Genomic DNA, 110091 nt, shown 5'->3' with positions numbered 1-110091 from the left:
CGCGCAGCCGTTCCGGGCTGATGTTGCGGACCCCCGCCTCGATGTTCGAGATCTTGCCCCGGTCGACGCCGATCAACTCGGCGACCCGTTCGGCGGTCATGCCCGCGACCATGCGCAACTTCTTGATCTCGGCGCCGAGTCGCTTCTGCCGCTGCGTGGGCGTGGTCCGTGGGGGCATGGAGATCCTTCCTGTCCGATGCTCAGTCTGGCGGGCATCACGATACGGGGCTACTGGTGATGCACTATCCGAGCGTTGGGGTGGCGCATGATGCACTCGATACCCTACCTTCAGTAGTGCGACGCTCACGCAAAGCAAGCATGGAGAGCGTTGCGCAAGCGTGCCACCTGTGTCCACCGGCACGAACAACCACCCCACCGCCGAGCGGAGTTGTCATGCCCGAAAACGGAACCGCCCCCGCCGCGAACCCCGTCCCGCGCTTCACCCAGTGCCCTCCGCCGCCGCAGGACCCCGAGGAGCCCGCGCCCGGGAATCTCGCGTACGGTCTCGCCCTGCCCTCCGCCGTCGCCACGCCCGCCATCGCTCGGGAGGCCGCCGAGGTCATCCTCGATGTCCACTGCGTGGCGGACCTGCTGATCGACCCCGCCCTGCGCCTCGTACGCGAACTCGTCGCCTACGCCTGCGCTTTCACCGCGTCCGGGGAGCAGATCCACCTCGCCCTCCATCACGACCTGGAGGGCGCCCTGCGGGTCACCGTGCACGACACCCACGCCGCCCATACCCACCCCCGTCTCGCCGCCGCGTGCGACGAACGCCGCCTGGACGCGCTCGAAGGCGTGCCCGAACTGGTGGAGACCCACCACGGAAGCTGGGGGTTCGGGGCCGCGCACCACTTCGGTGCGGGCGCTGGTACCGGTACCGGAACTCGTACCTGGGCCACCCTTGTCCACACTCCGCGCCGCTGGGCCGCCTGACCGCGGATCAGAGGCCAAGGGGCCAGGGGGCAGGGGCCGGGCTTACGGCTCCAGGACCACCTTGCCCATCGTTCCGCGCATCTCCTGCGCGGTATGCGCCCACGCCGCGTCCGCCAGGGGGAAGCGTTGTACGGCCGGGCGGAGCCGGCCGCCCGGGACCGTCCATGACGGGCTCCCTGGGGCGGTAGGACGGTGTGGGCGCCAGCCTCCGGCCTTCAAGTTCCCTTGAGGTCAAGCGCCGCCCGCGGACACCCCCGCGAGCGCCTTGAGCGCCAGCGACGCCGCCGTGATCCCGCTGGTGAACGCCACCTCCGAGAGCACCCCGGGCGCCGCCACCTGGTCCCCGGCGAGGAAGACCCCGGACCCGCCGCGGTCGATGCGGGGCCGGTCCCGCCAGGTGGTGCCGGGCGGGTCGACCGCGCCCGTACGGCCGTTCGCCAGGGCCTCGCGCCGCCAGACGGTCCGCTCGCGCCAGCCGGGGAAGCCCAGGTCGAGCAGGTGCTCGGCGCGCGCGAGCGCTTCGGCGCGGGGTGCGTCGGGGCCGATCGGGATCTGTCCCTGGATGAGCTGTTCGCCGGCCGGGGCGAGGGACGGGTCCTGCGCGGTGAACCGTTCGAGCCACCCCGGGGCGTCCAGGTCCGAGACGACGAACGGGTCGCCCCGGCGCGTACGGAGCGCCAGGTCGAGCAGGAGCGTACGGCCGCTGGGCCAGTGCAGCCCGTCGTCCTTGAGGAGGTTGCGGGCCGCGTCCAAGGAGGTCGCCACGATGACGGGTCCGTCCGGCAGCGTGTCGATCCGGGTGGACGTCTCGATCCGTACCCCCAGGTTCCAGGCGTGCCCGGCCATGCGCTCGGTGAGCCTGCCCCAGCCGCCCGCCGGGTACCGGGCCTCCGGCGGCAGCGCTGCGGCGCGCCGCAGCCGCTCCTGTACGAAGGCGGCGGAGAGCGAGCCCGGGTCGTGGTGGAAGAGGGCCACGGCGACGTAGTGCGCGGCGGCCCGCGCGGTCGCTTCCCCGGCCCGCTCCGTCGCCCAGGTGAGGAAGTCGACGTCGGCCGGGGCCTGTTCGGCGCTGCGGCGGGCGAGGGCGAACAGCCCGACGGGCGGGATACGGCGCAGCGCGCCGCCGTGGTGGAAGCGGAAACGCGCGGCCTCGCGCAGGGGCAGGTTCGCCAGGGGGCCGAGGAGCCCGCGCTGCCGGAGCCAGTCCCAGTGGGGCCCGCGCCGGTAGAGGGCGTGCGGGCCCTCGTTGACCGCGTACGGGCCTTCGGCGGTCCTGGCCCGGCCGCCGAGGGTGTGATGGGCCTCGTGCAGGGTGACACGGGCGCCCGCCTCGGCGGCGGTGATGGCGGCGGTGAGTCCGGCGAGTCCGCCGCCGATGACGGTGATACCGGTGCTGGGGCTGGGGCTGCGACCCATGGTGACCTCTCTCCCTCGTTGACGTGCTCACCGAGGTGACGTGCGGCGGCATGTCGGATGTGACATCGGGGCGTTGTCAGTGCCGTAGGCCACCATGGGGGTATGGCGAGGAAGACGGCGAAGAACGGGACGGCTGCGGCGCGTCGGGCGGAGGTGCGGCTCCCGCCGCTGAGCCCGTACGGCGGCGATCTGGAGCCGGACGGGGACTACGACGGCCTGGAGTTCCAGGGTCTGGACCTGGGCGGCCAGGAAGGGCCGGGCGCGCGGTTCATCGACTGTGCGCTGCGGGAGTGCGGGCTGGACGGGACGGCGCTGGGGCGGGCGCGGTTCATCGACTCCGTCCTGACCGGCGTCCGGGGTGTGGGCACGGACCTCGCGGGGGCGTCCCTGCGGGATGTGGAGGTGGTGGACGCGCGGCTGGGCGGGCTCCAGTTGCACGGGGCGGTGCTGGAGCGCGTGCTGATCAAGGGCGGGAAGATCGACTACCTGAATCTGCGCAAGGCACGGCTGAAGGACGTGGTGTTCGAGGGGTGCGTGCTGGCCGAGCCGGACTTCGCGGGAGCGGAGCTGGAGCGGGTGGAGTTCCGGGACTGTGTGCTCCGGCGGATCGATCTGAGCGGGGTCCGGATGAAGGACGTCGATCTGCGGACGGTCGCCGAGCTGGACATCGCGCGCGGTCTGGACCGGCTGGCGGGAGCGGTGATCAGCTCGGCGCAACTGCTGCATCTCGCACCGGCGTTCGCGGCGCAGATCGGCGTACGGGTGGAGGACTGACCGGCCCGGTCGTCAGGGGGTACGCCGTGGGCCCCGGCCCGGGGGGATAGGCCGAGGCCCACGCGGTACTCCAGAGGCACGCCGTTTCGGTGGGGGGAGGAAGCGGTCGCCCGCGTCCCCGGCAGTGCCCCGGCAGACTGCATCTGCCCGGGGACGCGCGATGTACGCCTGCGGACGCCCGGATCCGTGAGTGGGCTGTGTGACGACTGTGCGACGACTCTGTGGTGGCTGTGGGACGCGACGGGCCTCACGGGGTCCCAGGAGGGTTCCGGGAGGGCTCGGGAGGGCTCCGGGAGGGCTCCGGGAGGTCCCCCGGGAGGGGGTGGTGCCGCCCGCGCCTCAGCAGCGGGGGAAACGGCTCTGGAGGTCCCAGACGGCCGGGTTGTCGGCCAGTCCGTCGTGCAGGTCGGTGAGGTCCGCGATCAGATCGTGCAGGAAGTCACGCGACTCCCGGCGCAGCAGCCGGTGGCTGAACGTGAGCGGCGGCTCGTCGCCGTGCATCCAGTCGGCCTCGATGTCGACCCACCCGAAGCGCCGCTGGAAGAACATCCGGTCCGCCGACTCCGTGAAGTCCAGCTCGGCGTACTGCGGCGTGGCCGCCCTGCTCCCCCGGGGGTCCTGGTCGATCCGCTCGACGATGTCGCACAGGGCCCACGCGAAGTCGAGCACGGGCACCCATCCCCACGCGGTGGACACCTCACGGTCGGCGGAGGCGTCGGCGAGATAGACGTCCCCGCAGAACAGATCGTGCCGCAGCTCCTTGACCTCCGCGCGGCGGTAGTCGGTCTGCGGGGGATCGGGAAAGCGCCGGGAGAGGGAGTAGCCGATGTCGAGCACGACCCGATGGTGTCACGTTCGAGTGAATCGCCGCGTTTCCCTGTCCGGGGGCCCCTGCCCGGGGCGCGGCCCGGTCGTGCGGAACGCGGAACCACGCAGGGCCCCGGCCGGAGCCGGGGCCCTGCGTGGTTGCGTCGTCGGACGCCGGTGATCAGCGATCAGGAGCGACCGGTGATCAGAGGTTGACGCCGAAGTCCGTCGCGATGCCCACCAGGCCCGAGGCGTAGCCCTGGCCGACCGCGCGGAACTTCCACTCCGCGCCGTTGCGGTACAGCTCGCCGAAGACCATGGCCGTCTCCGTGGCCGCGTCCTCGCTCAGGTCGTAGCGGGCGATCTCCGCGCCGCCCGCCTGGTTCAGGATGCGGATGTACGCGTTGCGGACCTGGCCGAAGTTCTGGCTGCGGGTCTCGGCGTCGTAGATCGAGACCGGGAATACGATCTTGGTGATGTCCGCCGGCAGGCCCGCCAGGTTGACGTTGATGGCCTCGTCGTCGCCGTCGCCCTCGCCCGTCCGGTTGTCACCGGTGTGGACGATGGTCTGGTCCGGCGTCGCCTTGTTGTTGAAGAAGACGAAGTGACCGTCCGAGAAGACCTTCCCGGCCTCGTTCACCGCGATCGCCGAGGCGTCGAGGTCGAAGTCCGTACCGGTGGTCGTGCGGACGTCCCAGCCGAGGCCGACCGTGACGGCGGTGAGGCCGGGCGCCTCCTTGGTGAGTGAGACGTTGCCGCCCTTGGACAGGCTTACAGCCATGGGATGTCCCTTTCGTAGTCGTGTGCGGGCTTCGGGTGGACCCGAAGCTACCGTCATCCGACATAACGCGGGCAGAGGCCCCGGAGGTTCCACACCCCTTTACTTTCTTTACCCGGGCGGCCCAGGGGCCCGCCGCTCGGAGCGGTCCCGCCAGGGGCCCGCTGATTAAAGAGGTGACGTGAGGGGCGCGGACACGCGACCATGGGTCCATGTCCGGGCCTCCTCATGTCATCCGCGGTTCGGTCTCCCTGCCGGAGGCCGAGCTGATGTGGCGTTTCTCGCGCTCGTCGGGGCCCGGCGGCCAGCACGTCAACACCAGCGACTCCCAGGTGGAGCTGCGCTTCGACCTGGCGAGGACCGAGGCCCTGCCGCCCGTCTGGAAGGAGCGCGCGCTGGACCGGCTCGCGAGCCGGCTGGTGGGCGGCGTGGTCACCGTACGGGCGTCGGAGCACCGCTCCCAGTGGCGCAACCGCGAGACGGCCTCGGTACGGCTCGCCGCCCTGCTGGCCGAGGCGACGGCCCCGCCGCCGCGTCCCCGCCGCAAGACGAAGATCCCGCGCGGGATCAACGAGCGCAGGCTGCGCGAGAAGAAGGCGCGCGCGCAGACGAAGCGCGGCCGTACCGGGCGCGACTGGTAGACGTCGTTACGGGGGCTCTCTCGCGCCCCCCCGCGCCTCAGCCCTGGCCCAACTGGCGGTAGCGGCCCTTGAAGTACGTCAGCGGCCCGGCCTCCCCGCCCGGCAGGTCCGCCGTCAGCACCCGCCCGATCACCAGCGTGTGGTCGCCCGCCTCGACCCGCTGCTCCGTACGGCACTCCAGCGTCGCCAGCGCCCCCTCCACCAGCGGTGCGCCGCTCACCTCGCCGCGCCGGTACGGGAGGTCCTGGAACAGCAGCCGGTCGCTGATCCGTCCCTTCATCGCGAACCGGCCCGCGATGTGCCGCTGGTTCTCCGAGAGCAAGGACGCGGCCCACACGGGCTGTTCGGCGAGCAGGTCGTCCATCCGGGAGCCGTTGCGGACGCTGACCAGGACCAGTGGCGGGTCCAGGGAGACGGACAGGAAGGCCGTCGCCGTCATGCCCGCGTCCTCGCCGCGCGGTCCGTCCGCGCTCAGGGCGGGTTCGTGCGCCGTCACCAGCACCACACCCGCGGCCAGCCGGGCGAGGGCTGCGCGGAACTCGTCGTCGCTCACCCCCTCAGCATGCGGGACGGCTTGGGCACGGGGGGCGGGACTCGTCTGGGACACGGGGGAGACGCTAGTCTCGGCGGTCCCGCGCCCGCATCGGACCAGGGGACCAGCCAGGTCCTAGGACCACGCTCCGATCGGTCCCCCACGGCCGGGAATTGCGTTCCGCAAAGCCGCGGGAGCGCTTCCACCAGGCATTCCTTCCCTCCCTGGGCGTGTGACTTGAGACACAGAGCGAGGTAATTGTTGACCCTGTGTACCTGGCGAACAGCTCGCTGTGATTCAGTTGCGAGGACAGTGCCACACAAGCGCCGATGAGAATCCTGGAGTTGCTGTCGAGGTCTCGGGGAGAGCGAGCAATGGAGACCGAGTCGGAGCCGTATGTCCGTCTTGCGACCCTGCGGCAGTTGCACGAGGCCGTCGCAGAGCTCAACACCGCCCGCAGTCTGGCGGACACCCTCCAGACCGTCGCCGACGGCGTCGTCACAGGGCTCGGCTATGAACTCGCGTGCGTGAACGTCGTCCAGGCCGACGGCGACCTCGTCGTCGCCGCCTTCGCGGGGAGCGCCGCCGCCGAGGCGCTGATCACCGGACGGGTCGGCTCCCGCACCTCCTGGGAGCGCCGGCTCGCCATGGGCGAGACCTGGGGTGACCTGCGGTTCATACCGCACACCGAGGGCTGGGTGCTGCTGGAGGACGACGTACCGCAGTGGTACACCGAAGGCCCCGAACCCCGCTTCGAGGACGAGTGGCACCCCGCCGACCGCCTCTACGCCCCGATGTACTCCACCGCCCGCAAGGACCCGCCGGCGCACGCCGCGGGGCGCGGGGGCGAGCTGCTCGGCGTGATATCCGTCGACCGGCCGCGCGGCGGGCGCCGCCCCGGCCCCTGGGGGCAGGAAGCGCTCCAGATGTACGCGTCCCAGGCGGCCATTGCGATCAGTAACGCCCGCCTCAGGGCAAACATGCAGCGCGCCCTCGTCCGTCTGGAGCGCGACAAGCAGGCGCTCCGGGCCAGTGAGGAATCCTTCCGTCAGGCATTCGAGTACGCGCCCAGCGGCATGGCCGTCGCCGAGATGGGCGGCGATCAGCACGGCAAACTGCTCCGCACCAACGACGCCCTCTGCCGCCTCCTGGGCCGCCCCGCCGCCGTGATGCGCCGCCACTCCTTCTCCGACCTCGTCCACCCCGAGGACATCGGCACCCTGCTGCGCACCTCCGCCGAGGGGGGCCGCGCCGAGCTGCGCCTCGCGCGCCGGGACGGCTCGTACGTCTGGGTCTCGCTGCGCAACTCCGTCGTCGCGGACACGGCGGACGGCCCCCGCTTCCTCCTCACGCACGTGGAGGACATCGAGGAGCGCAAGGGCCGCGAACTCCAGCTCGCCCACCGCGCCTCGCACGACTCCCTCACCGGCCTGCCCAACAGCGCGGAGCTGCGCTCCCGCCTCAGCGCCCGGCTCTGCTCGCGCCCGTTCGCCACGCGGGAGAAGACCCCCGTCGAGGCCCTGGACGCGGCGTACGGGGGGTACGAGGGCACGGTCCTGTACGAGCCCGGCTACGACACGTACGCCGGATACGGCGCAGGCAACGTCAACGGCAATGTCAACGGTTACGGCAACGGCAACGGCAACGGCTGCGACGGCGTCAACGGCTACGACGGCGGCAGCAGCGACGGGTACACGGCCACCCACAGCCCCAGCGGCCCCGGCGACGGCTACTCCGGCCACGACGGCTACGAGGAGCGCGCGGGCGGCCGTGGCGGCGTACGCGACGGCGGTGGCCTGCTCCCGCCGTCCGGCGCCGGCCCCTTCGACCACCACGTCCACCTGGTCGCGCCCGCCGAGGGCGGGGCGGACGACGGCACGAAGGGGCTCGCGGTCCTCTTCTGCGACCTCGACGGGTTCAAGTCCATCAACGACCGCTTCGGCCACAACACCGGCGACGAGGTGCTGATCGAGGTCGCGCGCCGGCTCACCACCGGCGTACGCGACGGCGACACCGTGGCCCGGCTCGGCGGCGACGAGTTCGTCGTCCTCGCCGACGGCCTCGGCTCGGCGGACGCCGCCGACCTCGCCGTACGGCTGCGGAACGCGATCATCCCGCCGATCAGGGTGGACGGCAGGGCGGTCCGGGTCGGCGCCAGCTTCGGCATCAGTTGGGCGGCCTGCGGCATGTCGGTCGAGGAGGTCCTGCAATCCGCCGACCAGCGGATGTACGTCGAGAAGCGCTCGCGCAAGCAGGTGCAGCGGCGGGCGGGATAACGCGCCGAGGGGCCGGGGGCCCCACCCCTCCGGTCCCCGGGACCGTGCCGGACGCGCTTCTCGGGATACACGGCAGGACAGGGCGACAACAGGGCGACAACCGGGGACCAACGGGCGGTGGCCGTTCGGGACAGGGCTGGGACATGTCCGCGATCGGTTGTTCACCCAAGGGCCCCAGACTGGCAGCCACCCGTCAAGACCCGTCCGTAGGCTTGCCCGCACGAGGTAGGCTCGGCCGGTCGGCGACGCTGGCGAGATGGTAAGGAGTGACCACCGATGACGGCCGGGAACAACGGCGCGAACAAGCCCGAGGACGACGACCCGTTCGGCTACCTGTACGAAGACGGACAGGCAGCGGCGGGCGCCGGTCAGCGGCGCCAGGGCGGTTACGGCTACCCGGGTCCGGCCACACAGCCGGGCGTCCCCAGGACGTCGTACAACCAGGTCAGGACGGTCGGCGAGCGCCAGTACGGGCAGCAGGCGGTGCCGCCGCAGCAGGCGGCGTACGGCCAGCAGCAGGCGTACGGCCAGGCTCCTCACCACGGCCAGCAGGCGCCCCCGCAGCAGTACGGCGCCACCACAGCCCAGGTCCCCGCCCAGCGCGGCGGCGGACGCGGCAACGGCGGCGGCCCGAACACCAGGGGCCTGCTGATCGGTGCGATCGCGGTGGTCGCGGTCGTGGTGATCGGCATCACAGCGGCGCTGCTCTCCAGCAACGACGACAACGACAACAACGACGCACAGCCGTCGGACCCCGGGGCGTCGGTCGAGCAGTCGGCGGACCCGAGCGCGTCCGCGTCCGGCAAGGACGAGGCGGACGGCGGCGAGAAGGCCGCGGACGGCATCGAGCTGCCCAAGCAGGACGCGGCGACCCTCAAGCTGGGGCCGCCCGCCGCGCTCGCCACGGACATAGACGGAGCCGAGGGCACCAACGGCTCGTACGTGACCGGGTTCAACGCGGTCGGCGCCTCCGTGACCTGGACCGCCGACATCAAGGAAGCGGGCAACTACGCGCTGTCCGTGCGCTACGCCATCCCGGCCAAGGACGCGAACGCCACGCTGACCGTCAACGGCAAGGCGAACAACTCACCCCTCGGGCTGAAGAACTTCATCAAGTCCGACGACCCGGACCTGTCGAAGAACTGGCAGACCACCTGGGCGCCGGTCGAGCTCCAGGCGGGCAAGAACACGCTCAAGATCTCCTGCGAGCAGGGCAACCAGTGCGACGCCATCCTCGACTGGCTTGAGGTCACGCCCCCGAAGACCTGACCTGACTGGCCTGACCTGACCGAAGACCTGACTGTCACGGCCTGACCGTCACGAGCTGACGACCCGCAGGAAACCCGCCACCGTCCCGGCCATCGCCTCGCGAGCCGGGACGAGGTATTTCCGGGGGTCGACCGTCGCCGGATGCCCGGCCAGGTGGGTCCGTACCGCTTCCGTGTAGGCCGTGTTGAGCGCCGTACCGACGTTGATCTTGACCATGCCCGCGGCGACCGCCCGGCGGATCTCCTCGTCCGGGACGCCCGAGGAGCCGTGCAGGACCAGCGGAACGGGGACGGACCCGCGCAGGGCGGCGATCAGGGTGTGGTCGAGGGCGGCCGTGCGCCGGGTCATCGCGTGGGACGAGCCGACGGCGACCGCCAGCGCGTCGACGCCCGTCTCGGCCACGAAGAGCACCGCCTCGGCCGGGTCCGTCCGTACACCGGGCGCGTGCGCGTCCAGCGCGGGCCCCGCGCCGCCCTCCGGGCCGCCGTCGCCCTCGTCGCCGCTCTCCTTGCCGCCCACCGCGCCCAGTTCGGCCTCGACCCAGACACCGTGGTCATGGCCCCACCGCACGGCCTCGGCGGTCGCCTTCAGGTTCTCCGCGTACGGCAGCTTCGACGCGTCGAACATCACCGAGCTGAAGCCCTCGGCCGGTGCGGCGCGCAGCAGTTCGGCGGATTCGACGTGGTCGAGGTGGAGCGCGAGCGGTACGGCGGCGGCGCGGGCCACCGCGGCGGTGGCGGCGGCCACGGCGGTGAGCCGGCCGCCGTGGAACCGCACCGCGTTCTCCGATATCTGCAGGATCGCCGGCACCCCGGCCCGCTCGGCGCCCTCCGCGATCGCCTCGGCGTGCTCCAGGGTGATCACGTTGAACGCGGCGATGCCGCGGCCCCGGGCGGCGGCGTCCGAGACGAGTTCAGCGGTGGTGACGAGTGGCATGTGCTCCCCAGTTCTCCATCAGGTTCGGGATCCGGTTCATTCGGGCCCTGGCCGCCCGGTCTCCGTGACCCTGACGCGCGGCAGCAGCTCCTCGTACACCCGCGCGTCGAACTCGCCCGCCGCCGGGGCCAGTACCGTCGCCGCCGACAGCGCGACCGCGCGGCTGAGCCTGGCCGGCCACGGCAGGCGCTCGACGAGCCCCGAGAGCAGCCCGGCCACCGCCGAGTCGCCCGCGCCCGTCGGATTGCCCCGGACGGTGTCCGGCGGCGCCGCGCGCCAGCCGCCGTCCGGGGTGAGCGCGAGGAGCCCGTCCGGGCCGAGCGAGGCGACGACCGCGTGGGCGCCGCGCCGCCGGGCGTCCTGAGTGGCGCGCAGCGGCTCGCGGGAGCCGGTGAGGCGGGCGAGTTCGTCCGCGTTCGGCTTGACGAGGTCGGGGCGGGCGGCGACGCCCCGGCGCAGCGGTTCGCCGCTGGTGTCGAGGAGCACGGGGACCCCGGCGGCGCGGGCGCGGCGGATCAGCTCGGCGTACGCGCCGACGTGGATACCGGGCGGCAGGCTGCCGCAGAGCGCCACGGCCCCGGCGCCGGTGCGCAGCAGCCGGTCGTAGTGGGAGAGGAAGCCGGTCCACTCGGCGGCGGAGACGACCGGGCCCGGCTCGTTGAGCTGGGTGGTGTCGCCGGTCGAGGCGTCCACGACGGCGATGGTGCGGCGGGTGGCCCCGGAGATCGGCAGCAGCGCGTCGACCGGACGGGCCGCGCGGGTCCGGCCGCTCCAGGCGGCGGGCCGGCCGCTGCCGCCCAGCAACTCCCGCAGTACGTCGCCGGTCCGGCCGCCGGCGAACCCCGTCACCACGGTCTCGTGCCCCAGCGCGGAGAGCACCCGCGCGACGTTCACGCCCTTGCCGCCGGGGCGCTCGGCGACCTCGCTGACGCGGTGGGTGGTGTGCGGGACGAGCGCGGGCGTGCGGTACGTGATGTCCAGCGCGGCGTTGAGCGTCACCGTGAGGATCATCCATCCCCCTGCCTGGGTACGCGGTGCTGGGTACGCGGTCGCGTGGCGGAGCGCCTGGGCACCGGAGCGCCGGGACGATCATGCCAAAAAGAAAGCGGTTGGCCCAGCCCCCGGACCGACCGCCTCCGTATCCGCTCCCGTCACCTCTCTTGTCACCGCTCCCGTCACCACTCCCGTCACCGCTTCCGCGTCCGTACGGGGTCAGCCGACGCGCGGGTCGATCACCCATTCCCCCTTGTGCAGCACGCCCTTGAGCCGGAAGTCCGCGTCCAGCACCACCGCGTCGGCGTCCTTGCCCGGCTCCAGCGAGCCGACCCTGTCGTACGCGCCGAGCAGCTTCGCCGGGTTCGACGAGATGGCCCGGACGATGTCCTCCACCGGCAGCCGGTCCACCGTGGCCGCCCGCCGGAACGCGGTGTCCTGGGTCAGGGTCGAACCCGCGATCGAGCCGCCGTCCACCAGCCGGGCGACCCCGTCCGTCACGTCGACGGCGAGGGGGCCGAGTTCGTACCGTCCGTCGCCGAAGCCCGCCGCGTCCATCGCGTCCGTCACGAACGCGACGCGGTCCGCGCCCGCGCGGTGGAACGCCAACTCCAGGGCGGCCGGGTGCAGATGCGTACCGTCGTTGATCAGCTCGACGGTGACCCGCTCGTCCTCCAGCAGCGCGGCGATCGGTCCGGGCGCCCGGTGGCCGAGCGGCGGCATCGCGTTGAAGAGGTGCGTGGCGACGGTCGCGCCCGCGCCGATGGCCTCGGCGGTCTGCTCGTACGTCGCGTCCGTGTGCCCGATCGCGGCGATCACGCCGTGCTCCGCCAGCAGCCGTACGGAGTCGATGCCGCCGGGGAGTTCGGTGGCGAGCGTGACCATCCTGGCCGTGCCGCGCGCCGCGTCGATCAGCTTGCGCACCTCGGCCGGGTCGGGGTCGCGCAGCAGCTCCTCGCTGTGGGCGCCCTTGCGGCAGGGGGAGATGAAGGGGCCCTCGAAGTGGATCCCGGCGAGGTCGCCCTGTTCGACCAGTTCGGAGAGGAGCCCGGCGCGCTGGGCGAGGAAGTCCATCTCGCCGGTGACGGCGGAGGCGACGAGCGTGGTGGTGCCGTGCTCGCGGTGCGTACGGATGCCCTTGAGTACGTCGTCCACGGAACCGGAGGTGAAGGAGGCGCCCCCGCCGCCGTGGTTGTGGAGGTCGACGAAGCCGGGGACGAGCCAGTGGCCCGTCAGATCGAGCGTGGCGGCGTCCGCCGGGGCGTGGCCCGCGATCCGGCCGCCCTGGACGATCACCCGCCCGCCGTCCACGGTCCCGGTGGGCAGCACCACCCGGGCGCCGGTGAGGACGGTGGGTTCGGCGCGTACGGCGGATGTGACGCGAGCGGCCATCAGGCGGTTACCTCCGGGGCGAGTGACGGGGTGTGGGTGTGGGTGTCGGACGGTCCTTCGTGCGGGGCGGGGGATGGCGATGAGGGCGGGGTGGCTTTCGCGTCCACCAGGTCCCAGGCGAGCAGGCCCGCCCCCAGACAGCCCGCCGTGTCCCCGAGCGCCGCCGGGACGATCTCGGGGAGCGTCTGGAACGTGACCCGCTCCGCCACCGCCGCGCGCAGCGGTGTGAACAGGGTGTCCCCGGCCTCGGCGAGCCCGCCGCCGATGATCAGGGTGCGCGGGTCCAGCAGGGTGAGCGCGGTGACCAGGCCGGCGGCCAGCGCGTCGATCGCGTCGTGCCACACCCGTACGGCCGCCGGGTCGCCGGAGTCGACGGCCTTCGCGCAGTCCGCCGCGTCCGCCTCCGGGTCGCCGCTCGCCGCCTGCCACGCGCGGGTCACCGCGGCGGCGGACGCCAGGGTCTCCAGACAGCCGCGCTGCCCGCAGCCGCACGCGGGGCCGTCGGGGCGCACCACGACATGGCCGATCTCGCCCGCCGAGCCGTGCGCGCCCGCCTCTATGGCGCCGCCGATGCCGATGGCCCCGGCGATCCCCGTGCCCAGCGGTACGAACAGGAAGCGGTCCGTGCCCCGGCCCGCGCCGAGCCGCCCCTCCGCGAGGCCGCCGGTGCGTACGTCGTGCCCCAGCGCCACCGGTACGCCGCCCAGCCGGGCCGCGAGCAGATCCCGTAGGGGCAGGTCGCGCCAGCCCAGGTTGGCGGCGTACCGGGCGATCCCGCGCTCGGCGTCCACGATGCCGGGCACGGCGACCCCGGCGGCCACCGCGCCCCGCCCGAAGTGCTCGGCACCGTACGCGCGCAGCTCCGCCGCGAAGGCGAGGACGGTCTCGACGACGGCCTCGGGGCCGCGCTCCCTCCCCGTCGCGCGCCGCGCCTCGTACAGCAGCGCGCCGTCCGCGCCGACGAGGGCGGCTTTCATGCCGGTGCCGCCCACATCCAGGGCGATGACGTGTCTGGCGTGCCTGTCGGATCTCACGGGGACAGTCTCGCGTGTGAACCCGTGAAAGGTCTAGTCCACTACACCTGATGCCTCCTGATGGCCCCGGTGATGGCTTCGGCGATGACTTCGGATTGTTGTCAGTCCATACAAAAGAACAGAACATTCACGCCGCGCACACGCGGGAAATCGGGCGTTGCGGAAGCGAAACCGCCACCCGGTAGACCCCAAACCTCCGTATGAGGGAAAATCACTTGTTCGACAGTGCGTCACGGGGGGCCGGTCGGTGGCCTTACGCGCAACGGCGAGAACGACAAAGGCAACCACAAAGGCGGGGAACAGACCTGTGCGACCTGTACGAGAGCGCCACCGGGGATACCGCGGTCACCACCGGACCGCAGCGGCGGCAGTGGCCGCATTCGGCATGACGGCGTCGCTGGCGGGCTGCGGCGGTCCCTCAAGCAGCGGAGATGTCACGCTCAAGGTGGTCGCCGCGGAGTACGGCACCAACTCCGAGGACAGTTCCCGGAATTACTGGGAATCCGTGGCGAGCTCGTTCCAGGAGGACAATCCCGGAATCAAGATCGACATATACATCCGGCCGTGGAAGACGATCGACGCCGACGTCGCGCGGATGGTCGAGGAGGGCAAGGCCCCCGACATCGCGCAGATCGGCTCGTACTCCAACTTCGCCAAGGACGACAAGCTCTACGCGGCCGACGAACTTCTCTCCGTACCCACCCAGGCGAACTTCCTCGACCAGCTCTCCGAGGCCGGCGAGGTCAACCGTATTCAGTACGGGATGCCGTTCGTCGCCTCCACGCGGCTGCTCTTCTACAACAAGGACCTCTTCGAGTCGGCCGGGGTGAGCGCCCCGAAGGACTGGGACGACATCAAGTCCGACGCCGAGGCGCTCAAGGCCGACGGCGTGACGACCCCCTTCGCCCTGCCGCTCGGCACCGAGGAGGCGCAGGGCGAGGCCCTGATGTGGTTGCTGAGCGGCGGGGGCGGCGTCACGGACACCGCCGACGGCTCGTACAGCATCGACTCGCCCGTGAACGTCAGCACCTTCACCTGGCTCCAGAAGAACCTCGTCAAGCCGGGACTGACCGGCCCGGTCGCGCCCGGGAAGCTGGACCGCGCCACCGCCTTCAAGGCGTTCACCAGCGGCGAGGTCGGCATGCTCAACGGGCACCCGACGCTGATGAAGGACGCGGTGAAGCGGGGCGTCAAGGTCGGCATGGTGCCGATGCCCGGCGAGAGCGGCAAGCCGAAGTCGTCGGTCGCCGTCTCGGACTGGATCATGGCCTTCAAGCAGAACGGCCACCGCCAGGAGATCGGCAAGTTCCTGGACTTCGCGTACGAGGACAAGAACGTGCTCGGCTTCGCCGGCCAGTACGACCTGCTGCCGGTCACCTACAGCGCGAACGCGGGGATGCTCGCCGACCCGGAGCACCAGGACCTGAAGACGTTCCTGACGGCGCTGCCCGAGTCGGAGCTGTTCCCGTACGGCAAGAACTCGTGGTCGCAGGTGAGCGAGAGCTTCAAGAAGAACATCGGCAGGGCGGTCGAGCCCGGCGCGAGCCCGGGGGCGGTGCTGGGGCAGATCGCCAGGGACGCGTCGGCGGCGGAGGCGTCCGAGTAGCGTGGCATTGATATGACCTCGCCTGACCCTGATCCCGATCCCGATCCTGCCGCTGAGCCGGATCCGGAGCCCGCCGCTGACCCCGCCGCCGGGCCGGAGCCCGCACCGGAGCCCGCCGCTGACCCCGCCGCCGGGCCGGAGCCCGCACCGGAGCCCCGGCCCACCCCGGCCCTGTCCGGGCGGGACCGTGCCGTACTCGCCATGGAAGGGCGCGGCTGGCCGGGCCCCGGCGCCAAGGAGCGGGAGATCCGCGAGCGCCTGGGCCTCTCGCCGACGCGCTACTACCAGCTCCTGAACGCGCTGCTCGACGACCCGAGGGCGGCGGAGCACGACCCGGTGACGGTGAACCGGCTCCGCAGGGTCCGGGCGGCCCGCCGCGACCTGCGCTGACGGAGGCGCGGGCCACATTTCTGTCCGTACGCCGGTGGACGTGGATAAGGTCGGGGGCATGGGCAGCCACTCGTACTCCCTGCCGGAACCGACCACCCCCGCCGGCGTCGACGGCCTGGCCGCGCTTCTCGCCCGGCCCGGCGCCGCCGTCGTCGCGCTCGACTTCGACGGCACCCTCGCCGAGATCGTCCCGGACCCCGAACAGGCCCGCGCCCACGAGCGCGCGGTCCCCGCCCTCGCCGCCCTCGCACCACGCGTCGCCTCCGTCGCGGTGATCACGGGCCGCCCCGCCGGAGTGGCGGTACGGTACGGCGGCTTCGCCGGGGTGCCGGGGCTGGAACACCTGGTCGTCCTCGGCCACTACGGCGCCGAGCGCTGGGACGCCGTCTCCGGTACGGTCCACGCCCCCGCCCCGCACGAGGGCGTCGCGGCCGTACGCGCCGAACTCCCCGGATTCCTCGAACAGTTCGGCGCCTGGCGCGGCACCTGGATCGAGGAGAAGGGCCGCGCGGTCGCCGTCCACACCCGCCGCGCCACCGACCCGCAGGCCGCCTTCGAGGCGCTGCGCGAACCGCTGGCCGGACTCGCCGCACGCCACGGCCTGATCGTCGAACCGGGCCGCATGGTCCTGGAGCTGCGCCCGCCGGGCGTCGACAAGGGCGTGGCGCTGCTGGAGTACGTCCGCGAGACGGGCGCCGAGACGGTCCTGTACGCGGGCGACGACCTGGGCGATCTGCCGGCCTACGCGGCGGTCGAGAAACTCCGCTCGGACGGCCACCCGGGCCTGCTGGTGTGCAGCGGCACCGAAGTCCCCGAACTGGCCGAACGGGCCGACCTCGTCCTCCCGGGCCCGGCGGCCCTGGCGGACTTCCTGGCGGAACTGGCGCGTACGGCGGCCCCGTAGCGCCGTAGCCCCGTAGCCCCGTAAGTCCTGTGGGGGCCTCAGGCCCGCAGCGCCTCCAACTGGTCGAGGAACCAGCGCTGCGGCGGCAGGGCCGTCGCCGCGGCGGCCAGGCGCTTGGCGCGGTCCGTGCGCTCCGCCGTCGGCATCGTCAGGGCCTCGTGGAGGGCGGCGGCCGTCGCGCTGATGTCGTACGGGTTCACCACCAGGGCGTCCTCGCCCAGCTCCGCGTAGGCGCCCGCCTCCCGCGACAGCACCAGCGCGCAGGCGCGCTCGGAGAGGACGGGGATCTCCTTCGCGACCAGGTTCATGCCGTCGCGGATGGGGTTGACCAGCGCCACATCGGCCAGCCGGTACGCGGCCAGGGAGCGTGCGAAGTCGTCCTGGACATGCAGGACGACCGGGGTCCAGCCGTCCGTGCCCAGCTCCGCGTTGATCCCGTCGGCGACCCGCTGGACCTCCTCCGTGTAGGAGCGGTAGATCGCCAGGTCCTGCCGGGAGGGGTAGGCGAAGGCCACGTGGACGACGCGCTCGCGCCATTCGGGGTGGTCGAGCAGGAACTGCCGGTAGGAGAACAGGCCCCGGACGATGTTCTTGGACAGCTCCGTACGGTCCACCCGGACGATCGTCCTCCGGTCGGCCCCGTCCGGGGTGGAGCCGATCTGCTCGCGCAGGGTCACCATCCGCTCGGCCACGTCCGGACGGTGCGCGCGCTCGCGCAGGAAGTCGCCGTCGGCGCCCAGGCCGTGGACCGCGAGATACGTCCGGCCGCCGGAGGGTCCTGGGGTGCTCCCGCGCGGGAAGGTGAGGTGGCGCCCGCCGTCCCCGCTTCCGTCCCCGCTTCCGTCCCCGTCCCCGGCTCCGTCCTCCGGCCAGTGCGCCGTCAGGCCGCGCGCCGCCAGCACCGAGCGGGCGCACTCCGCGAACGCCCCCGCCCACCGCCAGGTCAGGAAGCCCAGCCGGTCGGCGCCGAGCATGCCCAGCAGGAGGCGCTCCGCGATGTCGTCGGGCAGCAGCCGGAAGTACTCCGCGGGCGCCCACGGCGTGTGCGAGAAGTGCCCGATCCTGAGGTCGGGGCGGAGCGCGCGCAGCATCCCGGGGACGAGCGCCAGGTGGTAGTCCTGCACCAGGACCGCCGCACCCTCGGCCGCCTCCTGCGCCAGCGCCTCGGCGAAGGCGCGGTTGTACGTCTCGTACGCGGCCCACTGGGCGCGGAACCCCGGGCCGAAGGACGGCTCCAGCGGGGTCTGGTAGAGCATGTGGTGGACGAACCAGAGGGTCGAGTTGGCCACGTCGTTGTACGCGGCCGTGTACACCTCGGGCTCGATGCCCAGCATCCGTACCCGCTGCCCGCCCGTGTCGGCCGGGTCCAGGCGGCCCCCCGTACGCCGTACGGCCTCCCGGTCGCCCTCGCCGAGCGCCGCGCACACCCAGACGGCGTCGTCGTCCGCCCCGATGGCCGACAGGCCCGACACCAGTCCGCCGCCGCCTCGCTTGGCCGCCAGCGTGCCGTCGTCGCGCCGCGTGTACGAGACGGGGCCGCGGTTGGACGCCACGAGGACGCGGGCGGGCGCGGGGGTGCCGGACTGCTCGGTAACCATGTCGCGAAACCTAGCCCGTCACGGAAACGCTCAAACGTACGGTGCGTGTGACGTCCCCGCCGGGTCGGCCGCGCCGCCCGCTCGATCGCGCGGCCCGCTCGGTCGGCGCCGTCCCGCTCAGTCGCGCCGCCCGCGCGCCGCAGCCAGCGCGACCACCCCGGCGCCGGTCAGCGCGAACGCCATGCCGCCCAGCAGCCACAGCCGCTCGGCCGTGGACCCGGCCTGCGCCAGCACCCGCGTGAACTCCGAAGCTCCCGACAACGCAAGATTCATGCCCATGAGGGAGGAATGTAGGCAAGTAGTGCGATGATCCGACGTTACGCCGCGCGTCCGGCCGTGTACTCCGCGATCTCCCGCACCGGCGGACGCTCCTCCGTGTCCACCGCGTGCGTCCGCGGCGTGAAACCGTCCTCGCCCCGCTCGAACTGCGTGAGCCGCGGCCGTACCAGATGGCCCCGCTGGAGCCGGAGCTGCGCCGTACGGTAGATCGCCGCGGCCATCCGCCCCAGCGCCCGGTCGTCCTGGTGACGGTGGAGCCGTACACCCACGTCCACCTGGGCCAGCGCGTCCAGCCCCACCGTGTGCAGCGCGTCCACCAGCAGGCCCAGCTCCACGCCGTACCCCACCGGGAACGGCAGCCGCTCCAGCAGCGAGCGGCGCGCCGCGTACTCCCCGCCCAGCGGCTGGACGAAACCGGCCAGCCGCGGCCAGTGCAGATTGAGCAGCGGGCGTGCCACCAGCTCCGTCACCCGCCCGCCCTGGACGGCCCCGCCCTCCGTGCCGCCGCCCGTACCGCCGCCAGTGCCGCCGCCCAGCGGGCGGTCGTACATCGCCTTCACGAACTGCACCTGCGGCTCGGTGAGCAGCGGGCCCACGATCCCGGAGACGAAGTCCGGCGAGAACTCCCGCAGGTCGGCGTCGACGAAGCACACGATGTCGCCGCTCGTCACCAGCAGCGACCGCCACAGCACCTCGCCCTTGCCGGGCAGTGCGGGCAGCCGCGGCAGGATCGCGTCCCGGTGCACCACCCGCGCGCCCGCCGCCGCGGCGACCTCGGCCGTACGGTCGGTGGAGCCGGAGTCGATCACCACCAGCTCGTCCACGAGCCGGACCCGCTCCATCAGCTCACGCCGGATGACGGCGACGATCGCGCCGACGGTCTCCTCCTCGTCGAGCGCCGGCAGGACCACACTGACCGTGCTGCCGCGTGCCGCTTTCGCCGCCAGGAGCCGGTCGAGCGTACGGTCCCCCGCCGACCAGGAACGCCTGGTCAGCCAGTGCTCCACCTCTTCCAGCACGTTCGGTACTCCCTGCGCGATCCTTGATGAGGTGCGATATGTGCCACGACATGTGCCCCGACGTGATCCATCTCGCGGTGCGGACGACTATCTCAACCCTCCACCCCTTCGGTTACAGTCTTGAACAACACGAATGACCACCGCATGCCGGGGTCATCACGTGAACAAACGCACCGGACCCAGGCTCCGGCGCCATAGCGCTCATCCAGAGGGACTGAGGGAACGGCCCGTTGAAGTCCCGGCAACCCTCCCGCCGACCGCGAGGTCACGGTGGGGAAGGTGCCAATTCCGTCTTGCGGCGAAGTACGTCGCGAGGAAGATGAGGAGAAAGGGCCTCGCCATCATGGCTGTGCAGACCGTCCCGACCGGTACGAACGAGACCGGTGCCAACGAGACCGTCGACCTCGGACCCGCCGCCGCACTCTCGTGCCGCGAATGCGGAGAGCGCTTCGACCTCGGCCCCATCTTCGCCTGCGTGAGCTGTTTCGGGCCGCTCGAAGTCGCGTACGACCTGCCGAGCGGCACCCCCGAAGAGCTGAAGAAGCGCATCGCCGAGGGCCCGGACAACATCTGGCGGTACGCGCCGCTGCTGCCCGTCCCCGCCGACGTCGCCTCGAAGCCCAACATCAACCCCGGTTTCACGAAGCTGGTCAAGGCCGACAACCTCGCCCGTGAGCTGGGCGTCACCGGCTCGCTCCACATCAAGGACGACTCCGGCAACCCGACGCACTCCTTCAAGGACCGTGTCGTCGCCATCGCCGTCGAGGCCGCCCGCGCCTTCGGCTTCACCACCCTCTCCTGCTCCTCCACCGGCAACCTCGCCGGCGCCGTCGGCGCCGCGGCGGCCCGCGCCGGCTTCCGCTCCTGCGTGTTCATCCCGCACGACCTGGAGCAGGGCAAGGTCGTCATGGCCGCGGTGTACGGCGGGGACCTGGTCGGCATCGAGGGCAACTACGACGACGTCAACCGCTTCTGCTCCGAGCTCATCGGCGACCCGCTGGGCGAGGGCTGGGGCTTCGTCAACGTCAACCTGCGGCCGTACTACGGAGAGGGCTCCAAGACCCTCGCGTACGAGATCTGCGAACAGCTCGGCTGGCGGCTGCCGGATCAGATCGTCATCCCGATCGCCTCGGGGTCGCAGCTCACGAAGATCGACAAGGGGCTCCAGGAGCTGATCAAGCTCGGCCTCGTCGAGGACCGGCCGTACAAGATCTTCGGCGCCCAGGCCGAGGGCTGCTCGCCGGTCTCCACCGCCTTCAAGGCCGGGCACGACGTCGTACGGCCGCAGAAGCCGGACACCATCGCCAAGTCCCTGGCGATCGGCAACCCGGCCGACGGCCCGTACGTCCTGGACATCGCCCGGCGCACCGGCGGCGCGGTGGAGGACGTCAACGACGAGCAGATCGTCGACGCGATCAAGCTGCTGGCGCGCACCGAGGGCATCTTCGCGGAGACCGCGGGCGGCGTGACCGTCGGCGTGACGAAGAAGCTCATCGAGGCGGGCGTGCTCGACCCGGCCCTCACCACCGTCGTCCTCAACACCGGTGACGGGCTCAAGACGCTGGACGCCGTGGCCCCGACGACCGGCCCGACGGCGACGATCCGCCCGAGCCTCGACGCGTTCCGCGACGCGGGCCTCGCCGCGAGCTGACCACGTCGTGAGCTGACACGTCGTGAGCTGACCACCGACACCGAGAAAGGCTTCCCACCATGAGCGTCAAGGTCCGTATCCCCACCATCCTGCGCACCTACACCGGTGGCCAGGCCGAGGTTCCCGCGGAGGGCGCCACCCTCTCCGAGGTCATCCAGTCGCTGGAGACGAACCACCCGGGCATCGCCGGGCGCGTCCTGGACGACCAGGGCAAGCTGCGCCGCTTCGTCAACGTGTACGTGAACGACGACGACGTCCGCTTCGAACAGGGCCTGGAGACCGCCACGCCGGCGGGCGCGGGCATCTCGATCATCCCGGCGGTCGCCGGAGGCTGACGCCGCCGAACGCAACGCAGAACGGCCCTCTCCGCAGCAGAAGCGGAGGGGGCCGTTCTACATGGTTGAGCACGGTAGAGTGTGGGAACGCCCCGCTGTCGCCCGCTCCGTACGCGAGCGAGAACGCGACAACATGAGGGCAAAGTCCTGGAGCCTTTTGCGGCGTACGTACGCTTTGCCCGGCCCGACTTGTCCCGGAACGCAGTGGATTCAGCACTATGCGTGTTCGGCCACGCCCAGAATTCTCGTCCGATTGACCTGTTGCAGAGGGCAGTTGGGCAGATACATTCAGCCGCGGTCGACGCGTTCCGGCGCGAAGTGTGGCCCCGTGCAAGGGCCAGTAATAGGGGAGTTGGCATGGCTCAGGGCACCGTCAAGTGGTTCAACGCGGAGAAGGGCTACGGCTTCATCGCGGTCGACGGTGGTGCGGATGTATTCGTCCACTACAGCGCGATCCAGATGGACGGTTACCGCACCCTTGAAGAAGGTCAGCGAGTGGAGTTCGAGATCTCGCAGGGCCAGAAGGGTCCGCAGGCGGACATGGTCAAGCTCGCCGTCTGATCCCGGCGCGATCGGCCACCGACGCACTCACGTACTCGGTACAGACTCCGCATCGCACTCACGCATGAGGGGCCCGCATCCCGCACCAGGGATGCGGGCCCCTCATGCGTGACCCTCCAACGAGGTCCTGTAGGCGCTTGCACTCTCGGGGGTCGAGTGCTAATTATTGGCGTTAGCACTCTGCAAGTGAGAGTGACAACTTAGGACCGGGTCGGTGAGGCCCGAAGAGCCGGTGGGGCAAGGAACCGCCGACTCTCAGGCCGTCCGTCGCGGGCGCCAGCGCGGTCCGGAGAAATCCACCCCAGTCCGGGAGGACCACTTCACATGGCCAAGATCATCGCGTTCGACGAGGAGGCACGGCGCGGTCTCGAGCGCGGGATGAACCAGCTCGCCGACGCCGTCAAGGTCACCCTTGGTCCCAAGGGCCGCAACGTCGTCCTCGAGAAGAAGTGGGGCGCCCCCACGATCACCAACGATGGTGTGTCCATCGCCAAGGAGATCGAGCTCGAGGACCCGTACGAGAAGATCGGCGCCGAGCTGGTCAAGGAAGTCGCCAAGAAGACGGACGACGTCGCCGGTGACGGTACGACCACCGCGACCGTCCTCGCCCAGGCGCTCGTCCGCGAGGGCCTGCGCAACGTGGCGGCCGGCGCCAACCCGATGGCCCTCAAGCGCGGCATCGAGAAGGCCGTCGAGGCCGTCTCCGGCGCCCTGCTGGAGCAGGCCAAGGACGTGGAGACCAAGGAGCAGATCGCTTCGACGGCCTCCATCTCCGCCGCCGACACCCAGATCGGCGAGCTCATCGCCGAGGCGATGGACAAGGTCGGCAAGGAAGGCGTCATCACCGTCGAGGAGTCGCAGACCTTCGGCCTTGAGCTTGAGCTCACCGAGGGCATGCGCTTCGACAAGGGCTACATCTCGGCGTACTTCGCCACGGACATGGAGCGTATGGAGGCGTCGCTCGACGACCCGTACATCCTGATCGCCAACTCCAAGATCGGCAGCGTGAAGGACCTCCTTCCCCTGCTGGAGAAGGTCATCCAGTCCGGCAAGCCCCTGCTGATCATCGCCGAGGACGTCGAGGGCGAGGCCCTGTCGACCCTGGTCGTCAACAAGCTCAAGGGCACCTTCAAGTCCGTCGCCGTCAAGGCCCCGGGCTTCGGTGACCGCCGCAAGGCGATGCTGAACGACATCGCCATCCTCACCGGCGGCACGGTCATCTCCGAGGAGGTCGGCCTCAAGCTGGAGAACGCCGGTCTCGACCTGCTCGGCCGCGCCCGCAACGTCGTCATCACCAAGGACGAGACGACCATCGTCGACGGTGGCGGCGACAGCGACCAGGTCGCGGGCCGCGTCAGCCAGATCCGTGCCGAGATCGAGAACAGCGACTCGGACTACGACCGCGAGAAGCTCCAGGAGCGCCTGGCGAAGCTGGCCGGCGGCGTGGCCGTCATCAAGGCCGGCGCCGCGACCGAGGTCGAGCTCAAGGAGCGCAAGCACCGCATCGAGGACGCGGTGCGCAACGCCAAGGCCGCCGTCGAGGAGGGCATCGTCGCCGGTGGTGGCGTGGCTCTGCTCCAGGCTGCCTCGGTCTTCGAGAAGCTTGAGCTGACGGGCGACGAGGCGACCGGCGCGAACGCGGTCAAGCTCGCGCTGGAGGCTCCGCTCAAGCAGATCGCCGTCAACGGTGGTCTTGAGGGCGGCGTCGTCGTGGAGAAGGTCCGCAACCTGACGGTCGGTCACGGCCTGAACGCCGCGACCGGCGAGTACGTCGACATGATCGCCGAGGGCATCATCGACCCGGCGAAGGTCACGCGCTCCGCTCTCCAGAACGCCGCGTCCATCGCCGCGCTGTTCCTCACCACCGAGGCCGTCATCGCCGACAAGCCGGAGAAGGCCGGCGCGGCCCCGGCCGGCGGCGGCATGCCGGGCGGTGACATGGACTTCTGATCGGCCTGAGGCCGCCCGGACGCCCGCCGCGTCCGGTCGGCCGGTCGATCGACCGTCCTGACCGAGGGCGGCACCCCTTCTTCGAGCTTTCGGCTTTCGAGCCTCGGCTTTCGAAGGGGTGCCGCCCTCGGGCTTTTTCCCCGGTTCTTCTGCTTCGGGATGTAAGGATGCGCCCGGTCCATGACATCTATGGGGTGTGGAGACCTTGAAGACCGGGAGTGAGCGGGACCGCGCCGCGCGGTTCACCGCCTTGTACGTCCGTGACCACCCACGGGTGTCCGCCTTCGTGCAGCGGAGGTCGGGGGACCGGGCGGCGGCCGAGGAGCTGACCGCCGAGGTCTTCCGTACGGCCTGGGAGCGCATGACGGACGGCCAGGAGGTCGGTACGGGCTGGCTGTTCGTCACCGCGCGGAATCTGCTGAGCAACCACTACCGCTCGATGGAGCGGCTGACGGAGCTGCACCGGCGGATCGGCGACGAGCTGGACCGCGGTCCTGCCTCAGGACCGGACGAAGCCGTCCTCGACGCGCTCGACCGGCTGCCGTCCCACCACCGCGAGGTGCTGCTGCTGAGCTACTGGGACGGGCTGAGCGCCGCCGAGGCCGGTCAGGCGCTGGGCTGTTCGGCGCCCGCGGTGTGGGTGCGGCTGCACCGGGCCCGTAAAGCGTTCCGTGATGTGTTCGACCTGCCCGAGGAGTCAGTGTGATGCGCGTGAAGTCGATGATCCGGAACGCCAATCCGGTACCGGTCCCGGAGCCCGGGGAGCTGTCGCCGCGCGCGGCGGCCGAACTCGCCGCTCTGGTGGGGCCCGTGGACGAGGGGGCACGCCCGGTCCGTACGGTGGCCGTCCGCCGCCCGCCCCGGCGCGGCTTCATGACGGCCGTCGTCGCGTGCGGGGCCGCCGCCGTCATCGGCGGTGCCACCTTCTTCCTGCTCCCCGGCGATCCGGCGGCCCCCGGCGAGGGGCCGGGCGCCGGACCGGGCGGCGGAGCCGTCGCCGACGAGCCGTACTTCGGGACCACGGCCCAGTTGGAGGGCGTCGCGACCGTGATCGTACGGGCGAGGCTCGGCGCCGGCCGGGAGGAGGACGCCGACGACATCAGGACGACCGTCGCGACGGCGGACGTGGTCGCGACCGCCAAGGGGAAGACCCCGGGCGACTCGATCGAGGTCGCGTACACCACCCCGGGCTCCGGGCCCGAGACGGCCGGGCTCACGGCGGGCAAGGAGTACGTCCTGCTGCTGGAGGAGAGCGGCGACGGGGGGTACGTCCTGGTGAACACCACGCAGGGCTGGTACGGCGTGGGCGGCGACGGCCGGCGCGCGGTCGCCGGGAACGACAACGACGTGGCCCTGAGCCCCGGGGTCCTCAAGGCGCTCCGGCTCGCGGAGTAGAGCGGTGCGGAGCGGGGCGGGGAGCGGCCCGGAGAACGGGGCGGAGAACGGGGCGGTGAGCGGGGCGGTGGGGAGTGGCACGGGGAGACGAGGGCGGGGCGGCACGGAGGGCGATGTCCTCCGTGCCGCCCCGCCGCCCGGGTGCGGCTCCGGTGCGGTGGGCGCGCGCCGCCTACTTGGCGCTGATCCGCTGCGTCCGGTCGGCGAGCTGGCTGATCCTGCCCGCGTTGTCGAAGCCGCCGCCCGACACGGCCTTGACCGCGCCGCCGGACCCGACGGTGTAGAGCGCCTGCTCCGGGTTGAGCAGGTCGTACGGGTTGGCGCCGCCGTTGTCGGCGAGCATCAGCACGTACTCGGTGCCGCCCCTGGCGAGCGTCGTGGTGTCCCGCTCCTTGTACGTGACGCCCTTGTACGTACCGCCGAGCTGGCTGACCTCGACGGTGTCCCCGACGGCGGCGTCCCCGGCGAGCACCTGGGAGACCTTCACCGTGGAGACGGTGACGACCACCGGGTCGGCCTCCGCCTCGGCCTCGGCCTGGGCGAGCTCCTTCGGGGAGAGACCCGCCTGCGGGTTGGTGGCCGGGTCGCCGCCGGCCGAGGTCTCGGGCAGCAGGGGCTCGACCCGGGAGCCGACCACGGTGCCCCGGACGACGAGGTCGGACTCCCCGATGACCGCGTCGAGCGAGTCGTAGGCGGGGTAGTCCGCGTGGTACGCCACGACGTCCGCCGAGGATCCGGCCCCGGACCCGGAGCCGTTCGCGGCTCCGCCGTCCGAGGAGCAGCCGACGACGCCGAACGCGGCGAGGGCCGCGGCGCCGGTGACGAGAATGTTCCGGGTCGCCATCACGAGTAGATCCTCTTCACCTCGGACTTGTCGTACGCCAGCGGCTTCTGCACCGTCGTGCGATTACGGCTGTGCTTCATGAGCGACGCTTTGCTGGTATTCGGGTTGTCGTCGAGACTCAGCGCGTGCCCGAGTTCGTGCGTGGTGGTGCTGCGGACCCACTGGTCGTACTTCGAACCGGCATCCCGGTCGAGAGTCCTCGCATTCACCTGGATCTTGAAGACCCGATTGGCGCGAGAACCGGACGGCGCGTAAACCCCGTACCAACTCGCGCTGTAGCGACCGGCCGTGAACGATGCCTTTGCGGTGGACTTCCGGCCTATCTTGGCCTTTACCCCGGCGTCGTTCCAGTTCTTGCGGCCGGTGTCGAAGTACTTGACCCACTCATTGTTGATGCCGACGGTCTTGACGTTGAACGACCGCTTCGGCATGCCGCCGCTGTAGTACGTGGCCTGCGCGGATGTCGATCCGGCCAGGGTGCCGGCGACGGCCAGCGCGGTGCAGGAAGTGAGCACGAGCGATGCGCGTGCGAATCTCCGATTCAATTTTTTCCCCGTGAATTGGGCATGCGGCAGCGCGATGCCGCGCGCATGCACGATCGAGAATGAGGACGCGGATATACGGCACGCATCCCTGAAGAGCTGAACTTCCCCTTTCGATCCCCCCGGCTGGTCCCCCGTCGGTCAGCTCACCCGACGCATCCGACCCTATGGTCCGTCAGGTCCCGTCGTCAAAGGATATCCATCGTCAAATTCACGTAATAAACAGGTGAGTTGGCTCCGCATGTAAAGAACTCTCGGTAGCACGAGGCGGTTCCGAGGTGCCCGTATGATCACATCCGTTCGGTATTCCGGCGGCCTCTCCCGGGGGCCGCCACCGGGAACCTGGGGGGTTCTGATGCGCGCAAGAGCGCTCACCACCGCGGCCGTCTGCGCGGTCACACTGCTCGGCGCCGGCGGTGTGACACCGGCCGCCGCGGCGGCCGACCGTACGGGCCCGGTGCGGGGAGCCGGGGTGGACTCCGGAGCCGGCTCCGGAGCCGACTTCAACGGCGACGGCTATCCGGACCTCGCCATCGGCGCGCACACCACGACCGTCGACGGCGTGAAGCGGGCGGGCGTCGTCACCGTCGCGTACGGCTCCGCCACCGGCCTGAGGCACGACACGGCCGCGATCATCAGCCAGGCCACACCCGGCGTCCCCGGCGACCTCACCGAGGACGGCAGGTGGCGCGCGGTCAGCGCCCACGGCGACCTCGACGGCGACGGCTACGACGACCTGGTGGTCACCTGGGCGGAGCGGCACACGGTGCTCTGGGGGAGCGCCGACGGTCTCACCGGCGCGGGCACCACCGTCGCGCCCGGCATCTACCGGCCCCACGACCCGAAGGTCCTCGGCGGCACCGTCGGTGTGGGCGACGTCAACGGCGACGGGGTCGACGACTTCATCACCCGCGGCAACAACGGCGCCTCGTACGGCCTCTCCGTACGGCTCGGCCCGCTCGACCGTACGACGGGCGCGTCGGCCGGTGTCTGGTTCCGCAACACCGGTTCCCTGGACAAACTCCTGACCTCCGTCGTCCACGTGGGCGACCTGACCGGCGACGGCATCGACGACATCGTGGTCAGCGGCGGGGTCGTCCTCGGGAACGGCACACTCGGGGGCGTGGTGCTGAAGGGCTCGGCCACCGGACTCGTCAAGGGCAGCGGCTTCGGCGGGCCGCAGAAGTACAGCACCTTCTACCCCTCGGCCCTCGGCGACCTGAACAAGGACGGCCACCAGGACCTGGTGACGGGCCATCCGGAGGACAACAAGATCTACGTGGCGTACGGCGGCCCCCACGGCATCGGCGCCACCCCGAAGGCCCGCTCCTACACCCAGGCCGGCACCGGCGTCCCCGGCCTGGACGAGGAGGGCGACCGCTTCGGCTCCGCGCTGGCCATCGGCGACACCGACCGGGACGGCTACGACGACGTGATCATCGGCGCCTCGTACGAGACCGGCGCCGACCCGGCGACCACCACCGCGTCGGGCGCGATCACCGTGCTGCGCGGCAGCGCCTCCGGGATCACCACCACCGGCGCGACGTCCTTCACCCAGAACAGCAAGGGCGTCCCCAGCACCTCGGAGAACAACGACCACTTCGGCTCCGCGGTGTCGGTGCTCGACACGGACCGGGACGGGAACCCGGAGGTCTACGCCGGCGGCAACGGCGAGGACGGCTACAAGGGCCGCGTCTGGACCCTCCCGACGGACACGTCGACCGGAGTCACCGGTACGGGGGCCACCAGCTTCCACCTGGGCACCCTCGGAGGCCCCGCCACCGGCGGAAACTTCGGGTACCGCATGGGGGGCTGACCGGGCTGACCGGGCTGGTCGGGCTGGTCGGGCTGAGCGGTTAGTTCTTGTAACCCGCCTCGGACAGCACCGTGTTGACCCTGGTGGTGACCTTCTCGGCGCTCTTTCCGGCCGCGATCAGTTCACCCAGCGAGGTGGCGAAGAGATCGTAGTCCCGCTCCCTCAGGGCACGTTCGCAGTTCACGCTGCCGTTCCACGCCTGGGTGCCGAGGGCCTGCCAGGCCGACTGGGCCTCGGGGTCCGGTACCCGGAAGTAGGCGCCGTTCACCCAGCCGGCGATTCTGCCGAAGTCGGCGCAGGTGGGCCGGAGCCGGGCCAGATAGGTCAGATTGGCGTTCTTGGTGTCCGCGGCCGTACGCAGCACGGTTCCGAGGTACGTGTAGTCGGCCGCGGCGTGCTCCAGCAGATACCGGCCGCCGAGGCGGTGCCAGGCGTGGACCTGCCGGGCCCTGGTGGCGGTGGACACCGGCACTGCGGTCACATTCGACCACTGGCGGGTCGTCGACTGGGCGGTGGCGGCGTCGGGGACCAGGGTGTGGAACCGGGCCAGGGAGAGCGGCATCACCACGGCGATCCCCACCGCCGCCGCGGCGAGCCCGCCCGCGCCCAGGCGTACGCCGAGGCCCCGGGCCCCGGGCGCCTGCCCGGCGGACCGGGGGCGCGGGCCGCCCGCCCCGCCCGCCGGGCGCGCCCACCGTCGCCGCGCGCGTCCGACCGTCGATCCGGCCGCGGCCACCAGGAAGGCGATGATCGCCGCGAGGGCGAGGGGCCCGTTGATCAGATACGGCAGCGTCCACTGGAGCGACTGCCAGGCGGGCTGCCAGGAACAACTGGTCCGCAGGGTGTTCAGCGGCTCGACGCAGCCGTCGGCGGAGACGAGCAGGATCATTCCCGCGATCCCCAGCAGCGCCGCCGACTCCGCCGCGATCAGGGTGCCGGCCAGGCGGTGCGCGCGGCCGGTCCGTACCCCCGCGACCGCCGCCGCGACCGCCGCCGCCCCCACCAGGACCACGAACAGCCAGACCAGATAGCGGACTTCGTACACACTGTCGCGCTGTTGTGGACCGGGCTGCGAGGTGTGCAGATATGCCTGCACCCCCACCAGGGCGAGCCAGCACACCGCCCCGCCCAGCAGTCCGGGCCGCAGAGCCCGGCGCAGCGGCGGCACCGGCTCTCCGGCCGGCACGGTCCGGCCGCCGCCGGGCAGCGCGCCGGCCACCCAGCGGGGAGTGCCCGGGGCCCGGCCGATCGCCCAGGCGGCCAGCGGCGTCAGCCACAGCGCCGCGATCGCGGCGGGGATCAGCGGTGAGGCGACCGACCCGTTCAGCACCGGACGCGCGGTGACGACCGCCGAGACCATGGCCGACCGCGCCGCGTCGGCGCCCTGCCGCGCCACGTCAGCGCCGGGCACCATCCGCAGGGCCGTCTGGCGCATACCGGTGCTGTTGTACGACGCCCCGGCCGCCCAGGACCACCCGTCCATGGTCCACCAGGCGAACCACGCGGCCAGTACCAGCGTCGAGGACACCAGGCCGATCAGCAGCGGCGGACGGAGCGAACGCCCGCGCCAGGTACTGGCCCAGAGGTGGGCGCACCGCGTGACCCACCAGGCGAACGCGACCCCGGCGCCGAGGACCAGGAGCAGCACCGCGGGCCGCTGCGGCAGCCATTCGGAGCCGCCCATGCCGTATCCGGTGAACAGCCCGCCGGCCCCCAGACCGGCGCCCAGCCACAGCCCCGTCCGTACCCCTGAGGGCACCGGGTCACCGGTGAGGACGGCGTACGCCACCGTCCGCCACAGTGCGGTCCCGATCACCCCGGCGACCAGCGCGGCGGGGGCCAACGCGACCAGTTGGACCCGCCACAGGCTGTACATGTTGTACGTCGACAGGTAGGTCAGCAGATGGAAGTTGACCATCGAGGCGGCGGCCCCGGTCAGGAACACCGGCAGGGCCCGCGCCCCGAACAGCGGCGCCGGGTCCGCCAGCGCGTCACGGCGCTCCTCCCAGCGCGGATGCGTGCCCCAGTGTTCCCGCAGCGCACCGAGCGCGCGCCGGAGCCGGCCGCCCTCCGGGGCCCGGGTGGTGGCGTCCCAGCCCCGGGGGTTCGCACCCCAGCGCACCGCTGCCAGGTCCGCGTAGACCTCCCGGCTGCGCAGCACGTCCGACCGGGCGAGGTGGACGAGCGCGACGGTGAGGACGGGGAGCAGCAGTCCTCGGGTCAGTGCCGGTGCGTCGGTGGACCACGTCCCCCACCTCAGGACACCGCGGACCTGGGTGCTCTCCCACACCAGGTAGGGCACGAGCACCAGGGCGAGGAACACCCGCCACAGGGCGACCGTGCCGTACGTGACGGTGATGTCCCGGTTGGCGATGTGGGCGAACTCGTGCAGCAGCACGGCCCGGAAGCGCTCCGGGTCGGTGGCCCGGCAGGCGAGCAGGCCGCCGTACAGACACACGACCGGTCGCCGGTTGCGGCCGAAGACCACGGCGCCGGTGGTGACGGAGGCCCGGTCCACGACCACGCGCGGCAGCCGGGCGAGACCGGCGGTCTCCGCCAACTCGGCCAGCACGAGCTTGAGTTCACCGTCCTTGTCGACCGACTCCAGTGGTACGGCGCGGCGTCGCCGGGCTTTCAGTACGGGCAGAAGGGTGAACAGCAGCACGGCCGCGGCGGAGAGCAGCACCGGCCAGCCGAAGATCTGCCACTGCGCGGGCGGCGGCGCGTACCTGGCCATGCACGCCTCGTACGGGACCGCCTGGCTCAGGGCGTTGACCGCCGAGGCCATGTCCCCGGACCGGTCCGGGTCGATCCCCAGGGCGAGTTGGCAGCCCACGCGGTCCGAGCTGTGGAGGGAGTTGACGGCGGGCAGCATCATGGCTCCGCCGGCGGCCAGCAGCAGGGCCACCAGCAGCGCGAAGCGCACGGTGGTACCCGCGCCCATCGCCCGTTCGTCGATCCGGGACCGGGCGGCGGGCGTGCCCACGGCGGGCTCAGTCCTCTTGGGCGGTACCGGTGACGGCGGGGGTGTCCGGTCTGCCCTCGGCCGATGCCGAGCCCGCTCCCGATGGCGATGCCGAGTCCGGGCCTGGGGTCGAGTCGGGGGCCGAGTCCGGGCCCGACTCGCCCGGTTCGGCGAGGACCAGCCTGGCCACCACCGAGTCGGCGACCTCCGAGGCGCGCTGGGCGGGGAGCCCGCGCTGCGCGGCGGACTCCAGCACCAACCGCCGTACCTCGGCGAGCTGTTCGCGGGTCAGCGCGGGCACCGTGACCGGCGGCCGGCTCCTGCGGAACAGCCGGCGCAGCAGCGCGGTCGACTGCCGCGACGTCACGTCCACGGCGGAGTCGGCGAAGCGTCTGGCCGCCTGGTCCAGCGTCAGCCAGACCACCGGGGTGATCAGCACCGCGATCTCGCCCATGCCGAATCCCAGGGGCTCCCGCCGCTGCCCCTGACCGCTCAGGCGCCGGACGGCCGTCGTGTCATCGAGGTCGAACAGCCCTTCCAGCATCGGCAGTTCACCCGGCGAGAGGTCGGCGACCACTTCGCGGACCAGGTCGCGTACCGGGCGGTCCCCGGACGGGAGCGCTTCGGAACCCATGTCATCCCCCAAAGATCACTGGACAAGATCACTTCACGTTCGGCGCGGACGGGGCGGTCTTGAGCTCGGTGACGAAGGCGGTCCAGGCCCCCGCCTGGAAGACGAGGCCCCGGGCGTGCGGGGTCTTGGAGTCACGGACGGGGACTATGCCGGCCAGGCCGTCCGCCACCTCCAGGCAGTTGCCGCCGGTACCCCCGCTGTACGTGGACTTCCGCCAGGCCGCGGATCCCGGGAACTCCCGGGCGACTTCGAGGCAGTTGCCACCGTCCCCGCCGCTGTAACTGGCCTTGTGCCAGGTCGCCGCGCTCAGGTCGTACTCACGGCTGCTGCTCTTCATGCGCGTATTCCTCCGCCACTGATTCGATCAGGGCCAAGGATGCTCTCGGTGACAGTGCGGTGGCCCCCAGTAGATCGTAGGTCAGTTCGTACCGGGCGACGGTGGCCGGATCGTCCAGCAATTGCCCCGATCCCAGGCTTTCGAGGTAGGCGAGCGGGGGCGCGTCCTCGAACCCCATCAGCTTGAGCGCGCCGTTCATCGCGGCATGCGCGCCCGCGGTGAACGGCAGTACCTGTACGAGGATCCGGTGCCGCCGGGCCATGGCCGCCACATGGCGCAGCGCCTGGGCCATCATGGCCGGACTGTCCACGGGCCGCCGCAGCACCGCCTCGTCGAGCACGGTCCAAACCATCGGTTTTGTTGGGTCCTTCAACAATGCGGCCCGCTCCATGCGCGCCGCCAGCAGCTCCTCGATGGCCTCCTCCGGAGCCGTCGGGTGGTACGCGCGGAACACCGCGGTGGCGTACGGCCCCGTCTGCAGCAGGCCGGGGATCAGCAGCGGCGCGTACTCCCGGATCATCGTGGCGACCGCCTCGGCCTCCGCCGCCTCGGCGAAGTGGTCCGGGTACTTCGACTTCTTCAGCGCCTCGCAGTTCCGGAAGAAGAAGCCGTCCGTCTTGAAGGTCTGGTCGAAGTACGTCGCGTACTCGGGCTGCATCCTGCGCGTACCGGCCTCCAACTGGCCGATGAACGAGCCGCTGACGAAGAGTGCCGCACCCAACTCGTCCTGGGACAGGTCCGCTTCGCTCCGCTGGTGTCTGAGTTCCGCGCCGAGCATGGCGCGGGGCGACGAGGAGGGGTCGAGGGGTTTCGGTCCAGGCATGGGGATCTCCCGGTTCGGACAGGGGGCGGTGTTGGGCCGCCGTCTCTTTTCAGGCTAACCACACTCGGACACTCTGTGTGCACGCAATCGATACAGAGCGTGGGAGCACACAATGAACGCGACGCGGGACACAAAGGATGCGGATGTGACGTCCCGAACAGGCGAGATCCTGCACCGATTCCGGCTGATCCACTGCCAGGCCGAGGGCACCCCGGACTTCTACGCGCCCCGCTACGAGATGCTCAGGGCCCGGCCGCCGCAGGGGTGTTCGGTCGAGCGCTTCGGTGACTACTTCTGCCTGCGCTGCGAGCGCCCCGGCACCACCCTGCTCGCCGCCGTGGCCCCGCTGTGCGCCGAGATCCGGGAGGAGTACGGGGTCCTCATGAACGACCTGGGGATCGAAGGGCTCTGGGACTGGACCGGCGACGGTGTGGACGGCCACGGCGCGGAGATCGTGGGCCAGTTGCTGCTGATGGCCGCCGAGCGGGGACCGCTGCTCGGGTACGGGGTGGACGACCTGGTGGCGTTCCTGCGTACGGCCGCCGCGGGGTGAGCGCGCGGTGGGTTGAGCGCGCGGTCGTCAGGGTGTGCAGGGCGTGCGGGACCTCAGGGCGTTGACGGTGCCGGTTCCGTGTCCGGCCGCGGGGGTGTGGTCGGGGCGGTCGCGGGCGGCGGTGTGTTGAGTTCGGCCAGCATCGTGTGCGTGAAGCCGAAGCAGTAGGTGGCGACGAACCCCGCGACGTATCCGGTCAGCAGCCCGCCCCCGTACACCGCGAGCGCCTCGCCCAGGCCCCCGTCGCCGGCCAGGAGCGGGAACAGCGCCCAGCCCGACGGACCGATCGCCGTCGAGCCGACCGCCGAGCCGAGCTGGTGGAACAGGCCGACGAAGGCGCCGCCGGCCGCACCGCCCACGCACGCGGTGACGAAGGGGCGGCCCAGGGGGAGCGAGACGCCGTAGATCAGCGGTTCGCCCACGCCGAGGAGGCCCGCGGGGAGGGCGGAGCGGATGGTGCGGCGGAGGGAGGTGTTACGGGGGAGGCGTACATAGACCGCCGCCGCGGCGCCGACCTGGCCCGCCCCGGCCATCGCGAGGATCGGGAGCAGCACCGTGTGGCCCTGCTGTTCGATGAGCGTCGTGTGGAGGGGGATGAGCGCCTGGTGCAGGCCCAGCATCACCAGCGGCAGGAACAGCCCGCCCAGCACCAGGCCCGCGCCCGCACCGCCGTACCTGAGCAGCCAGGTGGCAAAGTCGCCGATGGCGCCGGCGACCGCCCCGGCCGCGTACATCAGGCCGTACAGCGTGACCAGGCCGGGGACGAGGACGGTCAGGGTCGGGGTGACCAGGACGTCCAGCGCCTCCGGCACCCGTCTGCGGCACCACTTCTCGACCCGCACCGCGAGGGCCGCCGCGGCGAGCGCGCCCAGTACCCCGCCCTGGCCCGGGGCGAGATGGCGGCCGAACGCGTCGACCTGCGCGACGCCCGGGAAGACGATGACCGCGGCGACGGCGCCGCCCAGGACGGGGGTGCCGCCGAACTCCTTCGCCGTGTTGCAGCCGACGAACACGGCGATCAGCGACAGGAATCCGGAGGCGAGCGCGGCGAGCGCGGGGGCGAGGGAGGGCAGTTGGTGGAGGTTGGTGAGCAGGCCGCCCAGGCCCGCGATGATGCCGCAGCCGATGAGGGCGGGGATCAGCGGGACGAAGATGTTGGCGATCCTGCGGAGCAGGAGTTTGACCGGTGTGGCGTTCCTGGCCTTCCGCGACGATCTCATCGCCTCGCCCTTCGCCGCCAGGCCGTCAGCGGTGGGCGCGGAAGGGGGCGGGCTCGGACTTGGGGAAGGGGACGGCGTACGGGACCGCGTCAGCAGGGACTCGAACTCCGGGGTCACCCGTGCCACCGTCCCCGGGCCCAGCACGATCTGGTACGTCTCGTCCTCCACCACCCCGAGCACGGCGGGCAGCGCCCGCAGCTCCGCCTCCCGTACCAAGGAGCGGTCGTGCAGACCGAGGCGGAGCCGTGTCATGCAGTGGGCCACGGAGGAGACGTTCGCGGCGCCTCCGACGAGCGGGAGGATCGCTTCCGCCGTGGCGCGGTTCTTGTCCATGGGGCGCTGCCTTGCTTGGGAGGGACCCGGAGGTCAGGGGGCGGGGGACGGGTGGGTCCGCAGGAGCGCCGCGCGCAGATGGCCGTCGTGCTCCGTCAGCAGCCGCGCGGCCGTCGGTCCGTCGACCGCGCCGAGGATGAGCAGGATGGCGTTCTTGACCTCGCCGTCGGTGGCGGCGAGCGCCGACTCGATCTCGTCGTCGGTCGCGCCCGTGGCGAGAGAAACGATCCGGCGGGAGCGGGCGCGCAGCTTCTCGTTGGAGGCGCGGACGTCGACCATGAGGTTTCCGTATGTCTTGCCGCGCCGGATCATCGTGATCGTCGAGAGCATGTTGAGGACGAGCTTCTGCGCCGTACCGGCCTTGAGACGGGTGGAGCCCGTGAGCAGTTCGGGCCCGACGACGACCTCGATGCCGTGTTCGGCCGCCGCCGCGAGCGCGCTGCCCTCGTTGCAGGAGAGGCCGATGGTGAGCGCGCCCAGGGAGCGGGCGTGCTCGACGGCGCCGACCGCGTACGGGGTGCGGCCGGAGGCGGAGACGCCGACGACCGTGTCCGCCGAGGTCAGCTTTATCGCCGTCAGGTCGGCCGCCGCCAGCTCCCTGGAGTCCTCGGCGCCCTCGACCGAGGTGACCAGTGCGCCGGGGCCGCCCGCGATCAGGCCGACGACCTCGCCCGGGTCGGTGTTGAACGTCGGCGGGCACTCGCTGGCGTCCAGCACACCGAGCCGCCCCGCCGTACCGGCGCCCGCGTAGATCAGCCGTCCCCCGTGGGCCACGCGCTCGGCCGTGGCGTCGATGGCGGCGGCGATACGGGGGAGCTGGGTGGCGACGGCGGCCGGGACGGTGGCGTCCTCACCGTTCATGATCCGGGCGATGTCGAGCGTGGGGAGCTGGTCGATCTCGGCCAGTTCGGGGCGGAACGCCTCGGTGGTGAGCGTGTCGAGCTGGGCGCGGAGGTCGCCGTACGCTCCGGTCTCGCCGTTGTGCGTGTGGTGCGTGTGCTGCGTGTGGTTGGTGCGGCGCGTTGAGGACATGGGGAAGCGGCTCTTTCTTTCCGGGGGTGCGGGCGCCGGTTTCCGGGGGTGCGGGTGCCGGTGTGAAGGAGATACGCGGCGGAGCCAGTCGTGGAGCCGGTGGTGGAGCCGCGCCGTGGTGAAGGTGAAGCCGTGCGTCAGCGGGCGCTGCTGCGCGGGCTGTGGCGGTGCGCGAGCGCTTCGTACGAGGCGGAGAGCGCGGGCGCCGCCGTCTCGTACGTACGCTGCGCCACGCCTATGAACAGGCAGTCGACGACGAGGAGCTGGCTCGTACGGCTGGACATGGCGGCCGGGCGCAGCTCGCTCTCGCGGGCGGTGGAGGTCGTCAGCACATGGTCGGCGTACTGGGAGACCGGGCTGTCCGGGCGGCCGGTGATCGCGACCGTCGTCGCGCCCCGGTCGAAGGCGGCGCGGAGCGGTTCGATGACATCGCCGGTGGAGCCCGAGTGGGTGATCGCGATGGCCACGTCGCCTGGCTGGAGCTGGACGGCGTTGGTGACGGCGAGGTGCGGGTCGCTGTGGGAGTGCGCGATGAGTCCGATACGGAGCAGTTTCTGCGCGAGGTCCATGCCGACGAGGGAGGACGCGCCGACGCCGTAGATGTCGATCCTGCGGGCGGCGACGGACGCGGCGACGACGGCGCCGAGCTGGACGGTGTCGAGCCCGGCGGCGGTGTCGGCGAGGGTCTGCTGTTCGTCGTAGGCGAGCTTCGCGACGACGTCCCCGATCGGGTCGTCCACGGCTATGTCGGCGGTGACGGAGGGCGCGCGGCCGGACTGCTGCTGGGCGGCGAGACCGGCGAGGGCGAGGCGGAGATCGCGGTAGCCGGGGTAGCCGAGGAGCCGGGCGGTGCGGACGACGGTGGCCTCGCTGGTGCCGGTCAGCTCGGCGAGGCCGGTGACGGTCAGGGCGGCGCAGCCGGCCGGGTCACCGGCGACGGCTTCCGCGACGAGCTGCATGGAGCGCGTCATGGTCGGTGCGAGGGTCCGCACCTTGGCGGCGAGGGCGGCGGGGGCGGGGGGAGCGTCACCGCTGAAACTTTCCTTCACGTCTTGGGTCACTCTTGAAAGATATTTTCGACCCTGGGGGTCGTCAACCCCCTCGGGCGGCGTGGGGCGGCACCCGGGGGACAATTGCGGGATGGACGACGAGAACCCTGGTCCGGACCCGGACGCGACCCCCGACGCGACCCGGGGTCCGAGCCCGGACGCGACCCCGAGTCCCGACCCGCTGGAGTCGGCGCTGCACGCCGCCCGCGCGCTGGTCCTCGCCGACCTGGCGGCCGGGGACGTGGCGCGCCCCGAGGTCGTGTCCCTGGTCGAGGAGTCGGTCTCGCACCGCCGCTGGTGGGTCGGGCAGTGGCCGGAGGGGGTGGCGTTCGTGGCGGGGCTGGTCGCCCAGGACGTCCAGGACGCGCTGATGGAACGGTACGGGCGCTGGCCGCTCTGCCCGGTCTGCGCGGAGGCCGAGCCGCACGCGCTGGAGGTCGAGCCGGAGCTGGGACCCGATCCGCACTGGGTGTGCGGGAAGGCGGGGGTGGTGGTCGCGGCGGTCGGCGCGCTGGGCGGAGCTGGCGGACCTGGCGGAGCGGGCGGAGTTGACGGACCGGGCCGGGCGGGATCCGTATGACGGTGTACATCGACCCGCCCACCTGGCCCGGCCACGGCCGCCTGTGGTCGCACCTGGTCAGCGATGTCTCCTTCGGTGAGCTGCACGCCTTCGCCGCGTCGATCGGCTGCCCGCCGCGCGCCTTCGAGCGGGACCACTACGACATACCGTCGGACCGTTATGGCGACGCGGTGCGGGCGGGTGCGGTGGAGATCGGCCCGAAGGAGCTCGTCCGCCGGCTCACGGGGGCGGGCCTGCGCCGTCCGAAGGGCCGCCCGGCGTGCACCGATCCCGGGATCGATTCCGGCACCGACGCCGGCACCGATCCCCGCATCGCCCCCGGCGCCGACCTCGGCACCGACGCCGGCACCGATCCCCGCATCGCCCCCGGCGCCGACCTCGGCACCGACCCCGGCGCCGATCTCCGTGATAACCTCTAATTATATCTTGATGGTATAGCGCTCGGAAAGGTGACTGGCCATGGCGGAGACCGGCACGAAGACCCCCCGCGAGCGCTACCGCGCCCAGGTGCGCACGGAGATCAAGGACCGCGCCTGGGAGCAGATCGCCACGGCGGGCGCGTCCGCGCTCTCGCTCAACGCGATCGCCAAGCTGATGGGCATGAGCGGCCCCGCGCTCTACCGCTACTTCGCCGGCCGCGACGAGCTGATCACGGAGCTGATCAGGGACGCGTACCGCAGCCTCGCCGACAGCTTCCACGCGGTCGCGGCCTCCGGCGGCGATGTGACCGCGCTCGCGTACGACCTGCGCCGATGGGCGCTGGAGGACCCCCACCGGTACCTCCTCATCTACGGCACCCCCGTCCCCGGCTACCACGCACCCGACGACATCACCGCGATCTCCGGCGAGATCATGACGACGCTGCTCGACGCGTGCGGCGCACTGCCCGAGGACGGTCCGGAGACCCCGTTCGAGGCGAACCTCGCGGACCACCGGCAGTGGGCGGGCGGTCACCCCGCCCCGCCCGCCACCCTCCGCCGGGCCCTGACCCTCTGGACCCGGCTGCACGGCGTGCTGTCCCTGGAGCTCGCGGGCCACTTCACCGGGATGGCGTTCGATCCCGCCCTGCTGTTCAGGGCCGAGCTGACAGACCTCGTCGGTCCGCCGCCCGCTCGCTGACCGGCGGTACGGTCCCGGGCGCCGCGCCGGCGTCCGGGTCCGGGACGGAGGCGGCGGCGGAGGCGGCCGCGTCGACAGCCGCGCACGCCGCCGAACCGGTCACCACCCGGCTGGCCGTCGCGCGGTGGAGGCGGAGCGACAGCGCCGCCAGGCCGATCGCGACCACGGTCATCGCCGCGCCCGCCCACGCCGTCGAGGCGAAACCGAGGTCCGCGTCGATCACCGTGCCGCCGAGCCAGGGCCCGCCCGTGTTGCCGAGGTTGAACGCGGCCGTCGCGGTGGCGCCCGCCAGGGTCGGGGCCGCGGCGGCGATGTTGAACATCCGGGCGTTGAGCGCGGGCGCCGTGTAGAACGCCGAGACGCCGAGCAGGAACGTCAGGACGATGACGGCGACCGGGTTCGAGGCGGTCAGCGCCAGCAGCGCGAGCAGCACCGTCGACGCGGTGACGCCGCTGATCAGGACACCGAAAAGGTGCGCGTCCGCGTACCGGCCGCCCAGCGCCGTACCGACCAGCGCGCCGATGCCGAAGAGGCCGAGCACCGTCGGGACCCAGCCGCTGTCCAGGCCCGCCACGTCCGTGAGCAGCGGGGCGAGATACGAGAAGGCACAGAAGACCCCGCCCGCCGCGAGCGCGGTGACGGCGATGGAGAGCCAGACCTGACGGTCCCGGTAGATGGCCAGCTCCCGCTTGAGGCGCGGCTTCTCGGCGGGCAGCGGGATGCGCGGGATCAGGGTCGCCACACCGGCCAGGGCGACCGCGGAGGCCGCGCCGACCGCCCAGAACGCCGAGCGCCAGCCCAGGTGCTCACCGAGGAACGCACCGGCGGGAACGCCGAGGACGTTGGCGATGGAGAGCCCGCCGATCATGACGGCCATCGCGCGGGCCCGCGCGGTCGGCGCGACCATGGCGATGGCGACGGCCGCGCCGACCGCCCAGAACCCGGCGCACGCGAACGCGCTGACCACCCGGGACGCGAACAGCACCTCGTACGACGGGGCGAGCGCGCCCGCGACCTGACCGAGGCCGAAGACCGAGATCAGGGCGATGAGCGTGGTGCGGCGGGGGAGGCGCAGGGTGGCCACGGCGAGCAGCGGGGCGCCGATGACCATGCCGATCGCGAACGCGGAGATGAGCAGTCCCGCGGTCGGGATGGACACGTCCATGTCGGCGGCGAGCGGCGGCAGCAGGCCGGAGAGCATGAACTCGCTCGTGCCGAGCGCGAAGACCGAGAGGCCGAGGATGTAGACGGCCAGCGGCATACGGGCCGCCGGGGGAGCGGCCTCGAAGGGCGTGGCGGAAGGCGCGGCGGAGCGCGCCGCGGAGGGTGGCGCGGAAGGCGGGTCGGACACCGGAGCCGCTGCGGAAGCGGGGTCGGGGACGCTGGTCGGGGCCGGGGAGCCGGGATCGGCGGAGTCGGGCATGACAGGTGCAACCCCTGCCGTCGGCCGTGACATTCCGGCCCGGATCATCTGTTCGGATGGTGAGATCGGACGAGGGGATCAGGACGCGGGGATCGGAGGGTGACGAGGGGATCAGAGGGTGAGGCCGCGGAGCTCCGACGCCATGTTCGCGCGGGCCCGCGCCTCCCACTCCCGCACGCCGTACGGGGTACGGAACAGGCCGGGCAGTGCGAGCAGTTGCTCCAGTACGGCCGCCCGGCCCGTGCGGAAGTCCGGGTCGGGGACGAAGCCGTACTCCTCCCGTACGGCCGCCGTGTACGCGGCGTACGCGTCCGGCGCCGAGGCCAGGATCGCGAGGTCGGCGTCGCACAGGACGGCGCCGTTCCGGTCGCCGGGGCCGGTGGCGTGCCCGGCGGTGAGCCGGACGAGCCGGGCGACCTCGGCCGTACCGTCCGCGCTCAACCCGGCCTCGGGCAGGGCGCGTTCGGCGAGCCGGGCGGAGCGCTCCTCGTTCTCGGAGCGGTCCGGGCGGTAGACCGCGTCGTGGAACCAGGCGGCGAGGCGTACGAGCGCCGGGTCCTCCGCGTACTCCGCGAGCGTGTCGACCCGGTCCAGGACGGCGGTCAGGTGGTCGGTGGTGTGGTACCGGCGCTGCGGCTCGGCCCAGCGGGCGAGCAGGTCGTCGGCGTACGCGTAGGGATCGGGGGCCGCGTCGCCCGGCGCCGGGAGCAGGGACCGGAGGGTGATCGCGAAGCGGTCGCGGAGCGCGGCGGAATCAGGCATGCCGAAAGCCTAGGCCAGTCACGGCCCAGGCCCCCGGCAGCCGGTGGGGGTGCGGTCAGGATGCCTTGAAGCGCCTCAGCCGCTGGCTGTTGCCGACGACGAAGACCGACGAGAACGCCATCGCCGCGCCCGCGATCATCGGGTTGAGGAGTCCGGCGGCGGCCAGCGGCAGCGCCGCCACGTTGTACGCGAAGGCCCAGAACAGGTTCCCCCGGATCGTGCCCAGGGTTCTGCGCGCCAGGCGGATCGCGTCGGCCGCCACGCGCAGGTCGCCCCGTACGAGCGTGAGGTCGCCGGCCTCGATCGCGGCGTCCGTGCCGGTGCCCATCGCGAGGCCCAGATCGGCCTGGGCGAGGGCGGCGGCGTCGTTGACGCCGTCACCGACCATCGCCACCGACCGGCCCTCCGCCTGGAGCTTCCTGACCGCCTCGACCTTGTCCTCGGGCATGACCTCAGCGATCACCCGGTCGGCGTCGATCCCGACCTCGGCGGCCACGGACGCGGCGACGGCCCGGTGGTCACCGGTGAGCAGGACCGGTGTCAGACCCAGCGCGCGCAGCCGCCGTACGGCTTCCGCGCTGGTCTCCTTCACCGCGTCCGCGACGTCGAGGACGGCCCGCGCCTCGCCGTCCCAGGCCACCGCGATGGCCGTACGGCCCGCCGCCTCGGCCTCCGCCTTGCGCCGCGCCAGCTCCTCGGGCAGGTGGATCTCCCACTCCGCGAGGAGCTTCGTCCGGCCGACGAGGACCGCGTGGCCCTCGACCACACCCTGCACACCGAGGCCGGGCACGTTCGCGAACTCCTCGGGCGCGGGGAGCGTACCGACGCGTTCGGCGGCGCCCTCCGCGACGGCGCGGGCGACGGGGTGCTCGGAGGAGTGCTCCAGGGCGCCCGCCAGCCGCAGCACCTCCTCGTCGGTGGTGGAGTCCGCGCTGTGCGTGGCCAGGAGGGTCATCCTCCCGGTGGTGACGGTGCCGGTCTTGTCCAGGACGATGGTGTCCACGCGCCGCGTCTGCTCCAGCACCTCGGGCCCCTTGATGAGGATGCCGAGCTGCGCGCCGCGCCCCGTACCGACCATGAGGGCGGTGGGCGTGGCCAGCCCGAGGGCGCACGGGCAGGCGATGATCAGTACGGCGACGGCGGCCGTCAACGCGGCCGTCAGACCGCCGCCCGCCGCCAGCCAGCCGCCGAGCGTGGCCAGCGCGAGCACGATCACGACCGGCACGAAGACGGCGGAGATCCGGTCGGCGAGGCGCTGTACGGACGCCTTGCCGTTCTGGGCGTCCTCCACCATGCGCGTCATGCGGGCGAGCTGGGTGTCGGAGCCGATACGGGTGGCCTCCACGACGAGCCGGCCGCCCGCGTTGAGCGTCGCCCCGGTGACGCCGTCGCCCACCGCCACCTCGACCGGGACGGACTCGCCGGTCAGCATCGACGCGTCGACGGCGGAGGAGCCCTCGACGACGGTGCCGTCGGTGGCGATCTTCTCGCCGGGCCGTACCAGGAAACGGTCGCCGACCTGGAGTTCCGCCGTGGGCACGGTGGTCTCCCGGCCGTCGTGCAGGACGGTGACCTCCTTGGCGCCGAGGTCGAGCAGCGCGCGCAGGGCGGCGCCGGCCGTGCGCTTGGAGCGGACCTCGAAGTAGCGGCCGGCGAGGATGAAGGCGGTGACCCCGGCGGCGGCTTCGAGGTAGATGTTCCCGGAGGCGTCGCCGCGGCTGATCGTCAGCTCGAAGGGGTGGGTCATGCCGTGCATACCCGCCGTACCGAAGAAGAGCGCCCACAGCGACCAGAGGAACGCGGCCGAGGTGCCGACCGAGATGAGCGTGTCCATCGTCGCGGCGCCGTGCCGGGCGTTGGTCCAGGCGGCGCGGTGGAAGGGCCAGCCCGCGTAGGTGACGACGGGGGCGGCGAGGGTGAGCGACAGCCACTGCCAGTTGTCGAACTGCAGCGGCGGGATCATGGCCATCGCGATGACCGGGACGGAGAGGACGACGGCGGTGATCAGCCGCTCGCGCAGGGTCCGCAGCTCGGCGTCGTCCTCGTGCTCTTCTTCCTTCCCTGATTCCTCCCCTGATTCCCTCCCTGACCCGTCTCCCGTCGGCGCGGGGCGGGCGGGGCGTGCGGCCGGGGGCTGGTGCGCCGTGTAGCCGGTGGCCTCGACGGTGGCGATCAGATCGTCCACGGAGAGCCCGTCGGCGTAACTGACCTTGGCCTTCTCGGTCGCGTAGTTGACGGTGGCCTCGACGCCGTCCATGCGGTTGAGCTTCTTCTCGACCCGCGCGGCGCAGGAGGCGCAGGTCATGCCGCCGATCATGAGCTCGACTTCGGCGGTGGAGCCTGCTGCGGCGCCGGTCGGTGTGCCGGTGGTCCGGGTGGTGCTCATGGGCGGCGGCTCCTTCTCTTCGACCTCTTCGACCGATACTTCATCGTACCCCCTAGGGGTATAAACTCCTTCCTGTATACCCCCCTCCCGTATGTAATTCAAGAGGTGGTGGTGACCCGTGCGGCCCTTTAGGCTTGAATATTGGACTAGACCTGTCTCCCCGTCCCCTCCCCGACGAATGAGGTCCCCTCTCATGACCAAGCGCGCAGTCCTGGAGGTGATCGCCCTCGACGCGGAGGACGCGATCGCCGCACGGAACGGAGGTGCGGACCGCCTCGAACTGGTCACCGACATGGCGGCGGACGGGCTGACCCCGGCCACCGCGACCTTCGCGAAGATCCGCGCGGCCGTCCCGCTCCCCCTGCGGGTGATGCTCCGGCTGACGGACGGATTCGCGGCGGGCGGCCCCGACGGCGCCCGGGCGCTGGTCGAAGCGGCGCGGGCGCTGCGGGCCGAGGGCGCGGACGAGTTCGTCCTCGGCTTCCTCGACCCGGACGGCACCCCGGACCTGGTGACCGTCGAGCGGCTGACCGCCGAACTGGACGGCTGCCACTGGACCTTCCACCGGGCGATCGACCACGCGGCCGACCGCGACGCGCTGCGCACGAGCCTCGCGGACCTGCCCGGCCTGGACACCTACCTCACCGCGGGCTCCCCGGCCGGCGTCACCGATGGCCTGCCCACCCTCCTGGCGGAGGCGGCGGCCGGCGCCCGCGGCGAACCGGGGTACGGGGCACGCCTCATGGCCGGCGGCGGCCTGTCGCTGCCCCACGTGCCGGTCCTGCGCGCGGCGGGCGTGACGGCGTTCCACATCGGCGGCGCGGCCCGCCCGGCGGGCTGGGGCGCGCCGGTCTCGGCGGCGGCGGTACGGGAGTGGCGCGCGGCGCTCGACACGGTGACCGCCGACAGGTGACGGGCGGGCGGGGTGAGGTGCGGCAGGGGCGCCCCCGCCGCACCTCACCCCCTCAAGCCCCCCTCAAGAAGCCCCTCAAGAAGCCCCTCAAGCGGCGGTGAGCTGCTCCGGGAGCGCCGCCGCGTGGACCACCACCAGCCCCGACACCGCTCGCGTCAGCGCCACGTACAGCCGCCGCAGCCCCGTCCGTTCGTCCGGTTCGCCGTCGACCACCGCCGACGGCTCGTCCAGCACCACGTAGTCGTACTCCAGCCCCTTCGCCAGCGACGCCGGTACGAGCGTGAGCCGCGCCTCGGCGTTCGTCTCCTCGCCCGGCGCGAGATACCCGAGCCCCGCCGCCGTCAGCGCCTGGGCCAGCGCCGGGATCCGGGCGTCCGCCGCGATCAGGCCGATCGACCCCTCGTGCGCCAGCGACTCCCGGCACGCGGCGACCGTCGCCGCGTCCAGCTCGGCGGCCTCCGCCACCGCCCGTACCGCGAGCGATCCCGGCGACTCCCGTACGGAGGCCACGGGCGCCAGCCCCGGCGAGATCGCGGGCAGCAGCCGGGACGCGTACGCGATCACCTCGCGGGGTACGCGGAAGCCCGCCGTCAACTCCTCCACCAGCGCCTCCGGTTTGCCGAGGTGGTGCAGCGCGTCCGCCCAACTCGACGTCGCCCACGGCGTCGTGCCCTGCGCCAGGTCGCCCAGCACCGTCGCGGAACCGGTCGAGCAGCGCCGGCCCACCGCGCGGTACTGCATGGGGGAGAGGTCCTGCGCCTCGTCGAGCACCACATGGCCGAGCGAGTGCGTACGGGCGATCAGATCGCCCGCCTCGTCGATCAGCACGGCGTCCGCCGGGGACCACTTCGCCGCCCGTACGCTCCGTGCCGGCTTCGCCCACAGGATCGTCTTCTGCTCGTCGGCGCTCAGCACGCCGTCCGCGTGGACGGCCAGGAACTCCGCGTCGCCGAGCAGCCGCAGCACCAGCTTCGCCGGATCCACCTGCGGCCACACGGACTTGACCGCCGCCTTCACCGCGGGGTTGCGCGCCACCGCGTTCTGCACCCGGTCGTCGGGCGCCTCGCCCGCCTCCTCCATCCGTACCAGCACGGCGTGCGCGATGCGCTGCGGCAGGGCCTCGTGCGCCGCGCCGTACCGCATGTCGCGGGCGAGCAACTGCTCGACCATCTCGGTGAGTTCGTGCACCGGCACCCGCCAGCGCCGCGAGCCGCGCACCACCACGACCGGCTCCGTCGGCAGCGTGACGTGGGACCGTACGGCCCGCCGCAGCACCTCCGCCATCCGGGCGTCGCCCTTGATGACGGCGGCGTCGGCCGGATCCGTGCCGCGCACCTCCGTGCCCCCGGCCGCGACCAGATCCGCGACCGTCGCCTGCTTCACCTCCAACTCGCCCAGCGTGGGCAGCACCTGCTCGATGTAGTGGAGGAAGGAGGCGTTCGGCCCGATGACCAGGGTTCCCGTACGGGCCAGGCGCTCGCGGTGCGCGTACAGCAGATACGCGACCCGGTGCAGCCCCACGGCCGTCTTCCCGGTGCCGGGCCCGCCCTGCACGCACACCGTGCCGCCCAGATCGCTGCGGACGATCTCGTCCTGCTCGGGCTGGATCGTCGCGACGATGTCCCGCATGGGGCCGACGCGCGGGCGCTCGATCTCGGCCTGGAGCAGCTTGCTGGAGGTGTCGGCCTCCGTCGGGTCGGAGAGGTGCTCGTCCTCGTACGCGGTCAGCTCACCGGCCGTGTAGCCGAAGCGGCGGCGCAGCGCCACGTCCAGCGGCTTCCCCCGGGACGCCTGGTAGAAGGGCTGCGAGACGGGGGCGCGCCAGTCGATCACCATGGGGTCGCCGTCGGCGTCGTGGACGTGCCGCCGCCCGATGTAGAACGACTCCCCCTCGGCGCCCTCGGCCTCCGCCGCGCCGACGGCGTGCAGATAGTCGAGCCGGCCGAAGAAGAGCGGGGTGTGGGCGAGATCGGCGAGCGCCTTGACGCGTTCGTCGATCTGGGACTGGAGGACGGCGGCGTTGACCCAGTTCGCGGTGACGTCGCGGATGTCGAGCGCCTGCACGTCCTCGCGCATGGCGCGCAGGGCGGAGCGGGAGGCGCTGAGGTGGGCGCGTTCGCGCGCGAGGGGGCCAGGGGGGTCGAGTGGCGCGGGCACGGTGTTGCCTCCGGGGCTGTACGCACGCCGACGGGCCGCGCTCCGTCCGTCCGGTGCCGTACGGGTTCCGTACGTGCGGGACGGCCGGGCGGCGGGTTTCCGTTCCGGCGTGGATCACGTCATGGCGGTCGGCCGTCCGGTTTCCGTCCGGACGACGGCGCTCCCAGAGGAGGGAGGCGGGCAAGGTGCAGGAGTGTAGCCAGCGGACGGCGTCCGGGCGAATGCTTTTCGCCGCGCGGGAGCCGTCACCCCCTGGTACAGCACGAGGTCCCTCCCGCAGGGGACCCCGCCCGGCCGAAAGTCGTACAGGGGCTCACATGAGGTTCAAACCAAGGGCCGATGTACTCCACAGGCCCCGGAGCGACCATGGATACATGAGCACAGCAACTTTCACCCCGGTCCACGCCCCGCAGAGCGCGCCGCTTCCCGGTGCGACCGCGACGGGCTCCGTCCCCCACCCGGGTCACCCGGTCGGCAACACGCTGCGCGCGGCCAAGGTCTTCCTGACCACGGCGTTCAACGTGGCCGTGATGGGGGAGTACGCGGAGGAGGCGGGCATCAGGCGCCGTCGCTGATCCACTAGGGTCGCGGCCGTGACCTACCGGACCGTGACCTCTCGCTCACTCATCGCAGTGGGCGCGCTCGTCCTCTCCCTCGCCGTGTTCGCCACCGTCTGCGTCACCCGGCCCGTCCCGCTGGCCGACACCCGGGTCTACCGTGCGGAAGGCGCCGCCGTCCTCGGCGGGGACGACCCCTACGGGATCGAGCTGTACGGCCCCGCCCCCGGCGGATCCGGCCTCTACGGACCGGGCCCCGACGGCTCCGGCCCCGAAGGATCCGGCCCCGACGGCACCGGCCTCGACGGCACCGCGTACCCGCCCTTCGCCGCGATCCTCTTCGTACCGACCACCTGGCTCTCCGCCGGCGCCCTCAAGGTGGCCTTCGTCCTCGGCAACATCGCGCTGCTGGCGCTGCTCGTACGGCTGTCCCTCCGGCTGGTGGGCCGTTCCCCCACCGCCCCCGTGGCCACCCGGTACGCGGCCGCCGCGACCCTGGCCGTGGCCGCCGGACTCTGGCTCGAACCCGTCGCCCGGACCATTCTCCTCGGCGAGATCACCCTCGCCGTCGCCTGCCTCGTCCTGTGGGACCTGTCGCGCCCCGACCACGCCCTCGGCAAGGGCTTCGCCCTCGGCATCGCGGCGGGCATCACCCTCACCCCGGCCCTCTTCATCGCCTACCTGCTGCTCACGTCCCGGGTACGGCAGGGGCTGACCGCCCTCGCCGCGCTGACCGGCACCGTGCTGCTCGGGATGCTCGTACTCCCGTACGCCAGCGGCGAGTTCTGGACGAACCAGATCTTCCGCACCGACCGGGCCGGCGCCGCGTGGGCCGCCGGCAACCAGTCCCTGCACGGCCTGCTGGCCCGCCTCCTGCACACCCCCGAGCCCGGCGCGCCCTGGGTGGTCGCGGCCCTCCTCACGGCCGCCGCCGGGCTGTGGACCGCCCGCCGCGCCGTCGTACGGGCGGGATCCGAGAGCTGGGGCATTCTGCTCACCGCCCTGACCGCGCTGCTCGTCACCCCGGTGAGCTGGTCGCACGAATGGGTCTGGTGCGTACCGCTGCTGGCCGCCCTGCTCGCCGAACACCGCCTCCGCACGGCCGCGCTCGCCGGGGCGGTCTGGACGGCCCGGAGCTTCTGGGCCGTACCGTACGAGGGCGAGCCGGCCCTGCGGCTCCCGTGGTGGCAGCAGCCCCTGATCTCCCCGTACGCGCTCTGCGCCCTGGCCCTCCTGGCCCACACGACCTGGCGGCACACCCGGACCCGCGCCGGCACCGGGCCCCTGTCCACCCTGCCGGGGCCCCGGTCCCCCCGGGGACGCCCCCTCACCCCTCGGTGAGGAGTTCGTCCGCGTCGACGATCCGGTACGCGTACCCCTGCTCCGCCAGGAAGCGCTGCCGGTGCGCCGCGAAGTCCTGGTCGATCGTGTCGCGCGCGACCACCGAGTAGAAGCGCGCCTCGTGGCCGTCCGCCTTGGGCCGCAGCACCCGGCCGAGCCGCTGGGCCTCCTCCTGGCGGGAGCCGAACGTACCGGAGACCTGGATCGCGACCGTCGCCTCCGGCAGGTCGATGGAGAAGTTCGCGACCTTCGACACCACCAGCACCGAGATCTCGCCCTGCCGGAACGACTCGAAGAGCTTCTCGCGCTGCGCGTTGCTCGTCTCGCCCTTGATGACCGGCGCGTCCAGATGCTCGCCCAACTCGTCGAGCTGGTCGATGTACTGGCCGATGACGAGCGTCTGCTCCCCCTGATGCTTGCGCACCAGCGCCTCCGTCACCTTCCGCTTCGTCGCCGTCGTCGCGCAGAAGCGGTACTTCTCCTCCGTCTCGGCGGTCGCGTACGCGAGGCGCTCGCTGTCCGTGAGGTTGACCCGTACCTCGACACAGTCCGCCGGAGCGATGTACCCCTGCGCCTCGATCTCCTTCCACGGCGCGTCGAAACGCTTCGGCCCGATGAGCGAGAAGACGTCCGACTCGCGGCCGTCCTCCCGTACGAGCGTCGCCGTCAGCCCGAGCCGCCGCCTGGCCTGGAGATCGGCCGTGAACTTGAAGACGGGCGCGGGCAGCAGATGCACCTCGTCGTAGACGATCAGGCCCCAGTCGCGCGAGTCGAACAGCTCCAGGTGCGGGTAGATGCCCTTACGGCGCGTCGTCAGCACCTGGTACGTGGCGATCGTGACCGGCCGGATCTCCTTGCGCGTACCGCTGTACTCGCCGATCTCCTCCTCGGTCAGCGATGTGCGCTTCACCAGCTCGTGCTTCCACTGGCGGGCCGAGACGGTATTGGTCACCAGGATCAGCGTCGTCGCCTTGGCCTGCGCCATCGCACCCGCCCCGACCAGCGTCTTCCCGGCCCCGCACGGCAGCACGACCACACCGGAACCGCCGTGCCAGAACCCCTCGACGGCCTGCTTCTGATACGGCCGCAGTGCCCACCCCGACTCGTCCAGCTCGATCGCGTGCGCCTCACCGTCCACGTAACCGGCGAGGTCCTCGGCCGGCCAGCCCAGCTTGAGCAGCGTCTGCTTGATCTGGCCGCGCTCGGAGGGGTGCACGGCGACGGTGTCCGGGTCGATCCGGTTGCCGACCAGCGGCTGGACCTTCTTGGACCGGAGGATCTCCTCCAGCACGGGCCGGTCGGTGGAGGTCAGGACCAGGCCGTGGGTGGGGTGCTTGGAGAGGGTGAGCCGCCCGTAGCGGGCCATCGTCTCGGCGACGTCCACGAGCAGGGCGTGCGGCACGGGGTAGCGGGAGAACTCCACCAGCGCGTCGACCACCTGCTCGGCGTCGTGCCCGGCGGCCCGGGCGTTCCACAGGCCCAGCGGGGTCAGCCGGTAGGTGTGGATGTGCTCGGGGGCGCGCTCCAGTTCGGCGAAGGGCGCGATGGCACGACGGCAGGCGTCGGCCTGGTCGTGATCGACTTCGAGCAGCAACGTCTTGTCGCTCTGGACGATGAGCGGTCCGTTCACGGTTGCGCCCTTTCCGTACGTTCGCTAGGGCATCCGGATGCCAAACGACCAGTGTCGCGCATCGCGCGCCGATCCGGCACCCGCGCCGACCGGCCGCCCGCGCCGATCCGGCACCCGGGCGTATCAGGCACCCGCCCGGGGGCCGCGTATCCCGGCGGGGCCGGGGCATCAGGTGGCTATGACCGCTGAGACGGAACGGACCGGGCCGGCGCAGGCCGCTCCCGGGGACACTTCACGTGGCGCGCAGGGGTGGCGGAAGGCACGGGTCCCCCGGCGCTCCTGGGGCCGGAGCGCGCTCCGGGCCCTGATCATGGCGGTCGCCTTCGTCGCCCTGGTGGGGTTCGCCGCCGTGCTGGCCGAGATGACGCTGACACCGTCCCCGGTCTCCGCCGACATCGCCGGGTCCAACCTCCGGCCCGGACACTCGCTGATGCAGTACGCCGAGGACTACACGTTCCTCGCCGCGTGCAAGCAGATCGGCGGAAACCTGCTGATGGGGGCGCCCTTCGGGGTGATCCTTCCGCTGCTCATGCCGCGCAGGCTGCGGATGCTGCGGGTGCTGGTGGTGACCGCCGTGGTGATGGCGCTGGTGGAGCTGGCGCAGGGCGCGATGGTCGAGGGGCGCGCCTTCGACATCGACGATGTGATCCTGAACACCAGCGGCGCGCTGATCGCGTATCTGCTGCTGGGACGGTGGGTCTCGCGGCGGTTCCACATGCTGAACGAGCCGGAGGCGGAGCCGCAGCCGGAGCCGGGGTCCGGCCCGGGGGCCGGGAAGCCGAAGGTGTCCGTGGCGAAGCCCGCCGTACCCCTGTCCGCCCGGCTCCGGCGGCTCAGGCCGGGTCGTCGGCCAGCTCCGCCACGCCCGTGATGCGGTGCAGCGGGTACGTACGGACCTCGTCGGCCGTGTGGTCGTACGCCGTCACGTAACCGCCCTCCACCCGTACCGGCGCGATGACGCGCTGGCTGGCCGCGCCGTCCGCGTTGACGTAGCCGATCCAGACCGCCGAGCCCGTCATGGCGGCGGCCTGGACGGTCGCCAGCGTCTCGGCGGACGTCGTACGGGGGAGCGCCCCGTTCGCGTCGGCCGCGGAGAGACCGGCGGACATCGCCGCCGCGGCCGACAGCGTGGCCGATCCGGACGCCGTCGGCTCGGGCACCGGCCTGCGGACCACCGTCGCGGCCATGTCCCCGGCCCTGATCGCCCGGACCGCCGCGCTCAGCAGCGTCCGGTCCGGCGTGGGCGGCCCGTCCGGGACCGGTGCCGGCGCCGCGCGGGGCGGGGTGCGGTGCGCGTGGGCGCGGGTGATCATCACATCGCCGTCGGCGGACTCGGCGGCGGGCGCGAACCCCATGGTGCGCAGCCCTTCGAGCAGCGCCCCCGCGTCCGCGTGCGCCGCGAGCACGGTCGGGGCGAGGCGGCGCAGCCGCAAACCCTGCGAGCGCTTGTCGGCCAGGATCTCGTCGAGCACGGCCTCGTCGTCGCACCGTACGTACGCGGAGGCCACGCCGACCCGCAGATGGCCGTGCTTCCGCGCCACGTCGTCGATGAGATAGGCGAGCGGCTGCGGTACGGGCGTACGGCTGTGGTTCTTGAGGAATTCGTGCAGGTCGGAGGCGGATTGCCCGGCGTCCAGGGCACGCCGTACGGACCCGGGCGTGAAGCGGTAGACGGTCGCGCCGCCCTTGGACTCGACCTCGGCGGCGACGGACAGCAGCTCGGCCAGGGGGCGCAGCAGCGGGCCGGGGGCCACGGCGGTCAGGTCGGCCTGGAGGAGTACGTGGTCCAGGGCCTCGGGCAGGAGCGGCGCGAGGGCGCGGGCGGCGCGCAGGCCGGCGGGGGAGAGGCGGCCGGCCGGATGGGCGGTCGGGTGGGCGGGGCTCCGGTCCGTGCCCGTATCCGTATCCGTGACCGGGCCGTCGCCGTCCAGGAGCGCGCGGGCGTGGGACGACAGCGCGCCCCGGCCCGTGATCCCCAGCATCTCCGCCTCGTTCAGCGTCCACGCCGCGAGGCGCCCGCGCAGGTCGTCCGAGCGGCCGGCGGCGGACGCGCCGCGCAGGGGGCGTTCCCAGCGCAGCCGGGCGAGCAGCGACTCGGGGTCGGGGGCGGTGCCCGCGGGGAGGGTGGCGAGGAGTTCGAGGATCCGCCGCCGTACCTCCGGCGCGGGGCCCCGGTCCAGGTCCGTGCCGAGCGCCGCGAGCGTACGGCCCTTGGAGTCCTGGCTGCCGACCAGGCCCGCGGTGCGGGTCGCCGTCAGCCAGGCGGTGGCCAGGTGGGCCCAGCGCTCGGGGGCGGGCCGCTCCTGCCAGTCGTCGTAGGCGGGGGTCGGCGCGTACCGTTCGTCCGTCTCGCCGTCCGACGCCAACAGCCCTGCCGCGTAGGCCAGTTCGACCCAGAAGGCGGCGACGGGCTCGGTGACGTCGAGGGCGGTGGCGGTGCGCTTGAGGTCGCGTACGGAGAGCCCGCCGGCCCGCAGGACGTTCGGGCCGCCCTCGTTCCAGTCCTTGGCCAGCTCCTCGACGGTGGCGAGCGCGGTGAACGCCTGGCCCGCGGCCGTACTGTCCACCACCTGCGGGCGGGCGGCCTCCGCGCGGGCGGCCGGCGGCAGGAACCGGCCGGCCTGGGCGCGCGCCGCGGCCGATCCGGAAGCCGCCCCCTCGGTACGCGGCGCGACCGCGGGCGCAGCGGGCTCCGGCTTGCGGTGCGCGCGCCCGGCGCGCAGATGGAGCGCGGCCTCGCGCGGCAGGACGACCGTCCGCGTCGTCGCGGGCAGCAGCAGCCCCCGGTCACGCAGCCAGCGCACGGGCGGGGTCGGGCTGGACGTCACCTCGCCGTACGGCGGCCCCCACACCAGCCGGTCCAGCACCGACAGCGCCTCCATGGGCGCGGTGTCGAGCAGTGCCGCCATACGCGTCCGGTCGGTGAAGAGCGCGGTGAGCGAGGCGACGGCGGAGACCGGGTCGTGGGTGGAGGGCAGCCCCGTCGCGGTCAGGATCTCCTGGAGCCGGCCCGGCGACATCCCGGCCGTGGCCTCGGCGACGGTCGGGCCCAGCCCGGTCGGCGAGGGATGGGTGGCGGACGGCGCCAGCAGCTCGCGGGCGGTACGGACGAGGCGCAGCCGGTCGTCAGCGCCCCAGATCAGCGCCTGGTCCCGCAGGGTCGCCACGGCGGTCGGCAGCGCCGCCTCGATCCGCTCGTCGCCCTCGTCGCCGGTCAGCAGCGCGCGCAGCGTGTCGTACGGGGCGGGCTCGGGCGCCACGGCGAGCGCCTCCGCGGTCTGGAGCGTGAACCGGTCGAGCCGTTCCAGCGCCCGTACGACGGACGCGCGGGTTCCGGCGCGGGTCGCGAGCTGGGACAGGTCGCCCGGCACGGGGTTGAGCAGATCGGGCCTGGCACGCAGCAGGGCGGCGAGCGAGTCGTCCCCCTGGGTGCGCAGGGCCTCCGCGAGTGTGCGCGGTGGCGTACCGCCGGTTCCTTCGGACACGTGCGCCTCCTGCTCAGCCTTCGCGGGTCCCCATCCGTTCCACGTTAGCCCGTGAAGGCCCCACCGCTCGTGTCCCTGGGGTGGGGCGGGCCGCGGGTTTTCCGGGGTGCGGTGGATTTCCGGCGTTCTCCGGCCTTCTCCGCCGTTCTCCGCCGTTCTCCGTCGTTCTTCGTACTGGATGTACGGGGTGGACGCACGGGGGAGGAGTTCGACACCATCGCGCTGTGGCCGCCGTGGTGGCGGCGGTCACGCCTGCCCGGGGTGTGCGGTGCGTGTGTGCGGAGGACAGTGTGGGGATCGAGAGCGATCAGCTCGTCTACGACTACCTGAGTCGCGTCGGGGACGCGGCCCAGCAGCAGCACCTGCCCTCGGGGGACCGGATGCGGCTGGTCTCGACGCTGCGCAACGAGATCGACAAGCAGCGCGGGAAGTTCGGCACCGACAGCCCCGCGGCCGTCCGCCGGATCCTGGGACGGCTGGGCGAACCGCATGTGGTGGTACGGGAGGCCGCCCGGCGGGACGGCGATACGGCGGCGGCGCGCGCCCCGGACGCGCCGGAGGTCGCCGTACCGGTGCAGCGGTCGGGGCTGGCGAAGGGGCTCGGTCTGCTGGGACCGAAGGGATCCAGGGAGCCGAGGAGGGCCAGGGACGCGAAGGGGGCGAAGGCGCCTGCGGCGCCGAAGGAGTCCACGGAGCCGAGGCCGTCGGAGCCGCCGGAGCCGTCGGAATCGCCGGAAGCGCCGGAGCCGTCGAGGCCGCCGGAAGCCCCGCCCACCGCGCCCCCGCCTGTCGCCCCGCCTCCCGTGGCACCTTCTGCGGCGCCCGAGGACGTCGCCGACACCGCTCCGGCGGCCGGTCCGGGGCCCAGGATTCCCGCGCAGGCGTCGGATTCCCCCGCCACCCCGGCGGCCTCCGTGCCCGCCCCGCCGAGGACACCGCCCCGCACGCCCCGGCAGCCCGACTGGTGGCGGATCGAGCAGGGCCCCCCGGGGCCGGCGGGCATGGCGGACCTGTCGATGGAGTCGACGCACGGCTTCGTGGGCGGGGTCGAGATCCCCGCCATGCTCAAGCCGCCGCCGAAGAAAACGGCGAAGCCTGCGGAGGCCACGGATCCGGAGTCGGCGGCGGACGGCGCGGACGGCGCCGGTACGGAGGCCGCCGAGGCCCCGGAGGAGACGGAGAGCGGCACACCCCGCCGCCGGAGGCTCCGGCTCCGCCCCAGGCCCCGGCCGGCCAAGGCCAAGGGCAACGGCCTGTCCAACCCGTTCCTGCTGCTGGCGGCGGCCCTGCTGGTCGCGGGCGCGTTCCTCGGCTCCTGGCTGGCGCTCGGCGGCGGCTGGCTCCTCGCGTACGCCTCCCGGACCCTCTCCCGCGCCGAGGCGAAGTGGGCGGTCTTCGGCCTCCCCGGCGTGTCGGCGGCCGGCGGTCTGATCTGGATCTGGGGCCGGACGGACGGCCGCTGGGGCGAGGTGATCCCGAAGGACGGGATGGCGGAGGCGCTGACCGGGGTCTGGCCGGTGGTGCTCCGTACGGCGGCGGTGTCCTCGGCGCTGTACCTGGTGTGGCGCGCGCGGCGGAAGACCGCGCGCTAGGCCCGCGTCCGTACACGCGCGTCGGGGCGCTACCGCAGGGTGATGGCCTGGACGGGGCAGGTCGCCACGGCCTCGCGGACCGCTTCCGTGGCGTCCCCGTGGTGCGGGTCCGCCGGCAGCAGCGCGGCCACGCCGTCGTCGTTCTGGGTGAACACGGCGGGCGCGTGCAGGACGCACATCGCCGCGCCGATGCACCGTTCAGTGTCGATGTCGATGTCGATGTCGGGGTCGGGGTCGGGGTCGCCGGGAATGCCGCTGGTCATGGCGTCGGCCCTACCAGGCGATCGGAAGCTCGGCCACGCCGCCCAGCAGCGCGTGCGGGACGCTGCCCCGTACCTGCTCCGGAGGGACGGCCAGCCGGAGGGACGGAACGCGGCGCAGCAGGGTGTTGAGGGCGATCTCCATCTCGGCGCGGGCCAGGTTCTGTCCGACGCACTGGTGGATGCCGTAGCCGAAGGCGACATGGCGGCCCGCCTTCCGGCGGATGTCGAGGAGGTGCGGATCCTCCCAGGCGCTCGGGTCCCGGTTCATCAGCATCGTCGAGATGATCACGCCGTCGCCCTCCTTGATGGTCCGTCCGGCGATCTCGATGTCCGCCGTCGCCACCCGCTGGAGCCCGTCCGTGACGGAGATGAGCCGGGTCAACTCCTCGACCGCGCCCGCGGTCAGCGACGCGTCGTTCCGCAACGCGGCGAGCTGGTCCGGGTGTTCGAGCAGGGCCAGGACGGAGGTGGCGATCGTGCTGGACGTGCTCTCGTTGCCGCCGACCATCAGGACCGAGCAGATCGTCACCAGCCCCTCCAGATCGGCGCCGCCGTGGTCCCGGGCGCTCGCGATCATGTCGTCGATCAGCCCGTCGCCGGGCACCCGCGCCCGCCGCGCGATCAAGTCGCGGAGATAGCCCAGGATTTCCTGGAACGCCAGCGCGGGCGAGTCCGCGTCGTCCCCGTCGGCCGGGAAGAGCGCGCGCCGGGAGTGCGCGTCGAGACAGGGGCGGTCCTCCTCCGGTACGCCCAGCAGCGCGAAGGTCGAGTCGGAGGCGAGCGGCAAGGTGTAGGCGGGGACCAGGTCCGCCCGGTCGCCCTCGGCGAGCATCCGGTCGAGCAGCGCCTCGGCGGTCCGCTCGATGTGCGGGCGCAGGGCGGCGATCCGGCGGATACCGAAGCCCGAGGTCAACAGCTTGCGCTGGCGGGCGTGTTCGGGGTCGTCCGTACCGATCAGGGGGAGGGCGGCGAATCGATGGGAGCCGAGACGCTCCGTCAGGAAGGGGAAGTCGGGGTGGTCGGTGTTGGAGGAGAGCCTCGGGTCGGGCAGCAGCGCGCGCCCCTCGGCGTTCCCGGCGACCAGCCAGACCTGCCGGCCGTCGTACAGGCTCACCTGTGACAGCGGCCCGGCCGCGCGCAACAGCTCGTAGCCCGTGGGCATTTGGTACGGGCAGGTGCGTTCCATCGGATAGCCGGGGCCCTGGTCCGCATGGTCCGCCTGTTCGGCGGTCGATGTCGAAGGGGTGTCGGCCGGGGTGTCGGCGGTAGCTGTCACGGTCTTCCTCGCCATCTTCGGGTTCCGTGGTCGCCCGTGAACACCCTGCCGACCGGCGGCGGTCGGCGCCTCAGGAAGAGCGCGGGTTCATCCGTAAGGGGCTGCGGGTGTTCACATGTGCGTGGGTCGTCCGGCGCGTCGGGGCCGTTTCTCCCGGCCGCTCCGCCTCGTTGTTCCGGGCGCCCTGCGGACGGCCGAGAGGCCCTAGGTGAAGGCGGCGTGCCTGTGAGCGACGGACGGATCGACCACGAGGAAGCCCCGGGGGACGCCAGGCGTCTCATGGAGATCGCGGCGGGCGGCTGCGCCTCGCGCGTACTGGCGGTGGCGGCCAGGCTGCGTATCGCCGATGTGCTGGACGGCGGCTTCCTGCCGGCCGACGAGATCGCCGAACGCACCGGGGCCGACCGCGACGTACTGCCCCTCCTCCTCCAGGTGCTCGTCACGTGCGGGATCTTCGAGCGCGACCGCCACGGGGCCTTCGGACTGGCGCCGGGCTCCGCCGCGCTGAGGAGCGATCACCCGGGATCCCTGCGGAACTTCGTCATCCTGCTGGCCGAGACGTACGACGACGCCTTCGGCGGGCTGCTGGAGACCGCCCGTACCGGACGGTCCGGGTTCGAGCGGGTCTTCGGCGTCCCGCTCTACGAGTACCTGGGACGCACCCCGGAGGCGGAAGGCGTCTTCGACGCGGCGATGGCGGAGCTGGCGGTTCCGGCGGCCGCCGCGCTCGTGGAGCGGTTCGACTTCTCCGGGGTGCGGCGGGTGGTCGACGTCGGCGGCGGCGACGGCACGATGATCATGTCGATCCTGGCGGGGAACCCACACCTGGAAGGCGTCTGCGTCGACCGGCCGAGCGTCTGCGAACGGGCGGACGCCAGGCTGGCCGCGACCGCCGGACACCCCCTCGCGGGCCGGCTCAGCTTCCACCCCTCGGACATCTTCCAGGAGGTGTCCGAGGGCGGTGACCTCTATCTGCTCAAGAACGTCCTGCACGACTGGTCCCACGAGGGCGGCGTACGCATCCTCACCGCGGTACGCCGGGCGATGACCCGTACCGCGCGGACGCACGCCCCGGGGGTGCCGCGGCCCCGGCTGATCGTGATGGAACCGCTCCTGGAGACGGAGACCGACGCGGCCCACTCCCTCTTCCAGACGGTGATCTGCGGAAAGGAGACCCGCAGCTTCGGGCACCACGACGATCTGCGCGCGCTGCTGAGCGCGGCGGACTTCGGCGTGCTCTCCGTCGAGCGGCTGGCCAGCGGGCACCACGCCTTCGAGTGCGCGGCCGGCTGAACGGCGTCACCCGGCTGATCCAACCCCGGCTGATCCGCCCCCGGCCGCCACGGCGTTCCCGTCCGCCGCTCCGGCTTCCCCGGCCACCACGGCGTTCCCGTCCGCCGTCGTGCCGGTCCCCTCCGGGCTGTACGGCGCCCCCGGCACCACCAGCGGTGACCCCGTCACCGGGTCGGGGACCACCACCGACTCCAGCCCGAAGACGTCCCGTACCAGCTCCGCCGTGACGATCTCCCCCGGCGTGCCCTCCGCCACGATGCGGCCCGCCTTCATGGCGACCAGGTGATCCGCGTACCGGGCCGCCTGGTTGAGGTCGTGGAGCACGATCACGACCGTACGGCCCTGCTCGTGGTTGAGGCGGCGTACCAGGTCCAGGACCTCCACCTGGTGCGCGATGTCCAGGAAGGTCGTCGGCTCGTCCAGGAGGAGCAGCTCCGTCTCCTGGGCCAGCGCCATCGCGATCCAGACCCGTTGGCGCTGCCCGCCCGACAGCTCGTCCACCGACCGGTCGGCGAGCGCGGTCACATCCGTACGGGCCATCGCGTCGGTCACCGCGCGCTCGTCCTCGTCCGACCACTGCTGCCACCAGTGCTGGTGCGGCTGCCGGCCCCGCGCGACCAGGTCAGCGACCGTGATCGCCTCCGGCGCCACCGGCGACTGCGGCAGCAGGCCGATCGACTGCGCGATCCGCCGGGTCGGGATGCGCGCCAGCTCCGTACCGTCGAGCAGGACGGAACCGCCCTTCGGCCGCAGCAGCCGGCCCAGCGCGCGCAGCGTGGTCGACTTGCCGCAGGCGTTCGGGCCGACGATGACGGTCACCCGCCCGTCGGGTACGGCCAGGTCCAGTTCCTGGACGACCGTACGGTCCTCGTAGGCGAGCGTCAGCTCACGCGCGACGAGCTTGCTCATCCCTTGCCTCCCGTGCCGGTTCCCGCGGTGCGTCCGCGGATGATCAGCCAGATCAGATACGGGGCGCCCACCGCCGCCGTCAGTACCCCCACCGGCAGTTCGGTCGGCGAGAACAGCCTGCGCGCCAGGAGATCCGCCAGGACGACGATCACCGCGCCCATCAGCGCCGAGCACACCAGCGGGATCTGCGCCGTACGCGTCATGCGCCGGGCGATCTGCGGCGCCAGCAGCGCCACGAAGTCCACCGGTCCCGCCGCGCCCGTCGCCACCGACGCCAGCACCACACCGAGCAGCACCAGACCGAGCCGGACGCGCCCGAGCCGTACACCGAGCGCGGTGGCGGTGTCGTCGTCCATCGAGACCGTGCGCTGCGCGTACGCCGCCCACGCCACCGCGGGCAGCGCCGCCAGCAGCACCCAGCCGAGCGGCGTGGCCACGTCCCAGCCGCGCCCGTTGAGCGAGCCCGTCATCCAGACCTGGGCCTGCTGGGCGACCAGGTAGTCGCCCTTGGTCAGGAAGAGCGTGGTGATCGAGCGCAGCGCGATCGCGAAGCCGATCCCGATGAGCACGAAGCGCGTGGCGTGCAGCCCGCCGCGCCACGCGAAGACGTACACCAGCGCCGCCGCCAGAATGCCGCCGGTGACGGAGAGATAGGGGAGTACGGAGAAGGACGTCACCCCGTAGGTCATCGCGCCGACCGTGAGCGCGCTCGCGCCCTGGCTGACGCCGATGATGTCGGGGCTGGCGAGCGGGTTGCGGGCGACGGTCTGGATCAGCGCGCCCGCGACGCCGAACGCCAGCCCGACGAGCAGCCCGACCACCATGCGCGGCAGCCGCAGCGTCCCGACGACCAACTCCTGCGCGGACGGCTGCCCGGTGAGGACCTTCAGGACCTCGGCGGGGGGTACGAAGCTCTCGCCCACGCTCAGATACGCGACGCAGACGGCGGCGAGGAGGACGGCGAGCCCGGCGGCGGCGACGGCCGAGCGCCGGTGCAGCAGGAACGACGCCCGCGCGGCCCGTACCCGCGTGTACCCGGCGGGCCGTATCCCGGACCGGGGCGGAGCCGGAGCGTCGTCCACGAGGGCCTTCGCCGTGGTCGTCACGCGGGCACCGCCTTCCGACGTACGAGCGTGACCAGGAACGGCACCCCGATCAGCGCCGTCATCACCCCCGCGGGAACCTCGCTCGGCGGGAAGACGATCCGGCCGATCACATCGGAGACCAGCAGCATGACGGGACCGATCAGCGCGGCCATCGGCAGCACCCAGCGGTGGTCGGTGCCGACCAGCGCGCGGGCGATGTGCGGAACGGCCAGCCCGATGAAGGCGATCGGCCCCGCCGCCGCGACGCCCACGCCCGTCAGTACGGTCGCGCCGACGCCGCCCAGGACCCGTACCGCCCCGACGTTCTGGCCCAGCCCCTTCGCGACGTCCTCGCCGAGCGCCAGCGCGTCCAGACCGCGCGCCACGGAGACCACCAGGACCGTGCCGACGAGCAGGAACGGCCAGACCTGACCGGCCACTTCGGCGTTCCGGCCGGCCAGCGACCCCACCTGCCAGAAGCGGAACTCGTCCAGCGTCGCCGCGCTCGTCGTCAGCACCGCCATCGTCACCGACACCAGCAGCGCGTTGATCGCCGCGCCGCCGAGGGCGAGCTTGACGGGGGTCGCGCCGCCGCGCCCCCGGGCGGCGATCGCGTACACCGCGACGGAGGCGACACCCGCGCCCGCGAACGCGAACCAGACGTAGCCGGTCAGGGTGTGCACCCCGGCGAAGGCGATGGCCAGCACGACGCCCACCGAGGCGCCCTGGCTGACGCCGAGGATGCCGGGGTCGGCGATCGGGTTGCGGGTGATGCCCTGGAGCGCCGTACCGGCGAGGGCGAGCGCCGCGCCGACCATCAGCCCGATCAGCGTGCGCGGGACACGGAGTTGGCGGATGACCTCGGCGTCGTCCCCGTGCCCGGTGCCCAGCAGCGCGTCGACGACGGTGGACGGTGCGACGGCCCGCGCCCCGACGGCGAGGCTCAGCAGGACCGCGAGCAGGACGGCCACGACACCGGCCACCGTCCAGCCGATCCGGCGGACGACGAGTCCGCCCCTGGCGGTACGGGGCGGCGGGGTCGTCGGGACGACGGCGACTGGCATCGGAACCCATCGGAGGCGGTCGGCGGGGTCAGGGCGGTCGGGCGGAGACGTCGGAGGAGGTGGTAAGGCTTGGCTAAGTCTAAGCACCCGGATCAAGCCACCTCACGGGGCCGACCTGCCCGCGGGCGCCCCGGGCAGAATGGCCCGCATGGCACCCTCCACGACATCGACGACAACGACGGCATCCACGGCATCGGCGGCATCGCGTACGGACCGTCCGGGGCCGGTGGTCGGCTTCGACCTCGACATGACCCTCATCGACTCCCGGCCCGGTATCCACGCCGTCTATCAGGCGCTTTCCGTCGAGACCGGGGTGCACATCGACGCCGACCTCGCCGTCAGCCGGCTCGGTCCGCCGCTCGACCAGGAGCTGAGGCACTGGTTCCCCGAGGCGCGGATCGCGGAGATGGGTGACCGGTACAGGGAGATCTATCCCACATTCGCGATCGCCCCGACCCTGGCGCTGCCCGGCGCCCGCGAGGCGATAGCCGCCGTCCAGGCGCTCGGTGGCCGCGCGATCGTCGTCACCGCCAAGCACGAGCCGAACGCCGAGCTCCACCTCAGCCACCTCGGCATCGAGCCGGACGCGGTCATCGGCTGGCTGTGGGCCGAGGCCAAGGGCGAGGCGCTGCGCGAGCACGGCGCGTCCGTGTACGTCGGGGACCACACCGGCGATGTGCGCGGGGCGCGTACGGCGGGGGCGCTCTCCGTGGCCGTACCGACGGGACCGTGCGGCGAGGAGGAGTTGCGTACGGAGGGGGCGGACGTCGTCCTGACGGACCTGACGGCGTTCCCGGCCTGGCTCAAGGGGTACGTCGGCAACACGACGGCGCTCTGACCGTCCGCGAACTCCGTCCTTTCCGCCCTTGTCAGCCCTTGTCGCGGCTGCGCTGCGCGGCGACCGAGCGCAGGACGCCCGCACCGGCGACGGCGAACCCCACGCCCATCAGCATGGAGACGGCGTAGGCGATCGTCGGGAACGGGTCCGAGCCGAGGAACAGCGGCGTCACCGTGACGAGGGTGGCCACGGCACCAAGGATGAAGACGATCGCGCCGGCCCGGACCAGACCGTCACCGGGTCCGGCCTCGTCGCGCGCGGAGCCCATCGGCCGGCCTGTTGATCGGGGTGCAGGAGTAGCAGTCACCTCACCAGGGTAGTTCCCTGCGGAAGGCAGCGGACAGGAACCGTCCGGCAACGTCTTGTCACCAGCCCCTGGGCCATTAGCCTTGGGTGTGGCGGGTCGACGACCCGCTGTAGTGCTATCCAGAGCCGTTTCGCGCGCGCCAGCGCCCCAACGAGTACAAGGACGAGGACAGACGTGCCTACCGGCAAGGTCAAGTGGTTCAACAGCGAGAAGGGCTTCGGCTTTCTCTCCCGCGACGACGGCGGCGACGTCTTCGTCCACTCGTCGGTCCTCCCCGACGGAGTCGACGCCCTCAAGCCGGGCCAGCGTGTGGAGTTCGGTGTCGTCGCGGGCCAGCGCGGTGACCAGGCGCTCTCCGTGACGGTCCTCGACCCGACGCCCTCGGTGGCGGCGGCCCAGCGCCGCAAGCCGGACGAACTGGCCTCGATCGTGCAGGATCTGACGACGCTGCTGGAGAACATCACCCCGATGCTGGAGCGGGGCCGCTACCCCGACAAGGTGCACGGCGCGAAGATCGCGGGCCTGCTCCGCGCGGTCGCCGACCAGTTGGACGTCTGACCGCGGGCCGCCTCACGCCCGTACCCGTAGCCGTAACCCGAAGGCCGTACCCCGAAGGCCGGAGCGCACGTCACCGCTCCGGCCTTCTTCCGCGTCAGCGAAGCGAGGGGGCGCGGGGGCGAGGCTCAGACGAAGCGCAGGGCGTCCGCCGGGAGGGCCGGGACCAGGCCCTCCGCCGCCGCACGGGTCAGAAGGCCGCGGATGGCGGCGTAGCCGTCCTCGCCCAGGTCCGCGGTGAACTCGTTGACGTACAGGCCGATGTGCTGGTCCGCGACGCTCGGGTCCATCTCCTGGGCGTGCTCCTGTACGTACGGACGCGACGCCTCCGGGTCGTCCCAGGCCATCCGGACCGAGCGGCGCACCGAGTCCGCCAGCAGCCGCAGGGTGTCCTCGCCCAGGGAGCGCTTCGCGACGATCGCGCCCAGCGGGATCGGCAGGCCCGTCGTGGACTCCCAGTGCTCGCCCATGTCGGCGAGGCAGTGCAGCCCGTAGTTCTGATAGGTGAACCGCGCCTCGTGGATGACGAGTCCGGCGTCCACCTTGCCGTCCCGTACCGCCGGCATGATCTCGTGGAAGGGCAGGACGACGATCTCGCCCACCCCGCCGGGGACCACGTCGGCCGCCCACTGCCGGAAGAGCAGATAGGCCGTGGAGCGCTCGCTCGGTACGGCGACGGTCTTCCCGGTCAGGTCGGTGCCCGGCTCCTTCGTGAGGACCAGGGGACCGCAGCCGCGGCCCAGCGCACCGCCGCAGGGCAGCAGCGTGAACTCGTCGAGGATCCAGGGGAGTACGGCGTACGAGACCTTCAGGACGTCGAACTCGCCGCGCTCCGCCATGCCGTTGGTGATGTCGATGTCCGCGAAGGTGACGTCGAGTTCGGGCGCCCCCGCCACCCGGCCGTGCGCCCAGGCGTCGAAGACGAACGTGTCGTTCGGGCACGGCGAGTACGCGATCCGCAGCGGTGCGGAGGTGTTCTGCGACGGCAGGGAGGGCGTCATGACGGCTCCTCGAAAACGGGGGTGAGCAGGGTGAACGCGTTCCGCAGCGACTCCAGCGCCCGGCCGATCTGCCACGACGCGCGGTCGCGCGGGCCGACGGCGTTCGAGATCGCGCGGACCTCCGTACACGGTACGCCGTGGACGGCGGCGGCCTCCGCGACCCCGTACCCCTCCATCGCCTCCGCCGCGGCCCGCGGATGACGCGCGGTCAGCTCCGCCGTGCGCGCGGCCGTGCCGGTCGCCGTCGAGACGGTCAGCACCGGCGCGAGGAGCGCGGGGACGGCGGGGTCCGTGTTCAGCACCGCGGCCATCCTGGCCGCGAGTTCCGCCGGCGGGCGGTGTACGGAGCGGCCGAAGCCCAGTTCGTCGACGGCGGCGAAGCCGTCGGGGGAGTCCGCGCCCAGATCGGCCGCGACCATCGCGTCCGCGACGACGAGCGAACCGATCGGCGCGTGCGGCGGGAAGCCGCCGCCGATCCCCGCCGAGACGACGAGATGGTACGGAGGGTCGTACGGGGAGGACGCGAGCGCCGTCGCCGTGGCGACCGCTGCGGCCGTCGGGCCGACCCCGCCCGCCATGACGTCGACCACCGGTATCTGCACGGAGCCGGGCCGCGGCGTGTACTGGGCGTGGCCCTTCATCTCGTAACCGCCGGTCAGCTCCCGTACCCCACTGGCCGCGTACCGGCCGAGCCCGGCGGCCACGGCGTCGGCCTCCGCCGCCACGGCCGTCACGACGAGTACACGCATGACGGAACCTCTCGAAGCGACGGTCAGGGGCGGATCAGCGGTGGCCGGGGCCGGCCGGCGACGACCGGGACGGCTCAGGAGCGGGGGCTAGCTCTTCTTGAACTGGAAGTGCCAGACACCCGTCAGGGACTTGCCCGAGGTCTCGACCACGCTGACCTGGGTCTCGTTGGTCGTCTCACCGGTCTGGCTGGAGAAGAACGCGCTGGCCGGGATGGTCCGGTACGTCTTCTTGTACGGCTCCTGCTCGGCGGGCTGGCCGTTGATGAAGAGCGTCCAGCCGCGCTCGGCGATCTCCGGGTCGACACCGAAGCGGATCTTGTCGTCCACGGCGACCGTCAGCGTCCTGTCGGCCTTCTTGTTGAGGCAAGGCTGCATGTCCGCCTCCTTGATGGCCTTGCCGTCGTTGTAGCAGGCCGCCTCGGTGTTGACCGAGTCGCTGTTGACCGTCACGGTCGCGAGCGGCGTCGGCTTGTCACAGGCGGCGAGGACGAGGAGCCCGGCGGACACCGCGCCGAGGGCGGCGCCGGCCCGGCGGTACCTACCAGAGAAGAACGCAACGGTCATGGGCCGAAGGTTATCGGGCGCCCCGGTTCACGCCACACGCGGGTGCGGCGAGCCGCGCCGCGCCGTGGTCAGCAGTCCCCGTACGGCCACCAGCGCCCCCAGCGCCAGGATGCCCGCAGCCACGCCCATCCCCAGCACCCCGTTGAGCGGCAGCGCGATACCGATCGCGCCCCCGACCACCCAGGACATCTGGAGCAGCGTCTCGGAGCGGGCGAACGCGGACGTCCGTACCTCCTCCGGGACGTCGCGCTGGATCACCGCGTCCAGGGACAGCTTCGACAGCGCCTGCGAGAACCCGGCGACCGCGCACAGCACCGCCATCATCACGCCGCCGAAGAGCAGCGCCGCCAGCACCGTGGTGAACAGGGCGAGGCCCAGCATCGTGGCGATGATCACCTCGGGTCCGCGCGCCTTGAGCCAGGCGCCGACCGTCGTGCCGAGCGCGTTGCCCGCGCCGGCCGCGACACCGACGATGCCGAGGGAGACGGCCGCGTTCTGCCCGGCGATCGGGTGTTCGCGCAGGAGGAAGGCGAGGAAGAAGGTCAGGAAGCCGGAGAGGAGGCGGTGCGAGGCGTTGGCCTGGAGGCCGTGGAGCACGGCGGGGCCGACCGTCCGCAGGGTGGGCCGCCGTTCCCGCTCCCCCCGGCCGTTCCTGCCGTGGTCCACGGTGACCAGCCGGGCCTTGCGCTCCCCCTTCGCCGAGTCCACGGTGTGCGGCAGCGTGAACGCCAGGACCGTACCGCCCAGGAAGATCAGACAGGCCCCGTACAGCGGCCCCCGCGGCCCGATCAGATGCAGCCCGGCGGCGATCGGCGCCGCCACACCGGTGGCCAGCAGACCGGCGAGCGTGACGCGGGAGTTGGCGCGTACGAGCGAGAAGCGCGGCGGCAGCAGCCGGGGCACCACCGCGCTGCGCACCACCCCGTACGCCTTGGAGGCGACCAGCACCCCGAGCGCCGCCGGATACAGCTCCAGGCCCCCGGTGATCACCGCGGTCGACATGGCGATCGCGAGGACGGCGCGGGTCAGCATGGCGGTGGCCATCGCGGCGCGGCGGCCGTGCGGCAGACGGTCCAGGAGCGGGCCGATGACCGGGGCGAGCAGGGCGAAGGGCGCCATCGTGACGGCGAGGTAGAGCGCGACCCGGCCGCGCGCCTCGTCGGTCGGTACGGAGAAGAAGACGGTCGAGGCGAGCGCGACGGTGATCATGACATCGCCCGCGCCGTTCACGGCGTGCAGCTCGATCAGCTTGCCGAGCCCGGACTCGCCCGCGCCGTGCGCGTGGGTCGCCTTCCTGATCCCGCGCGCGGAGGCGGTGAACGGCAGGCGCAGCGCTCGTCCGACGGCCCGCCCGGTCCTCCGGAGCGGGCCGCCGGACGCGTACGCGTCGGACGACCTTACGGCTGCCACCCCGTCATAGTGCCCCAAGGGCCTCTGGCGCGAACCGATCCGTCGGATGACGGGGCCGTGACAGTCCCACGACGGAGGAACCGGCACGGGCCGCCGGAGGGCCGGAGGATGTTCACCCGACGCCGCCTGCCCCGGTCGGCGCCGGGTACGCCTACGCCCGGCACGGATACACCCGGGCGGGGGACGGGGACACGTACACCTGGACGAGGCCGGGGCGCGGGCCTGGGGCCGGATGCCGCCGTGTCCCGGCTGCCCCCGTCCCGGTCGCGCCGCGCCGTACCGTACGGCACCGGGGAACTCACCCGGCCGGGCGGGAAAGCCTCCTCCACAGCTCACCGAGGGGTTCCACTCGGTTACGGCCTGGTTGCGGAGTGGCCCGAAGCGCGGGAAAGGCGACGTGCAGGTGGGCGGCGGGCGGCGGAGAGGGTAGCGTGCGTAGCGCGCCACCGGCGGTTGTTCTCGGCCGCGCGCCTCTTTGTCATCCCGCAGAATGGATGACAGTAGGCGTGCCCGAGGAGAGATCGGGCGTGGACGTCGATGCGGCCCTCTGGTCCGCTCCGCCCTCGGCTCGTACATCGCGATTCGGCCGGCGCACCCGTGAGACGGCGTAGGAGAGAAGCGAGACCTGTGAGTGCTGCGACGACGCGAAGCCGAATCCCTGACCGTCTGTGCGCCGAGGCGGTAGACCTCGCCCGGTCGGCTGCCGAGGAGGCCGCCGCCCCCGGTGTGGTCGGGGAACATGTCTCGGCGGTGGCTGACGGGGACAGGGTCGTCACCCACTTCTTCGAGTGCAAGGAACCCGGTTACCGGGGCTGGCGCTGGGCGGTGACGGTCGCGCGCGCCTCGCGCGCGAAGAACGTCACGCTGGACGAAACGGTGCTGCTGCCCGGTTCGGACTCCCTCCTGGCCCCCGAATGGGTGCCCTGGAGCGAACGGCTGCGCCCCGGCGACATGGGCCCCGGCGACCTGCTGCCGACCGAGGCGGAGGACCTGCGCCTGGAGCCCGGCTACTCGGGCGAGGACATGCCCCCGCCGAACTCCGTCGTACCGGAGGTGACCCCGCGGAACCTCGCGGACCTGGTCGAGGCGGAGGACGCGGCTCCGGTGGACGCCGAGGCCGCCGGCGGCTCGGGCGCCGACCTGGCCGTGCCCGCGCGCGGCACGATCGCGGCGGTCGCGGAGGAACTGGGCATGCGCCGGGCGCGGGTCCTCTCCCGCTACGGGCTGCACGTGGCCGCCGACCGCTGGGACGAGTCCTTCGGCGCGAAGACCCCCATGGCCCAGGCGGCACCCGCCCCCTGCGTCTCCTGCGGCTTCCTGCTGCCCCTGGCGGGCTCGCTGCGCCAGGCGTTCGGCGTCTGCGCGAACGAGTTCTCCCCGGCGGACGGCCACGTCGTCTCCCTGGCGTACGGCTGCGGCGGCCACTCGGAAGCAGCGGTCATGCCCAAACCCCTGCGCCCGGCACCCCCGGTCCTGGACTCGGTCGGCACGGACGCCTTCCCGCTCCGCCCGGCCCGCGACAGCGGCTCGGTCCTGACCGGCACGGCGCCGGACGGCGACACGGAGGACCTGGGCCACTCGTAGGCGGGCCGGGCCGGCCCGTTTCCCCGGGGCGGGGCTCACCCCCCGCTGTCCGCGCACTCCTGGCTGTCCCCGCCGCTCCGGCACTGGTGCCCCGAGCGGCCGGGGTCGCCCGTGTTCTCCGTGAGCCGCGGCTCGCACACCACCCCGGCGCGGGTCGGGCAGGGCGGCAGCGGCGCCGGGTGGGCGCGGTCGTACGCGTCGTTCCAGACGCCGAGCGTGACGAGCAGCGCGAACGCGGCGACACACAACTGGACGCCGCCCGCGTAGGGGTGCCCGGTCCGCAGGAAGCCCACGGCGACGATCAGCACGGCGAGCGTGAACCCGGCGCACCAGACCGTGGGCGTCCAGTCCATCGGCGGCGCCTCGACCACGGTGCCAACAGGCCCGTCGCCCGCCACCGCCCGCTCCCACCCGCGCGCCAGCAGGAACACGCCCATCACCAGGGCGCCGAGGACCTCCAGCACCAGCACGAGCACACCGGCACACCCTCCACCCAGGCCGCTTCCGCCGCCGCCGCTCGTCTCCGCCGGAAGCGACGCACGGGTTCCAGGGGTGAAGGCCATCCCCGTACATTCGTACGGAACCGCGCCCTCCGTACCCCCGGCACCCGTATCGAGACCTGACCGTGGCGGGCCCGGTGGCTCTGACGGGCTTTGCCGCTGAGGGCGCGTGTGTCTACGAGTGCTCGGTGGGCGGCCATTCCTCGCGGAGGATTCCGTAGGTGATGGAGTCCCGCCAGGCGCCGCGTACATGGACGTGTCCGCGGATGCGGCCTTCTTCCGTCATGCCTGCGGCGAGGAGGGTTTTCGCCGCTGCCCGGTTGTGAGGGGAGCGCGCCGCCCATACGCGGTGGAGGTCGAGGTCGGTGAATGCCAGGTCGAGCAGCAGCCGTACGGCCTCCCTGCCGTAGCCGATCCCCCAAGCGTCGGTGCGCAGAGCGCCCCCGATCGTGGCTGCGCGTTGCTGGTGGGGGTCGAGAGCCAGGCGAACGAACCCGATCAGCTCACCACTGTCTCGCCCGGCGAGGGCGAGGGCGTATTCGTCGCGTGGCGACATGGTCGCGGATGCCATGGACCGGGCAACGATGCCATCGACTTCGTCACGTGAGCGTGGGGTGAAGCTGAGGTGCTGAGTGACCTCGGTGCTGCCGTAGATCGTGGCCACGGCATCGATGTCCGCGGCGGTGAGTTCACGGAGGGCGAGGCGGGCGTCCTGACGGTCAACCGGATACATGCTCGGACCCCTTGGCGTGCCGGTCGTCGCTCATGCGGCGGTGACCAGTTCGTGGGCCCGCTCGTTGAAGTCCGCGACGAGCCGGTGGTTGCCGAACGGCCGCATGCGCCGCTGGAGGTCCTGCACCGCCTCCATGCAGCGCGAGGATTTCACCTGGCGCGAGAGCGTCAACGTTCGTACGCCGGCCGAATAGGCCGATTCGAGGTCGCTGCGCTGGAGATGCGCGACGGCGAGCGCGGCGTGCGACATCGCGCCCCGCCTGGCGCGCTTCTGCTTCTTGGCATGGTCGATGGACCGGCGCGCGTGCTCCTCGGCCGCCCCGGAATCGCCCAGGTCCCGGAAGGTGTTCGCGTGTTCGCCGTGGAGATACGCCGGGTCGATGAAGGCGGCCCACTCCTGTTCGGCCTCCGGCCGTGCCCGCTCGAACGCCTTTTCCGACTCCGTCACCGCGTGTGCCGCTGCCGTCTTGTCCCCGAGGACGGCGAGGGCCCGCGCCTCCAGGCACCACAGGTCCGCCAGGCAGGCCGGAGAGTCCGTCCGGGAGAGTCCGTGGCGCCCGGCCTGGGCCAGCCGGCGGCCTTCGGCGGGATCGCCGAGCAGCGTCGCCTGATCCGCCATCCCGGCGAGGACATGCGCGCCGAGCCCCGGATTCCCCGACTCCTCGGCGAGGCGGAGCGACTGGATCAAATAGCGCTGCGCCGTACCGTGTTCGCCGTTGTCGTAGGCCATCCACCCCAGGAGGTAGGTCTGTTCCGCCGCCGCTTCGCACAGGGCACGGTGTACGTCGGCGCCGTGGGTGCGGCGCAGGAGCGGATAGACATGCTGCGTCATGTACTCGGCCAGCACGAGGCGGCCCGAACCGCCGCCCTGGAGCACGTCCATGCGCTGGAAGGTGGCGAACATGTTCCGCACGGCGGAGACGTCTTCGAGCCGCACACGGGGACCCGGCTGCGGCTGCTGGTCGAGGGTGTTCATCAGCCAGTCCCGCGAGGGACCCACCCCCGCGACGGCGGTGAAGGGTGCGGCGGAAAGGAACTTGCGTCGGTCCACGTCAGCTCTCCCCAGGTCTGCGACGACTTCCACGGTAGTCGTGTACGAGGAGTTGTACATGAGTGCCGCGTCCGTGGAACTGCCGTCACCGAGCCCGAGATCGTAGGTCGTGACGCGGAATCCGAAGTGATCGGAGAAGACCGCGGCGAGGATGTCCGGGATCGGCGTCCTGGGCGTTTCGCCTTGGAGCCAGCACCTGACACGGGTCGTATCCGGCGAGATATGGGGCTGCTGCCAGGCGATGGCCTTGGATTTGACGCGTCGGGCTAACTCTCCGCGGCTCATCCTGGAGCGATCGAGCCACTGTGCGAACTTGTCGTTCGGCGTCCTCATGCCCACCAACTTTCTACGACGGGGAGTAGTGGAAGCGACACTCTTCGACACCCCTTGAGACGGTACCCCCACCCGGCATTCCCGTGTTCTCTGTCCACAGGAACCGATCGGTCACGGGGAGTCATCACCATGACGAACAACGCGCGATACGGCAACTCACCGAATCCTCCGGCGGGGGAGCCCCACACGGCCTGCGTCCCGCCAGGTGCGTTAGGCGCCTGCCGCTGCCGGCCCTTACCCGGGATCCCCGTGCAGGCCATGTTTCCCAGCGCCCCGGAAGTCGTCTCGGCCGCCCGGGACTTTGTCCGCGACGTACTGGCTCAAGAGGCACCCGGCCTCAGTGACGGGCAGGTGGACGATGTCCGGCTGATCGTCTCGGAGTTGGTGACGAACGCCGTGCGGTACGGGACCGAGCCCGGCGATTCGGTGCTGGTCGTGCTGGCGGTGACGGATGCGTGTGTGCGGGTGGAGGTGCGGGATCCGGTGCGGCGGCGGCCCCGGTTCCGGGCGGCGTCGCAGGAGCGTGACCGGGGCAGGGGGCTGATCATCGTCGAGGCGCTGGCGGAGTGCTGGGGTGTGGCCGATCGGCCGTTCGGGAAGGCCGTGTGGGCCGAGGTGGCCCGGTGAACGGGCCATCCAGCGGCCAACCGGGCGTTGCAGGCCCGGGGTTCGTAGCTGTCGTATGCCTGATTCCCGCGCCCGGGTCCGGTCCCGTTCCGCCGGTCGGCACGTACATACGGCGGACCGCCCGGCCCGGCAGTGCGCTCGTGGGCGCCATCGGCGTATGAGGCGCCCGCCCCTGGTGCTCGTCCTCGCGTCGGCCGCGCTGGTCGTGCTCGTCGTGACCCTCGTCGGCGATCACCTCGACGGATAGGCCGCCGCCAGGCCCGACCGGGCCCGTACGCCTACGCCTTCTGCTGTGCCCCTCGAACCCCCGTTCCGGCCGGTGTCTCCCGGCGAAGGAACGACCGGCCGGAACGGGACAGGGCCCGAACGAACGGGCCCGGCAACTGCACCCAACGGCACAGGAGGCCAACGATGCGACACCCCACCGCCCCGGTCAAGCACGGCGGAGACGACACCAACAGCAGCGGCGGCGACAGCGGCCAGGACGACTCCAACCCCTCCGGCGGCTGCGGCGACGGCGACGGCTGCGGACGCCAGTAGCGCCGTAACAGCACCGCCACCGCTACACGGCGGCCCCGAACCAACCTGGGACGGGGCCGCCCCCCAAGGAGCCCCATGCCACCCCCACCCCACCACCACGCCTACCTCTGGCACGGCCACGGCACCCTCCTCGTCAAACCCGGCGACGCCCACCGCCGCCCCGGCCACCCCGAGTTCCCCGCCACCCCCGTCATGCCCCTCGAAACCGCCGACTGGCTCCTCAAGGCGTCAGGCCACATCCGGGCCACCTTCCCCGGGCCCGCCGAAGCCGCCGCCTGGTACACCGATCAGCTCCAGCGGCACACCGGCATCCTCACCGGCACCTACGCACCCGCCCCCGACCCCCGCGAGATCACCCGGCGACTCACCGCCCGCGAAGACCTCATCGGCGGCTGGTGGACCACCGGCGGACGCTTCCTCCACCTCGGCCTCATTGCCTGCGGACCGCACCCCCTGCGCCCCCACCCCTGCCCCCTGCGGACGGGGCGGGCGTCGGCGTCCGAGGGGGCGCCGACGCCCTGATGGTGGGCGGGTCAGCTCTGGTCGATGCCTAAGGTCAGGCTGCCGGTGTAGCCGGCGGAGGTGGAGCCGGTCACGGTCATGAGGCCCGCGGCGGCGCCTCCGTTGCCGTAGATGCCGTCCTGCGCGAGCGTGGTGCGGGGCACGGTGTTGGTCGAGTACGGCGAGATGCGGGCGACGGCCGTGGTGATCGTCTCGTCCACGAACAACTGGCCGGTGTGCAGCTCCTGCCCGCCGCTGAAGGAGCCGTCAGACGTCAGCGTGACGTTCGTGTGCACCTTGGCGTGGATGTGGATGCACCGGCCGCGGTACCAGCCCGGGTAGATCGTCGTGATGCGGGCGATGCCGTCGCTGCCGGTCAGCACGCCACCCCGCAGGAAGGTGCCGTTGTCGGGCTCCTGGTGTCCGTTGTTGCCGACGAAGCCGGAGTACTCGCCGAGCGCGTCGCTGTGCCACAGCTCCACGAGCGCCCGGTTCAGCGGCGCGCAGGTGCTGTTGTCCACGACGGCGAGGGTCAGCTTGAGTGGGATGCCCGGTTTGCCCTCGGTGACGTCGGCGCGGACGAGGGCGCCGTCGAGGTAGTACGGGCCTTCCGTCAGCTCCTTGGTGAGCGTGCAGACGGCCGAGGCGGCGACGGGGGCCGTGCGGCCGGCCTCGTTCTCCGTCGTCGTCAGCTTGTTGGTGCCGGCGGCGGCGACGGTGAGCGCGGCGGCCGTGGCGCCGGTCCCGAGCAGTACGGTACGGCGCCGGATGAGGGGGTCGTTGTTGTCTGTCATGGACACGGCACCGTAGGGAGGTCAACTGTCAGCCTGCTGTGAATTGGGCAAAGTGACGGGGTGTCAAGACGAGGACCGGTCGCGACCGGGCCTTGGCTCGGTCGTTCTTCGGTACGGCGATGTTGGCGGGCGTGCTGCCGGCGGCCGCGGCGAACTCGCCCACCGGCAGGTCGCGTCGGGCGAGCTGGACGTCGAGGTCGATGATGACCGCCGTCAGACGACTTCGGCGACCTCGGTCTGCGGAATCGAAAGTCAATCGATTGGCGGGGCGGTGGCGACCGTACGCGTGGTCAGGTCGGCGTCCGTGATGGCGCGGAGCACTCGGCAGGGCGTCCCGACCGCGACGACCATGGGCGGGATGTCCCTGCTGACGACGCTGCCGGCGCCGATGACCGATCCGTAACCGATACGGACCCCCGGCAGGACGACGACGTTGCTGCCGATCCACACCTTGTCCTCGATGACGATCGGCTCCGAGAACCGTCCGAAGTCGGCGCGGCGCGCCGGGTGGACCGGGTGTCCCGTCGTCGTGAGCGTCACGTTGGGGGCGATCATGACGCCGTCCCCGATACGGATCTCGACATCGTCGACGAACGCGAGGTTGACGTTCCCGAAGAAGTCGTCGCCGATGTGGACGTTGCTGCCGAAACCGGCGCTGAACGGTGCGTTCAGAATGGTGCGTTCGCCGACCGACCCGAGGATCGCGACCAGCAGGGACCTGCGGGTGTCGATGTCGCCCGGCGGGGTGTGGTTGTACGCGAAGACGAGGTCGGTACGTCGCCGCGGGGCCTGGAACGCCGCCTCGGACTCGGTGTAGACGAGACCTTGCCGTATGCGGTCCAGAACAGCCTGCTCGTCACTCTCCAGCACGCCGGCGCGCCCCCTCCGTACAGACGAACGAACAAACGAACGACGCGCGATGTTAGCGGACCGGGAGAGGGACGCCCAGCTCGGTCGTCGGGCGCGGGCCGAAGACGCGCCGGTCCGCCGCGGCGATGCGGACGTCCGTGAACTCCCACAACTGCTCATAGGCGTCTTCACAGGGGCGGGTTGGCGGGTGAGTACTCGGGGGCGGACCAGCGCAGGGGGCTGGCGTGCGGGGTCTCGACGACCTCGGCGACCGTGAAGCGGTTGGTGCGGCCGTGCGCGCCGAACGCGGTGGTCGCGGTGCCGGAGAGCTGGAGCGTGGTGCCGGTGCTCCAGTCGAGGAACAGCAGTCCCGCGCGCGGATCGTTTTCGAGATTGCCCAGGGTCAGGAACATCGAGTTTCCCCCGTAGTCCTGCCAGGAGAGTTCGTTCGGCGATGTCACCCGGACGAATCCGGGGTTGCCGCCACGATGGCTGGCGTCGGCGCCGTCCGCCGACGCGGTGGCGATGAAGAAGGTGTCGGCGGCGTGTACGAACCCCTCCTGACCGGGGGTGAGTTCCCGGCCGCGCCGCACGGCACCGGGGCGGGCGGGGACGGATCCGCGGCGGTCCCGCTGGAGGTCCCGCTTCTGCAGATACTTCGGGCAGTTGGAGAAGACCCGCTCGGCCTCCACCGCGAACCCGCGCGCCGTCGGCCCGGCCGTGCCGTTGAGGCGCATACGGCGGCGGGTCCGCGGATCGAGGGCGATGGTGCCGACCGCGGTCCCTTCGGTCGCGAGCGCCGCGGCGAGCGGGTCGCCGTCCGGGAGACCGGCGGCGACGGAGATCCGCCGGCGGCCCGTGGCCCGTACGAAACCGGGCGCACCGGTGAGCAGCGAGCTCCACATGCGGCCGGTTTCGTCCGCCGCGCCGATGACCAGCATCGGCTGAAGGCCGAGGAAGGCCGCGGCCACGTCACGGATGTCCTGCCCGATGGAGCGGCCGACGTGGTCGGCCACGTCGCGTACGCCGACGCGCGTCTGCACGGCGCGCGAGCCCTGGTGGTAGGGATCCATGGTCCTCAGCTCCTCGACTCCTCGGTCCCTCAGCCCTTCAGTCCCTCAGAAGAATCCGCAGGTCGGTGCGGCGGCCGACGGAGCGGGCGCGCCCGCCGCACCCGTGGGTACGGAGATCTCCAGCCGTGTGCCGTCCGGGTCGTGGAAGAAGATCCCGCCGGAGGGCGCGCCCTCCTGGTGGGCGACGATCCCGTCGTACGCGAAGTCCACGCCCCGCTCGCGCAGCCGGGCCTCGAACGCCCTCACCTCGTCGATCGTCCCGGCCTCCCAGGCCAGGTGGTGCAGCCCGGCGAGGCCCGGGGCGTACGCGCCGTCCGCCTGCTGCCACAGCGTGAGGGTGAGCTGTCCGTCCTGGCCCAGGAAGGCGTAGCGCCGGTCGTCCTCGCCGCCCTCGCCGAGCACGTCGAACCCGAGCACGTCCCTATAGAAGCCGAGTGAGCGTTCGAGATCGGTGACGTTCAGGCCGACGTGGCCGGCTCGCAGTGTGCTGGTCGCCGTCATGGCGGACCCCCTCGCTTTCGGTTCGAGCTCCATCGGGCCGATCGCTTCAACCTAACCTTTGAATTGAACTTTAAGGGTTATGGAGGAGAGGGGCAACCCGTCACGTAACCTTGAGTGGTTAGCCGACCGGAGGGGACACGGAGATGAGTGAGGAGCCACGGATGCCCGCGACCGACCCGCGCCCCCTGACCGGAGAGCCCGTCTCGCTGGATCTGCTGAACACCCGCTGGATGTACGACGGCGTACGCCAGGACCTGCTGGCCGGCACCGAAGGGCTGCGCATCTGGCTCGCGGCCAACGGGCTCGACCGCCGCTTCCCCGCCGACGCCGCGTCACTGGAGCATGTGCTGCTCGCCCGGGAGGCGCTCGCCGCCGCCGTGGACAGCCTCGGCGCCGACAGTTCCGGCGGCGACAGCCCCGGCGGCGCGGCCGGCGTCGAACGGGTCGACGCCGTACTCGGCCACGGCCGGATCCGCGCCACCCTGACCGCCGCGGGGCCCGGGGAGGAGACGGAGTTCGAGGACCCGTCCTGGGGCGCGGCCTGGACCGCGGCGCACGACTACCTGAACCTGCTGCGCGCCGCCCCCGACCGGATCCGGGGCTGCGCGCACGAGGCGTGCATCCTGCACTTCTTCGACACGTCGCGGAACGGCACCCGCCGCTGGTGCTCCATGGCGTCCTGCGGCAACCGGGCCAAGGCATCCCGCCACTACGCGAGAACACGCGAGAGCTGAGCGGGCGCGAACGCGTCACCGCCGGCAGCCGTGCAGGGTCAGCCGTGCAGCTTCAGGCCCCTGACGATCTTGTCGATCGTGTTGCGCGGGCCGTGGACCGCCAGGCCCACCAGGTCCAGGGCGTCCGCCGGGATCGCGCGGACCGTCGCCCGGTTGTCCTCGTCGTTGCCCGAGGCGAACATCTCCGCCGTGTAGAGGGCCGTGGGTACGGCGCGGGAGAGGGCGCGGGCGTGGCTGCGGGTCAGGGCGGGGGCGTCGGCGGTGAAGCAGAGGACCGGTTCGCGCAGGAGCGGGAGGTAGTCGTTGCCGGAGGCGTCCTCGTAGCGCTTGCTCATGATGTCGTCGCGGGCGTGGGCGATACCGCTGGCCAGGAAGGCCGTCACGTTCAGCTTCTGCCATACGGCCAGGTCCTCGCGGACAATGACGGCGATCTTGGTGTCGTAGCGGAAGGGGACGGTGGAAGGGGAGGCGGACGAGGCGGTGGAAGTGGCGGCGGAAGATGCGGTCTCCGGGGAGACGGGCGTGCTCGGTGTCATGCGGCGAGTCTTGTCCGGTGGGTGGAACGCCGTCTTGAACGTTCGTGCGGCGCGGCAGACTGGGGTGTATGAGCAGGCACGACCGCCCGGCGGACGGGCGCGGGGACTGGGCCCGCTACTGGCGTGATCCGCACCGGCCGCTGGAGGCCATGCACGCCCACTTCGTCCGCCATGTCTTCCACCTCCACAGCCACGACGCGTATTCCTTCGCCGTCACCGAGTTCGGCTCCCAGCGCTTCCGCTGCCGGGGCGGCGGGCACACCAGCCGCGCGGGGATGATCATGGCGTTCAACCCGGACGACCCGCACGACGGGGAATCCGCGGAGGAACTGGGCTTCACCTACCGGATCATGCACATCGGGCCCGAGGTCGTCCGGGACGTGCTCGACGACATCACCGGGGGCCGCGCCCGCATGCCGCTCTTCGACCGGCCCGTGGTCGACGACCCCGTGCTCGCCCGCGCGCTGCGCAGACTGCACCCCGCGCTCGTCGGCGGCGCGGATCCGCTCGTACGGGAGGAGCGGCTGACCGCGGCCGTGACGGCGATGGTCCGGCGCACCGCTTCGTCGCGTACGGGCTCCGCCGCGCCCCGCGAGCTGTCCGCCGGCGGACAGACCGTGGCGGCCCGCCGGGTGCGGGCGCTGCTGGACGAGGCGTACGAGCGTGATCTCACCGCGCAGGACCTCGCGGACGCCGCCGGGTGCAGCCGGTTCGCCCTCTACCGGGCCTTCCGCGCCGTGTACGGGATGCCGCCCAGCGACTACCAGCGCCTGCTCCGGCTGCGCAAGGCCCGGGGTCTTCTCGTCGCGGGCCACTCGGCGGCCGACGCCGCCGTGCTGTCCGGGTTCGCCGATCAGGCGCACTTCCACCGGTGGTTCGTCCGGTCGTTCGGGGTGACCCCGGGTGTGTTCGGGCGCGCCGCCGCCGTGGCCTCCTGAGGGCCCGGACGCGCGGGCCGCGCCCGCCCCGCACCCCCACCGGAGCGCGCCGCGCGGTACGTTCGGGCCCGTACGCGGAGACCGAAACGTACGCGGAGACCAGAACAGAGCGGAGTCACAGCGTGAGCGTCAGGACGACCGAGGGGGCCGACCCGTTCGGGACGGCGCGGCTGCGGCGTGGGGTGCTGGACGCGTGGGGGGCCAGCCCCGCACGGTTCCGTGAGGACGCCAACGCCGAGGAGGACCTCGTCCTCGGCGGCTACCGGGACCGGCTCGTCGTCGAGCTGGCCCAGAACGCCGCCGACGCCGCCGCGCGCGCCGGGGTCGAGGGGCGGCTGCGGCTGACCCTGCGGCCCGCGACCGCCGACGGGCCCGCCGTGCTCGTGGCCGCCAACACCGGCGCCCCGCTCGACGCGACCGGCGTCGAGTCGCTCTCCACCCTGCGCGCCTCCGCCAAGCGCGAGGGGCACGAGAGCGCCGTGGGACGGTTCGGCGTCGGCTTCGCCGCCGTGCTCGCCGTCAGCGACGAGCCCGCCGTCATCGGCCGGCACGGCGGCGTCCGCTGGTCCCTCGCCGAGGCCCGCGAGCTGGCCGGGGTGACCGCGCAGGCCAGCCCCGGCCTCGGGGACGAACTGCGGCGCCGCGACGGCCACGTACCGCTGCTGCGGCTGCCGCTGCCCGCCGAGGGCACCGCCCCGGACGGGTACGACACCGTCGTCATCCTGCCGCTGCGCGACGCCGCGGCGACCGCGCTCGTGGAGCGGCTGCTCGCCGGGGTCGACGACGCGCTGCTGCTGACCCTCGCCGGGCTCGCCGAGGTCGCGGTCGAAACCCCGGACGGGGAACGGGTGGTACGGCGCTCGCAGGACGCCTCGTACGTCGTCGTGGACGACAGTGCGGGCGGTGCGGGCGGGGGCGGCGAGGTGCGCCGCTGGCGCGTCGTCAGCCACCACGGGGCCACCGGGGCGGCCCTCCTCGAAGGGCGGCCCGTGGAGGAGCGGCTGCGCCCGCACTGGGCCGTGACCTGGGCCGTTCCCGTGGACGCCGAGGGCGCCCCGGCCCGGCCGCGCACCGCGCCGGTCGTGCACGCCCCGACCCCCACCGACGAACCCCTCGGCGTGCCCGCGCTGCTGATCGCCACGCTCCCGCTGGACACCACGCGGCGCCACCCCGCGCCGGGCCCGCTCACCGACTTCCTCGTCGTGCGGGCGGCCGACGCGTACGCCGAACTGCTCGCCGGCTGGGAGCCCAACTCCACCGGCCTCCTCGACCTCGTGCCCGGCCCGCTCGGCAAGGGCGAGCTGGACGGCAGCCTGCGCGCCGCGATCCTGGAGCGGCTGCCGCGCATCGCCTTCCTCACCCCGGCGACCCCGGCGGTCCCGGCCGCCCTGGCGGACCCGTCGGTTCCGTCGGTTCCGTCGGCTCCGGCGGCTCTCGACGACGACCAGGAGGAGGGGCCGGCCGCGCTGCGGCCCTTCGAGGCGGAGGTCGTGGAGGGCGCGGGCGCCGACACCGTACGGGTGCTCGCCGAGGTGCTGCCGACCCTGCTGCCCGCCGGGCTCGAACGCCGCACGGAGCTGCGGACGCTCGGGGTCGGCCGGCTGCCCCTCGGCGACGCCATCGAACGCATCGCGGGCGTCGAACGGCCGCCCGCCTGGTGGTACCGGCTGTACGACTCCCTCGCGGGCGTGGACGCCGACCGGCTCTCCGGGCTGCCGGTGCCGCTCGCGGACGGCCGTACGACGATCGGGCCGCGCCAGGTGCTGCTGCCGCTGCCCGGCGGGGAGGACGGAGCCGAGGGGGCCGGGTCCGCCGACCTCGCGCGGCTCGGGCTGAAGGTCGCCCACCCCGAGGCCGCCCACCCCCTGCTGGAGAAACTGGGCGCCCTCCCGGCCACGCCCCGCGCCGTTCTGACGACCCCTCAGGTACGGGCGGCGGTGGCCGCCTCGCTCGACGCGGGCGAGGTGTGGGACGAGGACGCCACCACCCCGGACGCCGAGGAGCTCGCCGAGCTGGTGCTGACCCTCGTACGGGACGCGGGACTTGAGGCGGGCGACGAACCGTGGCTCGGCGCCCTCGCGCTCACCGACGAGGACGGCGAACTGGCGCCCGCCGGTGAACTCGTCCTGCCGGGAAGCCCGTTCGCCTCCGTCGTACGTGCCGACGAACTCGCCTACTGCGACGCCGAGTTGGCCGAACGCTGGGGCGAACAGCCCCTCGCCGCCTGTGGGGTCCTCGCCGACTTCGCCCTCGTACGCGCCACGGACGTCGTCCTCGACCCCGACGAACTGGAGCCCAGGGACGGCGACTTCGCCGAACCCGACGACGCCGGACTGCTCGACTCCGTCGACGTCTGGTGCGAGGACGTCCTGGACCGGCTGCCCGACACCCCCGTACCGCCGGTCGCCACGGAGATCGTCGCCGTACGCGACCTGGACCTGGTCGACGACGACGCGTGGCCCCGGGCGCTGACCCTGCTCGCCCGGCCGCCGCTGCGCGACGCGCTCATCCAGCCCGTACGGATCCTGCTCCCCGACGGGACGACGGAGAGCGTACGGTCCTACACCGCGTGGTGGCTGCGCGACCACCCCGTGCTCGACGGACGGCGCCCCGCCGGACTGCGCTCAGCCACCGGGGACCCGCTGCTCGCCGGGTTGTACGACGCGGTGGACGCGACCGGCTTTGACGACGCGCAGGTGCTGCGCGCCCTGGGCGTACGGACCTCCGTCGCCGCCCTGCTGGACGAGCCCGGCGGCGCGGCCGAGCTGCTGGGCCGGCTCGCGGACCCGGAGCGGGAGGTCGGCGCCGGGCAACTGCACGCGCTCTACACCGCCCTGGCCGACCTCGACCCGGACCAGGTGACCCTGCCGGACGAGCTGCGCGCGGTGGTCGACGGCGAGGTGCGGGTGGTCGACGCGGCGGACGCGGTGATCGCGGACGCCCCCGACCTGCTGCCGCTGGCGGGCGGGCTGCCGCTGCTGCCGGTCGCGCCGACGCGCTTCGCGGAGCTGGCCGAGCTGCTCCAGGTGCGGCGGCTCAGCGAGACGGTCGTCGCGGAGGTGACGGGGGAGGCGGCGGAAGGCGGCGAGGAGCACGAGGTGCCCGACGCGGTCCGCGCTCTGCTGGGCCCGGCCACACCCGCCACGTACGTCGAGCACGAGGAACTGGTCGCGGGCGGCGCCGAACTGGACTGGCGCCGTACCCCGGACGGGGTGCTGCACGCGGCGACCCTGGAGGGCGTGGCGGCGGGGCTCGCGTGGGCGGCGGGGCAGTGGCCGCGGCGCTTCGAGGTGGCGGCGCTGCTGGAGGACCTGTCGCGTACGGAGGAACTGGCCAGGGATCGCTGGTTCGACTGATCGGCCGGGCGCCCGGATCAGCCGGCCGGCCGATCCGCCGATCCGCCGATCCGCCGGTTCCGATCCGCCGGTTCGTCGGTTCGTCGATCCGCCGGGTCGCCGGTCGCCGGTTCGTCGGCTGATTTTGCGATCTTCGCAGAAAGGTCATGATTCCGTACAACTATTCACATGCGTACCTGGTCTGGTCTGTCGAGTCACCAGGCTCACAGACCAGATGGGCCCCGCCGTACGAACGACGCACCGCGGGGCCCCTTCTCCACTTGGGGAACGCATGCGTATTCGTGCCACTGTTGCCGCTGTCTCCGGCGCCCTGGCCCTGTCCGCTCTCGCCGTACCGGCCTCGCAGGCCGCGCAGTCCGGCGCGCCCGGCGGCGACCGTCCGTCCGCTCCGGAGTACGGCTTCTCGTCCCAGCACGGCGCCGCCGCCGCGCCGAAGGCCAGGACGAACGGACTCACCGCCGCGCCGAAGGCCGCCGCAGCCCCGGTCATCACCAAGACGGTGGTGAACGGCGGCAAGCCGATCGTCGTCGGCACCACCGCCACCAAGAAGGTCACCGTCGCGATCACCGCGACCCACGCCTCGGGCATCGCCGACGCCGCCACGATCCTCTGGATCGGCAAGAACCTCGATGACTACGACGCCTTCGCCTTCGTCCAGAACGAGGACAAGGCGAAGTGCAAGGCCGCCAACGCCACCACCTCGACCTGCACGCTCACCGTCACGGTCGACCCCGGCCTGCTGATCAACACGGACGCCACGTACTGGAACGTCGGCGCCGCCGTGCTGGCCAAGGACGGGACGGACGTCCAGAACGACAAGTCCGGCAAGATCCGCTTCCAGCGGCTCTCCAAGCTGACCGTCAACGCCTCCCCGGAGCCCGTGAAGAAGGGCAAGACCCTCACGGTCACCGGCAAGCTGTCGCGCGCCAACTGGGAGACCTCCACCTACAAGGGCTACGCCACCCAGACGGTGAAGCTCCAGTTCCGTAAGAAGGACAGCAACACCTACACCGACGTCAAGACGGTCAAGACCTCCGGCACCGGCACGCTGAAGACCACCACGACCAAGACGACGGTCGCCGGCTACTGGCGCTGGAGCTTCGCCGGTACGGCCTCGACCCCCGCGGTCAACGCCACCGGTGACTACGTCGCCGTCAAGTAGCACCGGACCACGGCGGGGCCCGGCAGGCTGACGCCACCGGGCCCCGCACACCGTGCGCCGGGCCGGGCCCCGCACCGCTCTGCGGTGCCGGGCCCCGTACGCCCTACGCGGCGGGGAACCTGCGCCCCACCCACCGCCAGCACAGCTCCAGCGCCACCGACGCCACCACCGCGATGCCCACCGCGGCCCACGGCACCGTCGTCCCCACCAGCTTCAGCGCGAAGAAGTGCTGAAGCGCCGGTACGGCCAGCACCACCAGGAACGCCGCCCCCATCGACAGCACGAGGCAGATCCGCCACCACGTGTACGGGCGCGCGACGATCGCCAGCACCCACATGGAGACCAGGAACAGCGTGAGCGTGGCCGCGCTGGTCTCCGCGCCGAGCGAGTCGGGGCCGGTGTAGGAGTGCCGGGCCAGCAGATACGTGGTGAACGTGGCGACGGCAGCGATGACACCCGAGGGCACCGCGTACCGCATCACCCGGCGGACGAAGTGCGGCTGGGCGCGCTCCTTGTTCGGGGCCAGCGCCAGGAAGAACGCCGGGATGCCGATCGTCAGCGTCGAGAGCAGTGTGAGATGGCGCGGCAGGAAGGGGTACTCGACCTGGAAGCACGCCACCAGGATCGCCAGCAGCACCGAGTAGACGGTCTTCGTGAGGAAGAGCGTCGCCACCCGCGTGATGTTGCCGATGACCCGGCGGCCCTCCGCCACCACCGAAGGCAGCGTCGCGAAGCTGTTGTTCAGCAGCACGATCTGGGCGACGGCCCGTGTCGCCTCCGAACCCGAGCCCATCGAGACGCCGATGTCCGCGTCCTTCAGCGCCAGGACGTCGTTGACGCCGTCCCCCGTCATCGCGACCGTGTGCCCGCGCGACTGGAGCGCGCCGACCATGTCGCGCTTCTGCTGCGGGGTGACCCGGCCGAAGACCGCCCCCGCGTCGAGCGCCTCGGCCATCCCCTCCCGTTCGGCGGGGAGATGCCGGGCGTCGACGGTCTGCTCCGCGCCGGACAGGCCGAGCTTTCCGGCCACGGCGCCCACGGAGACCGCGTTGTCGCCGGAGATGACCTTGGCGGCGACGTCCTGATCGGCGAAGTACGTGAGGGTCTCGGCGGCGTCGGGCCGCAGCCGCTGCTCCAGTACGACGAGGGCGGTCGCCTCGGCGCCGGACGCGGCCTCGGGGGAGCCGAGGTCGGCACCGTCCGCGCTCGCATCCGTGCCGACGCGGGCGAGGAGCAGGACGCGCATCCCCTGCCGGTTGAGGTGGTCGACCTCGGCGAGCGCCGGATCGCCCGCGGGCAGCAGCACATCGGGCGCGCCGAGCAGCCAGCGGGAGAGTCCGCCGCCGCGGCCCTCGGCTCCTTCGCCGCGCCCCTCGGCTCCTTCGTCGCTCTCGTCGCTCTCCTCGAACGCGGCGCCGCTGTACTTCCGTACGGACGAGAAGGGCAGCGCCGCCGCCACCGGCCACCGCCCGCGCTCGCCCTGGTACGCGTCGATGATCGCCTGGAGGCTGGCGTTGGGGCGCGGGTCGGACTCACCGATCGCGCCGAGCACCTTCCGTACGTACGACTCGTCCGCACCCCCGAGCGGACGCAGTTCGCTGACGTCCATCCCGCCCTCGGTGAGCGTGCCCGTCTTGTCGAGACAGACGACGTCGACGCGCGCGAGCCCCTCGATGGCGGGCAGCTCCTGGACGAGGACCTTGAGCCGGCCGAGCCGGATGACCCCGATCGCGAAGGCGACGGAGGTCAGCAGCACCAGGCCCTCGGGGATCATCGGGACGATCCCGCCGACGGTCCTGGCGATGGAGTTCTTGAAGTCGTTCTGCTTGACGACGAGCTGGCTGAGGATGAGCCCGATCGCGGTCGGGATCATCATCCAGGTCACGTACTTGAGGATCGTGCTGATGCCGTTGCGCAGCTCGGAGTCGACCAGGGTGAAGCGGGACGCCTCCTCGGCGAGCCGCGCGGCGTAGGCGTCGCGCCCGACCTTCGTGGCCTGGAACGCGCCCCCGCCGACGACCACGAAGCTGCCGGACATCACGGGGTCGCCGGGACGTTTCAGCACCGGGTCCGCCTCGCCGGTGAGCAGCGACTCGTCGATCTCCAGACTGTCGGCCTCGGCCACCACGCCGTCGACCACGACCTTGTCGCCGGGGCCCAGTTCGATGAGGTCCCCGAGGACGATCGCGGAGGTGGAGATCTCGGCCGGGACGCCGTCCCGCCGTACGGTCGGTCTCGCCTCGCCGATCACCGCGAGCCCGTCGAGGGTCTTCTTGGCGCGCAGCTCCTGGATGATGCCGATACCGGTGTTGGCGATGATCACGAAGCCGAACAGGGTGTCCTGGATCGGCGCGACGAAGAACATGATCACCCAGAGCACGCCGATGATCGCGTTGAAGCGGGTGAAGACGTTCGCCCGGACGATCTCGGCGGCGGACCGGCTGCTGCGGACGGGTACGTCGTTGACCTCCCCGCGCGCCACATGCTCCGCCACCTCGGCGGCGGTCAGCCCGGTGTGCCGCCCGGCGGGCGGGGGAAGCGTCATGGGGTGTACGGGGTCCAGCTCGGCGCCCGCGTCGATGGCGGGGGTGGTGGGGGCCGGGGAGCCCGGCTCCGTGCCGTCCGGCTCCGCGCCATCGGTGTTGATCTTCGCCCGCTGCGTCATGTTCCGACGGTACGGCGGGGAGGGCCCCGCCACCCGCCGGCCGGAGCGAAGATCAGACCCCGGGACGACGGTTCGGGTGCGGAATCGTCCTTGGGCACTACGGCCCGGGGGCGGAGCCGTAGGGGGCACGCCCCTACGGGCCGGAGGTGCCGGGCCCGTCCTCGTCGCGCCTGCCCTCGTCCGGCCCCGAAGTCCCCTCGGCGTCGGCTTCGGCCGCGGCGGCGGCACGCTTGAGCGCCGCGTCCCGGCCGCGTACGTACCAGATCCCGATGAGTCCGAGTCCGGCGCCGGCGAGGCAGGTCCAGATCCACCAGGTGTGCCCGTGCTCGCTGTACCAGCCGTAGAACGGGAGCTGGAGGAGGAAGAGGGCGAACCAGATGATCGTGCCGCCCGTGACGGTGCCGACGACCGGCCCCTCCAGAGGCTCGGGCGCGGCGCGCTGGGGCGTAGAACCGGTCATGGGTTCAGTGTAGGTGGGGGTGCGCTGAGGACGGAGAGCAGGCGGCTCAAGGGTCTACGCGCGGAGATAGCGATCTTCTTACGATCTGTTCATACTGAAACGGTTTGTGGGTGTCTGGTTTTGTTCGTTGAACATCCATTCATTTGAACATCGAATGGAAACCCCATGAACACATCGGTCTGATCAAGTTTCGCCGCAGTCCCGCTCCGCCCCGCACCGCCCCACCCGTTCTCCCCGCCCCTCCCCTCGTACGACGTCTGAGGTTCCGCATGCCTTCCTCGGCCACCGCTCCGGTCGGTTCCGACGCCCAGCCGCCGACCCCCGGGCAGTCGTCCGGCGGACTTGACGGCTTCTTCAAGATCTCGGAGCGCGGCTCCACGATCGGCCGTGAGATACGTGGCGGCTTCGCCACCTTCTTCGCGATGGCCTACATCATCGTGCTGAACCCGATCATTCTCGGCAGCGCGAAGGACATGTACGGGCACCAGCTCGACAACAGCCAGCTCGTCACCGCCACCGTGCTGACCGCCGCCTTCTCCACGCTCCTGATGGGCGTCATCGGCAATGTGCCGATCGCCCTCGCGGCCGGCCTCGGCGTCAACACCGTCGTCGCCCTGCAACTCGCCCCCCGGATGAGCTGGGCGGACGCGATGGGCATGGTCGTCCTCGCGGGTCTGCTGGTGATGCTGCTCGTGGCCACCGGTCTGCGCGAGCGCGTGATGAGCGCCGTACCGCTCGGGCTGCGCAAGGGCATCGCGATCGGTATCGGCCTCTTCATCATGCTGATCGGGCTGGTCGACTCCGGGTTCGTCTCCCGTATCCCGGACATCGCCCGGACCACCGTGCCGCTCCAGCTCGGCGGGAACGGGCATCTGCACGGCTGGCCGGTCCTCATCTTCGCCATCGGCGTGCTGCTCACCCTCACGCTGATCATCCGCAAGGTGCCGGGCGCGATCCTGATCTCCATCGTCGCGATGACGGTCCTCGCGATGATCATCGACGCGGTCACCAAGGTGCCGAGCTGGGGCCTGACGGCCCCGAAGTGGCCCGGCAACCCGGTCGCGAGCCCGGACTTCGGCCTGATCGGGAACGTCAGCCTCTTCGGCGGCTTCGAGAAGGTCGGTGTCCTCACCGGGGCGCTGTTCGTCTTCACCGTGCTGCTGTCCTGCTTCTTCGACGCGATGGGCACCATCCTCGGCGTCGGCGACGAGGCCAAGCTGATGGACAAGAACGGCAACCTGCCCGGGATGAACAAGGTCCTCTTCGTCGACGGCATCGCGGTCGCCGCGGGCGGCGCGGGCTCGGCCTCCGCCAACACCTGTTACGTGGAGTCCACGGCGGGCGTCGGCGAAGGGGCCAGGACGGGGCTGGCGTCCGTCGTGACGGGCCTGCTCTTCACCGTGGCGCTGTTCCTCACACCACTGGCGACGATGGTCCCGTCCCAGGCGGCGACGCCCGCGCTGATCGCGGTGGGCTTCCTGATCCTGGCCGGCTCCGTACGGGACATCGACTGGAGCGACTTCACGATCGCCGTGCCGGCCTTCCTGGCCATGGTGATGATGCCGTTCACCTACTCGATCACCAACGGCATCGGCATCGGCTTCATCACCTTCAGCGTGCTGCGCCTGGCGACCGGGCGGGGCCGCGAGGTACCGGCGGCGCTGTACGCCGTCTCGGCCGTCTTCGTCTTCTACTACGCGATGCCGGCGCTGGGCCTGACCTGAGCGACCTGAGTGACTTGAGGTCCTGGCCGGGCCCCGCCCCCGCCCTCGCCCCCGGCCGGACCTACTGCACGCCGCCGTAGAACCGCTCCGTCTCGTCGACGGCCGCCTTGAAGCGTTCGTCGAAGTCGTCACGAATGAGCGTCCGGGTCACATAGTCCTGGACGCTCATTCCGCGTATGGCGGCATGGTGGCGGAGCCGGTCGAGCAGCTCACCGTCGATCCGCAGGCTGAGCACTGTCGATCCCATACGCACCAGGGTCGGGGGCGCGCGTCGCCCGGCGGGTCGCTTTCTGCCTCAGTCTCACTCGTACGAGTGATTCGACCCCGGGGGAATCCGGCCGAGAGTCGTGCTGCGCCCCGGTGGTATTTAGCTTGGGTAATGAGTTAAGCTAAATACATGCCTGACCTGCCCCACGGTGACGAGCATGAGAACGACGCCGCCGTGAACGCTCTCCGCTCCGCCGTCATGCGGCTGGGCCGGCGCCTGAAGCACCAACGTGTGGACGAGTCGCTGTCCCCGACCGAGATGTCGGTCCTGGGTACTCTCGCGCGCTGTGGCTCCGCCACCCCGGGCGAGCTGGCCCGCAAGGAGCACGTGCAGCCGCCGTCGATGACCCGCATCGTCGCGTTGCTGGAGGCGAAGGGTCTTGTCAGGCTTGAGCCACATCCCGACGACCGTCGGCAGAAGGTGGTCAGCCAGACCGAGCGGGCCGAGGCGATGCTCGAAGAGAGCCGCCGTAAACGCAACGTCTGGCTGGCGACCCTCGCCGAGGGCCTGGACGAGGACGAGTGGGCGAAGCTGCGCGCTGCCGCTCCCGTGCTGGAGAAGCTCGCCCATTTGTAGACCGCGCGCCGTAAGGAGGCGAACCCCCATTGAGTACGGGATCCGGAGCAGACTCCGCCCCCGCACCGCAATCCACCCACGACAGCACCACCCCTGAGAGCACCACGCCTGAGGGCCCCACCCCGGCCGGCACACTCGCCGACGGCACCATCCCCGAGGCGGACGACCCCGACTCCATAGGCTCCACGGACGGCACCGGTCCCCTCGGCCGTACCGAACCGATCTCCGCCGCCGAACCGATCTCTCCCGCCGTCCCGACCGGTCACCCTGACCCGAACGGCCGTACCGAGGCGACCGACTCGACCGGCGACACCGGACCTGCCGGCGGTACCGGACCGACCGGCGGTGACGACCCCGCCGAGAGCAAGCCGGCCACCGGCGGCACCTTCTCCTCGCTGAAGATCCGCAACTACCGCTTGTTCGCGACGGGCGCCGTCGTCTCCAACATCGGTACGTGGATGTCCCGTGTCACCCAGGACTGGCTGGTCCTGAGCCTCACCGGCTCCTCCGCCGCCGTCGGCATCACGACGGCCCTCCAGTTCCTGCCGATGCTGCTCTTCGGCCTCTACGGCGGCGTCATCGCCGACCGCTACCCGAAGCGTCAGCTCCTGCTCTTCACCCAGGCCGCGCTGGGCCTGTGCGGCGTCTCCCTCGCCGTGCTGACGCTCTCCGGACATGTCCAGGTCTGGCACGTCTATCTGCTCGCGTTCCTGCTCGGCATGGTCACGGTCGTCGACAACCCGACCCGCCAGTCCTTCGTCTCCGAGATGGTCGGCCCGGACCAACTGCGCAACGCGGTCAGCCTCAACTCGGCCAACTTCCAGTCCGCCCGGCTGGTCGGCCCGGCGGTCGCCGGTGTGCTGATCACCACCGTGGGCAGCGGCTGGGCGTTCATGCTGAACGGCCTCTCCTTCCTGGCCCCGCTCATCGGGCTGCTGCTGATGCGCCCGCACGAACTGCACCGGTCCGTCCGCGTACCGCGCGCGAAGGGGCAGCTCAGGGAAGGGCTCCGCTACGTACGCGGCCGTCCCGACCTGATCTGGCCGATCGTCCTCGTCGGCTTCATCGGCACGTTCGGCTTCAACTTCCCGATCTGGCTGACGGCCTTCGCGCACGAGGTCTTCGAGGGCGGAGCCGGGCTCTACGCCTTCTTCAACATCCTGATGGCCGCCGGCTCCCTGGCCGGCGCCCTGCTCGCCGCCCGCCGCCGCTCCAGCCGGGTCAGGCTGCTGATCCTGGCGGCGATGGCCTTCGGCCTGCTGGAGATCGTGATCTCCTTCTCGCCGTCCGTCTGGATGTTCTCGCTGCTGCTCCTGCCGATCGGCATGATCGGGCTGACGACGAACATCAGCGCCAACACGAGCGTCCAGATGGCTGCGGACCCGGCGATGAGAGGCCGGGTGATGAGCCTCTACATGATGGTCTTCGTCGGCGGCACCCCCATAGGCGGCCCGCTCCTCGGCTGGGTCACCGACACGTACGGCGCCCGCGTCGGCTTCGCCACGGGCGGCGCGGTCTCCCTGCTCGCGGCGGCGACGATCGGCCTGATCCTCACACGGGTGGTGGGGGTACGGCTCAAGGTCGACCTGCGCGGCGGCCGGCCGCACATGGAGTTCGTACCGAAGAAGGAACGCGAACAGCTCGCGACGGCTGCGTGAGCCGTGGCCTGTGAGCCATGAGCGACGACGGTGGTTCCGGTCGCCCGGAACCACCGTTCCGTCAACCGCGGGGAAACTTGTCGGTCTTCAGGATCAAGCCCAACTTGGTGGCGCTGAGGTCGATCGCGGTGCCGAACATAACGGTCAGCTCGGTGGCGTATTCGTCGTCCTTCGGGTCCGTGTAGACGTGGCACCTGCCGGTGTAGGGGTCGGCGATCAGATAGACAGGGATACCGGCCGTGGCATACGTGGTCTTCTTTGCGCCGTAGTCGTTGGCGGCCGTGCCCTTGGAGATCACCTCGGCGATGAACTCCACGTCTTCGGGCTTCCAGCGCCCGTCCTCATCCTGTGAGGCGTCGTCGACCAGTTTCGCCACATCGGGGCAGAATCCGTTGAGGTGTCCGGGGAAGTCGATGCGTACGTCGGACATGACCACGACGTCCATGCCGAACTTGTCCTCCAGGGCCCGTACGATACGGCGGATGATCTCCCAGTGCACCTGGCGCTGCGGCGACATGAAGATGTTCCCCTCGACAATCTCGACCTTCACTCCCTCGGGGACGGGCATCTTCTCAAGCGCGCCGAACAGCATGTCCAGTGTCAGCTCGGAGCTCTCGTCGGCCATGGCGATCCTGTCGGTGGCGATCCTGTCGGTCTCTACGACGGTCATTCTGGCGCTCCTCCCCGCTCCCGCGTGGATGCGGTAGCCGCGCGGTACAACGATACGCACGGTGACCGGGTAACGCGCTGTCTGTCATATGACCGGCAGAATCGTTCCATGAGTCCGACGATGAGCCCGACGACACTCAGACTGTTCGCCGCCGTTCTGCCGCCCGCCGCTGCCGCCGCCGAACTGGCCGATGTCGTACGGCGTCTGCGTGACCTGCCCGGGGCCGACGGGCTGCGGTGGACCGGGCAGGAGGGGCGGCACTTCACGCTCGCCTTCATGGGCGAGGTGGACGAGGCGCTGCTGCCCGAGCTGACCGTACGGCTGGAGCGGGCCGCGTACCGGACCGAGCCGTTCCGGCTCCGGGTGCGCGGTGGCGGGCACTTCGGCGGCCGTACGTTGTGGGCCGGCGCCGCCGGAGGCATCGACGAGCTCCGGCTCCTCGCGGAACGGGCCGACGCCGCCGCGCGCCGGGCCGGGGTGCCGATGGAGGAGCACCGCTCCTACCGGGCCCACCTCACGCTCGCGCGTGGCCGCACGGCCGACGGCGTGGACCTCCGGCCGTACGTCGAGGCCCTGAGCGGCTTCGAGGGCAGGCCGTGGGACGTGTCCGAGCTGGTTCTCGTACGGAGCCGGCTGCCGGTCTCGGGCGTGGCGGGGGAGCGGCCGCGGTACGAGACGATCGCGCGCCGGCCGCTCGGCCGGGGCCGTCGGGGGCACCCGGGCGGCGGTTCTGTCGGACCCGGCCGTTAGTCTCGACGTGTGGACCCGAAAACCCGTAACCGCATCATGGCCGCCGTGCTCGTGCTGATGTTCGCGATCATCGCCGTGGCGGCTGCGGTCGGCTAGGCCCTGTTCCGTACAGGCCCCGGCCGACCGCCGCCCTCGTCATCCGTCGCCGTACGTACGGGTGCGTGCCCGTACGTACCCGTACGCGCTGACGGCTCCTACCAGGCGAAGGCTTCCGGCGAAGGCCCCGGGCCGGGGAAGATCTCGTCCAGCTCCGACAGGACCTCCTCGGACAGCGTGACGTCGACGGCCCGTACGGCCGATTCGAGCTGGTCGAGCGTGCGCGGGCCGACGATCGGGCCCGTCACCCCCGGCCGGGTCAGCAGCCAGGCCAGCGCCGCCTCGCCCGGGTCGATGCCGTGCTTGTCGAGCAGGTCCTCGTACGACTGGATCCGCGCGCGGGTCGCGGTGTCGGCGAGGGCGTCGGCGGCACGGCCGGCGGCGCGCCGCCCGCCCTGCACCTCCTTCTTGATCACGCCGCCCAGCAGACCGCCGCCGAGCGGCGACCACGGGATGACCCCGAGCCCGTACTCCTGCGCGGCCGGGATGACCTCCATCTCGGCGCGGCGCTCGACCAGGTTGTAGAGGCACTGCTCGCTGACCAGGCCGTACGAGCCGAGGCGGCGGGCGGTCTCGTTGGTCTGGGCGATCTTCCAGCCGGGGAAGTTGGACGAGCCCGCGTAGAGGATCTTGCCCTGCTGGATCAGGGTGTCGATGGCCTGCCAGATCTCCTCGACCGGGGTGGAGCGGTCGATGTGGTGGAACTGGTAGAGGTCGATGTGGTCGGTCTGGAGCCGCTTGAGGCTCGCGTCGACCGCGCGGCGGATGTTGAGGGCGGAGAGCTTGTCGTGGTTGGGCCAGGGATCGCCGTCGCCGGCCATGTTCCCGTAGACCTTGGTGGCGAGGACGACCTTGTCGCGGCGGTCGCCGCCCTTGGCGAACCAGGTGCCGAGGATCTCCTCGGTGCGGCCCTTGTTCTCGCCCCAGCCGTACACATTGGCGGTGTCGAAGAAATTGATACCCGCGTCGAGCGCGGCGTCCATGATGGCGTGACTGTCGGCCTCGTTGGTGAGAGGGCCGAAGTTCATCGTCCCGAGGACGAGTCGGCTGACCTTGAGTCCGGTGCGTCCGAGCTGCGTGTACTCCATGACTCCACACCCAACTCGTTCGAGCGCACTCAAGGCAAGAGCGGGTACGCCTTGTGGCGGCCTGTTGTCATCGGTCCGACGGGTCGTGGGCGTCATGGGCCCGTTCACTCACGAGTGACCGTAAATCGGTCGATCGGCTTCTTTCAGGCCATTGTTCATGGTTCGGGCATAATCGCCCTCTTCCGTGATCAACCTCCTCTCCGAGCGGCCGAGCACGGGTCCTCATGTCCGTCCGGCCTCATGTCCGTCCGGCTCGCATCGGAACACCGGAGGTTTCTTTGATCACTCGTACGCGACGCACTGTCGCCGCCGCCCTCGCCGCCGTCGCCGCGACGCTCGCTCTCGGCGCGGGCGGGCTGCTGGCCACGGCGGCGCCCGCGACGGCCGCACCGGCGACGGCCACGCCGGAGTCCCGGGCCGCGCTCACCTGTAGCCACCGGCTCCTGACCGGAAGCGGGGGTCACAAGGGCGCGGCCATCACCTGCAACGGGTCCACCTTCACGGGTGTCATCGACTGCAAGAAGGGCGATCTCGTCTACCGGCACTTCGGCAACCGGGCCGCCTCGGGCGGTACGTCCACGGTCTGGTGCGACCTCGGGGCCCAGGTGGTGTTCGCGGGCGGAACCCCCTCGTGAGGTCCTGGTGAGCTCCTCATGAGGTCCTGGTGAGGGAGCGGGCGGCGGATCGGCCCGTCTGTCGAGTCGATGGGTCAGTCCGCGAACGCGTCGAGCGCGGCCCGCACTTCGCCGCGCTGGGCTTCGCTCCCCTTGTGGCCCGCGTCGTCGATCACCACCAGCCGCGCGTCCGGCCAGGCCCGCGCCAGCTCCCAGGCGGTGCCGAGAGGCCCGGCCAGGTCGTGCCGCCCGTGGACGAGGACCCCGGGGATGCCGGCCAGCCGGCCCGCGTCGCGCAGCAGGGCGCCCTCCTCCAGCCAGGCGCCGTGGGCGAAGTAGTGGGCGCAGATCCGGACGAACGCCTGCCGCGGGAGCGGCGGCCGATCGGCGTACGGGGTGGGGGAGCCGTGGGGCTCCTGGGAGAGTACGGCGTCCTCCCAGGCGCACCAGTCGATGACGGCCCGCTCCCGTACGGCGGGGTCGGGGCTCTCCATCAGGCGGGCGTAGGCGGCGACGAGGGGGAGCGCGGCGGCCGTACGGTGGTCCAGTCCTTCGGGGGCGGCGGCCCGTTCGTCGGTCCTCGCCTGCCGGGCGCCGTCGCGGAAGCGGTCCCACTGCTCGGGGAAGAGCCGGCCGGCGCCCCCGTACAGCCAGGCGATTTCCGAGCGCCGGGTGGTCGTGACGCCGGAGAGGACGATCTCGGAGACGCGCTCGGGGTGGCGTTGCGCGTACGCGAGGATCAGCGTGGACCCCCAGGAACCGCCGTACAGCAGCCAGCGTTCGATCCCGAGATGGTTCCGCAGCCGTTCCATGTCGGCGATGAGGTGGTCGGTGGTGTTGTGGCGCATGTCGGCGGCGGGATCGCTCGCGTGCGGGGTGCTGCGCCCGCAGTTGCGCTGGTCGAACAGGACGACACGGTAGAGCTCGGGATCGAAGTGCCGCCGGGCGTACGGGGTGCGGCCCGACCCGGGGCCGCCGTGGACGACGAGCGCGGGCTTGCCCTGCGGGTTGCCGCTGACCTCCCAGTGCACACGGTTGCCGTCGCCGACGTCGAGCAGGCCGTGGTCGTGGGGCTCGACGGGCGGGTGGACGGGGGAGGCGGCGGGGACGGAGGTCATGGCACGCCACGCTACGCGGGGTGGCAGGCTGGGGGAATGCGTTTTCCCTCGCGTGGCCCTGGCCGCCGTTCCGGAGCTGTCGCCGTCGCCGTACGGGCCGTACGGCCGGCCGGGTTCGTCTCCGCGTTCGTGCTCGTTCTCGCGTTCGTGTTCGGATCGGCCACGGCCGCCGTGGCCGACGACGGGAAGCCCGATCAGAGCTTCACGATCAAGGACAGCCGGATCACCGAGTCCAGCGGACTGGCCGCCAGCCGTCTGCACCCCGGCGTGTACTGGACGCACAACGACAGCGGTTACGGGCCGCAGGTCTACGCCGTGGATTCCCGTACCGGAGAGACCGTCGCGACGATCACCATGCAGGGCGTCGGCAAGCCCCGGGACGTGGAGGCCATTTCCCTCGGGCCCGACGGGAACGTCTACGTCGGTGACATCGGCGACAACCTCAACGGCACCTGGGACCACGTCTGGATCTACCGTTTCCCCGAGCCGAAGCAGCTCAGGGACGCGACGGTGCGGGCCACGCAGTTCACCGTGAAGTACGCCGACGGGGCGCGCGACGCCGAGGCGATGATGGTCCATCCCCGGACCGGGCGCGTCTACATCGCGTCGAAGAACGAGGACGGCGGCGGGCTGTACGAGGGCCCGGCGGAGCTGTCCCCGTCCGGTACGAACACCTTCCGGCGGATCGGCGAGGTGCCGTGGGTGACGGACGGGGCGTTCTCGCCGGACGGCGAGGAGTTGACGCTCCGCTCGTACTTCAGTGCCCGCGCCTACGCCTGGAAGAACGGCCGGCTCGGCGCGGACCACCGCGTACGGGCGCCCATCCAGCGGCAGGCGGAGTCGGTGACGTACACGGCCGACGGCAGCGCGCTGATGTTCGGCTCGGAGGGCAGCCGGAGCGATGTCGAACGGGTGGACCTGGACAAGGGGTCGGGCGGCAACGCGTCCTCCGGAGGCGGAAGTTCCTCATCCGGTGGCGACGGTACGGGGAGCGCCGCCTCGGAGAAGACGGGGAACGCCACGTTCGGGGCGATCGTCCTCGCCGCCGGGGCGGTTCTGTACCTCGGCTACAAGCGGCTGCGGCGCAAGGGCTGAGGCGACAGGGATACAGACGTCATAGACGTCACGGGCACCGCTCGGCGGCGTCCGATGACTGCGGTTGCGGCTGCTGTGCTTGTGGCCGTGTCCGCTGCCCCGCCGTGCGCTGTTCCACCAGGACCTCCAGGCCGTCCAGCAGCCGCTGGAGCCCGAATTCGAAGTGGTCGAAGTCGGAGCCGAACGACTCCTCGGAGAGCCCGGCCATGACCGGGTACACGCCGCTGGTCATGGCCCTGGACAGGAAGGGCTCCTGGGCCTTCCAGAACTCCTCGTCCGTGGTGCCGCTCATCTTCTCGGCCTCGATGGCGTGCACCTGCGTACGCGCCGTGCCGATCACATAGCCCTCGACCATGATGATCACCGAGACCCGCTCGGGGTCGCTCAGCCCCATGCCCTGAAGGCGGGACAGGGTCTTCTCCAGCCCCCTGACCGCGTTGGGTCCGAGGACGGGCCTGGCCTGGTTGACCGCGAGCAGCCAGGGGTGACGCTGGTGCAGGGCGAGGGCCGCGCGCGCCATCGCCTCGACCGCCGCGCGCCAGCCCGTGTCGATGCCGCCGGGCGGATCCTCCGTCTCGCCCTGGACGTGGTTGAGCATCAGGTCGATCAGCTCCGTCTTGCCCGGGATGTAGCGGTAGAGCGACATCGTGCCCGTGCCCAGCTCGGTCGAGAGGCGGCGCATGGACACCGCGTCGAGGCCCTCGGCGTCGGCGAGCGCGACGGCGGTGGTGACGATCCGGCCCAGCGTGAGGCCGGGTTTGGGCCCTCGGCTGGGGCGCTCGCCCGTGTCCCAGAGGAGTTCGAGACTGCGTGCCGGATTGCCGCTGCCGCTCGCTTCGGTCGAGGTCATGGGGCCAGTTTACTGTCTCCGAAAAAAAATGGGTACGGCGTACTCTTTTGTGGGTACGCTGTACTCAGATCGGTCGGGGAGGCCGGTGACAAGAGGGGTGGCTGGGGTGACTGTGGTGGCCGTGGGCGAACAAGCGGTTCTGGCGGAGGGCATTCAGAAGCGGTACGGGGAGAAGCGGGCGCTCGACGGCTTCGATCTCGCCGTGCGGCGGGGGACGGTGCACGGGCTGCTCGGGCCCAACGGGGCGGGGAAGACGACGGCGGTCCGGGTCCTGGCGACCCTGCTGCGGTTCGACGGCGGGCGGGCGGAGGTGGCGGGCGTCGATGTGGCGCGCGCCCCGCGAGCGGTCCGTAGCCGGATCGGCCTGGCGGGGCAGTACGCGGCGGTCGACGAGATTCTGACCGGGCGGCAGAATCTGGAGCTGTTCGGCCGGCTCTTCCATCTCGGCGGGAGACGCGCGGCGCTGCGCGCCGGCGAGCTGCTGGAGCGGTTCGACCTGGCGGAGGCGGCGGACCAGGGCGTCGGCGGGTACAGCGGCGGGATGCGGCGGCGCCTCGACCTGGCCGCGTCGATGATCCTCGCCCCGCAGGTCCTCTTCCTGGACGAGCCGACGACGGGGCTCGACCCGCGGGGGCGGGGAGAGGTCTGGGCGGCGCTGCGCGCGCTCGTGGCGGACGGCACGACCGTGCTGCTGACCACGCAGTATCTGGAGGAGGCGGACAGGCTGGCCTCCCGGATCACGGTCATCGACCAGGGCCGGGCGATCGCGGACGACACCCCGGCCGAGCTGAAGAACACCGTCGGGGGCGACCGGATCGAGGTGGTGGTCGCGGAGGCCGGCGACATACCGGCGGCGGTGCGGGCGGTGGCCCGGGGCGCGGGAGGTGACGCGCGGGTGGAGACGGATGACGAGAAGCGCCGGGTGCACGCGCCGGTGCGCGACCGGGTCGCGGCGCTGACAGAGGTGGCGCGGACGCTTCAGGACGAGGGGATCGCGGTGGAGGACATCGGGCTGCGGCGACCGAGCCTGGACGACGTCTTCCTCCAGTTGACGGGAAAGGAGATGGCGGCGGCATGAGCGCCACCCTGAAGGACAGAAGCGCCGGCGTGGCGGATGACGGGTACGGGGCCGGTCGCGGCCGGGCGTACTGGGCGGTGGTCGACTGCTGGACGGTCGTACGGCGCTACCTCACCCACTTCCAGCACCAACCCTCGTCCATCGCCTGGCAGTTGGGTTTCCCGATCATCTCCGTGCTGCTGTACGGGTATGTCTTCGGCAGCGCGATGCGGGTGCCCGGCGGCGGGGACTACCGGCAGTTCCTGATGCCGGGGATGTTCGCCATGACCATGGCCTTCGGCTTCATGAACACGGCGGCCATCGTGGCGACGGAGCGTACGAGAGGGGTCATCGACCGGTTCCGGTCGATGCCGATGGCCCCCTCGGCGGTGGTCACGGGACGGGGCGTCGGCGACCTGATCACCGCGTGCGCCGAACTGACGATCCTGGCCGCCACCGCGCTGGTGATCGGCTGGCGTTCGAGCGGCGGTGTGCTGAACACGCTGGCGGCGTTCGGGCTGCTGCTGCTCCTGCGCTCCGCGCTGATCTGGGTGGGGGTCTGGCTGGGACTGCTGGTCCCCGGCCCCGAGCAGGCCGGCAATCTCTTCGCCGTCGCCTTCCCGGTCACCACGATATCCAGCATCTTCGTGGCGCCCTCGCTGATGCCGGACTGGCTGGGCGCGGTGGCCGTCTGGAACCCGGTGTCGGCGACGGTCACGGCGACGCGCGAGCTGTTCGGCAACCCGGTGGCGAGCGGGGGCTCCTGGCCGGAGGAGCACGCGCTGTTCCTGTCGGTGGCCTGGCCGCTGGTGCTGACGGCGATATTCGTCCCCCTCGCGGTGAGGAGGTTCCAGGGGCTCGGGAAATGAGCGACGGGCCCCGGCGCACACAGGACAGTGTCCAAGCGCCGGGGCCCGCACGGGACCACGAGAGCCGCCGGAGCGGCCGGGATGGTGTCAGAGACGCTCGATGACGTAGTCGACGCAGGTCGTCAGGGCCTCGACGTCCGCCGGGTCGATCGCCGGGAACATGGCCACGCGGAGCTGGTTGCGGCCGAGCTTGCGGTACGGCTCGGTGTCGACGATGCCGTTGGCGCGCAGCGCCTTCGCCACAGCGGTCGCGTCGATCGCGTCGTCGAAGTCGATCGTGCCGATGACCTGCGAGCGCTTCGCCGGGTCGGCCACGAACGGCGTCGCGTACTTGGACGCCTCGGCCCACCCGTACAGGTTCTGGGAGGAGGCGGCCGTGCGGCCGACCGCCCAGTCCAGGCCGCCCTGGGAGTTGAGCCAGGTGAGCTGCTCGTTGAGGAGGAAGAGCGTGGCGAGCGCCGGGGTGTTGTACGTCTGGTTCTTCAGCGAGTTGTCGATCGCCGTCGGCAGCGAGAAGAACTCCGGGACGTGACGGCCCGAGCCGTGGATGCGGGCGGCGCGCTCCAGGGCGGCCGGCGAGAAGACGGCGATCCACAGGCCGCCGTCGGCGGCGAAGGACTTCTGCGGGGCGAAGTAGTAGACGTCCGTCTCGGTGATGTCCACCGGCAGACCGCCCGCGCCGGACGTCGCGTCGACCAGGACCAGCGACCCCTCGTCGGCGCCCGCGACCCGCTTGACGGGCGCCGCGACACCCGTGGAGGTCTCGTTGTGGGTGAAGGCGTAGGAGTCCACGCCCGCCTCGGCCACCGGGTCCGGGTGCGAGCCGGGGTCGGCGGAGATGACGGTCGGGTCGGCCAGCCACGGCGCGAGCTTGGCCGCCTTGGCGAACTTGGAGGAGAACTCACCGAAGGAGAGGTGCTGCGACTTGTTGTCGATCAGTCCGTGCGTCGCGACGTCCCAGAAGGCGGTGGAGCCGCCGTTGCCCAGGATGACCTCGTACCCCTCGGGCAGCGAGAAGAGGCTGCTCACTCCGGAGCGTACGGAGCCGACCAGGTTCTTCACCGGGGCCTGCCGGTGGGACGTGCCGAGGAGAGAGGTACCGGTGGCGGCCAGCGCGTCCACCGCCTCCGTCCGCACCTTGGAGGGGCCTGCGCCGAAACGGCCGTCGGCGGGCTTGATGTCAGCGGGAATCTGGATATCGGCCACGGGCCGGAGCCTAGCCGTTCCCGAAACGGGACGGAAACGTGTCCGTCGGATGAGACACCCCGCTCACACCCCGCTCAGGCCCCCGCCGGTACTCCTCGCTCCTCGCTCACACCCCCGTCAGGTGGACGGGGAGGTCGAACAGATCGTTCTGGGTGACCACGGGCTTGTTGCGGAGCTCCGTCGCCGGTACCGCCAGGCGCAGGCAGGGGAAGCGGGCGTACAGCGCGGGCAGGGCCACGGCCGCCTCCAGCCGGGAGAGGGCCGCGCCCGGACAGATGTGCGGGCCGTGGCCGAAGGAGATGTGGCGGTTGGGGGTGCGGGTCGCGTCGAAGCCGCCGGCCGCCGGGCCGTGCTGCTGTTCGTCGCGGCCGATCGCCCCGTACGACACGATCAGCGCTTCACCCTCAGGGAGGACGGTGTCCCCGACGGCGATGTCCTCCGTCGCGAACCGGAAGAGGACGTGCGAGGTGGGGGAGGACCAGCGCAGGGTCTCCTCGATCACGTTCTCCCACGGGATCGTGCCCGCCAGCACGAGCGCGCGCTGTTCCGGGTGGGTCTCCAGGGCCACCACGGCGTTGACGATCAGGGTGATCGTCGTCTCGTGGCCCGCCGCGACCATCACCATCAGGGTGTTGCGGATCTCGTCCGCCGTCAGCCGGTCGCCGTCCTCCGACGCGGCGATCAGCGCGCTGGTCAGGTCGTCGCCCGGCGCCCCGCGCCTGGTCTCGACGACCCGGGCGAACAGCTCCCCGAGGTCCGCCATCATCCGCGGGACCTCCTCCGGCGGAGTCTGCGTCGAGAAGAACTTCTCGTACAGCTCCTTCAGCCGGGGATGGTCCGCGGGGTCGACGCCCATCAGCTCGCTGATGACGTTCATGGGCAGGCGGTACGCGAACTCCGCCTTCAGGTCGACCGGTCCCCGCGGCCGCCGGGCGAGGTCGTCCAGCAGGGCGGACGTCAGCTCCTCGATACGGGCGCGCAGCCGCTCCACCCTGCGGACGGTCAGCACCTGCGCGACCAGTGCCCGCAGCCGGCGGTGGTCCGCGCCGTCCACGGTCAGCAGGGAACGGCCGGGGTTGGCGAGCCCGATCAGCGGCCAGTCCAGCGGGATCTCGCCGCGCTGCCACGCGCTCCAGACATCGATGTCCTTGACCAGCCGGGCGTCCGTGAGGAGCCGGCGTGCCTCGGCGTGGTGCGTCACCGCGTAGCAGGGCACCCCGCCGGGCAGCACGACGCGGGCCAGCGGGCCGGCCGCCCGGAGCGCGGCGCTCTCGGCGTTCAGGTCGGTGACGAGCGGATCCAGCACGACCGGGGCGGGACCGGTCCGGTGTGCGTGGGGACAGTTCATGCCGTGCCTCCGTGAGCGATTCGTCATCTGTGAGCGATTCGTCAGCAGCCGAACGGGTCAGGCGGTCAGTACGCGGGTCCGTACACCGGGGTGGGGGTGAAGAGCACCGGGAGCTCCGCGAGCCCCCGCTGCCAGGGCGACTGGCGCCAGGTCAGCGACTCGGCGGTGACGGCGAGGTCGATGTCGGGGAGCCGGTCGAGCAGCACCTCGATGCCCGCGCGGGCCACGACCTCCGCGATCTCCTGGGCCGGGAACGGGCAGCGGTGCTCGCCGTGCCCGAAGGAGAAGTAGGCGTTGTTGCCGCCGGTGAGCGTGGAGCTGTCCGTACGGACCTGGGGGTCGTAGTTGGCGCCCGCGATGCCCAGGATCAGCATGTCGCCCGCCTTGATGTGGCGGTTGCCGAGGCTGGTGTCGCGGGTGGCCCAGCGGCCCGCGACGTTCTGGGTGGGGGCGTCCTCCCAGAGGACCTCGTTCATGGCCTCGGCGACGCTGTGCCGGCCGCCGGAGAGCGAGGCGGCGAAGCGGTCGTCGGTGAGCATCAGCCGCAGCGAGTTGCCGATCCAGTCGGCGGTGGGCTGATGGCCCGCCACCATCATCACCATCAGGTCCTCGGTGACATCGGTGTCGGTGAAGCCGCGGGTGTTGCGGAGCATCCGGGAGACGACGTCCTGGCCGCCCACGACATGCTTCTCCCGCAGCAGCGTGGCCACCGACTCCGCGAGGAAGCGCTGGCCCGCCAGCGCGCCCGCGCTGCCGTCGGTCAGGTCGTTGAGCGCCTTGACGATGGCGGGGCCCTGCTCGTCGGGGAAGCCGTAGATCCTGGCGAGGACCCGGACGGGGAGGAGCTTCGCGTACTGGGAGATGATCTCCGTACGGCCCTCGGTGCAGAAGCCGTCGATGAGCTCGTCGGCGAACTCCTCGGCGTACCGCTTGAGGACGAACGGGTCGACGGCCTCCAGCGACTCGCTGATCATCCCGGCGCGCCGGCGGTGCTGTTCACCGACGGTGTAGAGGACGGACCCCTGGTCGCGGCCGATCATCGGCGCCATGGGCCAGTCGTCGGGGACGTGGTCCCACTGGTTCCAGAGGGCGGAGTCGCGGCTGAAGAGCCCGGGGTCGTTCGTGACCTGGTGCAGTTCGCGGTAGCCGAGGACCAGCCAGGCCGGGAGGCCGCCTTCGAGGAGTACGGGGGCGACGGAGCCGTGGTCGCGCCGCAGCTCCCGGTAGAGGCCGGTGGGGTCGGTCCGGTGGCGGGAGCTGCCGAGGGGGACGGCGCCGTTCCCGAACCCGCCGCACGCGGCCCGGCCGGCCCCGGTCCCGTCGCTGCCGGTGTCCTGGTCCGGTGTCGTCACTGCGTGCCCTCCGAGGACGGGTCGATCGCGTCCGCGGCGTTCTTCTCGGCCAGGGCGGACAGGGTGTGCAGGTGCTCCACGAGCGTGATCAGCACGTACTTGCTGGACGAACGGTCCCGCGCGTCGCACTCCACCATCGGCACGTCCGACGCGATGTCCAGCGCCTCGCGGATCTGCTCCTCCGTGTGGAGCGGCCCGCCGAAGTCGTTGCACGCCACGATGAACGGTGTGCCGTGGTGCTCCAGGCGGTCGATGGCGTACCAGGAGTCGGCGAGCCGGCGGGTGTCGACGAGGACCACCGCGCCGAGCGTTCCGGAGAAGAGCCGGTCCCAGAGGTACCAGAAACGTTCCTGCCCGGGGGCGCCGAACAGGTAGAGCACCGACCGCTTGTCGAGGGATATCCGGCCGAAGTCGAACGCGACCGTGGTCGAGGTCTTCCGGCGCAGCCCGTCGAGGTCGGCGAGTTCGTCGATCCCCTCGCCCGCGCGGGTCATCGTCTCCTCGGTGTTGAGGGGACGGATCTCACTGACGGAACGGACCATGGTGGTCTTCCCGACGCCGAAACCACCGACGACGACGATCTTCAGACCGTTGTCGGCGGTACTGGCGAGGGACGGACCGCCCGGCGAGGAGCCGGTGGGCCGTTCAAAGGTTGCGGAGTCCAACGAGCACCTGCTCCAGGATGTGGGGATCGGGCAGCCGGCCGGCCGAGCGATCCGTACGGGGATGACGAGCGCTGATCCGGCCCGTGTCGAGCAGGTCGGCGAGCATGATCCGGACGATGCTGCCCGGCAGTTGGAGCTGGGCGGCGATCTCCACCACGGCCGTCGGGGTCTGGCACATGCGCAGGATCGTGACGTGTTCCGACTGCATGCCCGGGGTCGGATCGGACTCCGCGACCACGAGCGTCACCAGGTCGAACATGTCCGAGTCCGACCGGCTGCGCCCTCCGGTGAGGGTGTACAGCCGGTCGGGGGATTCGTCCCGGCCGGGGCGCCCCGGGCGCCCGGAGGGTCCGCCGGGACCCGAGCCGCTCATACGGAGCCCGTGGCGCCCGTGCCCGTGGTACTCGGGGTCGGGGACGAGGACGCCGAGCGCGGGGGCGTGGTGAGGTGCTCACCGAGCTGCTCGACGAGTTCGCTCATGTTGTGCCCGACCAGGCCGACATCGGAGTCCTCGGCGGCGACGACCGCGAGATGGGCGCCCTCACCGGCCTCCACGATCAGCAGGAGGCCGCCGTAGAACTCGGCCATGGCGGACCGTACGCCGCCCTGCCCGTTGCCGAACTCGACGGACGCGCCGTGCGACAGGCTCTGGATACCGGCAGCGATGGCGGCGAGCTGGTCGGCCTGGTCGACGGAGAGTTCGGGCGTACGGCACAGCCTGAGGCCGTCCCGGGAGAGGACCAGCGCGTGGCGGGTGCCGGGGGTGCGCTGGAGCAGGTTCTCCAGCAGCCAGTTGAGCTTCTCGTCGGTGGGGGTGCCGTTCATCGGGAATCGCCTTCCGGATCCGGGTGCGTGGTCGTGGCCGGGCGTTGCGGGTTGTCCCGTACGGCCTTGCGGAAGCTGCTGAACCGGGCCGCCTGGACGGCCGGGCTCGTGACGGGTGTCGTGGGTGCGGGGGACGTGGCGGACGCGCCCTCGCCGGTACGGCGCATGGAGGCGGCGAGGGTACGGCCCCGGCGTCGCTTGGGCAGCCCGCTCTCGCCCAGCTCGGGGGCGGGTTCGGAGGTGGGTGCGGAGGCCGGGGCGGGCTTCGCGGCGGGTTCGGGGTCCGGGTCCGGGTCCGGGGCCGGGGCGGTGGGCGGCGGCGCGTCCGCCGCCGGGTCCGCTGCCGTCGGCTCCTCCCTCGGCGGGGGCGTCCGATCCGATGCCGCCGGGGGAGGAGCCGATGCCGATGCCTTCGTTGGCCTCGGTGCCGCCGGGGCTCCCGGGCGCAACTGCGTGATCAGATCCTGCGGCAGCATCATCAGCGCGCCCGTACCGCCCCGCGCCGACGGCCGGAACGAGACCGTCAGCCCGTGCTTGCGCGCCAGCCGGCCGACCACCGCGAGCCCGAGCCGGGTGCCCGACAGCCCGCTGAGGTCCGACGGCACCGCCGTGACGGCCTGTTCGGCGCGGCGCAACTGGACGTCGCTCATCACCAGGCCGCTGTCCTCGACGGTGATGACGATCCCGGCCGGCACCTCCTCCACGTACACATGGACCTCGGCGGTCGGCGGCGAGAAGTTGGCCGCGTTGTCGAGGAGTTCGGCGAGCGCGTGCATGACGCCCTCGGCGGCGTGCCCGGCGATCGCGACCTGGCTCGTCGAGTGCAGCCGTACCCGCTGGTAGCCGCTGATCCGGCCCATCGCGCCGCGCAGGATGGACTCCATCACGATCGGCTTCGCCCAACGCCGCCCGGAGCGCGCGCCGGTCAGCACGGCGAGGGAGTCGGCGAGCCGGCCCGCCTGCGCGGTGCGGTGGTCGAGATGGAGCAGATCGCCGAGGACGTCCTCGTCGGTGTGGCGGTGCTCCATCTGGCGCAGGTCGGCGAGCATGCCCGTCGCGAGCGCCTGCATCCGCCCGGCGGCGTTGGCGCAGGCGGAGAGGGCGGCGGCGCGGTGGGACTCGCTGCGGGAGACGGCGTCGGCGCCGCGCCGCGCGTCGGCGACGGCGTGCCGTACGTCCTCGGCGGCCCGCTCGACGTCGCCTTCGAGCCGCTCGATCCGTGCGGCGAGCCGGGCGTTCCGCTCGCGGAGCTGCTCGCGGGTGGCCGTGAGGTGCGCGACGGCGGTGACAGCGGCGACGAGCGCCGCCGCGCCGCCCCAGGCGAGCGGCGTCCGTACGGCGGTGGGGGCGTCGGACACGGCCCACAGACAGAGGAGGCCGCTGACGGCAGCCGATATCAGCAGGGCCGGTGCGGTGAACCGGAGTGAACGGCGCAAATTCGGCTACCTCGGAGACGGAGCGGTGGGGGGAGGAGCAGGGCGGACGCGGACGGGGATGGGGCGCGGCGGGCGGTGTACCCCTCAGGTAACCATCCGGGGATTCCCGGGGGGACCACGGGGAGACTACGTAACGTGCTCAAACGGTGGCCACTATATGAGAATTGACGATCAGATTGGGAGGTTCCTGTCCGCTTTCTTCTCCCGTCCCGGGGTGGTGGAGATCGAAAACCTCGATCAGCCCGCGCTCCGGGGGCATCCTGGAGACATGGCCGATCAGGTTGAGCAGCGTGAATCGACAGCAGCGGCGCTCTATACGTCCACTACCCTCGCGCAGGAGCTGAAATCAGCCATGCGCGGTGAGGTGGACTTCGGGGCGGCCACACGGGCCCTCATGACCATGGACGCGTCCAACTACCGCCGGGTTCCGGTCGGCGTGGTCGCGCCCCGCGACACGGCGGACGTGGCGGCGGCCCTCGCGGTCTGCAGAGAGCACGGCGTACCGGTGGTGCCACGCGGCGCGGGCACGTCCATCGCCGGACAGGCCACGGGCGTCGGGGTGGTCCTCGACCTCACCCGCCATCTGCGCTCCGTCGTCTCGGTGGACGCGCGGGCCCGTACGGCGGTCGTCCAGCCCGGCGTCGTCCTGGACGATCTGCGCGCCGCCGCCCGCCCGTACGGACTGACCTTCGGCCCCGATCCGTCCACCCACAGCCGGTGCACGCTCGGCGGGATGATCGGCAACAACTCGTGCGGATCGCACTCGGTGGCCTGGGGCACGACCGCCGACAACGTCCACGAGCTGTCGGTCCTGACCTACGGGGGCGAGGCGCTGCGCCTGGGCCGGGGCTGGGGTCCTGACGCGGGCTCCGGCATGGGCTCCGGCATGGGCTCCGGCACGGGCTCCCCGCCGATGACGGGCGCGCCCGCCGGGCTGCGCGCGCTGGTGGACCGGAACCTGGCGCTCCTGCGCACCGGCTTCCCGGCCGCGATGCCCCGCCGGATCTCCGGCTACGCGCTCGACGCGCTCCTCCCCGAGAACGGCACCGACCTGGCCCGCGCCTTCTGCGGCAGCGAGGGCACCCTCGGCGTCGTCACCGAGGCGACGGTACGGCTCGTCGAGTCGCCCGCCGCCCGCGCCCTCGCCGTACTCGGATACCCGGACGAGAGCGCCGCCGCCGAGGCCGCCGCCGGGCTGCTCCCGTACGGCCCGCTCACCGTCGAGGGCATGGCCGAGGACCTGGTGCGCGGCGGCCACGACCTGCCGCGCGGCGGGGCCTGGCTCTTCGTGGAGACGGGTGGCACGACCTCCGCGGAGGCGCGCGCCCGCGCCGAGGAGATCGTGCGCGTGGCCGACGCGCTCGACGGCGCCGTCGTGACCGACCCGGCCGGGCAGCGGGCGCTGTGGCGCGTACGGGAGGACGCGGCCGGCACGGCGACGCGCATGCCGGACGGCAGCGAGGCATGGCCCGGCTGGGAGGACTGCGCGGTCCCGCCCGCCCGACTCGGCACCTATCTGCGGGAGTTCAGGGCGCTGCTGGGCGAACACGGCCTGCGCGGCACGCCGTACGGGCACTTCGGCGACGGCTGCATCCATGTCCGTATCGACTTCGACCTGTTGAGCGAGGACGGCGTACGCCGCTTCCGCCGCTTCTCGGAGGAGACGGCCGAACTCGTCGCCGCGCACGGCGGCTCGCTCTCGGGCGAACACGGCGACGGGCTGGCCCGCGCGGAGCTGCTGCCGAAGATGTACGGGGACGAACTGGTCGGCCTCTTCGGGGAGTTCAAGGACGTCTGGGACCCGCGGGGCGGCCTGAACCCGGGCGTCCTGGCCCGTCCTGCCCGCCTCGACGAGAACCTGCGCTTCTCCGTACTGCCGCGCGAGCCCGTCGACGTCGCGTTCGGCTACCCGCACGACGGACCGGACGGAGGCGACTTCTCGGCGGCCGTACGGCGCTGCGTGGGCGTGGCCAAGTGCCGCGTGGCAGGGCCGAGTTCGGGCGAGAGCGTCATGTGCCCCTCCTTCCGCGCGACGGGCGAGGAACAGCACTCGACGCGCGGACGCGCCCGGCTGCTCCACGAGATGCTCGCGGGCGAGGTGGTCGACGGCGGCTGGCGCTCGACGGAGGTACGGGACGCCCTCGACCTGTGCCTGTCCTGCAAGGGCTGCCGCAGCGACTGCCCGGTGGGCGTGGACATGGCCACGTACAAGGCGGAGTTCCTGCACCACCACTACGCGGGCCGGCGGCGCCCGGCGGCCCACTACGCGATGGGATGGCTGCCGCTCTGGCTCCGGCTGGCGGCGCCCTTCGCCCGCGTACTGAACGCGGCGGCGCGGGTCCGGCCCCTGGCGGCGCTCGCGAAACGGCTCGGCGGGATCGCCCCCGAGCGGACGATCCCGGCGCTGGCGCCGCAGACGTTCGGACGGTGGCTGCGGCGCAGGCGGCGGACCGAGAGCGAGGCGGCGAGGAGCGGCGGGCCGAAGACGGTGCTGTGGCCGGACACCTTCACGGAGTACCTGTCGCCCTCGGTCGGACAGGCGGCGGTACGGGTGATGGAGGCGGCGGGCCTCGACCTCGTGACACCGGGGGCCCCGGCGGGGAGCGGGGACGGCGGAGGCGGCAGGGGCGGCAAGGGCGGCGGCCGGGTCTGCTGCGGGCTCACGTATGTCTCCACGGGCCAGCTCGACCGCGCCCGTACGGTCATGCGCCGCACCCTCGATGTGATGGAACCGCTGCTCGACGCGGGCCTCCCCGTCGTCGTCCTCGAACCGAGCTGCGCCGCCGCGCTCACCACGGACCTCCCGGAACTCCTCGGCGACGACCCCCGCGCGGCCCGCCTCGCCGCGTCCGTCCGCACCTTCGCCCAGGCGCTGGAGGAGTGCGCCCCGCAGTGGCGGCCACCGCGCCTGGACCGCGCGGTCGCGGGCCAGACCCACTGCCACCAGCACGCGGTCCTGGGCGACGCGGCGGAACGCCGGCTGCGGGAACGGGCGGGCCTCTCCGGTGCGTTGAGCGGCGGATGCTGCGGGCTGGCGGGCAACTTCGGCTTCGAGAAAGGCCATTACGACGTATCGGTGGCCTGCGCCGAGGACCAACTGCTGCCCGCGGTCCGCGCGGCCGGGGACGGTACGGAGATCCTGGCGGACGGCTTCTCCTGCCGTACCCAACTGGCCCAACTGGACGGCACCCGGGCCCGGCACCTGGCGGAGGTACTGGCGGAGGCGCTGGAGAAGCCACGGGAGAAGCCACCGGAGGACTGACCTCTCCCGTACCCGCCGCGGTGCGCCCGGACTCGGTCGACGGTCCACGGGACACCCCCTGGAACACCCGCGATGTGGAGGTGATCACCCCCGAGAACGCACGGATCGTGTTCACCGCGGCGAAGCCCTTCGAGCCCGGCCGGTCAGGAGGCGCGGAACCTGGCGGCCGTCGGGATCCACCCACCGGGCGCCGGCCGCGGCGACGATGAGGAGCATGCCTGACCGCCGGATACCGGCTCTGCACCGCCGGAGAGCTGGCACGCCCAGGCCCGTCAGCGCTACGGAGACACGGCTACGGAGACACGACGCAGTGGCTTCAGTACGCCGAACGCTCGGCTACGCGCGGCCCGGAGGAATGGCAGGCCGTCGACGCCGCCGCGCGCGCCCACGGCAGCGACCCCGACACCGCGACCTGGCAGTAGAGCGGGGTCCGGACGCACTGCGCGAGCCCAGCGGGATCCCAACGACATGCCCTACGCGCGCAGCCCGTCGCTGACGACCGCGACGATCGGGTCCAGCGCGCGCCCCTCCCCCCGGGTCATGCAGGCGGCCATCAGCGTCTGGACATCGGCGAGGGCGACGTCGGCGCGCACGGCGCCGGCCTTCTGGGCGCGGTCGAGCAGGCTCTCCATGCGGTCGCACAGCAGGTCGAGGCCCATACGGTCGGGCCGGGCGCCCGGGTCCTCGGCGGCCGTGGCCAGGTGTTCGGCCAGCCCGCGGTCGGACGCGCCCGCGTGCACGATGGCGGCGAGGAACAGGAAGAACGCGGCACCGGGCTCCTCCTGCTCCGCGAACGCGTCGGCGCGGGCGGAGAGTTCCTCCATCCTGCCGCGCAGGATGGTCGCGAACAGATCTTCCTTGGTGGGGAAGTGCCGGCTGACGGTACCGGTGCCGACCCCCGCGCGCCGCGCGATCTCGTGCACGGGCACGGAGAGTCCCTCGGTCGCGAAGATCTGAGCCGCCACTTCCAGCACATGGGCCCGGTTGCGTCGTGCGTCGGCGCGCAGTGGCGGCTGGTTCGTCATGATTCTCCTCGCGGCGCGGACAGCCGGGACGGCTGTCCCGTATTCCAGGCAAGCGGGATGCTTGTCCCGATTCTAGGAGATATCGCCAGGTCTCACCAGACCCGGGGTGCCGAGAACGTCCCCGACCAGCGCGGACGTACAGCGGTGGTCATTGATGCCCATATGCCCCTTCGGGTGTGCCGTGCGCCCTGCGCGCTGTGCCGGTACGATCGGTGAGGAATTTGAACCCGTTCAAAAGGGGGAACCGGTCATGCCCGAACCGACCGTGCCCGTACCCACCGTGCCCGTACCGGCCGACTCGCCCGCCGCCGCCCTGGGGCCTACCGCACTCGTCCTCGGCGTCCTCTCCGCCGTGGGTGCCTGCGTCCCGGCGCTCACGCTCGTCACGCTCCCCTGGACGATCATCGGCGGAGCCCTCGCCGTCACGTTCGGCGCGGCGGGCATCCACTACGCCCGCCACGGCACCGGCCGCCTGTGGGCCGCCGCTACGGGAACCGTCCTCGGCGCTGTCGCCCTCGCCGCCGTCGCGACGCTCATCGGTGCGTTCGGCTGACGGACCGTCCGCGTGCCGAAAGTGAAACTCACGCGCCTGATGACTCGTCTTGGGAAGTGAGAGCAGACGGACGGGACATCAGGGTGGAGCAGGTGCGGGCAGGCGGCGGTGTGACATCGGCGGCGAGACCGGCGAGACCGACGAGACCGGTGTCAGCGGTGGGCCGGCGGGGGC

General features: G+C 72.2%; 105 protein-coding genes, 3 pseudogenes and 1 riboswitch (2 of these 109 cut by a window edge). Of the genes and pseudogenes, 47 read left to right on the top strand and 61 right to left on the bottom strand.

Going from position 1 to position 110091, the window contains the following annotated elements; genetic code table 11:
* A protein-coding gene (locus tag ACIO3P_RS22020; protein ID WP_329824882.1) for a helix-turn-helix transcriptional regulator crosses the window boundary here: on the bottom strand, positions 1–178 show its start. 674 nt of this gene lie to the left of the window's left edge; the window shows 178 of its 852 coding nt (coding positions 1–178); the start codon lies at positions 176–178; the stop codon falls past the left edge of the window.
* 215 nt (positions 179–393) lie between these two features.
* On the opposite strand from ACIO3P_RS22020, the gene ACIO3P_RS22015 reads away from it, so the two are divergent.
* Positions 394–933, top strand: a complete 540-nt coding sequence (locus ACIO3P_RS22015; protein ID WP_329824883.1) for an ATP-binding protein — start codon at positions 394–396, stop codon at positions 931–933.
* A 42-nt stretch (positions 934–975) separates the two neighbouring features.
* On the opposite strand, the pseudogene ACIO3P_RS22010 reads toward ACIO3P_RS22015, so the two are convergent.
* Both ACIO3P_RS22010 and ACIO3P_RS22005 read right to left on the bottom strand, forming a co-directional pair.
* Positions 976–1083: pseudogene (locus ACIO3P_RS22010) on the bottom strand (zinc-binding dehydrogenase); the annotation flags it as partial.
* 81 nt (positions 1084–1164) lie between these two features.
* Positions 1165–2349 carry an FAD-dependent oxidoreductase gene (locus ACIO3P_RS22005; protein ID WP_329824884.1) on the bottom strand — a complete coding sequence of 395 codons (1185 nt, stop codon included), beginning with the start codon at positions 2347–2349 and terminating at the stop codon, positions 1165–1167.
* A 102-nt stretch (positions 2350–2451) separates the two neighbouring features.
* Between ACIO3P_RS22005 and ACIO3P_RS22000 the strand changes: the two genes are divergently transcribed.
* Positions 2452–3123 carry a pentapeptide repeat-containing protein gene (locus ACIO3P_RS22000; RefSeq protein ID WP_329824885.1) on the top strand — a complete coding sequence of 224 codons (672 nt, stop codon included), beginning with the start codon at positions 2452–2454 and terminating at the stop codon, positions 3121–3123.
* Between the two features lie 339 nt (positions 3124–3462).
* Here the strand turns inward: ACIO3P_RS22000 and ACIO3P_RS21995 are convergent, their stop codons facing one another.
* Positions 3463–3960, bottom strand: a complete 498-nt coding sequence (locus ACIO3P_RS21995; RefSeq protein WP_401853183.1) for a hypothetical protein — start codon at positions 3958–3960, stop codon at positions 3463–3465.
* Positions 3961–4135: 175 nt separating this feature from the next.
* Positions 4136–4711: a TerD family protein gene (locus ACIO3P_RS21990; protein ID WP_329824887.1), complete on the bottom strand. Its 576-nt coding sequence runs from the start codon at positions 4709–4711 to the stop codon at positions 4136–4138.
* A 209-nt stretch (positions 4712–4920) separates the two neighbouring features.
* On the opposite strand from ACIO3P_RS21990, the gene arfB reads away from it, so the two are divergent.
* A complete protein-coding gene (arfB, locus tag ACIO3P_RS21985; RefSeq protein ID WP_329824888.1) occupies positions 4921–5349 on the top strand; it encodes an alternative ribosome rescue aminoacyl-tRNA hydrolase ArfB in 429 nt (142 codons plus the stop codon).
* Positions 5350–5386: 37 nt separating this feature from the next.
* Here arfB and ACIO3P_RS21980 read toward each other — a convergent pair whose 3' ends face one another.
* On the bottom strand, positions 5387–5956 hold the full coding sequence (locus ACIO3P_RS21980) for a flavin reductase family protein (RefSeq protein WP_329824889.1): 570 nt from the start codon (positions 5954–5956) through the stop codon (positions 5387–5389).
* Positions 5957–6255: 299 nt separating this feature from the next.
* On the opposite strand from ACIO3P_RS21980, the gene ACIO3P_RS21975 reads away from it, so the two are divergent.
* Together ACIO3P_RS21975 and ACIO3P_RS21970 are read left to right on the top strand one after the other, a co-directional pair.
* Entirely contained in the window at positions 6256–8157 is a 1902-nt protein-coding gene (locus ACIO3P_RS21975) for a diguanylate cyclase domain-containing protein (RefSeq protein WP_401853181.1), read from the top strand.
* A 276-nt stretch (positions 8158–8433) separates the two neighbouring features.
* Positions 8434–9426: a CBM35 domain-containing protein gene (locus tag ACIO3P_RS21970; RefSeq protein ID WP_329824891.1), complete on the top strand. Its 993-nt coding sequence runs from the start codon at positions 8434–8436 to the stop codon at positions 9424–9426.
* Between the two features lie 48 nt (positions 9427–9474).
* Here the strand turns inward: ACIO3P_RS21970 and ACIO3P_RS21965 are convergent, their stop codons facing one another.
* The 4 genes from ACIO3P_RS21965 to ACIO3P_RS21950 form a co-directional block, all read right to left on the bottom strand.
* Positions 9475–10362, bottom strand: coding sequence for a ketose-bisphosphate aldolase (locus ACIO3P_RS21965; protein ID WP_401853178.1), 888 nt, complete (start codon positions 10360–10362; stop codon positions 9475–9477).
* Positions 10363–10398: 36 nt separating this feature from the next.
* Entirely contained in the window at positions 10399–11373 is a 975-nt protein-coding gene (locus tag ACIO3P_RS21960) for a 1-phosphofructokinase family hexose kinase (protein ID WP_401853176.1), read from the bottom strand.
* 201 nt (positions 11374–11574) lie between these two features.
* Positions 11575–12747 (bottom strand): N-acetylglucosamine-6-phosphate deacetylase, encoded by a 1173-nt coding sequence (gene nagA / locus ACIO3P_RS21955; RefSeq protein ID WP_401853174.1) that lies wholly within the window; start codon positions 12745–12747, stop codon positions 11575–11577.
* Positions 12747–13781, bottom strand: coding sequence for an ROK family protein (locus ACIO3P_RS21950; RefSeq protein WP_401853171.1), 1035 nt, complete (start codon positions 13779–13781; stop codon positions 12747–12749). Before ACIO3P_RS21950 ends, nagA begins: the two co-directional genes overlap by 1 nt.
* 385 nt (positions 13782–14166) lie before the next feature.
* Between ACIO3P_RS21950 and ACIO3P_RS21945 the strand changes: the two genes are divergently transcribed.
* From ACIO3P_RS21945 to otsB, 3 genes are read left to right on the top strand one after another with little or no spacing between them, the layout of a single operon-like run.
* On the top strand, positions 14167–15387 hold the full coding sequence (locus ACIO3P_RS21945; protein ID WP_401789718.1) for an ABC transporter substrate-binding protein: 1221 nt from the start codon (positions 14167–14169) through the stop codon (positions 15385–15387).
* 12 nt (positions 15388–15399) lie between these two features.
* Positions 15400–15777, top strand: a complete 378-nt coding sequence (locus ACIO3P_RS21940; RefSeq protein ID WP_401853169.1) for a DUF3263 domain-containing protein — start codon at positions 15400–15402, stop codon at positions 15775–15777.
* Positions 15778–15835: 58 nt separating this feature from the next.
* Positions 15836–16681 carry a trehalose-phosphatase gene (otsB, locus tag ACIO3P_RS21935; protein ID WP_401853167.1) on the top strand — a complete coding sequence of 282 codons (846 nt, stop codon included), beginning with the start codon at positions 15836–15838 and terminating at the stop codon, positions 16679–16681.
* 38 nt (positions 16682–16719) lie between these two features.
* On the opposite strand, the gene ACIO3P_RS21930 is transcribed toward otsB, so the two are convergent.
* The 3 genes from ACIO3P_RS21930 to ACIO3P_RS21920 all read right to left on the bottom strand — a co-directional run bounded on the left by ACIO3P_RS21930 (position 16720) and on the right by ACIO3P_RS21920 (position 19577).
* Complete coding sequence (locus tag ACIO3P_RS21930; RefSeq protein WP_401853165.1) at positions 16720–18279, bottom strand: trehalose-6-phosphate synthase; 1560 nt, start codon at positions 18277–18279, stop codon at positions 16720–16722.
* A gap of 117 nt (positions 18280–18396) precedes the next feature.
* A complete protein-coding gene (locus ACIO3P_RS21925) occupies positions 18397–18558 on the bottom strand; it encodes a hypothetical protein (protein ID WP_329824899.1) in 162 nt (53 codons plus the stop codon).
* A gap of 38 nt (positions 18559–18596) precedes the next feature.
* Entirely contained in the window at positions 18597–19577 is a 981-nt protein-coding gene (locus tag ACIO3P_RS21920; protein WP_329824900.1) for a glucosyl-3-phosphoglycerate synthase, read from the bottom strand.
* 198 nt (positions 19578–19775) lie between these two features.
* Positions 19776–19903: riboswitch (SAM riboswitch) on the top strand.
* 17 nt (positions 19904–19920) lie between these two features.
* On the opposite strand from ACIO3P_RS21920, the gene thrC reads away from it, so the two are divergent.
* The 6 genes from thrC (at position 19921) to ACIO3P_RS21890 (ending at position 25469) form a co-directional block, all read left to right on the top strand.
* Positions 19921–21228, top strand: coding sequence for a threonine synthase (thrC, locus tag ACIO3P_RS21915; RefSeq protein WP_401789303.1), 1308 nt, complete (start codon positions 19921–19923; stop codon positions 21226–21228).
* 59 nt (positions 21229–21287) lie between these two features.
* Positions 21288–21563 carry a ubiquitin-like small modifier protein 1 gene (locus ACIO3P_RS21910; RefSeq protein WP_329824902.1) on the top strand — a complete coding sequence of 92 codons (276 nt, stop codon included), beginning with the start codon at positions 21288–21290 and terminating at the stop codon, positions 21561–21563.
* Positions 21564–21920: 357 nt separating this feature from the next.
* Positions 21921–22124: a cold-shock protein gene (locus ACIO3P_RS21905; protein WP_005315736.1), complete on the top strand. Its 204-nt coding sequence runs from the start codon at positions 21921–21923 to the stop codon at positions 22122–22124.
* Positions 22125–22448: 324 nt separating this feature from the next.
* Positions 22449–24074, top strand: coding sequence for a chaperonin GroEL (groL, locus tag ACIO3P_RS21900; RefSeq protein WP_329824903.1), 1626 nt, complete (start codon positions 22449–22451; stop codon positions 24072–24074).
* Positions 24075–24270: 196 nt separating this feature from the next.
* A complete protein-coding gene (locus ACIO3P_RS21895; protein ID WP_329824904.1) occupies positions 24271–24780 on the top strand; it encodes a sigma-70 family RNA polymerase sigma factor in 510 nt (169 codons plus the stop codon).
* On the top strand, positions 24780–25469 hold the full coding sequence (locus ACIO3P_RS21890) for a hypothetical protein (protein ID WP_329824905.1): 690 nt from the start codon (positions 24780–24782) through the stop codon (positions 25467–25469). The genes ACIO3P_RS21895 and ACIO3P_RS21890 overlap by 1 nt, the downstream gene beginning before the upstream one ends.
* A 172-nt stretch (positions 25470–25641) precedes the next feature.
* Here ACIO3P_RS21890 and ACIO3P_RS21885 read toward each other — a convergent pair whose 3' ends face one another.
* Complete coding sequence (locus ACIO3P_RS21885; protein WP_329824906.1) at positions 25642–26313, bottom strand: hypothetical protein; 672 nt, start codon at positions 26311–26313, stop codon at positions 25642–25644.
* On the bottom strand, positions 26313–26909 hold the full coding sequence (locus ACIO3P_RS21880; RefSeq protein ID WP_401789293.1) for a hypothetical protein: 597 nt from the start codon (positions 26907–26909) through the stop codon (positions 26313–26315). Before ACIO3P_RS21880 ends, ACIO3P_RS21885 begins: the two co-directional genes overlap by 1 nt.
* A 301-nt stretch (positions 26910–27210) precedes the next feature.
* On the opposite strand from ACIO3P_RS21880, the gene ACIO3P_RS21875 reads away from it, so the two are divergent.
* Positions 27211–28671, top strand: a complete 1461-nt coding sequence (locus tag ACIO3P_RS21875; RefSeq protein ID WP_401853162.1) for an FG-GAP and VCBS repeat-containing protein — start codon at positions 27211–27213, stop codon at positions 28669–28671.
* 40 nt (positions 28672–28711) lie between these two features.
* On the opposite strand, the gene ACIO3P_RS21870 is transcribed toward ACIO3P_RS21875, so the two are convergent.
* The 4 genes from ACIO3P_RS21870 to ACIO3P_RS21855 are packed head-to-tail and all read right to left on the bottom strand — an operon-like array spanning position 28712 to position 33430.
* Complete coding sequence (locus tag ACIO3P_RS21870; protein ID WP_401853160.1) at positions 28712–31657, bottom strand: M48 family metallopeptidase; 2946 nt, start codon at positions 31655–31657, stop codon at positions 28712–28714.
* A 7-nt stretch (positions 31658–31664) separates the two neighbouring features.
* A complete protein-coding gene (locus tag ACIO3P_RS21865; protein ID WP_401853157.1) occupies positions 31665–32270 on the bottom strand; it encodes a hypothetical protein in 606 nt (201 codons plus the stop codon).
* A 28-nt stretch (positions 32271–32298) separates the two neighbouring features.
* On the bottom strand, positions 32299–32607 hold the full coding sequence (locus tag ACIO3P_RS21860; protein WP_329824911.1) for a DUF397 domain-containing protein: 309 nt from the start codon (positions 32605–32607) through the stop codon (positions 32299–32301).
* Positions 32588–33430: a helix-turn-helix transcriptional regulator gene (locus tag ACIO3P_RS21855; RefSeq protein ID WP_329824912.1), complete on the bottom strand. Its 843-nt coding sequence runs from the start codon at positions 33428–33430 to the stop codon at positions 32588–32590. Before ACIO3P_RS21855 ends, ACIO3P_RS21860 begins: the two co-directional genes overlap by 20 nt.
* Positions 33431–33575: 145 nt before the next feature.
* On the opposite strand from ACIO3P_RS21855, the gene ACIO3P_RS21850 reads away from it, so the two are divergent.
* A complete protein-coding gene (locus ACIO3P_RS21850; protein WP_329824913.1) occupies positions 33576–33983 on the top strand; it encodes an amidase in 408 nt (135 codons plus the stop codon).
* A gap of 53 nt (positions 33984–34036) precedes the next feature.
* Here the strand turns inward: ACIO3P_RS21850 and ACIO3P_RS21845 are convergent, their stop codons facing one another.
* The 3 genes from ACIO3P_RS21845 to ACIO3P_RS21835 form a co-directional block, all read right to left on the bottom strand.
* Positions 34037–35536 carry a PTS transporter subunit EIIC gene (locus tag ACIO3P_RS21845; RefSeq protein ID WP_401853154.1) on the bottom strand — a complete coding sequence of 500 codons (1500 nt, stop codon included), beginning with the start codon at positions 35534–35536 and terminating at the stop codon, positions 34037–34039.
* A 33-nt stretch (positions 35537–35569) separates the two neighbouring features.
* Complete coding sequence (gene murQ / locus ACIO3P_RS21840) at positions 35570–36568, bottom strand: N-acetylmuramic acid 6-phosphate etherase (protein WP_329824915.1); 999 nt, start codon at positions 36566–36568, stop codon at positions 35570–35572.
* A 137-nt stretch (positions 36569–36705) separates the two neighbouring features.
* Positions 36706–37629, bottom strand: coding sequence for a MurR/RpiR family transcriptional regulator (locus tag ACIO3P_RS21835; protein ID WP_329824916.1), 924 nt, complete (start codon positions 37627–37629; stop codon positions 36706–36708).
* A gap of 79 nt (positions 37630–37708) precedes the next feature.
* Between ACIO3P_RS21835 and ACIO3P_RS21830 the strand changes: the two genes are divergently transcribed.
* The 3 genes and pseudogenes from ACIO3P_RS21830 to ACIO3P_RS21820 all read left to right on the top strand — a co-directional run bounded on the left by ACIO3P_RS21830 (position 37709) and on the right by ACIO3P_RS21820 (position 39316).
* Positions 37709–38197 (top strand): hypothetical protein, encoded by a 489-nt coding sequence (locus ACIO3P_RS21830; RefSeq protein WP_401853152.1) that lies wholly within the window; start codon positions 37709–37711, stop codon positions 38195–38197.
* Positions 38194–38457 (top strand): annotated as a pseudogene (locus tag ACIO3P_RS21825) (DUF4031 domain-containing protein); the annotation flags it as partial. The gene ACIO3P_RS21830 and the pseudogene ACIO3P_RS21825, both read left to right, overlap by 4 nt.
* Positions 38458–38656: 199 nt before the next feature.
* The gene (locus ACIO3P_RS21820; protein ID WP_401853149.1) at positions 38657–39316 is read left to right on the top strand and encodes a TetR/AcrR family transcriptional regulator; all 660 of its coding nucleotides are present in this window, start codon (positions 38657–38659) and stop codon (positions 39314–39316) included.
* Here the strand turns inward: ACIO3P_RS21820 and ACIO3P_RS21815 are convergent.
* The 3 genes from ACIO3P_RS21815 to ACIO3P_RS21805 form a co-directional block, all read right to left on the bottom strand.
* Entirely contained in the window at positions 39270–40577 is a 1308-nt protein-coding gene (locus ACIO3P_RS21815; RefSeq protein ID WP_401853260.1) for a Cmx/CmrA family chloramphenicol efflux MFS transporter, read from the bottom strand. The genes ACIO3P_RS21820 and ACIO3P_RS21815 overlap by 47 nt on opposite strands.
* A gap of 273 nt (positions 40578–40850) precedes the next feature.
* A complete protein-coding gene (locus ACIO3P_RS21810) occupies positions 40851–41501 on the bottom strand; it encodes a hypothetical protein (RefSeq protein WP_401853146.1) in 651 nt (216 codons plus the stop codon).
* Positions 41502–41556: 55 nt separating this feature from the next.
* On the bottom strand, positions 41557–43887 hold the full coding sequence (locus ACIO3P_RS21805; RefSeq protein WP_401853145.1) for a heavy metal translocating P-type ATPase: 2331 nt from the start codon (positions 43885–43887) through the stop codon (positions 41557–41559).
* 193 nt (positions 43888–44080) lie between these two features.
* Here ACIO3P_RS21805 and ACIO3P_RS21800 point away from each other — a divergent pair, with 193 nt between their 5' ends.
* The gene (locus ACIO3P_RS21800; RefSeq protein ID WP_401853143.1) at positions 44081–44800 is read left to right on the top strand and encodes a copper homeostasis protein CutC; all 720 of its coding nucleotides are present in this window, start codon (positions 44081–44083) and stop codon (positions 44798–44800) included.
* An 87-nt stretch (positions 44801–44887) separates the two neighbouring features.
* On the opposite strand, the gene ACIO3P_RS21795 is transcribed toward ACIO3P_RS21800, so the two are convergent.
* On the bottom strand, positions 44888–46957 hold the full coding sequence (locus ACIO3P_RS21795) for a UvrD-helicase domain-containing protein (protein ID WP_329824922.1): 2070 nt from the start codon (positions 46955–46957) through the stop codon (positions 44888–44890).
* Positions 46958–47331: 374 nt separating this feature from the next.
* On the opposite strand from ACIO3P_RS21795, the gene ACIO3P_RS21790 reads away from it, so the two are divergent.
* Positions 47332–47532, top strand: coding sequence for a hypothetical protein (locus ACIO3P_RS21790; protein WP_329824923.1), 201 nt, complete (start codon positions 47332–47334; stop codon positions 47530–47532).
* Positions 47533–47550: 18 nt separating this feature from the next.
* A complete protein-coding gene (locus ACIO3P_RS21785; protein ID WP_401853140.1) occupies positions 47551–48855 on the top strand; it encodes a glycosyltransferase 87 family protein in 1305 nt (434 codons plus the stop codon).
* Here ACIO3P_RS21785 and ACIO3P_RS21780 read toward each other — a convergent pair.
* Positions 48842–50485 carry a DNA repair helicase XPB gene (locus ACIO3P_RS21780; protein WP_329824925.1) on the bottom strand — a complete coding sequence of 548 codons (1644 nt, stop codon included), beginning with the start codon at positions 50483–50485 and terminating at the stop codon, positions 48842–48844. The two genes, ACIO3P_RS21785 and ACIO3P_RS21780, sit on opposite strands and share 14 nt — an antisense overlap.
* A 178-nt stretch (positions 50486–50663) precedes the next feature.
* Between ACIO3P_RS21780 and ACIO3P_RS21775 the strand changes: the two genes are divergently transcribed.
* On the top strand, positions 50664–51356 hold the full coding sequence (locus tag ACIO3P_RS21775; RefSeq protein ID WP_401853137.1) for a VanZ family protein: 693 nt from the start codon (positions 50664–50666) through the stop codon (positions 51354–51356).
* Here the strand turns inward: ACIO3P_RS21775 and ACIO3P_RS21770 are convergent.
* Positions 51319–53970, bottom strand: coding sequence for a helicase C-terminal domain-containing protein (locus ACIO3P_RS21770; protein ID WP_401853135.1), 2652 nt, complete (start codon positions 53968–53970; stop codon positions 51319–51321). The genes ACIO3P_RS21775 and ACIO3P_RS21770 overlap by 38 nt on opposite strands.
* A gap of 290 nt (positions 53971–54260) precedes the next feature.
* Here ACIO3P_RS21770 and ACIO3P_RS21765 point away from each other — a divergent pair, with 290 nt between their 5' ends.
* Positions 54261–55562, top strand: coding sequence for a hypothetical protein (locus ACIO3P_RS21765; RefSeq protein WP_401853133.1), 1302 nt, complete (start codon positions 54261–54263; stop codon positions 55560–55562).
* Positions 55563–55591: 29 nt separating this feature from the next.
* Here the strand turns inward: ACIO3P_RS21765 and ACIO3P_RS21760 are convergent, their stop codons facing one another.
* Together ACIO3P_RS21760 and ACIO3P_RS21755 are read right to left on the bottom strand one after the other, a co-directional pair.
* Positions 55592–55825 carry a ferredoxin gene (locus ACIO3P_RS21760; protein ID WP_401853131.1) on the bottom strand — a complete coding sequence of 78 codons (234 nt, stop codon included), beginning with the start codon at positions 55823–55825 and terminating at the stop codon, positions 55592–55594.
* Between the two features lie 10 nt (positions 55826–55835).
* Positions 55836–57101, bottom strand: a complete 1266-nt coding sequence (locus ACIO3P_RS21755; RefSeq protein WP_401853128.1) for a cytochrome P450 — start codon at positions 57099–57101, stop codon at positions 55836–55838.
* 225 nt (positions 57102–57326) lie between these two features.
* Between ACIO3P_RS21755 and ACIO3P_RS21750 the strand changes: the two genes are divergently transcribed.
* Positions 57327–58394 carry a methyltransferase gene (locus tag ACIO3P_RS21750; protein WP_401853126.1) on the top strand — a complete coding sequence of 356 codons (1068 nt, stop codon included), beginning with the start codon at positions 57327–57329 and terminating at the stop codon, positions 58392–58394.
* A 6-nt stretch (positions 58395–58400) separates the two neighbouring features.
* Here ACIO3P_RS21750 and ACIO3P_RS21745 read toward each other — a convergent pair whose 3' ends face one another.
* From ACIO3P_RS21745 to ACIO3P_RS21735, 3 genes are read right to left on the bottom strand one after another with little or no spacing between them, the layout of a single operon-like run.
* Complete coding sequence (locus tag ACIO3P_RS21745; RefSeq protein WP_401853123.1) at positions 58401–59303, bottom strand: ABC transporter ATP-binding protein; 903 nt, start codon at positions 59301–59303, stop codon at positions 58401–58403.
* Positions 59300–60409 (bottom strand): iron ABC transporter permease, encoded by a 1110-nt coding sequence (locus ACIO3P_RS21740; protein WP_329824933.1) that lies wholly within the window; start codon positions 60407–60409, stop codon positions 59300–59302. Before ACIO3P_RS21740 ends, ACIO3P_RS21745 begins: the two co-directional genes overlap by 4 nt.
* Complete coding sequence (locus ACIO3P_RS21735; RefSeq protein WP_401853120.1) at positions 60406–61452, bottom strand: FecCD family ABC transporter permease; 1047 nt, start codon at positions 61450–61452, stop codon at positions 60406–60408. The genes ACIO3P_RS21740 and ACIO3P_RS21735 overlap by 4 nt, the downstream gene beginning before the upstream one ends.
* Positions 61453–61591: 139 nt before the next feature.
* Between ACIO3P_RS21735 and ACIO3P_RS21730 the strand changes: the two genes are divergently transcribed.
* Positions 61592–62290, top strand: a complete 699-nt coding sequence (locus ACIO3P_RS21730) for an HAD family hydrolase (protein WP_401853118.1) — start codon at positions 61592–61594, stop codon at positions 62288–62290.
* A gap of 31 nt (positions 62291–62321) precedes the next feature.
* Here the strand turns inward: ACIO3P_RS21730 and ACIO3P_RS21725 are convergent, their stop codons facing one another.
* On the bottom strand, positions 62322–62558 hold the full coding sequence (locus ACIO3P_RS21725) for a hypothetical protein (RefSeq protein ID WP_399292307.1): 237 nt from the start codon (positions 62556–62558) through the stop codon (positions 62322–62324).
* 213 nt (positions 62559–62771) lie between these two features.
* Here ACIO3P_RS21725 and ACIO3P_RS21720 point away from each other — a divergent pair, with 213 nt between their 5' ends.
* Positions 62772–63155: a cold-shock protein gene (locus ACIO3P_RS21720; protein WP_329824936.1), complete on the top strand. Its 384-nt coding sequence runs from the start codon at positions 62772–62774 to the stop codon at positions 63153–63155.
* Between the two features lie 125 nt (positions 63156–63280).
* Here ACIO3P_RS21720 and ACIO3P_RS21715 read toward each other — a convergent pair whose 3' ends face one another.
* From ACIO3P_RS21715 to ACIO3P_RS21700, 4 genes are all read right to left on the bottom strand, one after another.
* Complete coding sequence (locus tag ACIO3P_RS21715) at positions 63281–64153, bottom strand: 1,4-dihydroxy-6-naphthoate synthase (protein WP_401789234.1); 873 nt, start codon at positions 64151–64153, stop codon at positions 63281–63283.
* Positions 64150–64902 (bottom strand): futalosine hydrolase, encoded by a 753-nt coding sequence (locus ACIO3P_RS21710; RefSeq protein ID WP_329824938.1) that lies wholly within the window; start codon positions 64900–64902, stop codon positions 64150–64152. Before ACIO3P_RS21710 ends, ACIO3P_RS21715 begins: the two co-directional genes overlap by 4 nt.
* Positions 64903–64989: 87 nt before the next feature.
* A complete protein-coding gene (locus ACIO3P_RS21705) occupies positions 64990–65466 on the bottom strand; it encodes a DUF2771 domain-containing protein (RefSeq protein ID WP_329824939.1) in 477 nt (158 codons plus the stop codon).
* Positions 65467–65493: 27 nt separating this feature from the next.
* A complete protein-coding gene (locus ACIO3P_RS21700) occupies positions 65494–66876 on the bottom strand; it encodes an MFS transporter (protein ID WP_329824940.1) in 1383 nt (460 codons plus the stop codon).
* Positions 66877–67503: 627 nt separating this feature from the next.
* Here ACIO3P_RS21700 and ACIO3P_RS21695 point away from each other — a divergent pair.
* Positions 67504–68460: a DUF3027 domain-containing protein gene (locus ACIO3P_RS21695; RefSeq protein WP_401853115.1), complete on the top strand. Its 957-nt coding sequence runs from the start codon at positions 67504–67506 to the stop codon at positions 68458–68460.
* A 35-nt stretch (positions 68461–68495) separates the two neighbouring features.
* On the opposite strand, the gene ACIO3P_RS21690 is transcribed toward ACIO3P_RS21695, so the two are convergent.
* From ACIO3P_RS21690 to ACIO3P_RS21680, 3 genes are all read right to left on the bottom strand, one after another.
* Entirely contained in the window at positions 68496–68936 is a 441-nt protein-coding gene (locus ACIO3P_RS21690; protein WP_401789226.1) for a hypothetical protein, read from the bottom strand.
* 199 nt (positions 68937–69135) lie between these two features.
* The gene (locus ACIO3P_RS21685) at positions 69136–69693 is read right to left on the bottom strand and encodes a GNAT family N-acetyltransferase (protein ID WP_401853113.1); all 558 of its coding nucleotides are present in this window, start codon (positions 69691–69693) and stop codon (positions 69136–69138) included.
* A gap of 30 nt (positions 69694–69723) precedes the next feature.
* Positions 69724–71076, bottom strand: coding sequence for a transcriptional regulator (locus tag ACIO3P_RS21680; protein ID WP_401789221.1), 1353 nt, complete (start codon positions 71074–71076; stop codon positions 69724–69726).
* 258 nt (positions 71077–71334) lie between these two features.
* Here ACIO3P_RS21680 and ACIO3P_RS21675 point away from each other — a divergent pair, with 258 nt between their 5' ends.
* The 3 genes from ACIO3P_RS21675 (at position 71335) to ACIO3P_RS21665 (ending at position 72765) form a co-directional block, all read left to right on the top strand.
* Positions 71335–71703, top strand: a complete 369-nt coding sequence (locus ACIO3P_RS21675; protein WP_401853110.1) for an ATP-binding protein — start codon at positions 71335–71337, stop codon at positions 71701–71703.
* Positions 71704–72114: 411 nt separating this feature from the next.
* Positions 72115–72243 carry a hypothetical protein gene (locus ACIO3P_RS21670; RefSeq protein ID WP_401853107.1) on the top strand — a complete coding sequence of 43 codons (129 nt, stop codon included), beginning with the start codon at positions 72115–72117 and terminating at the stop codon, positions 72241–72243.
* A gap of 75 nt (positions 72244–72318) precedes the next feature.
* On the top strand, positions 72319–72765 hold the full coding sequence (locus tag ACIO3P_RS21665) for a hypothetical protein (protein WP_401853104.1): 447 nt from the start codon (positions 72319–72321) through the stop codon (positions 72763–72765).
* A gap of 11 nt (positions 72766–72776) precedes the next feature.
* Here the strand turns inward: ACIO3P_RS21665 and ACIO3P_RS21660 are convergent, their stop codons facing one another.
* The 4 genes from ACIO3P_RS21660 to ACIO3P_RS21645 all read right to left on the bottom strand — a co-directional run bounded on the left by ACIO3P_RS21660 (position 72777) and on the right by ACIO3P_RS21645 (position 75961).
* Positions 72777–73538 (bottom strand): intradiol ring-cleavage dioxygenase, encoded by a 762-nt coding sequence (locus tag ACIO3P_RS21660; RefSeq protein ID WP_401853101.1) that lies wholly within the window; start codon positions 73536–73538, stop codon positions 72777–72779.
* Between the two features lie 252 nt (positions 73539–73790).
* Positions 73791–74408 carry a sugar O-acetyltransferase gene (locus tag ACIO3P_RS21655; protein ID WP_401853098.1) on the bottom strand — a complete coding sequence of 206 codons (618 nt, stop codon included), beginning with the start codon at positions 74406–74408 and terminating at the stop codon, positions 73791–73793.
* Between the two features lie 167 nt (positions 74409–74575).
* Positions 74576–75460, bottom strand: a complete 885-nt coding sequence (locus tag ACIO3P_RS21650; protein WP_401853096.1) for a pyridoxamine 5'-phosphate oxidase family protein — start codon at positions 75458–75460, stop codon at positions 74576–74578.
* Positions 75461–75505: 45 nt separating this feature from the next.
* Positions 75506–75961, bottom strand: coding sequence for a VOC family protein (locus ACIO3P_RS21645; protein ID WP_401853093.1), 456 nt, complete (start codon positions 75959–75961; stop codon positions 75506–75508).
* Between the two features lie 161 nt (positions 75962–76122).
* On the opposite strand from ACIO3P_RS21645, the gene ACIO3P_RS21640 reads away from it, so the two are divergent.
* Positions 76123–76695: a CGNR zinc finger domain-containing protein gene (locus tag ACIO3P_RS21640; RefSeq protein ID WP_329824954.1), complete on the top strand. Its 573-nt coding sequence runs from the start codon at positions 76123–76125 to the stop codon at positions 76693–76695.
* 38 nt (positions 76696–76733) lie between these two features.
* On the opposite strand, the gene ACIO3P_RS21635 is transcribed toward ACIO3P_RS21640, so the two are convergent.
* Positions 76734–77231, bottom strand: a complete 498-nt coding sequence (locus tag ACIO3P_RS21635; protein WP_401853091.1) for a DUF2000 family protein — start codon at positions 77229–77231, stop codon at positions 76734–76736.
* A 68-nt stretch (positions 77232–77299) separates the two neighbouring features.
* Here ACIO3P_RS21635 and ACIO3P_RS21630 point away from each other — a divergent pair, with 68 nt between their 5' ends.
* The 3 genes from ACIO3P_RS21630 (at position 77300) to ACIO3P_RS21620 (ending at position 82687) form a co-directional block, all read left to right on the top strand.
* Entirely contained in the window at positions 77300–78169 is an 870-nt protein-coding gene (locus tag ACIO3P_RS21630) for an AraC family transcriptional regulator (RefSeq protein ID WP_401853090.1), read from the top strand.
* Positions 78170–78291: 122 nt separating this feature from the next.
* Positions 78292–81525: a sacsin N-terminal ATP-binding-like domain-containing protein gene (locus tag ACIO3P_RS21625; RefSeq protein WP_401853088.1), complete on the top strand. Its 3234-nt coding sequence runs from the start codon at positions 78292–78294 to the stop codon at positions 81523–81525.
* A gap of 271 nt (positions 81526–81796) precedes the next feature.
* Entirely contained in the window at positions 81797–82687 is an 891-nt protein-coding gene (locus tag ACIO3P_RS21620; protein ID WP_401853085.1) for a DUF5707 domain-containing protein, read from the top strand.
* A 103-nt stretch (positions 82688–82790) separates the two neighbouring features.
* Here the strand turns inward: ACIO3P_RS21620 and ACIO3P_RS21615 are convergent, their stop codons facing one another.
* Together ACIO3P_RS21615 and ACIO3P_RS21610 are read right to left on the bottom strand one after the other, a co-directional pair.
* The gene (locus tag ACIO3P_RS21615; protein ID WP_401853082.1) at positions 82791–85352 is read right to left on the bottom strand and encodes an HAD-IC family P-type ATPase; all 2562 of its coding nucleotides are present in this window, start codon (positions 85350–85352) and stop codon (positions 82791–82793) included.
* A 133-nt stretch (positions 85353–85485) separates the two neighbouring features.
* Positions 85486–85812, bottom strand: a complete 327-nt coding sequence (locus tag ACIO3P_RS21610) for a DUF2530 domain-containing protein (RefSeq protein WP_329824959.1) — start codon at positions 85810–85812, stop codon at positions 85486–85488.
* A gap of 269 nt (positions 85813–86081) precedes the next feature.
* Between ACIO3P_RS21610 and ACIO3P_RS21605 the strand changes: the two genes are divergently transcribed.
* Positions 86082–87536 (top strand): NCS2 family permease, encoded by a 1455-nt coding sequence (locus tag ACIO3P_RS21605; protein WP_401853080.1) that lies wholly within the window; start codon positions 86082–86084, stop codon positions 87534–87536.
* A gap of 61 nt (positions 87537–87597) precedes the next feature.
* On the opposite strand, the gene ACIO3P_RS21600 is transcribed toward ACIO3P_RS21605, so the two are convergent.
* Positions 87598–87783, bottom strand: a complete 186-nt coding sequence (locus tag ACIO3P_RS21600; protein WP_329824961.1) for a ribbon-helix-helix protein, CopG family — start codon at positions 87781–87783, stop codon at positions 87598–87600.
* Positions 87784–87933: 150 nt separating this feature from the next.
* Here ACIO3P_RS21600 and ACIO3P_RS21595 point away from each other — a divergent pair, with 150 nt between their 5' ends.
* Positions 87934–88380 carry a MarR family transcriptional regulator gene (locus ACIO3P_RS21595; protein WP_329824962.1) on the top strand — a complete coding sequence of 149 codons (447 nt, stop codon included), beginning with the start codon at positions 87934–87936 and terminating at the stop codon, positions 88378–88380.
* A gap of 239 nt (positions 88381–88619) precedes the next feature.
* Complete coding sequence (locus tag ACIO3P_RS21590) at positions 88620–90038, top strand: MFS transporter (protein ID WP_401853258.1); 1419 nt, start codon at positions 88620–88622, stop codon at positions 90036–90038.
* A 61-nt stretch (positions 90039–90099) separates the two neighbouring features.
* Here the strand turns inward: ACIO3P_RS21590 and ACIO3P_RS21585 are convergent, their stop codons facing one another.
* Positions 90100–90708, bottom strand: coding sequence for a Uma2 family endonuclease (locus ACIO3P_RS21585; protein ID WP_401789178.1), 609 nt, complete (start codon positions 90706–90708; stop codon positions 90100–90102).
* A gap of 108 nt (positions 90709–90816) precedes the next feature.
* On the opposite strand from ACIO3P_RS21585, the gene thpR reads away from it, so the two are divergent.
* Positions 90817–91458 (top strand): RNA 2',3'-cyclic phosphodiesterase, encoded by a 642-nt coding sequence (thpR, locus tag ACIO3P_RS21580; protein WP_329824965.1) that lies wholly within the window; start codon positions 90817–90819, stop codon positions 91456–91458.
* A gap of 194 nt (positions 91459–91652) precedes the next feature.
* On the opposite strand, the gene ACIO3P_RS21575 is transcribed toward thpR, so the two are convergent.
* Positions 91653–92642: an aldo/keto reductase gene (locus tag ACIO3P_RS21575; protein ID WP_329824966.1), complete on the bottom strand. Its 990-nt coding sequence runs from the start codon at positions 92640–92642 to the stop codon at positions 91653–91655.
* 278 nt (positions 92643–92920) lie between these two features.
* Between ACIO3P_RS21575 and ACIO3P_RS21570 the strand changes: the two genes are divergently transcribed.
* Positions 92921–93277: a hypothetical protein gene (locus ACIO3P_RS21570; RefSeq protein WP_329824967.1), complete on the top strand. Its 357-nt coding sequence runs from the start codon at positions 92921–92923 to the stop codon at positions 93275–93277.
* Between the two features lie 74 nt (positions 93278–93351).
* Here the strand turns inward: ACIO3P_RS21570 and pip are convergent, their stop codons facing one another.
* Complete coding sequence (gene pip / locus ACIO3P_RS21565) at positions 93352–94374, bottom strand: prolyl aminopeptidase (RefSeq protein ID WP_401853077.1); 1023 nt, start codon at positions 94372–94374, stop codon at positions 93352–93354.
* Between the two features lie 36 nt (positions 94375–94410).
* Here pip and ACIO3P_RS21560 point away from each other — a divergent pair, with 36 nt between their 5' ends.
* Positions 94411–95469 (top strand): WD40 repeat domain-containing protein, encoded by a 1059-nt coding sequence (locus ACIO3P_RS21560; protein ID WP_401853074.1) that lies wholly within the window; start codon positions 94411–94413, stop codon positions 95467–95469.
* A gap of 28 nt (positions 95470–95497) precedes the next feature.
* Here the strand turns inward: ACIO3P_RS21560 and ACIO3P_RS21555 are convergent, their stop codons facing one another.
* Positions 95498–96319 carry a TetR/AcrR family transcriptional regulator gene (locus tag ACIO3P_RS21555; RefSeq protein WP_401853071.1) on the bottom strand — a complete coding sequence of 274 codons (822 nt, stop codon included), beginning with the start codon at positions 96317–96319 and terminating at the stop codon, positions 95498–95500.
* Positions 96320–96425: 106 nt separating this feature from the next.
* Here ACIO3P_RS21555 and ACIO3P_RS21550 point away from each other — a divergent pair, with 106 nt between their 5' ends.
* Both ACIO3P_RS21550 and ACIO3P_RS21545 read left to right on the top strand, forming a co-directional pair.
* Positions 96426–97397 (top strand): ATP-binding cassette domain-containing protein, encoded by a 972-nt coding sequence (locus ACIO3P_RS21550; protein WP_401853068.1) that lies wholly within the window; start codon positions 96426–96428, stop codon positions 97395–97397.
* Positions 97394–98245: an ABC transporter permease gene (locus tag ACIO3P_RS21545; protein ID WP_401853067.1), complete on the top strand. Its 852-nt coding sequence runs from the start codon at positions 97394–97396 to the stop codon at positions 98243–98245. Before ACIO3P_RS21550 ends, ACIO3P_RS21545 begins: the two co-directional genes overlap by 4 nt.
* An 87-nt stretch (positions 98246–98332) precedes the next feature.
* Here the strand turns inward: ACIO3P_RS21545 and serC are convergent, their stop codons facing one another.
* From serC to ACIO3P_RS21510, 7 genes are all read right to left on the bottom strand, one after another.
* Complete coding sequence (serC, locus tag ACIO3P_RS21540) at positions 98333–99451, bottom strand: phosphoserine transaminase (protein WP_329824972.1); 1119 nt, start codon at positions 99449–99451, stop codon at positions 98333–98335.
* 106 nt (positions 99452–99557) lie between these two features.
* On the bottom strand, positions 99558–100799 hold the full coding sequence (locus ACIO3P_RS21535) for a cytochrome P450 (RefSeq protein ID WP_401853065.1): 1242 nt from the start codon (positions 100797–100799) through the stop codon (positions 99558–99560).
* A gap of 65 nt (positions 100800–100864) precedes the next feature.
* Positions 100865–102151, bottom strand: a complete 1287-nt coding sequence (locus tag ACIO3P_RS21530; RefSeq protein WP_329824974.1) for a cytochrome P450 — start codon at positions 102149–102151, stop codon at positions 100865–100867.
* Positions 102148–102816: a GTP-binding protein gene (locus tag ACIO3P_RS21525; RefSeq protein ID WP_401853064.1), complete on the bottom strand. Its 669-nt coding sequence runs from the start codon at positions 102814–102816 to the stop codon at positions 102148–102150. Before ACIO3P_RS21525 ends, ACIO3P_RS21530 begins: the two co-directional genes overlap by 4 nt.
* Positions 102797–103189 carry a DUF742 domain-containing protein gene (locus ACIO3P_RS21520; RefSeq protein ID WP_329824976.1) on the bottom strand — a complete coding sequence of 131 codons (393 nt, stop codon included), beginning with the start codon at positions 103187–103189 and terminating at the stop codon, positions 102797–102799. The genes ACIO3P_RS21525 and ACIO3P_RS21520 overlap by 20 nt, the downstream gene beginning before the upstream one ends.
* On the bottom strand, positions 103186–103641 hold the full coding sequence (locus tag ACIO3P_RS21515) for a roadblock/LC7 domain-containing protein (RefSeq protein ID WP_401789157.1): 456 nt from the start codon (positions 103639–103641) through the stop codon (positions 103186–103188). The genes ACIO3P_RS21520 and ACIO3P_RS21515 overlap by 4 nt, the downstream gene beginning before the upstream one ends.
* Positions 103638–105077, bottom strand: a complete 1440-nt coding sequence (locus ACIO3P_RS21510) for a sensor histidine kinase (RefSeq protein ID WP_401853062.1) — start codon at positions 105075–105077, stop codon at positions 103638–103640. The genes ACIO3P_RS21515 and ACIO3P_RS21510 overlap by 4 nt, the downstream gene beginning before the upstream one ends.
* A gap of 268 nt (positions 105078–105345) precedes the next feature.
* On the opposite strand from ACIO3P_RS21510, the gene ACIO3P_RS21505 reads away from it, so the two are divergent.
* Together ACIO3P_RS21505 and ACIO3P_RS21500 are read left to right on the top strand one after the other, a co-directional pair.
* Positions 105346–108339 carry an FAD-binding and (Fe-S)-binding domain-containing protein gene (locus tag ACIO3P_RS21505; protein ID WP_401853059.1) on the top strand — a complete coding sequence of 998 codons (2994 nt, stop codon included), beginning with the start codon at positions 105346–105348 and terminating at the stop codon, positions 108337–108339.
* Between the two features lie 17 nt (positions 108340–108356).
* Positions 108357–108561 (top strand): annotated as a pseudogene (locus tag ACIO3P_RS21500) (VOC family protein); the annotation flags it as partial.
* Between the two features lie 251 nt (positions 108562–108812).
* Here the strand turns inward: ACIO3P_RS21500 and ACIO3P_RS21495 are convergent.
* Positions 108813–109364 (bottom strand): TetR/AcrR family transcriptional regulator, encoded by a 552-nt coding sequence (locus ACIO3P_RS21495; protein ID WP_329824981.1) that lies wholly within the window; start codon positions 109362–109364, stop codon positions 108813–108815.
* A gap of 250 nt (positions 109365–109614) precedes the next feature.
* Between ACIO3P_RS21495 and ACIO3P_RS21490 the strand changes: the two genes are divergently transcribed.
* Together ACIO3P_RS21490 and ACIO3P_RS21485 are read left to right on the top strand one after the other, a co-directional pair.
* Complete coding sequence (locus ACIO3P_RS21490; protein WP_401853057.1) at positions 109615–109917, top strand: hypothetical protein; 303 nt, start codon at positions 109615–109617, stop codon at positions 109915–109917.
* A gap of 110 nt (positions 109918–110027) precedes the next feature.
* A protein-coding gene (locus ACIO3P_RS21485) for an endonuclease/exonuclease/phosphatase family protein (protein WP_401853257.1) crosses the window boundary here: on the top strand, positions 110028–110091 show its beginning. 908 nt of this gene lie beyond the right edge of the window; only the first 64 of its 972 coding nucleotides appear in the window; its start codon is at positions 110028–110030; its stop codon lies beyond the right edge, outside the window.

It is taken from the genome of Streptomyces sp. NPDC087310 (genome assembly GCF_044744405.1).
Classification (GTDB): Bacteria; Actinomycetota; Actinomycetes; order Streptomycetales; family Streptomycetaceae; genus Streptomyces.
Note: the sequence above shows the minus strand (reverse complement) of the source record. Positions and strands in the feature narration are given on the sequence as shown.

What these genes read in the sequence shown, in the direction of transcription:
- ACIO3P_RS21705 (WP_329824939.1), bottom strand. Translation starts at nt 65,466, where the DNA reads ATGACCGTTGCGTTCTTCTCTGGTAGGTACCGCCGGGCCGGCGCCGCC.
- ACIO3P_RS21680 (WP_401789221.1), bottom strand. Translation starts at nt 71,076, where the DNA reads ATGAGGACGCCGAACGACAAGTTCGCACAGTGGCTCGATCGCTCCAGG.
- ACIO3P_RS21875 (WP_401853162.1), top strand. Translation starts at nt 27,211, where the DNA reads ATGCGCGCAAGAGCGCTCACCACCGCGGCCGTCTGCGCGGTCACACTG.
- ACIO3P_RS21575 (WP_329824966.1), bottom strand. Translation starts at nt 92,642, where the DNA reads ATGGAGTACACGCAGCTCGGACGCACCGGACTCAAGGTCAGCCGACTC.
- ACIO3P_RS21555 (WP_401853071.1), bottom strand. Translation starts at nt 96,319, where the DNA reads ATGACCTCGACCGAAGCGAGCGGCAGCGGCAATCCGGCACGCAGTCTC.
- ACIO3P_RS21610 (WP_329824959.1), bottom strand. Translation starts at nt 85,812, where the DNA reads ATGACCGGTTCTACGCCCCAGCGCGCCGCGCCCGAGCCTCTGGAGGGG.
- ACIO3P_RS21890 (WP_329824905.1), top strand. Translation starts at nt 24,780, where the DNA reads ATGCGCGTGAAGTCGATGATCCGGAACGCCAATCCGGTACCGGTCCCG.
- ACIO3P_RS21945 (WP_401789718.1), top strand. Translation starts at nt 14,167, where the DNA reads ATGACGGCGTCGCTGGCGGGCTGCGGCGGTCCCTCAAGCAGCGGAGAT.
- ACIO3P_RS21515 (WP_401789157.1), bottom strand. Translation starts at nt 103,641, where the DNA reads ATGAACGGCACCCCCACCGACGAGAAGCTCAACTGGCTGCTGGAGAAC.
- ACIO3P_RS21910 (WP_329824902.1), top strand. Translation starts at nt 21,288, where the DNA reads ATGAGCGTCAAGGTCCGTATCCCCACCATCCTGCGCACCTACACCGGT.
- ACIO3P_RS21940 (WP_401853169.1), top strand. Translation starts at nt 15,400, where the DNA reads ATGACCTCGCCTGACCCTGATCCCGATCCCGATCCTGCCGCTGAGCCG.
- ACIO3P_RS21790 (WP_329824923.1), top strand. Translation starts at nt 47,332, where the DNA reads ATGAGCACAGCAACTTTCACCCCGGTCCACGCCCCGCAGAGCGCGCCG.
- ACIO3P_RS21585 (WP_401789178.1), bottom strand. Translation starts at nt 90,708, where the DNA reads ATGACCGTCGTAGAGACCGACAGGATCGCCACCGACAGGATCGCCATG.
- nagA (WP_401853174.1), bottom strand. Translation starts at nt 12,747, where the DNA reads ATGGCCGCTCGCGTCACATCCGCCGTACGCGCCGAACCCACCGTCCTC.
- ACIO3P_RS21545 (WP_401853067.1), top strand. Translation starts at nt 97,394, where the DNA reads ATGAGCGCCACCCTGAAGGACAGAAGCGCCGGCGTGGCGGATGACGGG.
- ACIO3P_RS22005 (WP_329824884.1), bottom strand. Translation starts at nt 2,349, where the DNA reads ATGGGTCGCAGCCCCAGCCCCAGCACCGGTATCACCGTCATCGGCGGC.
- ACIO3P_RS21535 (WP_401853065.1), bottom strand. Translation starts at nt 100,799, where the DNA reads ATGAACTGTCCCCACGCACACCGGACCGGTCCCGCCCCGGTCGTGCTG.
- ACIO3P_RS21605 (WP_401853080.1), top strand. Translation starts at nt 86,082, where the DNA reads ATGCCTTCCTCGGCCACCGCTCCGGTCGGTTCCGACGCCCAGCCGCCG.
- ACIO3P_RS21810 (WP_401853146.1), bottom strand. Translation starts at nt 41,501, where the DNA reads ATGCCTGATTCCGCCGCGCTCCGCGACCGCTTCGCGATCACCCTCCGG.
- ACIO3P_RS21930 (WP_401853165.1), bottom strand. Translation starts at nt 18,279, where the DNA reads ATGGTTACCGAGCAGTCCGGCACCCCCGCGCCCGCCCGCGTCCTCGTG.
- ACIO3P_RS21760 (WP_401853131.1), bottom strand. Translation starts at nt 55,825, where the DNA reads ATGACCAGCGGCATTCCCGGCGACCCCGACCCCGACCCCGACATCGAC.
- thrC (WP_401789303.1), top strand. Translation starts at nt 19,921, where the DNA reads ATGGCTGTGCAGACCGTCCCGACCGGTACGAACGAGACCGGTGCCAAC.
- ACIO3P_RS21495 (WP_329824981.1), bottom strand. Translation starts at nt 109,364, where the DNA reads ATGACGAACCAGCCGCCACTGCGCGCCGACGCACGACGCAACCGGGCC.
- ACIO3P_RS21745 (WP_401853123.1), bottom strand. Translation starts at nt 59,303, where the DNA reads ATGAGCAAGCTCGTCGCGCGTGAGCTGACGCTCGCCTACGAGGACCGT.
- pip (WP_401853077.1), bottom strand. Translation starts at nt 94,374, where the DNA reads ATGACCTCCGTCCCCGCCGCCTCCCCCGTCCACCCGCCCGTCGAGCCC.
- thpR (WP_329824965.1), top strand. Translation starts at nt 90,817, where the DNA reads ATGAGTCCGACGATGAGCCCGACGACACTCAGACTGTTCGCCGCCGTT.
- ACIO3P_RS22000 (WP_329824885.1), top strand. Translation starts at nt 2,452, where the DNA reads ATGGCGAGGAAGACGGCGAAGAACGGGACGGCTGCGGCGCGTCGGGCG.
- ACIO3P_RS21725 (WP_399292307.1), bottom strand. Translation starts at nt 62,558, where the DNA reads ATGGGCTCCGCGCGCGACGAGGCCGGACCCGGTGACGGTCTGGTCCGG.
- ACIO3P_RS21905 (WP_005315736.1), top strand. Translation starts at nt 21,921, where the DNA reads ATGGCTCAGGGCACCGTCAAGTGGTTCAACGCGGAGAAGGGCTACGGC.
- ACIO3P_RS21600 (WP_329824961.1), bottom strand. Translation starts at nt 87,783, where the DNA reads ATGGGATCGACAGTGCTCAGCCTGCGGATCGACGGTGAGCTGCTCGAC.
- ACIO3P_RS21975 (WP_401853181.1), top strand. Translation starts at nt 6,256, where the DNA reads ATGGAGACCGAGTCGGAGCCGTATGTCCGTCTTGCGACCCTGCGGCAG.
- ACIO3P_RS21490 (WP_401853057.1), top strand. Translation starts at nt 109,615, where the DNA reads ATGCCCGAACCGACCGTGCCCGTACCCACCGTGCCCGTACCGGCCGAC.
- arfB (WP_329824888.1), top strand. Translation starts at nt 4,921, where the DNA reads ATGTCCGGGCCTCCTCATGTCATCCGCGGTTCGGTCTCCCTGCCGGAG.
- ACIO3P_RS21630 (WP_401853090.1), top strand. Translation starts at nt 77,300, where the DNA reads ATGAGCAGGCACGACCGCCCGGCGGACGGGCGCGGGGACTGGGCCCGC.
- ACIO3P_RS21520 (WP_329824976.1), bottom strand. Translation starts at nt 103,189, where the DNA reads ATGAGCGGCTCGGGTCCCGGCGGACCCTCCGGGCGCCCGGGGCGCCCC.
- ACIO3P_RS21860 (WP_329824911.1), bottom strand. Translation starts at nt 32,607, where the DNA reads ATGAAGAGCAGCAGCCGTGAGTACGACCTGAGCGCGGCGACCTGGCAC.
- ACIO3P_RS21815 (WP_401853260.1), bottom strand. Translation starts at nt 40,577, where the DNA reads ATGCCGCTGGCCGTCTACATCCTCGGCCTCTCGGTCTTCGCGCTCGGC.
- ACIO3P_RS21800 (WP_401853143.1), top strand. Translation starts at nt 44,081, where the DNA reads ATGACCAAGCGCGCAGTCCTGGAGGTGATCGCCCTCGACGCGGAGGAC.
- ACIO3P_RS21855 (WP_329824912.1), bottom strand. Translation starts at nt 33,430, where the DNA reads ATGCCTGGACCGAAACCCCTCGACCCCTCCTCGTCGCCCCGCGCCATG.
- ACIO3P_RS22015 (WP_329824883.1), top strand. Translation starts at nt 394, where the DNA reads ATGCCCGAAAACGGAACCGCCCCCGCCGCGAACCCCGTCCCGCGCTTC.
- murQ (WP_329824915.1), bottom strand. Translation starts at nt 36,568, where the DNA reads ATGTCCTCAACGCGCCGCACCAACCACACGCAGCACACGCACCACACG.
- ACIO3P_RS21925 (WP_329824899.1), bottom strand. Translation starts at nt 18,558, where the DNA reads ATGGGCATGAATCTTGCGTTGTCGGGAGCTTCGGAGTTCACGCGGGTG.
- ACIO3P_RS21665 (WP_401853104.1), top strand. Translation starts at nt 72,319, where the DNA reads ATGCCACCCCCACCCCACCACCACGCCTACCTCTGGCACGGCCACGGC.
- ACIO3P_RS21560 (WP_401853074.1), top strand. Translation starts at nt 94,411, where the DNA reads ATGCGTTTTCCCTCGCGTGGCCCTGGCCGCCGTTCCGGAGCTGTCGCC.
- ACIO3P_RS21730 (WP_401853118.1), top strand. Translation starts at nt 61,592, where the DNA reads ATGGCCCGCATGGCACCCTCCACGACATCGACGACAACGACGGCATCC.
- ACIO3P_RS21675 (WP_401853110.1), top strand. Translation starts at nt 71,335, where the DNA reads ATGTTTCCCAGCGCCCCGGAAGTCGTCTCGGCCGCCCGGGACTTTGTC.
- ACIO3P_RS21645 (WP_401853093.1), bottom strand. Translation starts at nt 75,961, where the DNA reads ATGACGGCGACCAGCACACTGCGAGCCGGCCACGTCGGCCTGAACGTC.
- ACIO3P_RS21965 (WP_401853178.1), bottom strand. Translation starts at nt 10,362, where the DNA reads ATGCCACTCGTCACCACCGCTGAACTCGTCTCGGACGCCGCCGCCCGG.
- ACIO3P_RS21805 (WP_401853145.1), bottom strand. Translation starts at nt 43,887, where the DNA reads ATGAGCACCACCCGGACCACCGGCACACCGACCGGCGCCGCAGCAGGC.
- ACIO3P_RS21845 (WP_401853154.1), bottom strand. Translation starts at nt 35,536, where the DNA reads ATGGACAAGAACCGCGCCACGGCGGAAGCGATCCTCCCGCTCGTCGGA.
- ACIO3P_RS21830 (WP_401853152.1), top strand. Translation starts at nt 37,709, where the DNA reads ATGGACGACGAGAACCCTGGTCCGGACCCGGACGCGACCCCCGACGCG.
- otsB (WP_401853167.1), top strand. Translation starts at nt 15,836, where the DNA reads ATGGGCAGCCACTCGTACTCCCTGCCGGAACCGACCACCCCCGCCGGC.
- ACIO3P_RS21990 (WP_329824887.1), bottom strand. Translation starts at nt 4,711, where the DNA reads ATGGCTGTAAGCCTGTCCAAGGGCGGCAACGTCTCACTCACCAAGGAG.
- ACIO3P_RS21640 (WP_329824954.1), top strand. Translation starts at nt 76,123, where the DNA reads ATGCCCGCGACCGACCCGCGCCCCCTGACCGGAGAGCCCGTCTCGCTG.
- ACIO3P_RS21670 (WP_401853107.1), top strand. Translation starts at nt 72,115, where the DNA reads ATGCGACACCCCACCGCCCCGGTCAAGCACGGCGGAGACGACACCAAC.
- ACIO3P_RS21885 (WP_329824906.1), bottom strand. Translation starts at nt 26,313, where the DNA reads ATGGCGACCCGGAACATTCTCGTCACCGGCGCCGCGGCCCTCGCCGCG.
- ACIO3P_RS21660 (WP_401853101.1), bottom strand. Translation starts at nt 73,538, where the DNA reads ATGACAGACAACAACGACCCCCTCATCCGGCGCCGTACCGTACTGCTC.
- ACIO3P_RS21735 (WP_401853120.1), bottom strand. Translation starts at nt 61,452, where the DNA reads ATGCCAGTCGCCGTCGTCCCGACGACCCCGCCGCCCCGTACCGCCAGG.
- ACIO3P_RS21635 (WP_401853091.1), bottom strand. Translation starts at nt 77,231, where the DNA reads ATGACACCGAGCACGCCCGTCTCCCCGGAGACCGCATCTTCCGCCGCC.
- ACIO3P_RS21960 (WP_401853176.1), bottom strand. Translation starts at nt 11,373, where the DNA reads ATGATCCTCACGGTGACGCTCAACGCCGCGCTGGACATCACGTACCGC.
- ACIO3P_RS21775 (WP_401853137.1), top strand. Translation starts at nt 50,664, where the DNA reads ATGACCGCTGAGACGGAACGGACCGGGCCGGCGCAGGCCGCTCCCGGG.
- ACIO3P_RS21715 (WP_401789234.1), bottom strand. Translation starts at nt 64,153, where the DNA reads ATGACGCCCTCCCTGCCGTCGCAGAACACCTCCGCACCGCTGCGGATC.
- ACIO3P_RS21685 (WP_401853113.1), bottom strand. Translation starts at nt 69,693, where the DNA reads ATGTATCCGGTTGACCGTCAGGACGCCCGCCTCGCCCTCCGTGAACTC.
- ACIO3P_RS21505 (WP_401853059.1), top strand. Translation starts at nt 105,346, where the DNA reads ATGGCCGATCAGGTTGAGCAGCGTGAATCGACAGCAGCGGCGCTCTAT.
- ACIO3P_RS21620 (WP_401853085.1), top strand. Translation starts at nt 81,797, where the DNA reads ATGCGTATTCGTGCCACTGTTGCCGCTGTCTCCGGCGCCCTGGCCCTG.
- ACIO3P_RS21710 (WP_329824938.1), bottom strand. Translation starts at nt 64,902, where the DNA reads ATGCGTGTACTCGTCGTGACGGCCGTGGCGGCGGAGGCCGACGCCGTG.
- ACIO3P_RS21595 (WP_329824962.1), top strand. Translation starts at nt 87,934, where the DNA reads ATGCCTGACCTGCCCCACGGTGACGAGCATGAGAACGACGCCGCCGTG.
- ACIO3P_RS21970 (WP_329824891.1), top strand. Translation starts at nt 8,434, where the DNA reads ATGACGGCCGGGAACAACGGCGCGAACAAGCCCGAGGACGACGACCCG.
- ACIO3P_RS21820 (WP_401853149.1), top strand. Translation starts at nt 38,657, where the DNA reads ATGGCGGAGACCGGCACGAAGACCCCCCGCGAGCGCTACCGCGCCCAG.
- ACIO3P_RS21865 (WP_401853157.1), bottom strand. Translation starts at nt 32,270, where the DNA reads ATGGGTTCCGAAGCGCTCCCGTCCGGGGACCGCCCGGTACGCGACCTG.
- ACIO3P_RS21615 (WP_401853082.1), bottom strand. Translation starts at nt 85,352, where the DNA reads ATGACGCAGCGGGCGAAGATCAACACCGATGGCGCGGAGCCGGACGGC.
- ACIO3P_RS21650 (WP_401853096.1), bottom strand. Translation starts at nt 75,460, where the DNA reads ATGGATCCCTACCACCAGGGCTCGCGCGCCGTGCAGACGCGCGTCGGC.
- groL (WP_329824903.1), top strand. Translation starts at nt 22,449, where the DNA reads ATGGCCAAGATCATCGCGTTCGACGAGGAGGCACGGCGCGGTCTCGAG.